This is a genomic window from Providencia sp. 2.29 (assembly GCF_015832305.1).
In the GTDB taxonomy this organism is placed as follows: Bacteria; Pseudomonadota; Gammaproteobacteria; order Enterobacterales; family Enterobacteriaceae; genus Providencia; species Providencia stuartii.
On sequence record NZ_CP065420.1, the window covers coordinates 2188865 to 2304207 of the forward strand.

The 115343-nt window shown below is 40.4% G+C and carries 110 protein-coding genes, 1 tRNA gene, 1 pseudogene, 1 riboswitch and 1 other annotated feature (2 of these 114 running past the window's edge); of the genes and pseudogenes, 58 read left to right on the top strand and 54 right to left on the bottom strand.

Annotated elements, in window-relative coordinates:
- On the top strand, positions 1 to 2210 hold the 3' portion of the coding sequence (locus tag I3B46_RS10015; protein WP_076914047.1) for a TonB-dependent receptor domain-containing protein. The gene continues 46 nt to the left of window position 1, outside the view; only the last 2210 of its 2256 coding nucleotides appear in the window; its start codon lies beyond the left edge, outside the window; its stop codon occupies positions 2208 to 2210.
- A 45-nt stretch (positions 2211 to 2255) separates the two neighbouring features.
- Here the strand turns inward: I3B46_RS10015 and xseA are convergent, their stop codons facing one another.
- The gene (xseA, locus tag I3B46_RS10020; protein WP_104873523.1) at positions 2256 to 3635 is read right to left on the bottom strand and encodes an exodeoxyribonuclease VII large subunit; all 1380 of its coding nucleotides are present in this window, start codon (positions 3633 to 3635) and stop codon (positions 2256 to 2258) included.
- 170 nt (positions 3636 to 3805) lie between these two features.
- Between xseA and guaB the strand changes: the two genes are divergently transcribed.
- The 4 genes from guaB (at position 3806) to I3B46_RS10040 (ending at position 8816) form a co-directional block, all read left to right on the top strand.
- Positions 3806 to 5272, top strand: a complete 1467-nt coding sequence (gene guaB / locus I3B46_RS10025) for an IMP dehydrogenase (protein WP_004920523.1) — start codon at positions 3806 to 3808, stop codon at positions 5270 to 5272.
- Positions 5273 to 5358: 86 nt separating this feature from the next.
- Positions 5359 to 6936, top strand: a complete 1578-nt coding sequence (guaA, locus tag I3B46_RS10030) for a glutamine-hydrolyzing GMP synthase (protein ID WP_004920518.1) — start codon at positions 5359 to 5361, stop codon at positions 6934 to 6936.
- Between the two features lie 846 nt (positions 6937 to 7782).
- The gene (locus tag I3B46_RS10035) at positions 7783 to 8262 is read left to right on the top strand and encodes an Hcp family type VI secretion system effector (protein ID WP_053109973.1); all 480 of its coding nucleotides are present in this window, start codon (positions 7783 to 7785) and stop codon (positions 8260 to 8262) included.
- Positions 8262 to 8816, top strand: a complete 555-nt coding sequence (locus I3B46_RS10040) for a hypothetical protein (protein WP_004920507.1) — start codon at positions 8262 to 8264, stop codon at positions 8814 to 8816. Before I3B46_RS10035 ends, I3B46_RS10040 begins: the two co-directional genes overlap by 1 nt.
- A gap of 1269 nt (positions 8817 to 10085) precedes the next feature.
- Here the strand turns inward: I3B46_RS10040 and I3B46_RS10045 are convergent.
- From I3B46_RS10045 to I3B46_RS10080, 8 genes are all read right to left on the bottom strand, one after another.
- Positions 10086 to 10973, bottom strand: coding sequence for a hypothetical protein (locus I3B46_RS10045; RefSeq protein ID WP_053109978.1), 888 nt, complete (start codon positions 10971 to 10973; stop codon positions 10086 to 10088).
- A 215-nt stretch (positions 10974 to 11188) separates the two neighbouring features.
- Positions 11189 to 11506 (bottom strand): DUF1634 domain-containing protein, encoded by a 318-nt coding sequence (locus I3B46_RS10050; protein ID WP_004920497.1) that lies wholly within the window; start codon positions 11504 to 11506, stop codon positions 11189 to 11191.
- A 1-nt stretch (position 11507) separates the two neighbouring features.
- Positions 11508 to 12353 carry a sulfite exporter TauE/SafE family protein gene (locus I3B46_RS10055; RefSeq protein WP_060561059.1) on the bottom strand — a complete coding sequence of 282 codons (846 nt, stop codon included), beginning with the start codon at positions 12351 to 12353 and terminating at the stop codon, positions 11508 to 11510.
- A 15-nt stretch (positions 12354 to 12368) separates the two neighbouring features.
- Positions 12369 to 13112: a GntR family transcriptional regulator gene (locus I3B46_RS10060; RefSeq protein WP_014656098.1), complete on the bottom strand. Its 744-nt coding sequence runs from the start codon at positions 13110 to 13112 to the stop codon at positions 12369 to 12371.
- Positions 13113 to 13325: 213 nt separating this feature from the next.
- The gene (locus tag I3B46_RS21780; protein ID WP_231405918.1) at positions 13326 to 13541 is read right to left on the bottom strand and encodes a hypothetical protein; all 216 of its coding nucleotides are present in this window, start codon (positions 13539 to 13541) and stop codon (positions 13326 to 13328) included.
- A 136-nt stretch (positions 13542 to 13677) separates the two neighbouring features.
- A complete protein-coding gene (locus I3B46_RS10070; protein ID WP_014656096.1) occupies positions 13678 to 14004 on the bottom strand; it encodes a helix-turn-helix transcriptional regulator in 327 nt (108 codons plus the stop codon).
- Positions 14005 to 14271: 267 nt separating this feature from the next.
- A complete protein-coding gene (locus I3B46_RS10075; protein ID WP_104873520.1) occupies positions 14272 to 15258 on the bottom strand; it encodes an SDR family NAD(P)-dependent oxidoreductase in 987 nt (328 codons plus the stop codon).
- A gap of 95 nt (positions 15259 to 15353) precedes the next feature.
- On the bottom strand, positions 15354 to 15908 hold the full coding sequence (locus I3B46_RS10080) for a TetR/AcrR family transcriptional regulator (RefSeq protein ID WP_231405919.1): 555 nt from the start codon (positions 15906 to 15908) through the stop codon (positions 15354 to 15356).
- A gap of 475 nt (positions 15909 to 16383) precedes the next feature.
- Here I3B46_RS10080 and alr (I3B46_RS10085) point away from each other — a divergent pair, with 475 nt between their 5' ends.
- The gene (gene alr / locus I3B46_RS10085; protein WP_004920471.1) at positions 16384 to 17607 is read left to right on the top strand and encodes an alanine racemase; all 1224 of its coding nucleotides are present in this window, start codon (positions 16384 to 16386) and stop codon (positions 17605 to 17607) included.
- Between the two features lie 207 nt (positions 17608 to 17814).
- Positions 17815 to 18552, top strand: a complete 738-nt coding sequence (locus tag I3B46_RS10090) for a phosphatase (protein WP_004920468.1) — start codon at positions 17815 to 17817, stop codon at positions 18550 to 18552.
- Between the two features lie 44 nt (positions 18553 to 18596).
- Here I3B46_RS10090 and I3B46_RS10095 read toward each other — a convergent pair whose 3' ends face one another.
- Positions 18597 to 19067, bottom strand: coding sequence for a GNAT family N-acetyltransferase (locus I3B46_RS10095; RefSeq protein ID WP_053109985.1), 471 nt, complete (start codon positions 19065 to 19067; stop codon positions 18597 to 18599).
- 215 nt (positions 19068 to 19282) lie between these two features.
- Between I3B46_RS10095 and I3B46_RS10100 the strand changes: the two genes are divergently transcribed.
- The 3 genes from I3B46_RS10100 to rlmA all read left to right on the top strand — a co-directional run bounded on the left by I3B46_RS10100 (position 19283) and on the right by rlmA (position 22308).
- Positions 19283 to 20596, top strand: a complete 1314-nt coding sequence (locus I3B46_RS10100; RefSeq protein WP_163762039.1) for a serine hydrolase domain-containing protein — start codon at positions 19283 to 19285, stop codon at positions 20594 to 20596.
- A gap of 585 nt (positions 20597 to 21181) precedes the next feature.
- Positions 21182 to 21379, top strand: coding sequence for a hypothetical protein (locus tag I3B46_RS10105; protein ID WP_004920458.1), 198 nt, complete (start codon positions 21182 to 21184; stop codon positions 21377 to 21379).
- 107 nt (positions 21380 to 21486) lie between these two features.
- Positions 21487 to 22308, top strand: coding sequence for a 23S rRNA (guanine(745)-N(1))-methyltransferase (rlmA, locus tag I3B46_RS10110; RefSeq protein WP_104873646.1), 822 nt, complete (start codon positions 21487 to 21489; stop codon positions 22306 to 22308).
- Between the two features lie 45 nt (positions 22309 to 22353).
- Here the strand turns inward: rlmA and mntP are convergent, their stop codons facing one another.
- From mntP to pabB, 8 genes are all read right to left on the bottom strand, one after another.
- Complete coding sequence (gene mntP, locus I3B46_RS10115; RefSeq protein ID WP_014656091.1) at positions 22354 to 22938, bottom strand: manganese efflux pump MntP; 585 nt, start codon at positions 22936 to 22938, stop codon at positions 22354 to 22356.
- Positions 22939 to 22944: 6 nt separating this feature from the next.
- Positions 22945 to 23123: riboswitch (yybP-ykoY riboswitch) on the bottom strand.
- Between the two features lie 151 nt (positions 23124 to 23274).
- The gene (locus I3B46_RS10120) at positions 23275 to 23733 is read right to left on the bottom strand and encodes a DUF986 family protein (protein WP_004920450.1); all 459 of its coding nucleotides are present in this window, start codon (positions 23731 to 23733) and stop codon (positions 23275 to 23277) included.
- 90 nt (positions 23734 to 23823) lie between these two features.
- A complete protein-coding gene (locus I3B46_RS10125; RefSeq protein WP_004920447.1) occupies positions 23824 to 24675 on the bottom strand; it encodes a PTS mannose transporter subunit IID in 852 nt (283 codons plus the stop codon).
- Positions 24676 to 24688: 13 nt separating this feature from the next.
- Complete coding sequence (locus I3B46_RS10130; RefSeq protein WP_004920443.1) at positions 24689 to 25489, bottom strand: PTS mannose/fructose/sorbose transporter subunit IIC; 801 nt, start codon at positions 25487 to 25489, stop codon at positions 24689 to 24691.
- 87 nt (positions 25490 to 25576) lie between these two features.
- A complete protein-coding gene (gene manX / locus I3B46_RS10135) occupies positions 25577 to 26548 on the bottom strand; it encodes a PTS mannose transporter subunit IIAB (RefSeq protein ID WP_204282976.1) in 972 nt (323 codons plus the stop codon).
- A gap of 655 nt (positions 26549 to 27203) precedes the next feature.
- Positions 27204 to 28568 (bottom strand): L-serine ammonia-lyase, encoded by a 1365-nt coding sequence (locus tag I3B46_RS10140; RefSeq protein WP_014656089.1) that lies wholly within the window; start codon positions 28566 to 28568, stop codon positions 27204 to 27206.
- Between the two features lie 173 nt (positions 28569 to 28741).
- Positions 28742 to 29302 (bottom strand): CoA pyrophosphatase, encoded by a 561-nt coding sequence (locus tag I3B46_RS10145; protein WP_104873518.1) that lies wholly within the window; start codon positions 29300 to 29302, stop codon positions 28742 to 28744.
- The gene (pabB, locus tag I3B46_RS10150) at positions 29295 to 30662 is read right to left on the bottom strand and encodes an aminodeoxychorismate synthase component 1 (RefSeq protein ID WP_104873517.1); all 1368 of its coding nucleotides are present in this window, start codon (positions 30660 to 30662) and stop codon (positions 29295 to 29297) included. The genes I3B46_RS10145 and pabB overlap by 8 nt, the downstream gene beginning before the upstream one ends.
- A 155-nt stretch (positions 30663 to 30817) precedes the next feature.
- Here pabB and I3B46_RS10155 point away from each other — a divergent pair, with 155 nt between their 5' ends.
- Both I3B46_RS10155 and yebF read left to right on the top strand, forming a co-directional pair.
- Complete coding sequence (locus I3B46_RS10155; protein WP_004920422.1) at positions 30818 to 31003, top strand: YoaH family protein; 186 nt, start codon at positions 30818 to 30820, stop codon at positions 31001 to 31003.
- A gap of 177 nt (positions 31004 to 31180) precedes the next feature.
- On the top strand, positions 31181 to 31546 hold the full coding sequence (yebF, locus tag I3B46_RS10160; protein WP_004920419.1) for a protein YebF: 366 nt from the start codon (positions 31181 to 31183) through the stop codon (positions 31544 to 31546).
- An 80-nt stretch (positions 31547 to 31626) separates the two neighbouring features.
- Here the strand turns inward: yebF and I3B46_RS10165 are convergent, their stop codons facing one another.
- The gene (locus tag I3B46_RS10165; protein WP_014656087.1) at positions 31627 to 31857 is read right to left on the bottom strand and encodes a DNA polymerase III subunit theta; all 231 of its coding nucleotides are present in this window, start codon (positions 31855 to 31857) and stop codon (positions 31627 to 31629) included.
- A gap of 393 nt (positions 31858 to 32250) precedes the next feature.
- Here I3B46_RS10165 and ftnA point away from each other — a divergent pair, with 393 nt between their 5' ends.
- From ftnA to I3B46_RS10185, 4 genes are all read left to right on the top strand, one after another.
- A complete protein-coding gene (ftnA, locus tag I3B46_RS10170; RefSeq protein ID WP_004920416.1) occupies positions 32251 to 32754 on the top strand; it encodes a non-heme ferritin in 504 nt (167 codons plus the stop codon).
- 190 nt (positions 32755 to 32944) lie between these two features.
- On the top strand, positions 32945 to 33331 hold the full coding sequence (copC, locus tag I3B46_RS10175) for a copper homeostasis periplasmic binding protein CopC (RefSeq protein ID WP_004920415.1): 387 nt from the start codon (positions 32945 to 32947) through the stop codon (positions 33329 to 33331).
- Positions 33332 to 33333: 2 nt separating this feature from the next.
- On the top strand, positions 33334 to 34230 hold the full coding sequence (copD, locus tag I3B46_RS10180; RefSeq protein ID WP_104873516.1) for a copper homeostasis membrane protein CopD: 897 nt from the start codon (positions 33334 to 33336) through the stop codon (positions 34228 to 34230).
- 41 nt (positions 34231 to 34271) lie between these two features.
- Positions 34272 to 34619 (top strand): DUF2511 domain-containing protein, encoded by a 348-nt coding sequence (locus I3B46_RS10185; RefSeq protein WP_004920411.1) that lies wholly within the window; start codon positions 34272 to 34274, stop codon positions 34617 to 34619.
- 372 nt (positions 34620 to 34991) lie between these two features.
- On the opposite strand, the gene I3B46_RS10190 is transcribed toward I3B46_RS10185, so the two are convergent.
- From I3B46_RS10190 to yebS, 3 genes are all read right to left on the bottom strand, one after another.
- Complete coding sequence (locus I3B46_RS10190; RefSeq protein ID WP_004920410.1) at positions 34992 to 35225, bottom strand: DUF1480 family protein; 234 nt, start codon at positions 35223 to 35225, stop codon at positions 34992 to 34994.
- 147 nt (positions 35226 to 35372) lie between these two features.
- The gene (locus tag I3B46_RS10195; RefSeq protein ID WP_052038369.1) at positions 35373 to 37712 is read right to left on the bottom strand and encodes an MlaD family protein; all 2340 of its coding nucleotides are present in this window, start codon (positions 37710 to 37712) and stop codon (positions 35373 to 35375) included.
- Complete coding sequence (gene yebS, locus I3B46_RS10200) at positions 37687 to 38913, bottom strand: membrane integrity lipid transport subunit YebS (RefSeq protein WP_014656085.1); 1227 nt, start codon at positions 38911 to 38913, stop codon at positions 37687 to 37689. Before yebS ends, I3B46_RS10195 begins: the two co-directional genes overlap by 26 nt.
- A 136-nt stretch (positions 38914 to 39049) precedes the next feature.
- Here yebS and I3B46_RS10205 point away from each other — a divergent pair, with 136 nt between their 5' ends.
- From I3B46_RS10205 to I3B46_RS22400, 6 genes are all read left to right on the top strand, one after another.
- Entirely contained in the window at positions 39050 to 39532 is a 483-nt protein-coding gene (locus I3B46_RS10205) for a GAF domain-containing protein (protein WP_004920404.1), read from the top strand.
- A gap of 111 nt (positions 39533 to 39643) precedes the next feature.
- Complete coding sequence (gene proQ / locus I3B46_RS10210) at positions 39644 to 40336, top strand: RNA chaperone ProQ (protein ID WP_004920399.1); 693 nt, start codon at positions 39644 to 39646, stop codon at positions 40334 to 40336.
- Positions 40337 to 40355: 19 nt separating this feature from the next.
- Complete coding sequence (gene prc, locus I3B46_RS10215) at positions 40356 to 42398, top strand: carboxy terminal-processing peptidase (RefSeq protein ID WP_104873515.1); 2043 nt, start codon at positions 40356 to 40358, stop codon at positions 42396 to 42398.
- Positions 42399 to 42575: 177 nt separating this feature from the next.
- Entirely contained in the window at positions 42576 to 43457 is an 882-nt protein-coding gene (gene htpX, locus I3B46_RS10220; protein ID WP_004920393.1) for a protease HtpX, read from the top strand.
- Between the two features lie 229 nt (positions 43458 to 43686).
- A complete protein-coding gene (locus I3B46_RS10225; protein ID WP_004920390.1) occupies positions 43687 to 43968 on the top strand; it encodes a hypothetical protein in 282 nt (93 codons plus the stop codon).
- A gap of 48 nt (positions 43969 to 44016) precedes the next feature.
- Positions 44017 to 44139, top strand: a complete 123-nt coding sequence (locus tag I3B46_RS22400; RefSeq protein ID WP_004920387.1) for a hypothetical protein — start codon at positions 44017 to 44019, stop codon at positions 44137 to 44139.
- A 6-nt stretch (positions 44140 to 44145) separates the two neighbouring features.
- On the opposite strand, the gene I3B46_RS10230 is transcribed toward I3B46_RS22400, so the two are convergent.
- A complete protein-coding gene (locus I3B46_RS10230; RefSeq protein ID WP_014656083.1) occupies positions 44146 to 44367 on the bottom strand; it encodes a DUF2594 family protein in 222 nt (73 codons plus the stop codon).
- 143 nt (positions 44368 to 44510) lie between these two features.
- Between I3B46_RS10230 and I3B46_RS10235 the strand changes: the two genes are divergently transcribed.
- On the top strand, positions 44511 to 45368 hold the full coding sequence (locus I3B46_RS10235; RefSeq protein ID WP_040133205.1) for an NAD(P)H-hydrate dehydratase: 858 nt from the start codon (positions 44511 to 44513) through the stop codon (positions 45366 to 45368).
- A 100-nt stretch (positions 45369 to 45468) separates the two neighbouring features.
- Here the strand turns inward: I3B46_RS10235 and I3B46_RS22405 are convergent, their stop codons facing one another.
- Positions 45469 to 45690: a hypothetical protein gene (locus I3B46_RS22405; protein WP_223854892.1), complete on the bottom strand. Its 222-nt coding sequence runs from the start codon at positions 45688 to 45690 to the stop codon at positions 45469 to 45471.
- On the opposite strand from I3B46_RS22405, the gene I3B46_RS10240 reads away from it, so the two are divergent.
- The 3 genes from I3B46_RS10240 to I3B46_RS10250 all read left to right on the top strand — a co-directional run bounded on the left by I3B46_RS10240 (position 45602) and on the right by I3B46_RS10250 (position 47587).
- Positions 45602 to 46765 (top strand): sugar transporter, encoded by a 1164-nt coding sequence (locus I3B46_RS10240; protein ID WP_230494553.1) that lies wholly within the window; start codon positions 45602 to 45604, stop codon positions 46763 to 46765. The genes I3B46_RS22405 and I3B46_RS10240 overlap by 89 nt on opposite strands.
- 144 nt (positions 46766 to 46909) lie before the next feature.
- Positions 46910 to 47242: an SMR family transporter gene (locus tag I3B46_RS10245; RefSeq protein WP_004920375.1), complete on the top strand. Its 333-nt coding sequence runs from the start codon at positions 46910 to 46912 to the stop codon at positions 47240 to 47242.
- 36 nt (positions 47243 to 47278) lie between these two features.
- Entirely contained in the window at positions 47279 to 47587 is a 309-nt protein-coding gene (locus I3B46_RS10250) for a DUF333 domain-containing protein (RefSeq protein WP_014656080.1), read from the top strand.
- A gap of 367 nt (positions 47588 to 47954) precedes the next feature.
- On the opposite strand, the gene dsbB is transcribed toward I3B46_RS10250, so the two are convergent.
- Together dsbB and nhaB are read right to left on the bottom strand one after the other, a co-directional pair.
- Entirely contained in the window at positions 47955 to 48482 is a 528-nt protein-coding gene (dsbB, locus tag I3B46_RS10255; protein ID WP_104873514.1) for a disulfide bond formation protein DsbB, read from the bottom strand.
- A gap of 239 nt (positions 48483 to 48721) precedes the next feature.
- Positions 48722 to 50269 (bottom strand): sodium/proton antiporter NhaB, encoded by a 1548-nt coding sequence (gene nhaB, locus I3B46_RS10260; protein ID WP_004920360.1) that lies wholly within the window; start codon positions 50267 to 50269, stop codon positions 48722 to 48724.
- Positions 50270 to 50490: 221 nt separating this feature from the next.
- Between nhaB and fadR the strand changes: the two genes are divergently transcribed.
- Positions 50491 to 51207: a fatty acid metabolism transcriptional regulator FadR gene (gene fadR, locus I3B46_RS10265; protein WP_004920358.1), complete on the top strand. Its 717-nt coding sequence runs from the start codon at positions 50491 to 50493 to the stop codon at positions 51205 to 51207.
- Positions 51208 to 51328: 121 nt separating this feature from the next.
- Here the strand turns inward: fadR and I3B46_RS10270 are convergent, their stop codons facing one another.
- On the bottom strand, positions 51329 to 51655 hold the full coding sequence (locus I3B46_RS10270; RefSeq protein ID WP_104873513.1) for a hypothetical protein: 327 nt from the start codon (positions 51653 to 51655) through the stop codon (positions 51329 to 51331).
- 672 nt (positions 51656 to 52327) lie between these two features.
- Here I3B46_RS10270 and I3B46_RS10275 point away from each other — a divergent pair.
- The 3 genes from I3B46_RS10275 (at position 52328) to I3B46_RS10285 (ending at position 55636) form a co-directional block, all read left to right on the top strand.
- Positions 52328 to 53629: a D-amino acid dehydrogenase gene (locus I3B46_RS10275; RefSeq protein WP_004920353.1), complete on the top strand. Its 1302-nt coding sequence runs from the start codon at positions 52328 to 52330 to the stop codon at positions 53627 to 53629.
- A 47-nt stretch (positions 53630 to 53676) separates the two neighbouring features.
- The gene (gene alr, locus I3B46_RS10280; protein WP_061064009.1) at positions 53677 to 54747 is read left to right on the top strand and encodes an alanine racemase; all 1071 of its coding nucleotides are present in this window, start codon (positions 53677 to 53679) and stop codon (positions 54745 to 54747) included.
- Between the two features lie 136 nt (positions 54748 to 54883).
- On the top strand, positions 54884 to 55636 hold the full coding sequence (locus I3B46_RS10285; protein WP_004920345.1) for a MipA/OmpV family protein: 753 nt from the start codon (positions 54884 to 54886) through the stop codon (positions 55634 to 55636).
- A gap of 135 nt (positions 55637 to 55771) precedes the next feature.
- On the opposite strand, the gene I3B46_RS10290 is transcribed toward I3B46_RS10285, so the two are convergent.
- The 3 genes from I3B46_RS10290 to gapA form a co-directional block, all read right to left on the bottom strand.
- Entirely contained in the window at positions 55772 to 56389 is a 618-nt protein-coding gene (locus I3B46_RS10290) for a tetratricopeptide repeat protein (RefSeq protein WP_014656075.1), read from the bottom strand.
- Positions 56390 to 56593: 204 nt separating this feature from the next.
- The gene (locus tag I3B46_RS10295) at positions 56594 to 57475 is read right to left on the bottom strand and encodes a D-hexose-6-phosphate mutarotase (protein ID WP_004920336.1); all 882 of its coding nucleotides are present in this window, start codon (positions 57473 to 57475) and stop codon (positions 56594 to 56596) included.
- Positions 57476 to 57647: 172 nt separating this feature from the next.
- Positions 57648 to 58643, bottom strand: coding sequence for a glyceraldehyde-3-phosphate dehydrogenase (gene gapA, locus I3B46_RS10300; RefSeq protein WP_004920333.1), 996 nt, complete (start codon positions 58641 to 58643; stop codon positions 57648 to 57650).
- A 355-nt stretch (positions 58644 to 58998) separates the two neighbouring features.
- On the opposite strand from gapA, the gene msrB reads away from it, so the two are divergent.
- Together msrB and I3B46_RS10310 are read left to right on the top strand one after the other, a co-directional pair.
- On the top strand, positions 58999 to 59412 hold the full coding sequence (gene msrB / locus I3B46_RS10305; protein WP_004920330.1) for a peptide-methionine (R)-S-oxide reductase MsrB: 414 nt from the start codon (positions 58999 to 59001) through the stop codon (positions 59410 to 59412).
- 115 nt (positions 59413 to 59527) lie between these two features.
- Positions 59528 to 59833, top strand: a complete 306-nt coding sequence (locus I3B46_RS10310; RefSeq protein ID WP_004920326.1) for a YeaC family protein — start codon at positions 59528 to 59530, stop codon at positions 59831 to 59833.
- Between the two features lie 231 nt (positions 59834 to 60064).
- Here I3B46_RS10310 and pncA read toward each other — a convergent pair whose 3' ends face one another.
- The 3 genes from pncA to sppA all read right to left on the bottom strand — a co-directional run bounded on the left by pncA (position 60065) and on the right by sppA (position 63789).
- Positions 60065 to 60721 carry a bifunctional nicotinamidase/pyrazinamidase gene (gene pncA / locus I3B46_RS10315; protein ID WP_014656074.1) on the bottom strand — a complete coding sequence of 219 codons (657 nt, stop codon included), beginning with the start codon at positions 60719 to 60721 and terminating at the stop codon, positions 60065 to 60067.
- Entirely contained in the window at positions 60708 to 61727 is a 1020-nt protein-coding gene (gene ansA, locus I3B46_RS10320; RefSeq protein WP_004920319.1) for an asparaginase, read from the bottom strand. Before ansA ends, pncA begins: the two co-directional genes overlap by 14 nt.
- Positions 61728 to 61920: 193 nt before the next feature.
- Positions 61921 to 63789, bottom strand: a complete 1869-nt coding sequence (sppA, locus tag I3B46_RS10325) for a signal peptide peptidase SppA (protein ID WP_014656073.1) — start codon at positions 63787 to 63789, stop codon at positions 61921 to 61923.
- Between the two features lie 321 nt (positions 63790 to 64110).
- On the opposite strand from sppA, the gene I3B46_RS10330 reads away from it, so the two are divergent.
- The 3 genes from I3B46_RS10330 to I3B46_RS10340 are packed head-to-tail and all read left to right on the top strand — an operon-like array spanning position 64111 to position 67656.
- Entirely contained in the window at positions 64111 to 64662 is a 552-nt protein-coding gene (locus I3B46_RS10330; protein ID WP_014656072.1) for an NAD(P)H nitroreductase, read from the top strand.
- An 18-nt stretch (positions 64663 to 64680) separates the two neighbouring features.
- Entirely contained in the window at positions 64681 to 65721 is a 1041-nt protein-coding gene (selD, locus tag I3B46_RS10335; RefSeq protein ID WP_014656071.1) for a selenide, water dikinase SelD, read from the top strand.
- 3 nt (positions 65722 to 65724) lie between these two features.
- On the top strand, positions 65725 to 67656 hold the full coding sequence (locus I3B46_RS10340; RefSeq protein WP_004920303.1) for a DNA topoisomerase III: 1932 nt from the start codon (positions 65725 to 65727) through the stop codon (positions 67654 to 67656).
- An 81-nt stretch (positions 67657 to 67737) separates the two neighbouring features.
- Here I3B46_RS10340 and xthA read toward each other — a convergent pair whose 3' ends face one another.
- Positions 67738 to 68553: an exodeoxyribonuclease III gene (gene xthA, locus I3B46_RS10345; protein ID WP_004920298.1), complete on the bottom strand. Its 816-nt coding sequence runs from the start codon at positions 68551 to 68553 to the stop codon at positions 67738 to 67740.
- A 461-nt stretch (positions 68554 to 69014) separates the two neighbouring features.
- On the opposite strand from xthA, the gene I3B46_RS22410 reads away from it, so the two are divergent.
- Positions 69015 to 69890: a LysR family transcriptional regulator gene (locus I3B46_RS22410; protein ID WP_041705365.1), complete on the top strand. Its 876-nt coding sequence runs from the start codon at positions 69015 to 69017 to the stop codon at positions 69888 to 69890.
- A 1-nt stretch (position 69891) separates the two neighbouring features.
- Here the strand turns inward: I3B46_RS22410 and I3B46_RS10355 are convergent.
- From I3B46_RS10355 to I3B46_RS10365, 3 genes are all read right to left on the bottom strand, one after another.
- Positions 69892 to 69976: transfer RNA gene (locus I3B46_RS10355), tRNA-Tyr, on the bottom strand.
- A gap of 139 nt (positions 69977 to 70115) precedes the next feature.
- Positions 70116 to 70964, bottom strand: a complete 849-nt coding sequence (gene purU / locus I3B46_RS10360) for a formyltetrahydrofolate deformylase (RefSeq protein WP_004920291.1) — start codon at positions 70962 to 70964, stop codon at positions 70116 to 70118.
- Positions 70965 to 71163: 199 nt separating this feature from the next.
- Positions 71164 to 71643 (bottom strand): YchJ family protein, encoded by a 480-nt coding sequence (locus I3B46_RS10365; protein ID WP_014656068.1) that lies wholly within the window; start codon positions 71641 to 71643, stop codon positions 71164 to 71166.
- A gap of 130 nt (positions 71644 to 71773) precedes the next feature.
- Here I3B46_RS10365 and rssB point away from each other — a divergent pair, with 130 nt between their 5' ends.
- Together rssB and galU are read left to right on the top strand one after the other, a co-directional pair.
- Positions 71774 to 72772, top strand: a complete 999-nt coding sequence (rssB, locus tag I3B46_RS10370; protein WP_014656067.1) for a two-component system response regulator RssB — start codon at positions 71774 to 71776, stop codon at positions 72770 to 72772.
- A 171-nt stretch (positions 72773 to 72943) separates the two neighbouring features.
- Positions 72944 to 73873, top strand: a complete 930-nt coding sequence (galU, locus tag I3B46_RS10375) for a UTP--glucose-1-phosphate uridylyltransferase GalU (RefSeq protein ID WP_169342231.1) — start codon at positions 72944 to 72946, stop codon at positions 73871 to 73873.
- A 435-nt stretch (positions 73874 to 74308) separates the two neighbouring features.
- On the opposite strand, the gene I3B46_RS10380 is transcribed toward galU, so the two are convergent.
- The gene (locus tag I3B46_RS10380) at positions 74309 to 74719 is read right to left on the bottom strand and encodes an H-NS family histone-like protein (RefSeq protein WP_004920278.1); all 411 of its coding nucleotides are present in this window, start codon (positions 74717 to 74719) and stop codon (positions 74309 to 74311) included.
- Between the two features lie 555 nt (positions 74720 to 75274).
- Here I3B46_RS10380 and I3B46_RS10385 point away from each other — a divergent pair.
- Positions 75275 to 75904, top strand: a complete 630-nt coding sequence (locus tag I3B46_RS10385) for a thymidine kinase (RefSeq protein ID WP_004920273.1) — start codon at positions 75275 to 75277, stop codon at positions 75902 to 75904.
- Between the two features lie 158 nt (positions 75905 to 76062).
- On the opposite strand, the gene adhE is transcribed toward I3B46_RS10385, so the two are convergent.
- Entirely contained in the window at positions 76063 to 78723 is a 2661-nt protein-coding gene (adhE, locus tag I3B46_RS10390) for a bifunctional acetaldehyde-CoA/alcohol dehydrogenase (RefSeq protein WP_014656066.1), read from the bottom strand.
- Between the two features lie 494 nt (positions 78724 to 79217).
- Between adhE and I3B46_RS10395 the strand changes: the two genes are divergently transcribed.
- The 7 genes from I3B46_RS10395 to oppF all read left to right on the top strand — a co-directional run bounded on the left by I3B46_RS10395 (position 79218) and on the right by oppF (position 87762).
- A complete protein-coding gene (locus tag I3B46_RS10395) occupies positions 79218 to 79862 on the top strand; it encodes a YchE family NAAT transporter (RefSeq protein WP_104873511.1) in 645 nt (214 codons plus the stop codon).
- 631 nt (positions 79863 to 80493) lie between these two features.
- Positions 80494 to 82107 (top strand): ABC transporter substrate-binding protein, encoded by a 1614-nt coding sequence (locus tag I3B46_RS10400; protein ID WP_004920261.1) that lies wholly within the window; start codon positions 80494 to 80496, stop codon positions 82105 to 82107.
- 92 nt (positions 82108 to 82199) lie between these two features.
- Complete coding sequence (gene oppA / locus I3B46_RS10405) at positions 82200 to 83840, top strand: oligopeptide ABC transporter substrate-binding protein OppA (protein WP_014656063.1); 1641 nt, start codon at positions 82200 to 82202, stop codon at positions 83838 to 83840.
- 78 nt (positions 83841 to 83918) lie between these two features.
- Positions 83919 to 84839: an oligopeptide ABC transporter permease OppB gene (gene oppB, locus I3B46_RS10410; RefSeq protein WP_004920256.1), complete on the top strand. Its 921-nt coding sequence runs from the start codon at positions 83919 to 83921 to the stop codon at positions 84837 to 84839.
- Positions 84840 to 84854: 15 nt separating this feature from the next.
- A complete protein-coding gene (gene oppC, locus I3B46_RS10415; RefSeq protein WP_014656062.1) occupies positions 84855 to 85763 on the top strand; it encodes an oligopeptide ABC transporter permease OppC in 909 nt (302 codons plus the stop codon).
- An 11-nt stretch (positions 85764 to 85774) separates the two neighbouring features.
- A complete protein-coding gene (locus I3B46_RS10420) occupies positions 85775 to 86764 on the top strand; it encodes an ABC transporter ATP-binding protein (RefSeq protein ID WP_004920252.1) in 990 nt (329 codons plus the stop codon).
- Positions 86761 to 87762 (top strand): murein tripeptide/oligopeptide ABC transporter ATP binding protein OppF, encoded by a 1002-nt coding sequence (gene oppF / locus I3B46_RS10425; RefSeq protein ID WP_004920250.1) that lies wholly within the window; start codon positions 86761 to 86763, stop codon positions 87760 to 87762. Before I3B46_RS10420 ends, oppF begins: the two co-directional genes overlap by 4 nt.
- 188 nt (positions 87763 to 87950) lie before the next feature.
- On the opposite strand, the gene I3B46_RS10430 is transcribed toward oppF, so the two are convergent.
- Both I3B46_RS10430 and cls read right to left on the bottom strand, forming a co-directional pair.
- Entirely contained in the window at positions 87951 to 88283 is a 333-nt protein-coding gene (locus tag I3B46_RS10430; protein ID WP_014656059.1) for an HI1450 family dsDNA-mimic protein, read from the bottom strand.
- A gap of 21 nt (positions 88284 to 88304) precedes the next feature.
- The gene (gene cls, locus I3B46_RS10435; protein WP_104873510.1) at positions 88305 to 89765 is read right to left on the bottom strand and encodes a cardiolipin synthase; all 1461 of its coding nucleotides are present in this window, start codon (positions 89763 to 89765) and stop codon (positions 88305 to 88307) included.
- Between the two features lie 316 nt (positions 89766 to 90081).
- On the opposite strand from cls, the gene I3B46_RS10440 reads away from it, so the two are divergent.
- Both I3B46_RS10440 and I3B46_RS10445 read left to right on the top strand, forming a co-directional pair.
- A complete protein-coding gene (locus I3B46_RS10440) occupies positions 90082 to 90255 on the top strand; it encodes a YciY family protein (RefSeq protein ID WP_004920240.1) in 174 nt (57 codons plus the stop codon).
- Positions 90256 to 90380: 125 nt separating this feature from the next.
- Positions 90381 to 91118, top strand: coding sequence for a TonB family protein (locus I3B46_RS10445; protein WP_004920238.1), 738 nt, complete (start codon positions 90381 to 90383; stop codon positions 91116 to 91118).
- 89 nt (positions 91119 to 91207) lie between these two features.
- On the opposite strand, the gene yciA is transcribed toward I3B46_RS10445, so the two are convergent.
- Positions 91208 to 91624: an acyl-CoA thioester hydrolase YciA gene (gene yciA / locus I3B46_RS10450; RefSeq protein WP_004920237.1), complete on the bottom strand. Its 417-nt coding sequence runs from the start codon at positions 91622 to 91624 to the stop codon at positions 91208 to 91210.
- A gap of 288 nt (positions 91625 to 91912) precedes the next feature.
- Here yciA and I3B46_RS10455 point away from each other — a divergent pair, with 288 nt between their 5' ends.
- Complete coding sequence (locus tag I3B46_RS10455; RefSeq protein WP_004920230.1) at positions 91913 to 92107, top strand: YqaE/Pmp3 family membrane protein; 195 nt, start codon at positions 91913 to 91915, stop codon at positions 92105 to 92107.
- Between the two features lie 43 nt (positions 92108 to 92150).
- Here I3B46_RS10455 and I3B46_RS10460 read toward each other — a convergent pair whose 3' ends face one another.
- Entirely contained in the window at positions 92151 to 92726 is a 576-nt protein-coding gene (locus tag I3B46_RS10460; protein WP_004920227.1) for a septation protein A, read from the bottom strand.
- A 228-nt stretch (positions 92727 to 92954) separates the two neighbouring features.
- Here I3B46_RS10460 and I3B46_RS10465 point away from each other — a divergent pair, with 228 nt between their 5' ends.
- Entirely contained in the window at positions 92955 to 94676 is a 1722-nt protein-coding gene (locus I3B46_RS10465) for a SulP family inorganic anion transporter (protein ID WP_040133199.1), read from the top strand.
- 72 nt (positions 94677 to 94748) lie between these two features.
- Here I3B46_RS10465 and I3B46_RS10470 read toward each other — a convergent pair whose 3' ends face one another.
- Entirely contained in the window at positions 94749 to 95501 is a 753-nt protein-coding gene (locus I3B46_RS10470) for a YciC family protein (RefSeq protein ID WP_004920220.1), read from the bottom strand.
- Positions 95502 to 95916: 415 nt separating this feature from the next.
- On the opposite strand from I3B46_RS10470, the gene ompW reads away from it, so the two are divergent.
- Complete coding sequence (gene ompW, locus I3B46_RS10475; protein ID WP_014656056.1) at positions 95917 to 96555, top strand: outer membrane protein OmpW; 639 nt, start codon at positions 95917 to 95919, stop codon at positions 96553 to 96555.
- Between the two features lie 320 nt (positions 96556 to 96875).
- On the opposite strand, the gene I3B46_RS10480 is transcribed toward ompW, so the two are convergent.
- From I3B46_RS10480 to I3B46_RS10510, 6 genes and pseudogenes are all read right to left on the bottom strand, one after another.
- On the bottom strand, positions 96876 to 97190 hold the full coding sequence (locus tag I3B46_RS10480; protein WP_004920212.1) for a BON domain-containing protein: 315 nt from the start codon (positions 97188 to 97190) through the stop codon (positions 96876 to 96878).
- A 225-nt stretch (positions 97191 to 97415) separates the two neighbouring features.
- Complete coding sequence (gene trpA, locus I3B46_RS10485; RefSeq protein WP_014656055.1) at positions 97416 to 98222, bottom strand: tryptophan synthase subunit alpha; 807 nt, start codon at positions 98220 to 98222, stop codon at positions 97416 to 97418.
- The gene (trpB, locus tag I3B46_RS10490; RefSeq protein ID WP_014656054.1) at positions 98222 to 99412 is read right to left on the bottom strand and encodes a tryptophan synthase subunit beta; all 1191 of its coding nucleotides are present in this window, start codon (positions 99410 to 99412) and stop codon (positions 98222 to 98224) included. Before trpB ends, trpA begins: the two co-directional genes overlap by 1 nt.
- An 80-nt stretch (positions 99413 to 99492) precedes the next feature.
- Positions 99493 to 100854: a bifunctional indole-3-glycerol-phosphate synthase TrpC/phosphoribosylanthranilate isomerase TrpF gene (trpCF, locus tag I3B46_RS10495; protein WP_072502288.1), complete on the bottom strand. Its 1362-nt coding sequence runs from the start codon at positions 100852 to 100854 to the stop codon at positions 99493 to 99495.
- A gap of 2 nt (positions 100855 to 100856) precedes the next feature.
- A pseudogene (gene trpD / locus I3B46_RS21790) lies at positions 100857 to 102486 on the bottom strand (bifunctional anthranilate synthase glutamate amidotransferase component TrpG/anthranilate phosphoribosyltransferase TrpD).
- Positions 102486 to 104060, bottom strand: coding sequence for an anthranilate synthase component 1 (locus I3B46_RS10510; protein WP_036940367.1), 1575 nt, complete (start codon positions 104058 to 104060; stop codon positions 102486 to 102488). Before I3B46_RS10510 ends, trpD begins: the two are co-directional and overlap by 1 nt.
- Positions 104061 to 104087: 27 nt before the next feature.
- Positions 104088 to 104188 (bottom strand) — a sequence feature (Trp leader region).
- A 168-nt stretch (positions 104189 to 104356) separates the two neighbouring features.
- On the opposite strand from I3B46_RS10510, the gene rnm reads away from it, so the two are divergent.
- From rnm to I3B46_RS10530, 4 genes are all read left to right on the top strand, one after another.
- Positions 104357 to 105229, top strand: coding sequence for an RNase RNM (gene rnm, locus I3B46_RS10515; RefSeq protein ID WP_014656053.1), 873 nt, complete (start codon positions 104357 to 104359; stop codon positions 105227 to 105229).
- A gap of 269 nt (positions 105230 to 105498) precedes the next feature.
- Positions 105499 to 106119, top strand: coding sequence for an L-threonylcarbamoyladenylate synthase (locus tag I3B46_RS10520; RefSeq protein WP_004920184.1), 621 nt, complete (start codon positions 105499 to 105501; stop codon positions 106117 to 106119).
- Between the two features lie 140 nt (positions 106120 to 106259).
- Positions 106260 to 107177, top strand: coding sequence for a 23S rRNA pseudouridine(2605) synthase RluB (gene rluB, locus I3B46_RS10525; RefSeq protein ID WP_014656052.1), 918 nt, complete (start codon positions 106260 to 106262; stop codon positions 107175 to 107177).
- A gap of 385 nt (positions 107178 to 107562) precedes the next feature.
- Positions 107563 to 108252, top strand: a complete 690-nt coding sequence (locus tag I3B46_RS10530; protein ID WP_131728126.1) for a hypothetical protein — start codon at positions 107563 to 107565, stop codon at positions 108250 to 108252.
- 46 nt (positions 108253 to 108298) lie between these two features.
- Here I3B46_RS10530 and cobO read toward each other — a convergent pair whose 3' ends face one another.
- Both cobO and I3B46_RS10540 read right to left on the bottom strand, forming a co-directional pair.
- The gene (gene cobO / locus I3B46_RS10535; protein ID WP_004920176.1) at positions 108299 to 108889 is read right to left on the bottom strand and encodes a cob(I)yrinic acid a,c-diamide adenosyltransferase; all 591 of its coding nucleotides are present in this window, start codon (positions 108887 to 108889) and stop codon (positions 108299 to 108301) included.
- A gap of 5 nt (positions 108890 to 108894) precedes the next feature.
- Positions 108895 to 109659 (bottom strand): YciK family oxidoreductase, encoded by a 765-nt coding sequence (locus I3B46_RS10540; RefSeq protein ID WP_004920174.1) that lies wholly within the window; start codon positions 109657 to 109659, stop codon positions 108895 to 108897.
- Positions 109660 to 109837: 178 nt separating this feature from the next.
- On the opposite strand from I3B46_RS10540, the gene sohB reads away from it, so the two are divergent.
- Complete coding sequence (gene sohB, locus I3B46_RS10545; protein WP_014656049.1) at positions 109838 to 110884, top strand: protease SohB; 1047 nt, start codon at positions 109838 to 109840, stop codon at positions 110882 to 110884.
- Positions 110885 to 110976: 92 nt separating this feature from the next.
- On the opposite strand, the gene I3B46_RS10550 is transcribed toward sohB, so the two are convergent.
- Complete coding sequence (locus I3B46_RS10550; RefSeq protein WP_004920169.1) at positions 110977 to 111225, bottom strand: DUF2498 family protein; 249 nt, start codon at positions 111223 to 111225, stop codon at positions 110977 to 110979.
- A 290-nt stretch (positions 111226 to 111515) separates the two neighbouring features.
- Here I3B46_RS10550 and topA point away from each other — a divergent pair, with 290 nt between their 5' ends.
- Both topA and sodC read left to right on the top strand, forming a co-directional pair.
- Complete coding sequence (topA, locus tag I3B46_RS10555; RefSeq protein ID WP_036940356.1) at positions 111516 to 114110, top strand: type I DNA topoisomerase; 2595 nt, start codon at positions 111516 to 111518, stop codon at positions 114108 to 114110.
- Between the two features lie 355 nt (positions 114111 to 114465).
- On the top strand, positions 114466 to 114990 hold the full coding sequence (gene sodC, locus I3B46_RS10560) for a superoxide dismutase family protein (RefSeq protein ID WP_104873508.1): 525 nt from the start codon (positions 114466 to 114468) through the stop codon (positions 114988 to 114990).
- Between the two features lie 247 nt (positions 114991 to 115237).
- Here sodC and I3B46_RS10565 read toward each other — a convergent pair whose 3' ends face one another.
- A protein-coding gene (locus tag I3B46_RS10565; protein ID WP_104873507.1) for a M13 family metallopeptidase crosses the window boundary here: on the bottom strand, positions 115238 to 115343 show its 3' end. Its footprint extends 1928 nt past the window's final position; the window shows 106 of its 2034 coding nt (coding positions 1929–2034); its start codon lies off the right edge, out of view — the gene reads right to left on this strand; it ends in the stop codon at positions 115238 to 115240.

The window sequence follows — 115343 nt, forward strand, 5'->3', positions numbered from 1 at the left end:
GGCTTCATAGTATTGCTTTTGCAGAAGATACACAGCAACAACAAAATAAAGGTATCGTACAATTTAGTAAATTAAAAATTTCAGGTGCTGAGAAACAAACGCCATTAGTTAAAGCCTTGGAAAAGCCAGGGGCATTTAGTGCAGTAGGTACGCAAAATAAACTGGAAGGATTAGATAAAATTATTCGTACTATGCCGGGAACCTACACCCAAATGGACGCGAGCCAAGGTACAGTCAATGTCAATATCCGCGGTTTGAGTGGATTTGGTCGTGTTAATATGATGGTGGATGGTATTAGCCAAACATATTATGGCATTTCACCGAGTAACTACACCCATGGTCAACAACCAAATAATGATTTTGGGGCATTAATTGATCCCAATTTTATTGTTAAAGTTGAAGTTGAAAAAGGGCAGTTAAATGGTGGAGAGAGTGTCAATGCACTTGTAGGTAGCGCTAATTTTAGAACTATCGGTATTGACGATGTGATTTTTGATGGCAACTTATATGGCTTAAGAAGCAAAGCCCGTTGGGGGGATAATGGATTAGGCTATAATGGCATGGTTGCCGTTGCAGGGAAAACGCCAGTTAATACCAATGATGGATATTTAGGTGGCTTAATTGCAGTCAGTGGTCATAATATCCCCGCGAATTATAAAAATGGTGCAGGTTATGATAGTGATGATTTTGCCACTGATCATACTTTTAAACAAAAACCCCAATCGCAACTCACCAAATTGAAATATAAACCTGATGATAGCCATGAATTAGAATTTAGTGGGCGTTTTTATCAAAATAAATTAACTCGCCGTAAAATAAATAGCGAGGATTATTATCTTAAATATAAATATACGCCACTTAATGAGTTAATTGATACTGAGCTTATTATTAGTCATGGAGAGAGTAAGCAGACATTTGAAGGGGATTCATTGGGTTGGGCATTACGTCAAGGTGAATCCAAAAATAATGCAGATGGGATCAATCTTGCCAATACGAGTCGTTTTTCTTATGGGGAGACGGACTATGAATGGAAAATAGGTTCTAAGCTGTTAAAAAATAAATATGAACGTAAAGTAAGTTCGGTATCTGACCAAAATACAATCATTTATAACCAGTTCTCACCCAGTGGCACATTAGACTTAATGAGTTTGTATACGCAATTCAATGCTAAATATGATATTTACTCAGCCACTTTTAATCTGAATTATGCACATTACAAGCTAAAAGGGTTTAAACCCGCTTGCGATGATGACGTTAAATGTTTTCCTCAAGGCGACGCATCAATAAACTTAAAAGAGGGAGGCTTCAACCCGGGGGTATTGCTTTCGGCAGAAATCATTCCTGAATTTCAACCTTTTGTAAGTTACGCACACTCAATGCGTGCACCAAATTCCCAAGAGGTATTTTTCTCTCAGAATGGCGGTAACTCAATGAACCCATTCTTAAAAGGAGAAAAAGCACAAACATGGCAAATTGGTTTCAATAGCATGAGACCTGATCTCATCGTGCAAGATGACCAATTCACGATGAAAGCGCTTTGGTTCCATACTAGAATTAAGGATTATATTACCAGTAAGCCTTATTTGTTGTGTCGACCAAGATCATACGCTGAATTTACATGGTGTTTGATGAATGAAAGTGTCTGGGATAAAGAGTTCCCGGATTTTATGCAGAAAAGTTATATCTATATGAACGATCCACGCGAGGTCAACTTACGGGGTTATGAATTACAAGCTAATTATGATGCAGGCGTTTTTTATTCAACATTATCTTATACCAAAGAGACGGGTGACCAGCCTAATTCGATAGCCAGCGTTGCTGATTTTAGTGCGGGGGATTTTACTGAGTTACCAGACTATTATTTGACGCTAGATACAGGTGTTCGGTTATTAGATGAAAAGTTGACATTAGGCTCAGTCATTACCGTTACAGGGCCAGCAAAGCGTATTGGCGTTGAATCATTAGTTGATAATAATGGTGATGCATTGAAAGATAAATATGAAAAGCAACCGACAGTTATTGACTTGTATGCTGATTATGAAATCAATAAAAATGTCACATTGATGTTTACAGTGAATAATGTGACCAATGAGGTTTATTCTGATGCCTTGAACCGTTCAAATTCGACGGCCATTATGGAAGTGCGTGGTAATAATAACGCAACGGCAAGAGGGCGTTCATATATGCTAGGTGGTGTCGTTCGCTTCTAACTCGTAATCAATATCAGGGTATCAACGTGTTGATACCCTTTACGCCTATTTTAAAACAGAACGAGGTGCACGTTTCATTTTCATTTTAGTGATATCAGTGACTTCACTTTCTACCCACCCATCATTTAGGCGTGTTTTAAGCTTTTGGCCTAATTTCACCTGAGAAGTTTTTTTCAATACTGCACCGTCAGAGGTTTCACTAATACTAAAGCCACGAGCCAATGTAGCCAGTGGGCTGACCGTTTCCATTTTTGAACAAGCGACCGCAAAACGCTGCTTATAGCTATTCAGTAACTCGGTCATCATATTCTGTAAATGGTATTGTGTCTGTTGTAGCGACCGATGTTGCCGTTGTAATTGAGGCCGCAAGTCTTGTTGTGACAGCCGGCGTTGCAATTGATCATGACGTAGCTGAGCGGTTTGCAACCGCCTTGTGATAGTTTGGGTCAGTTTCTGATTAAGCAGGCTCAATTGATGTTGTTGCCTTGCTAAACGGAGTTGTGGATGTTGTTGCTGTAAGCGATGCTGTAAACGACTAAAACGTTGCTGCTGCCCTGCAAGGTAATAATCCATCGCCATTTCAAGACGCTGTTGAGCAGAATGTAATTGGCGAATTAATTCCACTTGGTTACGGCTAACCAATTCAGCGGCAGCCGAAGGCGTCGGAGCGCGAACATCGGCCACAAAATCGGCGATCGTGATATCCGTTTCATGACCTACCGCACTAACAATAGGTAATTGGCTAGCAAAAATAGCTCTAGCGACAATTTCTTCATTAAACGCCCACAAATCTTCTAATGAGCCACCACCACGCCCCACAATCAGTACATCACACTCACCTCGTTTATTGGCTAACTCAATCGCTCGGGCAATTTGTGCAGGAGCTTGATCTCCTTGAACGGCTGTTGGGTAGATCACAACTGGGAGTGATGGGTCACGACGACGTAAAATATGCAGAATGTCGTGTAATGCAGCGCCTGTTGCTGAGGTAATAACACCAATGCGTTTTGCAGGGGAGGGTAAAGGCTGCTTATGTGTTACATCAAATAAGCCTTCTGCGCCTAACATTTGTTTGAGTAACTCAAAACGCTGCTGTAGCAGACCTTCGCCAGCCGGTTGCATGCTTTCAATGATAATTTGATAGTCACCACGAGGCTCATAAAGTGTGACACTTGCCCGTACTAAAACTTGTTGACCATTTTGTGGACGAAATGTGACGCGTGCATTTTGTCCGCGAAACATAGCCGCACGAACCTGAGCTTTGTCATCTTTTAATGTGAGATACCAATGACCAGAGCTAGGTTGCGAAAAGTTTGATATTTCGGCTGTCAGCCATATTTTACCCATTTGGCGGTCTAGAAGTTCACGGACAGCTTGATTGAGTTTGCTGACAGAATAAATTCCACTATTTTGTTGAGTCGACATGTGAGCTAGATCAAATTCTAAAACAATGACTTAATTGGTTGATACTAACCTAGTCAGAGGAGTTATCAAGTTTTTTTCAAAAAAGGACTGGAGGCAATCGGTTTCGGTGTGTATAATGCCGCGGCAATATTTTATACCTTTCCATAACGCTGCCTGGTGAGATATTGCCTATGTTACGCATAAAAAAAGAAGCTCTAACTTTCGACGACGTATTGCTCGTTCCTGCACACTCAACCGTATTACCAAACACGGCCGATCTATCAACCCAACTGACTGCAACTATCCGCCTGAATATTCCTATGCTTTCTGCAGCGATGGATACAGTGACTGAATCTGATCTTGCGATTGCACTGGCTCAAGAGGGTGGCCTTGGTTTTATCCACAAAAACATGTCTATTGAGCGCCAAGCGGAAGAAGTTCGTCGCGTGAAAAAACATGAAAGTGGGGTTGTAACTGATCCGGTTACCGTTACCCCTGAGACAACGATCCGCGAAGTTCAAGAAATGGCAGAACGTAATGGTTTTGCTGGTTATCCTGTTGTGGCTGCGGATAAATCGCTTGTGGGGATCATTACAGGTCGTGACGTTCGTTTTGTTACCGATCTGGATCAGCCTGTCACTGCGGTAATGACACCGAAAGAGCGTCTCGTTACGGTAAAAGAGGGCGAAGCTCGTGAAGTTGTACTGCAAAAAATGCACGAAAAACGCGTTGAAAAAGCCCTAGTGATCGATGATAACTTCCACCTGTTAGGGATGATCACAGTTAAAGATTTCCAAAAAGCAGAACGTAAACCAAATGCTTGTAAAGACGAACAAGGTCGTCTGCGTGTTGGTGCGGCAGTTGGTGCTGGCGCGGGCAACGAAGAACGTGTTGATGCGCTGGTGGCTGCGGGAATCGACGTATTATTGATCGACTCTTCACACGGTCACTCTGAAGGTGTATTGCAACGTATTCGTGAAACACGCAAAAAATACCCAGACTTACCGATTATCGGTGGTAACGTCGCAACGGCTGAAGGTGCAAAAGCACTAGCGGAAGCGGGTGTGAGTGCCGTTAAAGTGGGTATCGGCCCTGGTTCTATTTGTACTACGCGTATCGTGACGGGGGTCGGTGTACCGCAAATTACGGCAATTGCTGATGCTGTCGAGGCATTAGAAGGAACAGGTATCCCTGTCATTGCCGATGGCGGTATTCGTTTTTCTGGCGATATTTCTAAGGCGATTGCCGCAGGGGCAGCCTGTGTTATGGTTGGCTCCATGTTTGCAGGAACAGAAGAATCTCCGGGTGAAACTATCCTTTTCCAAGGACGTAGCTATAAAGCCTATCGAGGCATGGGCTCATTAGGCGCAATGTCTAAAGGCTCTTCAGACCGTTATTTCCAGTCTGATAATGCGGCTGACAAATTAGTTCCAGAAGGGATTGAAGGGCGTGTTGCTTATAAAGGCCGTCTAAAAGATATTATCCATCAACAAATGGGTGGATTACGTTCCTGTATGGGGCTGACAGGTTGTGGTACTATTGATGATCTTCGTACTAAAGCCGAGTTTGTCCGTATTAGTGGTGCGGGTATCCAAGAAAGCCACGTACATGATGTAACCATCACTAAAGAGTCCCCGAATTACCGTCTGGGACAATAACAGATAATGATTCAGGGTAGCTCCGTAGTTAATTACGGAGCTACCAATTTTTTATTTTTGACTTGAATTTTTGGAATTCTCCTCAAATGACAACAAATATCCATAAGCATCGCATTCTTATCCTTGATTTCGGCTCACAGTACTCACAACTGATTGCTCGCCGTGTTCGTGAAATTGGCGTTTATTGTGAACTCTGGGCGTGGGACGTTTCAGAAGAGCAAATCCGTGAATTCAATCCAAACGGTATCATCCTTTCTGGTGGCCCAGAAAGCACCACAGAAAATGATAGCCCACGTGCTCCTGAGTATGTATTTAATGCAGGTATACCCGTTTTAGGTATCTGCTATGGCATGCAAACCATGTCAATGCAACTTGGTGGTGCCGTCGAGGTTTCTGGTGAGCGTGAATTTGGTTACGCAAAAGTTGAAATCACTGAGCAATGCGATTTGTTCCGTGATATTCAAGACTCACTCAACGAAAATGGTACGCCAGTGCTGGATGTCTGGATGAGCCATGGCGATAAAGTGACTGCGATCCCCGCGGATTTTAAAACTATCGCAAGCACACCAAACTGCCCATTTGCAATCATGGCAAATGAAGAGAAAAAATTCTATGGTGTTCAATTCCACCCAGAAGTAACACACACTTACCAAGGCCTCAATATTCTGAAGCGCTTTGTGCAGGATATTTGCCAATGTGAAGCTCTGTGGACGCCAGCGGCGATTATTGATGATACTGTAGCACGCCTCAAAGAGCAGATTGGCGATGATCATGTGATTTTAGCACTGTCTGGCGGTGTCGATTCTTCTGTAACCGCTTTGTTGTTAAACCGTGCGATTGGTAAACGACTCACGTGTGTATTTGTTGATAACGGCTTGTTGCGTTTAAACGAAGCTGATCAAGTGATGGAGATGTTTGCAGGTAAATTTGACCTAAACATTATCCATGTGAAAGCAGAAGATCGTTTCCTGAGTGCATTAGCAGGTATTCACGACCCAGAAGCAAAACGTAAAGCGATTGGTCATGTATTTATCGATGTGTTTGATGAAGAAGCTTCAAAACAAACGCAAGTTAAATGGTTGGCACAAGGTACTATCTATCCAGATATTATTGAATCTGCGGCGTCAGCGACGGGTAAAGCGCATGTCATTAAATCTCACCATAACGTCGGTGGGTTACCAGAAGATATGAAGTTAGGCCTAGTTGAGCCATTGAAAGAGCTGTTCAAAGATGAAGTTCGTAAAATTGGTCTTGAACTTGGCTTGCCATACGACATGCTATATCGTCACCCATTCCCAGGTCCAGGCCTCGGCGTACGTGTTTTAGGTGAAGTGAAAAAAGAGTATTGTGATCTTCTGCGTCGTGCCGATGCTATCTTTATTGAAGAGCTACACAAAGCAGAGCTTTATCACAAGGTTAGCCAAGCATTTACGGTATTCCTGCCTGTGCGTTCTGTTGGTGTGATGGGTGATGGTCGTAAATACGATTGGGTTGTTTCTTTACGTGCAGTTGAGACAATCGACTTTATGACCGCACACTGGGCTCATTTACCATATGATTTCTTAGGCCGTGTTTCAAACCGCATTATCAATGAGGTCGATGGGATTTCAAGGGTCGTGTATGATATTAGCGGTAAGCCACCAGCAACGATCGAATGGGAATAATCCCGCAATAAGAATCAGCTGGCACTGACTAGCAAAATAACGACTTAAGCCCATGTAAAAATGGGCTTTTTTGTTTTTGTTGCTTGTTGTGTCTGAAGCTCAATTACGCTAGTTAATATTGATTATCTATTTGAACTACGAGCTTGTTTTTTCTTGATTATATCATTGGCAGATTTTTTTTCTGAGTTTATAACCATAGCTACTCTGCCACTAATTCTTTTTAGAGTTGATACTTTTGAACTAAATAGGGTTAACTCTTTTTTAAATTTTATTTTTCGATATTTTCTAGCGTATTATTACTGGAAGATGATTTTTTAGTCGGTAACATTCTGTTTTTAGAATCGCACGAAATTTCATGATAATTTGCTTTACATGAACTTTAATTGCAGTGAGCATCAAATATTTAATCATCATCGAGAATATGTGGCTATAAAATAGCCGCTTTCTATTTTTGAACCAAAAGTCTTTTTTTGGCTAAAATACAACCATAATCCACACGCATAAAAATCATCATATTCTTATGATAATTGTTGCGCAAATGTTAAACGCGAAGTCACCCTTCTGTCATTTTTATAGGTTAATATAATATATGCTATATTAATCCATAAAGTGCCATTGGGGTAATAATATACAAATAGTTAAAATGCTGTTAAAAATTTTAGCTTGAAAATACGATAGTTACAAAAATGCTTTTTTCCTTCTTTTTGCTAAAAAATTATTGACATTTAAACTATTGCCAATTTTATGCACGTTAATTTCATGTCGAAAATTCCACATAAATTCCTATGGAAGTTTTAACAAAAAAATGGCTTAATTCTTTAAATCAATTTAACTTAGGGATGAGTTATGTCAGACATTATCTATTTAACATTGCAAGGTCAAAAACAGGGTTTAATTTCAGCTGGTTGTTCAAGTTATGATTCTATCGGAAATCGATATCAGTCAGAACATGCTGACGAGATATTAGTTTATTCCACAAACTATGATATCAGTAGGCAGCAAAATGTTTCTCATGCCCCTTTTATCCTAACAAAAGCCGATGATAAATCATCACCTCTCTTGCTTACTGCAATATCACACAATGAAATACTCGACTGTGAATTTAAATTTTATCGTATTGATAAAAGCGGAGGATTACTACATTACAAAACAATAAAATTGAGTAAGGCATCGATTATTCGAATTGCTAACGAGCACCCTAATTCCTTGCTAAATAACGAGCTACAACCGTTTGAAATAGTATCTCTCCGATATGAAAGTATTACAATAAATCACATTGCAGCAAGTACATCAGGTTATAGCATCACACAAAAGGCTGTTAAATAATGATTAGGCCAATCGTTGATGTACACCAAAATCGCTATGATATTCCTGTGATTGTGGCATCTAATCCACTTTATACTGCAATAATTACAGATCCCGTCAATATATATGTCATGGTTGATAATGACTGGTTAGGTCATGTTGGATTAGTTATTGATGATGGTGATAAAGCTATTTTATATGATCCATCAGGCGGATATATGGGCTGTGGTGAGAAATGCCTTGCAAATCAAATGGCTCACAGGGGATCCGGTGAATTTATGCCATATCCCGATTTTGATTGGGATACTTATCTTTCGTACCATAAATGGAGTAGCGATGATCTCGTCGTCATTCAGTTCACTATACCAAGTGAACACGCAGAAAGATTAAAAAATATTATATTTAATAATAATTATGCAGATCATTTTCACTGTGCAACCAATGTCTCCAGAGTATTAAGGGAAAGCGGAGGGATATTTAAAAATTTAGAAGATGGATTTAGAACACCTTGGGGAGTGAAAAATGAACTTTTAGATATGAAACCACCAGAGGTATTATTTCCTCATGTCAAATAATAAATCAGTCATTTTCCCATTGGGGTTATCGATGGCTATAGGTGTTGTTGCGTATTATATACTAGTAATACGACAATCTTTTTTTCGTGTCTATGGTCATTATGGCGAAATCCATGACATATTAATTAACTACTATTATGGGATGGGAATTTTTTACTTCATTTATACCATATCTACTGTGTTTATTTTTTATTTTTACATAAAAAAAAACAGCATATTTAAACTAGTTTTAATATATTTAGCCATACCTACACTAGTTCCTATGATAAGTTGGTTTTTTTATTCTTGCATAAAAGAGTCCATATATAGAAAGTCTTGTTTTGATATGACTATGTATGATTTTTTTATAAAAATATTTATTTCATTTATTGGTTCCTACTCTTTTATTTTTGTTGTTTCCTCAGTGATAAGTGGCTTTCTGTTTTGGAGTACAAAAAAGATTTATTTACTTTGTTACAATAAAAAGAAAATTTAAGGAGTCACCCCAAATGGAGTTTTATTGAAAAACAAATCGGAAATGCGTTAAATATAGATAATCTCCATTTGATTTTAGTGATCTCCCCCTCAAACAGCTGATTTAACATTGAAAAAACACACTCTGTATTCCATTGAATACGGAAAAACTGAGTCTTGATGAAAAAAGAATTTGTTATCAATGAATTAGAGCCAAAATTAAATTTATCATATGACTTATTTAATTTATGGAATTTAAGACTAACATTGTCATGGTATTAATTTAACGGGAAATAAATTTTACTGATTGTTTTTAAGTATTTAGTTTTTTTCTCTCATAGGGTAAGAAACAAAAAACTCTATTTTGATATATTTAACTCTCCTCTTATGTTTAAAAATTGAACTAAAATATCGACAAGTAGCAAAAAATAAAAAAATTCTGCGTATGGTATGGATGATGGTACTGAGAAAATCCACCTTTCTAACTAGCTGTTATGTTAATGAATATTCTTATCATTGATAATTGAGTGGGAATAATTTAGCTATTGTTGATAACAGTTTTTAGTTGTCGATAAATTCAAAGGCATCAGTTACTTACTGTTGCTTTTTTTGTTTTTAACAGTCTTTAATCGTTGATAATTACCGATAATTTTGACGCTATCAGAAATAATAACGGCTAAAAAGGGCGATCAAGCTATTGGTAGTATTAAAATTAAGAATCCAATTGAGCTTAGTTACTCAGAAAATTTAGCGAATAATGCTTTAATTATCTACGTAGTCAAAAAATCTCTTAGCCTTAATATATCGCCTATATTCTTATAGTTCATTGTTTAGCCCATCAAAGTCGACTTCACCTGTTATTTTATCAATATCAAAATAAGCGACAACGGGAGTGGTTTCTGGATCAGCACCTCCCCCTCGACAGCGCGACGACTGGTGATCTTCACGTACTAATAAACGAAACCTATTATTATCATTTATACCTTCATAAAAGTGGCAGGAATATTCTACATTCATCCAGAGCGAAACAACTCTAATGGCTAAATCAAGGCTGGATGGATTAATATCATTGCGATAACTGTCACCATGATTTAACTGCCACAACCGCTCTTTTTTTATCCATCCTCTAACAATTTCACCCGTTGATGTATAATAATTAACAAGAATAAATGTACCTTCAGCATCTTCTTGCCCTGAAACTTGGTCTCCAGGGATAACAAATACGTCGTCAACGATGCATGAGTCATCAGGTGCTGAGTAAAAATTCGCTTTTTTATTACCGATAATTTGATAGTGATTATTCTTTACAGGAAAACTAATACCGATTTGTTGTTCTTTTATATTCGCACACTTTTTAGAGGTTGTGATTTTACTTTTCAGACTTTGAAAAAATTGTGCTTGTACCCATCCTGTGACAAATTGATTATTTATATCTCGATAACGAATATATAAATACTCTACACCCTTTATTTCACCAATTTCACGGAAGACTTCTACTTGATCACCTGAAATAATAAATGTTGCTAATCGGCAATTCTTATCCGGTGCAGAATAAAAATAAGCTCTACTTCCGTCTTTGACTACCATTGTTTGGTAATTAAATCCAGCTTCAGCACCATATATAGAAGCGATCAGATCGCATTGCTCATTGGCATGTAATGATATTGAAAATAATAACAAAAAATATAAATAGAACCGTTTCATTTTATTCTTTGAAATTCAGGATAGAGAGTTTCCTTTTTATCAAACATATAATGAATTTGCTTTAGGATTATGATTAGTTATTGCTAAAGTACGCTAAACTCCCATCTGGGCTAGTTTTTCCATCTGGTGAATAATGTTCCTTATTTTCTACAGAGAAGGCTCTAAAACAGACGTATAAACTTTTGTGATCCAAGAAGAATAGACAACACGTCAGGCTAGGGGAGGTCTATTTCAATAAATACACCTGCCGCTATTGTACATAGAACAAAACAAGCAATCGTAGCGTAGAGATAATCGTGCTCACGTAAAAATAGCACTAGCATGAGTATGACTCGAGCAACAGGAAGAAAAATAAATAAAATAATACCTATTTTTATGATGGGATAACCGCCGAATGATAATGGGAAATAGGCAGCAAGTGCATTGATAATAACGCCGATGGCTATCAGTACTGTCGCAAACCATGTACCATACCAGAGCAAATTCGCAATAAGTTGATCCCGTATTTCTATATTTCTTGTGAGCTTCTTCATTCTACACAGACTCAACCAAAAGTTGGATATCAAAAGCACTTAACAGCATTTGAACTGCCAATAGTGCGAGAATGATGACGAAAAAGATCCGCAATTTTTCCGCTGGTAACCACATCAGTAAGCGCGCGCCAATGAGCGCACCAATAACCGAGCCTAAAGTGATAGGCCCCGCAATATCAATATCGATATCACCACGAACAAAATAAGCGCAGGCACTGGCAGTCGCAGTAACACCGATCATAAAGTTTGATGTGGCAGAAGAAACTTTAAGAGGGAGTCGTAAAGCAGAATCCATCGCAGGAATTTTAAGAACACCAGAACCAATACCGAGTAGTGCGGAAAGTAAACCTGCACCGTACATAAGTAACATACCGAGTGGTAAATGCCCTATTTGATAACTGACTTCTTTTCCGACATGATCAGGGTAGCTGGCGTGTAATTGTAATCGACTTGCCCAGCTTGTAGGTGGAGAAGTGACATGATGTGTTTGATGCCTTCGAGTCAACATTTGTTTAGCAGAAAGCCCAAGAATAATAGCGAATAGCCCATATAACACTGGCGTTGAAATTATTCCGATAAGAAACACACCCGTTAATGCTCCAATCGTCGTAGCCGTTTCAAGAACGATGGCCAATCTTACATTTGCAAGGCGTCTTTTAAGAAAGGGAGCAGCACTCACACATGAGCAAGCAATCACAGAAATAAGACTTGCTCCGATCGCAATATGAATATCAATACCAAAGATGAATATCAGGATGGGTACAATAAAGATACCACTTGCCATACCTAATACACCGCCAAGGGCGCTTGCGCTAAACGCAGCTAAAACTAGCCATAAAGATCCCATGACTTAATTTCCCTATCATGAACGGTCACGTGGACGTCGAACCAAGCGAGTCACAAAACGAATTAGATCGCCACGGTAATAGAGTTTTTCGTAATCAATAGGGCGATGCCCATGAGTATAGGATGTACGTTCAATCATAAAGACAGCACCCCCCGGCTGAATATTGAGAGCCTGTGCGACTTCAGCAGAAGCGGTAACCGCTTCAAGTCGATATTCTGCTTCGGTCAGTGGTAAGTGATATTTATCTTCCAGTAGAGAAAAAATTGGCTCAACATCAAGGTTATGCGTAGTGATCTTTTCACCAATCTCCTGTGGTAGGTACGTCTCATCAAAAGACATTGCGACACCATCGGCTAGACGGACGCGTTTAATTTGCATCACCAAGCTGCCTGTGGAAACTGAAAGCTGCTTAGCGACATCGGCTTTAGCGGGCACGACCTGTGTTCCGAGCAAACGAGCCGTTGGTGTACGGCCTAGAGCCAACATATCTTCAACAAAGCCTGTCAATTCGGTCAACTCTTGTGTGATTTTAGGCTCTGTGACGAAAGTGCCTTTGCCTCTTCGGATTTCGACTTGCCCACGAGAAACTAGGTTTTCAATAGCCTTACGGATAGTCGTTCGGCTGACATTGAACCTTTCGACCAATTGTTCTTCGGATGGGAGCTGACTACCGGGGGGTAAAATACCGGTAGAGATGTCAGCTGCTAAAGCCGCTTGGACTTGAGCATAAAGTGGAGTGTGTTCTTGTTCAATTTTCATTCGCTAATCATGACATCATGATGTCGTAATGTCAATTTACTAAGCGTAAGATAATTGAAGATTGAATTTTTTATTAGGTGATTAAGAACAAGGCTAAGCATCATTAAAGAGGCGATAAAATACAAAGCCTTAGCTAAGAGAGGGAGTATGGATAGATGGTTTTTACGCGTGAAGAAGTATTAATCGAATGGTCGGAAAGTGATTGCCGCCTTATTAAATGTTCAACCTTAAATTCGCGTTTACCTCGTCGATTAATGACTTTGGCACATCCCATTCCTTCGCTAACGTTGGCCATTTCGAGACATGTTCAATCGTTTCATCGATGACTGCATTACCGAAGTCATCGGGTAGGGAGTCTGCGATTAAACTAGGAAGGCCTTTAAAGGTGTTAAAGTCTAATTCTGGGAAGCGAAATATTGTTGAAGACAAAGGCATTTTTAAAGGGGATAGTTCAATCCTTTTTTGAGAAAACTGGGTTCGTATTCAAAAGCACCAATCTTTCTCTCTGTATCAAAACTGAGTGCACCGATGGTTTGATTATGATAATTGACATTAATAACTTCCATTACCATTCAATGTGCTCCTCTTCATTCTCTTGTCGCTGACCAGATGCTCTTTGGCGCTTTTTTCCTTGTAATTTAGCTAGTTGTATAGGTGAAATAGGTTTTGAAGGTAAAAATAAATCAAGTTGCTCCGTTAAATTTAAAGCCTGCATGATAGCGATAAAAATTTCTAGTTGCGCTTTACCTTTCTCAGCATTGATAACTGTTTTACGTGCGACACCAGCAAATTCTGCGACCTCAGATTGCGTTAGGTTTTGATTCAAGCGAGCCTGTTTTAATCGTTCTCCAAGTTGCTCTGCAAGTGCAATAGCACTTATTTTATTATTCATATAAAGACCCTATTTGGTGACTTTAAATGCAAAAATAACCGATAATGTAACTATTATGGTACTTTATTTTTATTAAGTAAAGGTTGCTGGTAGTGTAACCAAAAAAGAACTTTAGCATAAAAATACTTATTTAAAGTAACTAAAATGGAACTTTATAAAAATTAGTTTATTTGTTTTGATAAACCGCGTAAAGGCAAACATGCCTGAAAGCCCCTTAATTGAAAAGGGGCGGATGGACTAGATAACTTTTACCGTGCAAAGGGGTAATTAAGTTATCGGCAGTGAACTATTCTGAGGAAATGCTTCACCAACCATTTGTTCGCTTTTTAGCCATAATGCTTTGGCGAGTTGTGGGTCGATAGCATAAGTGCGAAGACCGAAAAAACCCGGTCCATCATTAACTTGTGCAACTTGGCAATCTTCGCAATATTGACCACCAATTTCATCCGCATCAGCGACGGCAGCAGCCCATACGGTGGTTGCTGCACCTTGTGGGATTGTTTTAGTTTCTAAACTGGATAAACCGGCTTGCTGGTTAAGTGAATTGATCATGGTGCCAATTTCGGCTTGATCTTCGGCTGACATATTGCGGCTCAAGTTAGTAGCAATATTACCGGGGTGAATAGCGCAAGCGCGAATACCCAGATTGCGATAACGGCGGTCAAATTCAACAGCAAATAAAATGTTGGCAGTCTTTGAACGACTATAGGCAAGTTGTGGCTGATAGTCAGTATAGGAGAAATTAAGATCGTTAATATCAAAATCGAATAAACGGTGTCCTGCTGAGGAAACGCTAATAACACGAGAGCCTGAATTTAATAAAGGTATTAGGCGATTAACAAGTACAAAATGACCTAAGTGGTTAATACCAAACTGAGTTTCAAAACCATCGGCAGTATGACCAAATGGTGTCGCCATCACACCAGCGTTATTAATGATAATATCAATTGGTTTTCCGGCTGCGAGTAGGTTGTCAGAGCATGTGCGTACAGAGGCAAGCGATGAAAGATCTAATTCAACGAGCTCGAAACTGCCTTGTGGGTTAGCGCCACGAATAGCGTGAGCTTGCTTTTCACTTTTAGCAGTATGGCGAACGGTACCAATAACATGAGCGCCACGTGCGGTTAATGCTCTAGCAATTTCAACGCCAAGACCAGAAGAAGTTCCTGTAACGAGAATACGTTTATGACTTAAATCGATGTTATTTAAAACGTCATCAGCGGTGGAGGTGGCACCGAATAGGTTCTTTTTCATGTAATTCTCCTTAATATATGAGCACTAAAAAAGCCCCGCGCTCTTAATTTCAATATGGAAAACAATTTACTACATGATGGTGATTGACTGATTTTTTAACAAATCGAAACGGGAGCTGTAAAACAGTCAACGAGTATTTTTGTGCGTTGAAATAATTCGGTGGTGGTTGGGTTATCTGCAAGTTGGCCATTTAATGCCAATAAAAAGACCTTTGCTGCCATCTCATCTTGTAAAATGACTGCAACACATTGCAGGATAAATTGCTGGTGCTGCTGCACAATACCAGGGGCAAGCTGCTCACAGATATCATAAAATTCTGCACCCATCGGTGCGCCTATCCTGTCAGCCCAAGGTTCGAGGATCAGTAATTGGCTAACTTGCATTAAACGCTCTTGTGAGGAGCGTTGTGAGTGAGCCACTTTTTTGGCGCTAGGTTGCCTTGATACCAACCATTCAACAAATACGTTGATAAAAATTTGCTCTTTATCTTTAAAATGTTTGTATAACAGTGTACGAGAAAGATGGGCTCTGTTCGCAATATCCTCAAGTGAGGTTTTTTTAAATCCAAAATTTAAGAAGCACCAACGAGCAGATTGTAAAATATGCGTTTGTCGTTGATTAATTTCTTCTTGGTGCATCTTTATTGGCACATCCACGCTCCATATAGGCTAATGCGAATTTGACATTATTAGATAATCTTATTTGGATGTTGACAAAGTTAACTAATATTGTCAATTCGTCAAAATAACTAGATGTAAAGCTCGCTTTATGGAAGTGACTAAATACGTTACTTCCATGATGGGCTAAATAACGTTGATAAATAGCATGATTAATCGGGTTTGTATGCGCGTCATAGAAACGTACTTTTAGCTAATGCCGATAGGAAAACCTTTTTTAATGTAAATTTATCAAATGGTTATGTTTGTTTTGTTGAATGGCTTGGTTATTATTTGCCCTTAATCAAAATAATTAATTATTCACTTTTACTGCATTAATTGCTTGTTCAAAATATTCAACTTGATATTATTTCTATCCTATATGCATCAAATGTATATTTTCACTCTCCATAATTATAAAAATAATTTATTGGAGAATCTATTTCATTGATTACTAAGGATATAAAAGATGTCATTTCGGTTGAGATATCTTGCTTTACTTCCTCTATTGGTCGCAACAGCTTGCCAGCAACCTGCAAACACCAACACCAAAGCGATCCCTGACGCACAAGTCCAACCCATTATTGTGAATAATTCTTGGATAGAAATTTCTCGTAGTGCACTCGATTTCAATATTAAAAAAGTGCAGGCGTTGCTGGGGGATAAGTCATCGCTTTGTGCTGTATTGAAAGGGGATGCGTATGGTCATGATTTGACGCTGGTAACGCCTCTGATGATTGAAAATAATGTGCAATGTATTGGCTTAACAAATAATCAAGAATTTAAACAAGTCAGAGAGTTAGGTTTCAAAGGCCGTTTGATGAGAGTGCGTAATGCCACTGAACAAGAAATGGCACAAGCAACAGCCTATGACGTTGAAGAGCTTATCGGTAATCTCGATATGGCACAGCGTTTAAATGATATTGGTAAAAAGCAAAATAAAGTAATACCAATCCATTTAGCGTTGAATTCAGCGGGAATGTCACGTAATGGGCTAGAAGTGAGTCATGCGCAAGGCCTCAATGACGCAAAAATGATTGCTCAATTACCTCAGCTAAAAGTTGTTGGCATCATGTCGCATTATCCTGAAGAAGATGAGGCTCAAATCCGCAAAGATTTAGCGAAGTTTAAAAAGCAGTCACAACAAGTCCTTGATGTAACTGGATTGAAGCGTGAAGATGTCATTTTGCATGTGGCGAATACCTATGCAACCATCACTGTACCTGAGTCATGGCTTGATATGGTGCGTGTTGGCGGTATTTTCTATGGTGACACGGTAGCAACGAAAGACTATAAGCGTGTCATGACATTAAAATCGAATATTGCCTCGGTGAATCATTACCCTAAAGGAAACACGGTCGGTTATGACAGAACCTATACGCTAAAACGTGACTCTGTATTGGCTAATATTCCTGTCGGTTATGCTGACGGCTACCGCCGAGTATTCAGCAATGCGGGGCACGCATTAATTAATGGGCAGACGGTGCCTGTATTAGGAAAAACATCAATGAATACCGTGATGGTCGATGTGACTGACTTAAAGCAAGTCCAACCCGGAGATGAAGTTGTTTTCTTTGGTAAACAAGGTAATGGTGAAATCACTGCCGAAGAGGTTGAAGATATCAGTGGAGCATTATTTACTGAAATGTCAATTCTTTGGGGAGCGACCAACAAACGTATTCTTGTCGATTAAAGATAGCATTGCAGTAGGAAAAGAGAGCGAGTAGATATTCGCTCTTTTTATTTGTTATTTAGGCGTGTCACTGCTGATATTGGCGTATCCATTAAAATATGAGTTATGGCATCGCTATCGTAATAACATCTTGATATGTTAGCTTGAATGATCATTTGATTATTTGATAGTGTCGGAAGGCACACAATAGAATTAGAAGGGTAGCATATGTATCAAGTTGATTTGCATGCGCATACTATTGCCAGCACACATGCCTATAGCACGGTTAATGAGTATTTTTCCGAGGCAGCACGTAGAGGGATAAAACTGTTTGCCATTACAGATCATGGCCCTGAAATGGACGATGCTCCACATCAGTGGCATTTTGCCAATATGCCTATTTTGCCACGTATTGTGAATGGCGTTGGTTTGCTCTACGGTATTGAAGCGAATATTAAAAATAAGCAAGGTGAAATCGACTGTAATGAAAAAATGAACAGGCAATTAGATATTATCTTAGCGGGCTTTCATGAACCAGTTCTTGCACCACAAAGTCAGGCGGATAATACAGAAGCGATGATTGCCACAATTCAAAGCGGCAAAGTACACATTATTACGCATCCGGGGAACCCTAAATACCCGATTGATATTCGTGCGGTTGCTCAAGCAGCAAAAGAGTGTAATGTCGCATTGGAAATGAATAACTCATCATTTTTGCATTCTCGCGTTGGCAGTGAATCAAATTGTCTGGCAATAGCTAAAGCAGTGAAAGAAGTGGGTGGCTGGGTTTCATTGGGCTCTGATTCACATTATGCGGGATATTTAGGTAATTTTGATAAAGTGGTTGAGATGTTAACCGCGATTGATTTTCCCCAAGAGCAGATCTTAAATGTCACTCCCCGCAGGGTATTGGATTTTCTTGAATCACATGGAAGAAAAGCCATTCCTGAATTTGCTGATTTTTAAATTATAAAGCCGTTTAGTCATCATTAAACGGCTGAAATAGGTTGCTAAAGCGATAAGGTCATATTAATACAAGGAAGATAGCTTTGAGCTAATGCAGAATAATATTGGCCTTTGTTTTGAGAAATAAACCCTTGTTTTTGATAAAACCGTTCGGCATTAGGTGTCGATTCTAAAGTGAGTTGTTTGATATGACGGGATTTAGCTTCTTGTTTGATCCTGTCCATAATTAAACGGGCTGCGCCTAAACCTGAATATTCAGGTAAAGTAAAAATAGCATCAACACTGTGCTGTTTAAGGTTTAAGAAACCTGTGGCGATTGGAATATTAAGCTCATTAACAACCACAAAAAATGGATTTTCTTCCACCATAGTTCGATAGCTTTCTGGCATTTTGTCTGGCGTCCACGCCATAATCACACTATGGCTAAAGCTTTGTTTACAAGAGTGACGAATCGCGTTATTTCTGATAAACCAAAGTTGTTCGGCTTCAGATGGTACAGCGAGTCTAATTTCCATTAAGCCCCCAGTTACATAATAAATTTCTGTGTTATCAAATCAGAAATCAGATTAATAAACAACTTAATCACCAAAGTACTGCTGAAGATTAAAAGTAATCCCATAAAAGAGCCGTATCCCTTCGTCTTTTTGGTCGATAGCGATAATAAAATCCAACGCTAAGATATTAATGACAATAAAAAGAGCTAGTTGTTATTATTATAAAAGGTCACCCTATGAAAAAATACAAAGTAAATGTATGTTTATTCTCGGCTTTATTCTTTACATCGCTCTATGGTTATGCAAATCAAACTGACAACGAATGTCATGTGCCTGCTTTATCGCAATGCCCTCAGCCTGTTGATAGTCACTACCCAAATGTTAAAGACATGCTGACATGGGATCAAAATGAACGATTGCTTGGTTTTCGTAATGATTACCGCTCTTACCCCGGAGATGTATTCCATGCAATTAATCCCAAACCGCTAGAAAGAGAAATTCAAAACTTAGTTGATGTCACTTACCAATTGAAAGGGATGACATATAACCTTGATGACTATATTAAGCGTAATGATGTTACCGCGTTAATGGTGATAAAACAGGGAAAAGTCGTCTTTGAATATTATGGTAAAGGAAACACGCCAAAAACGTTATGGACCTCGCGCTCGGTCGGAAAATCAGTTGTTTCAACTCTAGTTGGGATAGCACTACAGGAAGGTAAAATAGCCTCATTAGACGATGCCATCGTTAAATACAATCCAAGTGTTAAAGGAACCGCTTGGGAAGATGTGACAATAAGGCAGTTGTTACAACACACCTCTGGGGTTGAGTGGGGGGAAGATTATGAAAACCTAAACTCAGATTTTGCCAAAATGACCGAGTGTGAAGCAAACCCGAAAATCTATGAGTGTGTGCAACAGTTAGTTATCAATCCTAAACGAAAATCCTATGCAAAAGCTGGGGAAGTGTGGCAATACAATTCAGGCGGTGCGTGGTTATTAGGGGATACACTTGAAAAAGCAACGGGTGTATCGATAGCACAATATCTCGAAAATAAGATATGGCAACCTTTTGGTATGACGAGCGACGGGGTATGGCAAAGCTATGAATTAAATAAACATAATACAGGGGCACATGGTTTTAATGCCACGTTAGAGGATTGGGGTAAGTTTGGGCTATTTTTTGCAGGGAATGGAGTCTTGCCAGATGGTCACAAATCATTACCGGATAATTGGGTGAATGAGTCTAAAAGCTGGGTACAAGCGAAAAACTCGGTGAATCCAAGTTACCCAGAAGGGATCTATGGCTTTGAATGGTGGAACAATAGCGTTCCGCAAAAAATGCAAAATGCACAACCTAAAGAGGGCCTAGATGGGAACAATACATTGTGGGCATTGGGAATTTTTGGGCAAATTATTGTGGTCAATCCAAAAGAGCAGCTAGTCATTGTTCAGTGGTCCACATGGCCAGTTGCTCATCCAGCAGAAGATGGGCAGCCGTTAGAAGCCTCATTAGTTTTTAATGCAATTAATAACTATCTAAGCAAATAATATACTTAATAAATATGAAACGATCGCTCAATTAAAACAAGCGATCGTTTTTATATGTAAAAAGAGCTAATTTGGAAAATAAAAATAGATTGACTCCTTGTTGAGCTTTCATTGATATTTCACAGCCAATAGATGACGATTTTTTTGATTTTTTGCCTATCGGATAATTTAAAATATTGCAATTTGAGTTATGTGGTTTTTTATATTTACTTTGAGGCGTTAAAATGGCTTCTTTATCATGATATTACTCAATAAATAAATTCAATTGGTTTTTGTGAGTGTCTCGCCTTTTGTTATCTTATTGTTTTTGTTGGATAAATAAATCAATGAGTAATTGGTGTTATTTTTTTAATAAAAATGAATAGGTAAAGAAAATAAAGTTATCACTAAAAGGAATTTTCTATCATTAGACTCATTGTTAATAAAGTAAATAGAACATCAACAAATCGCATAAATATTACCTCATAAATAACCTATAAAAAATTTATAAATCTTTAAGTTTTTCCTATTGTAGTGTATTTAAAAAATATGATTTATTGATATCGCAAGAACATCCTTGTATACATAAATTTGAAGGTATTTAGAATGAAAAAGTTATTAGCAATTGCGACGGTATTGTCATTAGCCATTTCGGGTTCGGCACTCGCTGCAGGTACAGCAAAAGAGGGGAAAACATCGCCTACGGTGAAAACACAGCAAAGTAGCCAATCGCATTCATCGAGCAACAGCAAAGCTCATAATCAACCAGTAAAGAAAAAGACTCCAGACTCTACTAAAGGTTAATGAGCCACCACTAATGTCAATCCAGTCTCAGTGCCATGGGAAATATACAGCCCGTGGCGCTGAATCTATATGGTATACTGCTTTTTATTTATCAAGATATACCTGTTATGAGCTATCAATGCCCCCTGTGTTTTAGTCCTTTAAAGTTGAATAATAATAGTTGGCAGTGTTCCAATAACCATCAATTTGATCGTGCAAAAGAAGGTTATGTGAACTTACTGCCAGTACAACATAAGCGTTCTAAGGATCCTGGTGACAGTGCCGAAATGATGCAGTCTCGGCGGCAATTTTTAAATGCAGGTCATTATGATCCAATGCGTCAATGTGTGACTGAGAAATTAGCGCAATACCTTTCTGAGCAGAGTGAAAATGTATTAGATATTGGTTGTGGAGAAGGGTATTACACTGACTATTTTATGCAAAGCTTAATAAAACAGCGGGCAATTAAAGCTGTTTTTGGGTTAGATGTATCAAAAGCCGCTATTCGTTATGCAGCAAAACGCTATACATCAGTCAATTTTTGTGTTGCCTCTAGTCACCGTTTGCCTTTCCCTGAACAAAGTATTGATGCAATTGTTCGTATTTATGCACCTTGCAAAGCGGAAGAATTAGCTAGAGTTCTGCAACGTTCGGGAATACTGATTACTGTAACACCGGCTCCTGAACACTTACAGGAATTGAAACAGTTGATTTATAGTGAGGTTAAATTACATCCAATTAAAGAAGAAGCCTTGCCGCAATTTAAATTAGTGGATGAAACCAATTTAAAGTACTCAATGCACTTAACAGGGGATGAAGCATTTGCATTATTACAAATGACCCCTTTTGCATGGCGAGCTTCTGTGGATGTTAAAAATACATTACAACAGTCAGAACCAAAAGATTATACGGCTGATTTTCTGATACGGGTGTATCAACTTATTGATTAACAAAATGAGATTACTCCCCCTACCAGTTCAGTAGGGGGGTATAAATTATGCGCTGTACATAAATACTTCGAGATGTTCGAAGAGGATATTAAAGCCAATAGCGATTAATACTATCCCACCGATAATTTCTGCTTTTTTTCCTAATAGTGGCCCCACATAACGACCAATCATCATACCTACCGTGGCCATGATCATGGTCATGAGGCCAATTGTCATTGCGGTATGCACAATATCAACTTGTAAAAATGCAAGACCAAGTCCGATAGCCATTGCATCAAGACTAGTGGCAATAGCAGAAAGTACTAAGCTAAGAGAGCTGTTGCGTGAAGGCGGTGTGCAGCAGTCATCATCGCTTTTGGCTTTAATACCTTGCCAAATCATACGAGAGCCAAGAATGAAGAGCAGGCCAAAAGCAATCCAATGATCCCAACGAATAACATATTGGCTTGCGAGAATACCAATTCCCCAGCCTATAATTGGGGTGAGTGCTTCAATAATACCGAAAATAAAACCAGTGCGGAGGATCTCTTTAAAGCGGGGTTTGTGCAGAACAGCACCTTTACAGATAGCGACAGCAAATGCGTCCATGGAAAGGGCGAGTGCTAAAATAAGCGTAGCGTAAAAGCTCATAATATAAACCTCGGTTGGGTGCATCCATATACACATGAATTACCCCCAACCAAAAGGCTTATTCATGTGTCTATGGTCTTGCCAACCAAGATGGCGTCCGCACCACGTTTAAAAAACAAACGAGTATGTTGATACGGACATTCTGGATATATTTCCAGAACAGGCTACTCCCCAATGACGTGGTTCGAAAGATATCATAAATTAATTGAAAGGCAACACTTAATTTTATGTGGATATTAAAATTTATTGAGAATAATTTTCATTTGCAGAAATAAAAAAATTGAGGTTAATTAAATTTGTTATTAACCTCAATCTTAATGTGAATATATATAACCATTATTTATGATTAATGAAAAACTCATATATTCTTTGTAAATCATCAAGTTGAGAAACTTGAATATGGATTTTCTTATGCTCTAATCCGATAATTAGAATTCCGTCTTCTGATAAATTCATTGTTTTTATTCTGTCGTACAATATAAATGTGTTTGCAAAATAAAAACCTGTTTGTTTAAAAAATAGCTTTGGTGCTCGAATAAAAGCCAAATAGACTGACATTAAAATTGTAACCATTAATAAATAAGTGGTTAACATACTACCGTGTCGTGAAATATTGGTATAAATAACGATACAGATTAAGACAATAAAGATAATTGCATCGACACGATGTTTACGTCTGAGGTTAATTTTGAGTAGGGTTTTTCCCTTAAGTAAATGTTGAATAAACTCATCGTAAATTGCATACAGCAGCATCAGTAAAATAATAATGGCTAGTATGAAATCATTTAAGGTCATTTTCAGTGCCCTTGGCTAAGTAAACGTGCTAGAGAGCTTAAAAGTAAAAATGGGAGGCTGCAACCTCCCATTTCAGTTTATTACAGCAAATTATGGTGCTAAGAACTTCAACCAAGCACCTAAGATACCAAGGCCAAAGAAGCCAATGATGATCCACAGTGGGTTAACTTTACGGCGAAGTAGCCACATACATGCAAAAGTTAGTAATAATGGAACTAAACCAGGCATCAAATCATTCAAAATATCTTGAATGGTTTTGATTTCCATAACTTTTGTTGTTGGGTTCTCAATATTGGAAACAACGACGGGAATGTTGACCTTCGTCCATTTATTCACCAAGGCACCCATAACAAATAGCCCCAGTATTGATGCACCTTCAGTCAGTTTTTGTAAGAATCCGCCACCGATATCTTGAACAATATCAACCCCTTTTTTATAGCCATACGCAACGCCATAGTAGAGCGTTAATAGGCGAACAAGGTTGAATAGAACAAAGAAGAGGATTGGGCCGAGTAGGTTACCAGTCATTGCAATACCGGCGCCTAGGGCTGCAAATACAGGACGAACAGTACCCCAGAAGATTGGGTCACCAACCCCGGCAAGAGGTCCCATTAAACCCACCTTAATACCGTTGATGGCACCATCATCAATATCTGCACCATTCGCACGTTGCTCTTCCATCGCCATGGTGACACCTAAAACAGGCGCAGCAACGTAAGGGTGGGTGTTAAAGAACTCAAGATGGCGTTTGATTGCTTGTTTACGCTCATCGTTATTTTCAGGATACAGGCGACGGATCACCGGAACCATTGAATAACAGAAGCCCAGCGCTTGCATACGTTCAAAGTTCCAAGAACCTTGTAACAAGTTAGAACGCAAGAAGACGCCGCGAATATCGCTTTGTGTAAGCTTTTTCGCTGTTGGATTTGTTGTATCTACCATGGTTGCGCTCCTCCTAGTCTAATTCATTATCAAGGTTGTTGTTGCTATTATTTTGTGCGACAACAACTTGAGATTTATTGTATTTCGGGCTGAGTTGGATATACAGGATAGCCATAACCGCACCGATCACACCCAGCGCAACAAGGTTAAATTCGGTAAATGCCGCAGTAACAAAGCCTAAGTAGAAGAATGGCATTAGATAGCCTGCACGCATCATATTGATAACCATTGCATAACCGACAACAACGATCATACCACCAGCAATGTTCAGACCATCAGTAACGACCTGTGGAATTGAATCCAGTAGTTCTCTTACCTCAGAGGTACCAACAGAAACTGCAACGATAAGCGCTGGGATCGCAATACGCATTGCTTGAAGTAATAATGCAGAAACATGGATCCAACTGATAGCAGTTAAATTACCACTGACGGCAGCACGGTCAGCAGCATGTTGGAATGCAACGGTAACGGTACGCACAATAATGGTAAGGACTTGTCCAGCCGCCGCCAGTGGAATTGCGATGGCGATACCAGCCCCGATATTTTGTCCACCAGCAATGACCAGAATGGTTGAAATAATTGATGCAAGTGCGGCATCAGGAGCGACAGCAGCCCCAATGTTCATCCAACCTAATGCGATCATTTCCAGCGTACCACCGATGATGATACCGGTTTTCATATCTCCCAAAACGATACCGACAAGCGTACAGGCAACGAGTGGGCGATGGAACTGGAATTCATCGAGAATAGAACCCATACCAGCGATACAGGCCACGATGAAAACCAGTACTATTTGAACAACGGTGAGTTCCATTGTTTAATCTCCTGTAACCAAACAAGTTTGGTAAATCTGTTTTCGAGTAATGGTTAAAATTAAATAATATTAACGGTTTAACTAAGACTAATTTTTAAATTTTTTAATCAAATCCATCATCTGAACTTTGCTGTCAGAAGCGACTTTTCGTACTTCTAATTCAATATTTTTATCATTCAGATAGTTGAACGCTTCAATATCTTTTTGGTTGATAGAAACCGCATTCGTAACTTGAGTTTTTCCTTCATGGAACGCCATACCACCGATATTGACAGAGGTGATATCAACACCAGCTTCAACCAAACGTTGTACATCCGTTGGGTTTGTGAACAATAACATGACGCGTTCGCCTGCGTATTTTGGGTTGTTATAAACACGAATACACTTAGCAATATCAACGACATGTGCTGTTACGCCAGGAGGAGCAACTTGTTTTAGTAATGTTGAACGTACCTGATCTTTTGCCACCTCATCGCTGACGACAATAATGCGTTTAACGCGAGTTTCTTTTGTCCAGCGTGTAGCTACTTGACCATGGATTAATCGGTCATCAATACGCGCAAGTGCAATCACCATATGTTCGCCAGGGCCAGCAGTGACTGTTTGTACTGGAGCAGGTTGTTGAACGGGTGCTGGGGATGGAGTAGCAGCGGCTTCTGGCTCTTTAAATTTCAGTGCCCGAATACCACCACGGCCTGTTTCTAAAGCAACGGAGATTAATTCGTCTATTGAAGGGTTATCGTCACGACACATAAAAGTTTCAACTAACATAGGCACATTAACGCCAGTGACTATTTCATAGTTTTCATGCTCGTTTACGATACGGCTAGCTGCGTTAAAGGGACTACCTCCCCATGTATCAACTAAAAATATTACCCCCTGGGAGGTATCTAAATCAGCTAGTTTTGCTGTGTACTTATCAAATAGGGTGTCTGCGTTTTCCCCTGGTACAAAGTCAATAAACGAGACATTTTCTTGCTCGCCTATCAACATTTCGGTGGTTCGTAGAAGTTGCTCTGCCGCCACACCGTGTGTACCAATCATAATAGCTATACTCACTTGATTTCCCTCTTAACAGATATAGAACGGAATTTGTAAATCAGGTCAAAATTGAATCAGCTTAATTAAACCTCCTAATAGAAAATGATATTGATAATTTTAGCTGAATAAATTCACTCTATTTTATTCAGTTAGAAAACTGTTAATTTGCTAACCATTAGAGTCAATATCCGTAGCATAACATTTCGCATTAGTGTAAAAACTTGTTTTGCGTCAGAAAATTAAAAACATGTATTTTATTTTAAATAAAATACATATATTGTCTGAGTATATTGGTTTTATTAAATAAATAAACTATATATATGGCAAAAACAGTGTATGTGACTGTTATCGGTAACAAAAAAGTAGCAAAAAGAGTAAGGGATTTAAAATGTTGAGCAAAAAATAGACGAAAAATGACACGTTTCAGCAGTAGGAAGTTCTGAAAAACGTTTGTTTTGTAAACAAGGGATTTAAGTAACGATCTAATTAAGTTTTTGTTACAAATTAAAAATAGAAAAGCCAAGTAGGCGAAAAATGACGTATTAAAGATCACCCTAAACAATTAAGTCAGATAATAATCAACAATACTTGATAAAAAATGCCGCGTGTTTAATCAAAGTAAAATACGCGGCATCGGTGAAGTGATTCAATTAATGACTAGTGAATAAAGACCCTAGTCACATTGGACTTTTATTGCTAAACCTCCGCGAGAAGTTTCGCGGTATTTGGCATTCATGTCTTTGCCCGTCTCGTACATCGTTTCAATCACTTTATCGAGAGAAACACGTGGCTCACTCGTACGGCGGAGTGCCATACGTGTTGCGTTGACGGCTTTGACGGATGCAATCGCATTACGCTCAATACAAGGTACTTGAACTTGTCCTGCAACAGGGTCACAGGTTAAACCAAGGTTGTGCTCCATACCGATTTCAGCGGCAACACAAACTTGTTCAGGGCTTCCACCAAACAATTCAGCAAGACCTGCCGCTGCCATTGAGCAAGCAACACCAACTTCGCCTTGGCAACCCACTTCCGCACCAGAGATAGACGCATTCATTTTATAAAGAATACCAATAGCCCCCGATGCAAGGAAATAACGTGTGTATAATTCCGGCGTAACAGGCTCAATGCAGTGGTCGTAATAAGCCAAAACCGCAGGAACGATGCCACAGGCACCGTTGGTTGGGGCAGTAACAACGCGACCACCTGCCGCATTTTCTTCGTTAACCGCTAATGCAAACATATTAATGAGATCAACGACATTCATCGGGTCATTGGACAGTTTGCTTGATGATGTGACAAGACGGTTCAATGCCGGCGCACGACGAGGTACGCGCAGTGGCCCCGGTAGAACTCCCTCGGTATTTAACCCGCGTTCAATACAAGCCTGCATGGTTTTCCACACATCGGCAAAATAGGCATCGATCTCTTCTTTCGTGTGAAGGTCAAGCTCATTCTTCATCATCAAGCTAGAGATGGATAACCCCGTTTTTTTGCAGTGAAGCAAAAGTTCTTCTGCTGAGTTAAATGGGTAGGAAACGGGTTTACTATCCAGAACAGATTGACCAAAATGTTCCTCATCAACAATAAAACCGCCACCAATTGAGTAGTAAGTTTTGGTATAAATTTCTTCTTCGCCTGCAAAGGCATGGATAGTCATACCATTTTCATGTAAAGGCAGATTATCTAGGCGGAAGTTCATTCCACCTTCCCGTGGGAAATCTACCGTGTGAGTGCCGTTAGCTAAGGGTAGCTTTTCAGTCTTTTCAACGTTTTCAATAAAGCCAGGAATAGATTCGATATCAACAGTAGCAGGTAAATTGCCAGCAAGGCCCATAATGATTGCAATATCAGTATGGTGGCCTTTTCCAGTGAGTGAAAGAGAGCCATAAACGTCGACCGCAATGCGTGTGACGCTTGGTAATAATTGTTTGCTTACCAAATCATCGACAAATTCTTTTCCCGCCTTCATTGGGCCGACGGTATGAGAGCTTGAAGGACCTATGCCCACTTTAAACATGTCGAATACGCTTATCACGCAGGACTCCTTAAAAAAAGTAGATATTTAGTGATTTATTTTAAAGGGCGCTACTTTACTGTTATTTAGTAGTGTTAACCAGTAAGTTTAAATTATTTTTTAAAATAAGGTAGTAACAAAAGGCCAATTGCTACAGAATAGCACAAAATGTATTCAATTACGGCACAAAATGACTACTTGAGTTGCAGAGCTAGCTGATGAAGGATGGCGGCAGTGAGACCCCAAACGAGATGTCCGTTATGCCAATAGAAGAAAATACGGTTACTTTGACCAGCACGTTTGATATCAACATATTTATGTTGATTCAGTGATAGCGCATCAAATAGCGGAACCTCGAATACAGAGGCCACTTCACTAGGATTAGGGCGATAATTAATGCCTTCGGGGAGCAGGCCGACGATTGGGGTGACTTCGTAACCGCCAATACTTTGTTGTGGCGAGAGTTGCCCAAGTACTTGGACTTTCTCTGGGGGAATAGCCACTTCTTCATAGGCTTCTCGCAGCGCGGTAGTCACTAGAGAGCCATCTTCAGGGTCACGTGCCCCTCCTGGGAAAGCCACTTGTCCGGCATGTGAACGCAAAAAAGGGGAACGCTGCGTTAATAATAATGTGGGCGTGGTTTTATTGATAATAGGCAGAAGAACGGCAGCAGATTTGCTCGCCGTCCGTTGAGTTCGGCGAGTCACTGGCAGGGTAAACTGAAAGCGGTTTATAAACTCATTCAGTTCAGTCATCGTGCTCTACTTCTCCTAACACGGGTAATATCAGCCGTAACTTATCAAAGGTTTCTTGATACTCTTTATCCGCTTGGCTATCTGCCACAATACCACCGCCAGCCCAGCAAAAAATCCGTTTTTTATCTGTTAACAGTGTACGGATGGTAATGTTGGTATCCATTTTGCCACAAAAACTAATATAGCCTATAGCGCCACAATAGCCATGACGACGATGAGGTTCAAGCTCTTCAATGATTTGCATCGCACGAATTTTAGGGGCACCAGTAATTGAGCCTCCCGGGAAACTTGCACGCAGAAGATCTGTTGCCGTATAGGGTTTATCAAGTGTTGCAGTAATTGTGCTAACTAAGTGATAAACCGCTGGGAAGGCTTCGACAGCGAATAATTCAGGGACCTTGACTGTTCCTGGTTGTGCAACTCGACCAATATCATTACGGAGTAAATCGACAATCATCAAGTTTTCAGCACGATCTTTAGGGGAATTCGCCAATTTTTCGACTTGCATGGCATCGGCGTGTTCATCCTCTAAACGAGGTAGTGTGCCTTTGATTGGACGTGTTTGTATCTCACCATCTTGTAACTGAATAAAGCGTTCAGGCGAGATGCTGATCACCGCATTATTAGGAAGACGAATGAAAGAAGAGAAAGGGGCGCGATTTGCTCGGGTTAATAATAAAAATGCATCCCATTCATTACCCTTATATTTTGCTTGAAAACGCTGCGCTAGATTTATTTGATAGCAATCACCGCTACGCAAGTATTCATGTATTTGGCCGATTTTCTCGTGATACTGCTCTTGTGACATATTTGAATGCCATGAACTGGTAAGGGCGAACTTGGTTTTACGTGAAGCTTTTTGTTTCTTCAACCAATCAAGGCGTTTATTGGTATCAGAATAACTGAATAAGGTGACCGTTTTTTCTTGATTATCGACAATCAACGCCCATTGATATATCCCAACGGCCATATCTGGAAACGATAAATCCGTAGTCGCTATGTGTGGCATTTTTTCGATACGACGACCTAAATCGTAGCTCCAAATACCGAGAGCACCGCCAGTGAAAGGAAGCGTATCATCACTAGCATGGTCAGGGGCGTAGTGTTCAATAGTTTGTTGAAGGAGGTTAAATGGGTCTGCGTCTGAACTCTCAACCGAGTGCGGGTGGGTGATCGTCGTTTTATCACCAATAGTGGTTAGCGTTGCAATAGGATCAGCCACAACAATATCGTATCTGTTATGCGAATGCTCGGCATTGCCTGAATGGAGCAGCATTGACCAAGGTTGATGGGCTAGTGGCGTAAAATAGTCAATAGCAACATCAGGATAATAGGGGAGTTGTATTTTATTGATAACCATTTGTATATACTAAACGCTAAGTCGATAAAAAAGAACTGATAACCAGATTAGCATATATCTTATCTTAAGAAGCCAAGAGCTGTTAAAATTAAGCTAAAATTTTTTATTTTCTCTCCGCACGATTTAAAACTAACCAGTTAAGAAGGGGTTTTGACATGTTTTCAGGTATGCCAGCGCTTAATCATCAACAACAGCAAGAAGCGGTTGAACGTATCCACCAATTAATGGCTGATGGGATGAGTAGCGGAGAAGCGATTGCGCTCGTTGCACAGGAAATCCGTGAAAGATACAAAGATAAAGAGCAGATCCAAGTACGTTTTGATGAAGAAAATGAACGTTAACAAAACAAACTATTAACATTTATGCTAAAATCTGATACATATTAGTTAAGTCATACCATTCTGGCAGTTTATAATTATTTCTACTATTTTAGTTATATTAGATAAATGTCGTATAAAATTAACTATGGTCACTGATATAATTTGTTACCCAACATTTTTATAGGGATCGGAGGAAGCATGAAGGCTGGTAAGAAAATTGGTTTTGCTTTAGGTGGCTGCGCACTGTTATTTAGTTCGATTGCATTCAGCGCCAACCAAGAAGAAGGTAAAGCGGCTCCGTTTATTAGTTGTGGAAAATTGGCAGAGCCTCAAATTGCTGCACAAGTTAAAAACGATTTTATGAATAATCGCTTGCCACGTTGGGCAGAAGAAAAGGCATTAGTTGGTAAAAAAGCCGTCGCATGGGTTAATAATCAAGATGTGACGAAAACAGAGACGGGTTACCAAGTGCCATTAACAGTCAGAGGCTCTAAGCAAGATCTGCAATATAATGTGACTGTTGATTGTGAAAAATCCACTATTACATATCACTCTGTAAAATAATCTATCTCGATTTGTAGCGATGTCCTAAAAAGGAGAAGTGATGCTTCTCCTTTTTAGTTATTCGTGCCTAAAAATCATATTTAGCGATTTTTGGGCTCGTAGGGTAGACGAGAAAAATGTTGTGAAAGCTGGCGGTAGTGGGCTAACCGTTCACGAAAATAGGCTCTAAGGTGCTCAGGTTGCTCCTGCTCGACAGCTTCTGCGATCACGGCAACATTATAGCGCTCTTTAAAGGCAACCCCCGAGGCTTGTAGGTCAACATTGACTTTATCCATTTCGTCTTTGGGTAACAATGCAAGGTTATGACTCATATCCACTCTCAATCACTTCAATGTAGAGGGGGTAGTGTAGCAATTTATCGGAAAAAATCACTAGCTGCCTCGTTACTTATGGCGTAAATATAGGGAAATAATATTTTGAATTGATTGAGAGAAATAATTATTTTCACGTAAGATTATATTTAATAACTCAACTATTGATTATAATGAGAATGTATTATTTTATTAAATAACAATGATAATTTTTTTCATTAAAACACAAGTAAATACCACTAAGGATAATGAGATTGATTATTATTAATTTTACAAAAAGTTATTAATTATCAGTAAATTGTATTTTTTTGTTTTATTATTGTTTTAGGGTTTTAATTATTTTTAGAATGTGCATAATAAAAGCATTAATCTTGATAACTAAGGAAAGAAAATATGTTAACGAATGACATGATCAATAAATTAAATGAGCAGTTAAACCTCGAGTTTTATTCTGCGAATTTATATTTACAGATGAGCGCATGGTGTAGCGATAAAGGTTTTGAAGGTGCTGCGGCATTTTTAAAAGCACATTCTCAAGAAGAAATGGAGCATATGCAGCGTTTATTTGACTATCTTAGCGATACTGGTGCACTGCCAAAATTAGGTCAAATCGCCGCGCCTCCTGTTGATTTCAAATCAATCGGTGATGTATTTACGCTGACTTATCAGCACGAGCAACAAATTACTGCGGAAATTAATAAACTGGCTCATTTAGCCATCACTACCCAAGATTATTCCACATTTAACTTCTTACAGTGGTATGTTGCTGAACAACATGAAGAAGAGAAATTGTTCAAATCAATCTTAGACAAATTGGATATGGTCGGTGAAAGTGGCAAAGCGCTATTCCTATTGGATAAAGATTTAAAAAATATGTCTACATCCGCCCACGTTTAATATAAAACATCAATAGGTTCATGATTTGTAGTGATTAATTTCAATGCTCATGAGCCTTTTTCTTTTCATTTTGTGTTGATAATCACATCTTCAACAGCCAAATTCATTTTTTGGCAGCGAAAGCTTGTTTCTTTCGTATAATGATTGCTAAATAATCCAAATTCACCTGCAAATTAAGGGGTTACTAATTATGGCAATCTATCAAATCAAATCATCTTGGCGTAAATTGAGTGCTGTTGCAGTCCTATTTTTAGGTATGTCATTTCAACAGGCATTCGCTCATGCGCACTTAAAAGATCAACTACCAGCAGAAGGTGCGGCGGTTGAAAAGGCTCCTGAATCAATCACCCTTAATTTCTCTGAAGGTATTGAGATTAATTTTGCAAAAGTGAAAGTGACGGGGCCTAATGACAGCGTCGTGAAAACAGGCAAGCCTGCGTTAGATTCAAACAATGACACCAAGGTTATCATTCCAATTGAAAGCAAATTAGAAGCAGGAAAGTATGATGTAAATTGGAGTGTGGTATCCGTTGATGGTCATAAAACGAAAGGCGAATATAGCTTTACTGTGAAATAATCATGTCTTTAGAGGCATTTTATACAGTTATACGCTTTTCCCATTTTATTGCTGCGATGTTGATGTGTGGAATGTCAATATTCGCAGCGATATTAAGTGTGGGTGCTTTTAGTCAAATCCTTCGTCGCTATCTTAATCGAACGATTATCTTTAGTGCAGTAGTCACCGTGGTTACAGCCTTTGGCTGGATGGCTGCCCAAGCTGGGCTGATGGGGGATGGCTGGGAAGAAGCACTAGACTTTGATATTTGGTCAAGTGTATTTGGCACAACGTTTGGGCTGGTTTGGCGTTGGGAATTGGTGTTTGCTGTCATCACATTAGGTGTGATTTTTATCCGTTCACAAAATATCCGGCTTTATCTGTTATTACTACTTTCTATTGTGCTCCTCGGTTTACATGCCTTGATTGGCCATGCCGCGATGTATGGTGGTGTCATTGGGGCGTTAAACCGTTTAAATCAATTTCTTCATCTTATAAGTTCAGCCTATTGGTTTGGCGGATTATGGCCGTTTTTGATTTGCATTCAGTTCTTGCGAGATAAAAAAGAATTAGCGCCAGGCTTAGATAAGCAAATTTTTGCTAGTTTGATCCGTTTTTCTCGTGTAGGGCACGTTGCTGTCATTATTGTTGTGGTGACAGGCATAATCAGCTCGATGACATTACTGCCAAATTGGCCGTTTAATTATACCGGTTCAGAATACCAATCGTGGCTTTGGTTAAAAATCAGCTTAGTTGCACTAATGGTCATTTTAGCCTTAGTGAACCGCTATATACTGGTCCCGAATATTAAAAGAAAAGGGCGGTTACAGTATTTGATTATTAATAGTTGGATTGAGCTACTGTTAGGTACTACGGCAATTTTAGCCGTTGCTATTTTTGCGACCTATCAACCTGTATAATCACCTGATAGTGAACTTGATGTTTTAACAAGGTAAGTTGTATGAAACTGAAATTAGCGCTGTGTTCTGTATTACTGGCAAGTACTAGCTTTACGGTGGCTGCGGCACCCATTGAGACAGTAAGTAAAAAGCAGTTTGGTGATGATTGGCCATTTACCCGAGAAGAAGTGATGCTGGAATGTAGAAGTAATGGTGCACTGATTGTTATCAACCCTGCCACACTCATGCAGTACCCACTCAATGATGTGGCACAGGCTCAAATGGAGAAAAAAGAGATCAAAGCACAGCCGATCGATATTTTATTAAAGCCAATTGAGACGGAAAAAAGTGCGGAAGAGCGCGTAGAACCACTCAAATTAGCGGCGAAGAAGCTGTGTAACAACTCGTAACCTCATCTTTATTAAAGAAGAACAATGCCATAGGTTATAGGCGATTATGCTTATAACTTGTGGCATTTTTTATTATCAACAAAAAGTTGAAAGGTTGTACTTATCATCGATATAGGGTGTACCTATCAATCAAATAGCTCGATATTGGAATATTAAGAAATAAATTGTGTTAATAATATGTAAAATAATTGATAATTAGTATGGTAAGAGTGCGTTTAGCAAGCTAGTATTAAATTGTACTTTGTTACGTCTCAATGGCAATTTTTAGCGCACGGCTCTGCCAGAGCCATTTCCCAAGGCCCGGTAATCGGAATCTACCAGGCCTCTTTTTTTGCCTGTTGTTTGTAGCCCACCTAATAGTGATTTCATCAATTAAGCCACTCTCATCACCCAATGATGATTATCTTTGTCATAACGATGACGGTATAACAGAACGGGTTTCTCATTGATGAGTGCAGGAATACTGGTATTTTCATCCCAACCATCTAATTGCATACAAAACTCAGTATCAGAGTCACAAGGTATACTGAGGGTATCACTTTTATGATCTGACATGATGGCGTCATTGATTTCATAGGAAGATATTTTCAAATTAACTATGCGCATAATGTTACCTCTCGATTAATGTGTAGCTGTGGCGTTACGACTCAACAAAATTAAGCATAGTACAAATGGAATCGATTTCCAAAATGTTTTTTAAGGGCGAGTTAAAAGAAAGGTGCAATATTGTTAAAATATGCACCTTTCTAGTGATTACTGTTTAGGGATAGATGTTCCCCATTCTAACCAGTCTTTAGGAGGTTCTAATTTTAGAATGAAATGCTGATCTGGCTTCGCTTTCGGCGCGAGAGGCACCGTTGGTGGGGTCGCCAAGGAGATACCTCCCCGAACAAACTGCTTGAAGGTGCCACTCTTGATCATGCCGCCTGTGAGGCCAAAGGAGAGGTTATAACCTGAAGAGATCCAAAATTGGGTATTGTCGCGGATCAGGTATTGGAACTCTTTACCAATTCGAGTCGCAACATATACGCGGTCGGAAAGCTCTCCCAAATATAAACCAGTAACTGTACCAATTTCCATTCCCCTAAAGAGAAGAGGGGTTCCAACCTGAATAGAGCCAACTTCGGTGGCATCTAATATAATTGTTAAGCCATCTAAGTAACGCGAGTCTGTAATATTGGCCGTTTGTAGTTCAAATTGGTAACGATTTCTATTTCCTCGTCCTGGCTCGGCACTGATATAAGGTTGGATCAAGGTATCGAGGTTATTGACGCCAGAAGGAGAAAGCTCTGGTGTGACAATAGCAAAGCGACTGCCACTCTTCGTGAAAGCTTGCACATACTCTGGATAAAGGATCGCGCGTGCATTCACTTCGCGGTTATTTGGCGATAATTTCAATGAATCGATTTGTCCAATATCGATACCTAAATAGCGAATCGGCATCCCTTCTGACAATTTAGACGCATCAAAAGTGGTTAAAGTCACGACACTCCCAATGGCTTTTGCCGCAGTTTCGTTTGGATAGAGGGTATGTTGCCTTGCACTATCAAGTTTGGCCGTTGGAATATTATCAAAACTAATGGCACCTCTAATTGCTCGTGTAAGAGGAGCGGCCTGAACGGTTAATCCACTGCTATTGAGTTTGACTTTAGCGCCGCCTTCTGCCCAAAAGACGCTTTTATCTGTTAGTAGATGACGGTATTGACTAGAAATATGAATATTAACCGCGAATCCGTCTTTGGTTGGGTTAATTGAGACTATTTCACCGACAGTAAATTGGCGGTAAAGTACTACTGAACCTGCCTGAATATCAGGAAGGGTGTTAGTGTTTAATGTAATTGTGGTGGTGGGTGATGAACCTGTTATACCCGCCTTAGCATTATCATCACTTCGATATAATGGGAACGTTTCAGGCAATGGCTCTTTACCTTTTCCAACCAATAAATGAACTCCACCATCTAACCACTCTTGCGGCGTTGCACCTTGAAACTGGATCCCCGTTAAGCCAAGTTGGACATCAACGCGGCTATTGGCAACAAACTTGGTATCGTTACGGATAAGATGGCGGTACTCATCCAAAATCGCGACTTGGAAGGTAACTTTATCATCAAGTAAGTTACGCTGTAACACTTCACCTATTTTTATTCCACGATAAACGATAGGTTGTCCGGCATCGACGCCATAGGTGTCAGGAGACCATAATGAAACCACTAAACTATTTTTATTTTGCTGTTCATCCTGTCCAATATCATGCCTGTTTGGATGCAAAACAAATTGTTGCCCTTCCTGTGCTGGGGCACTATTAGTCGGTGAATCAAATGCAACAGCACCATTGATTACAGCAGAAAGGCTTTCCATTTTGACATTCACACCAGATTTTAAATCAAAACCGCCTTGGAAGCCTGAAACATTCCAAAATTGACTGTTTTCTCTCACTAATCGGGTATACCGTTTTTCTATTATGGCGGCGATAGAAACCCCTTGGTCATTAGGCAAAATCGTGTAGTCAGAAATATAACCAACGGGCACTTTGCGATAATAAATCGGTGAGTTTTCATGCAATGAGCCTAAGTCTTTAGCCGTGAGATAGATGAGTAATTGCCCCTCTTCGGTTTGTAGTTGTGGCGGGGAGTCTTGAGCGATAAAGTTGTGTTGCTCTTCACCAGCCCCAGGTTGCATACCGATGTAGTTACCGCCAACAAGTGCATCTAAGCCAGAAACACCGGCTAATGAGGCTTTAGGTGTGACGAGCCAAAATTTGGTGCCAGAGGTGAGTGCGGGCTTCATATCTTTATTGATACTGGCCTTAACAATAATTTTCTTCATATCTTGGCTAACGGTGACAGATTGCACCAATCCAACTTCGACACCTTGGTAGCGGATCGGTGTTCTACCTGAAACTACACCGGGAGCAGAGGAAAATTCAATTGTCACCTCAGTACCTTGTTCCAACCAATGTTGGAAAAGTAACCAACCTGCGATAAACACAGCGACAAGAGGCAATAGCCAAAAGGGTGATATACGTGCTCGTTTACGTAAAATCGCCTCTTGTTCTTGCTCTACAGGTTCATTTTGTTGATTTTGATTTTCCATAAGAATCCCAAATTAAACGACTATCAAGCCACTCGACAGCGAGTATGGTTAAAATTACAGCGATACCGAAAAACAATGCGGCAGGGCCCATAGTAAAAGACATTAGCTGATCACGGTTAATCAGCGTCATCATGAGTGCGATAACAAATAAATCCAGCATTGACCAACGGCCAATCCATGTCACAAATTTTAATAACTTCATCCTCAATACCGGATCCGTCTGACTGCAACGTTGAATGGAGCATAACAGTAAAATCATGATCAGGATCTTAATAAAAGGCACTAAAATACTGGCGATAAAAACAATGATAGCAATGGGCCAATTACCTGATTCAATTAATGAAACGACACCAGAGTAAATGGTGTCTTCCATGCGTTGCCCGTTAAGATAGACAACGGAAATTGGCATTAAGTTAGCAGGAAAAAGCAAGATCATCGCTGCAATCAGTGCGGCCCATGTTTTTTGTAGGCTATATGGCTCGCGGTAGTGTAAGGGGCGATGGCAGCGTTGGCAGACTCCTCGTGAATTTGCAGGCCCGGTATAGTGGCAAGCTTGGCATGTTAAAGCATGAGGGTCATTAGCTTGCTCTTTTTTAGGGTAGAAGAGCTGCCAAAGTTGTTCGACATTTAGGTGGATTAATATTAACAGACTAATTACTGTCATGGTAATAAAAGCGATTAAACCATTTCCCAAAAATACGCTGGCGTAATCTTGCATTTTGATTGCAGCAATCCCCAATCCAATAAGATAGACATCCAACATAACCCATTCTTTTAAACGACTTAGTATCAGTAAGACGGGGCGTAGATTTAGACGAACACGCCTTCCTATATAGAGATAAACGATAGAAATCGGCAAAAGCAGAGGTGCGCCGATGGCACAGAAGGCGATAATGCTCGCAGTGAATGGGTCACCTTGAGAATTGATGAGCCTAATACCTTCGATCACGTTGGCATAGATTTGTGTCCCCAATAAATGGATTGAAATCAATGGTTGCCAAAATGCGATAGGTGCCAACATTAATAATGTAATAGAAAGAATAAATAAGCGGTTTAGTGACCAAGAACGGCCATCGTCAAGCTGACTGTGGCAACGCGGGCATATCACAACCTGTTGAGTATCATGTGAAGGAATAGATAATTTAAGATTGCAATAGCAGCAGTGTTGCGAAATTATGTCACTATGATTAATGTGATTCATTGTTTTACTCATGGAGTTGTTAGCCGCGCGTGTAATCTAGTGTAAAAAAATTTACGGCTTAGTGACAACTTGCTAACCTACAGGGTGCACAAATTGTTTACTCTATTGCATCATTTAATTATTACAAGAAAATTTTATGGATAAAAACAAGTATTATCACGAACTTTCAGATAGTTTGTCTGCACTATTGGCAGGAGAATATGATTTAATTGCAAGTTTGGCGAATACAAGCGCGTTGTTGTATGAGCGCCTAGAAGGTATTAACTGGGTGGGTTTTTACTTAAGAAGTGGACAAGAGTTAGTGCTTGGTCCTTTTCAAGGAAAGATAGCCTGTGTCAGAATACCGTTTGGCAAAGGTGTCTGCGGTACGGCATATAGCCAAAATAAAATTCAGCGTGTTGATGATGTGCATGCTTTCTCTGGTCATATAGCCTGTGATTCGGCAAGTAATGCCGAAATCGTGCTTCCATTGGAAGTTAATGGTCAGGTTTTAGGCGTGCTGGATATTGATAGTCCAAATTTCAATCACTTTGATCAAAATGATGAAATTGGTTTAAAACATCTTGTAAGCCAGTTGTGTCAACATCTGGCAATGTGTTCGATGCCAAATTATCATTAAATATTGGTATGTTAACTTAATAGGAACGTGGCAATTGTCTGCAACGCTATTATAATGTCGGCTTGTTCATGCCCGTGCTGGTTGGCAAAATCGTTGTTATCAGGAAATTTCATGGAAAATCAACCTAAGTTGAATAGTAGTAAAGAAGTTATCGCGTTTTTGGCTGAGCGTTTTCCACGCTGTTTTATCGCTGAAGGCGAAGCACGTCCGTTAAAAGTCGGAATTTTTCAAGATATCGTAGGGCGTTTGACCGAAGAAGATGGTATTAGCAAAACGCAATTGCGTTCGGCATTGCGTATGTATACCTCTAGCTGGCGTTATCTCTACGGTGTTAAAGAAGGCGCTAAGCGCGTTGACTTAGATGGTAATGATTGTGGTGAATTAGAGGCGGAGCATATTACGCATGCTCGTCAACAATTGACTGAGGCAAAAGCTCGAGTTCAAGCGCAACGTGCAGAGCAAAAAGCGCAGAAACGACCAGCAGCCAAAAAATCAGGTGATAAAAACACCCGCAATCCGGCAGCAGCAAAAGACAAAGCGCCGCGCCATCGCCAGTCAGAAAATAAAGAACGCCCACAAAACTCTTCGACTAAACCTCAGCGCCGTAGTGGTGCAGCATCTCCAGAGCAAAAATTGAAATCAGTGACTGATATTAACGCACTTCAGGTCGGCCAGACTCTGAAAGTGAAAGTTGGTACAAGTCTGATGGATGCGTCTGTACTGGAAATTGCTAAAGATGGTGTCAGAGTTCAGTTGCCAACAGGAATGGCAATGATTGTGCGCGCGGAACATTTAAAGTTCTGATACGGAGGTCAATCAGGGCATGAACAAACTTTTAAAGATTGCATTAGTCGTTAGTGTTGCCACTTTTAGTAGTGCAATTGCGAATCCTCAAGCAGTGACACAGTTCACTGCTGCTCAGTTACCTGTATTAAAACAGGATACTCAGCATGGCACAGTAAGTGAAAGGGTAACATCTAGGTTTACCCGCTCTCATTATCGCCAATTTGATTTGGATAAAGCGTTTTCCGGTAAAATTTTTGATCGTTATCTGAATATGTTGGATTACGGTCATAACGTTTTGCTTCAGTCAGATGTTGATGAGTATGCAAAAGATAAAGCTAAAGTCGGTGAATGGCTGGAAAATGGAAAACTAGATACGTTCTATGACCTGTACAACCTTTCTCAGAAAAGACGCTTTGAACGCTTCCAATATGCATTAGCTCGTCTTGAGCAACCAATGAATTTTGATGCGAATGACTTTATTGAAGTCGATCGTAGTAAAATGCCTTGGCCAAAGGATAAGCAAGAATTAGATAAGCTTTGGGATCAAAAGGTCAGGTATGATTGGCTGAACCTGAAGCTATCAGGCAAAGATGATAAAGAGATTAAGGAAAAACTCACTAAGCGTTATAACTTTGCTTTAAGACGTTTGACGCAAGGGCAAAGTGAAGATGTTTTCCAATTAATCATGAATGCTTTTGCTCGTGAAATCGACCCTCATACCAGCTACCTTTCTCCGCGCAATACTGAACAGTTTAATTCTGAAATGAGTTTGTCGTTAGAAGGGATTGGTGCAGTCTTGCAGCAAGACGATGAAAATACAGTGATTAATTCATTGGTTGCGGGTGGGCCGGCAGCAAAAAGTAAAGAATTAAAAGTAGGCGATAAAATTATCGGTGTAGGTCAAACTGGTAAGCCGATGGTTGATGTGGTTGGTTGGCGACTCGATGATGTGGTCGCACTGATCAAAGGGCCTAAAGGAAGTAAGGTCCGTTTGGAAGTGGTATCTGACACAAAAGGGGCTAAGCCCCATGTGGTCACTATCGTTCGTGAACAAATTCGTTTAGAAGATCGTGCCGTTAAACTGAACATTAAAAAAGTCGGGAATGAAAAAGTCGCCGTACTAGATATTCCGGGTTTCTATGTTGGTTTAACCAATGACGTTAAAACGCAACTACAGAAAATCGCGAAAGATAACGTTTCTGCCCTAGTTATTGACCTGCGAGGTAATGGCGGTGGTGCATTGACAGAGGCCGTTTCATTATCCGGTTTGTTTATTCCTAAAGGGCCAATTGTGCAAGTCCGTGACAATAATGGGCAAGTGCGTCAGGATGCAGATGATGACGATGTCATTTACTACAAAGGGCCATTAGTTGTTCTTGTTGACCGCTTTAGTGCTTCCGCCTCTGAAATTTTTGCGGCGGCAATGCAAGATTATGGTCGGGCGCTGATTGTCGGCGAACCAACTTTTGGTAAAGGGACTGTTCAACAACATAGAAGTTTGAGTCGTGTTTATGACCAAATGCTGAAGCCTGATTGGCCTGCATTAGGCTCAGTGCAATACACCATTCAAAAATTCTACCGTGTTAATGGTGGCAGTACTCAGCGTAAAGGGGTAACACCGGATATTGTTATGCCTACAGGGCAAGATCCTGCTGAAACGGGGGAAAGCTTTGAAGATAACGCATTGCCATGGGATAGTATTCCGCCTGCCAATTATAGCAAGGTCGGGGATGTGACTTCCGATTTATCAGACTTAAAAACTAAACACTTAGCACGTATTAGCCAAGATACAGAGTTTAAGTATATCGATGAGGACATTGCACATTATAAAGCGAATAAAGAGAGTAAAAATCTTATTTCGTTAAATTATGCACAACGTCTGAAGGAAGATAATGAAATTGAAGCAACGAAACTAAAACGTATCAATGAGCGTAATGCAAAAGAAGGTAAGCCTCTATTGAAGTCAATTGATGATTTACCTAAGGATTACGAAGGGCCTGACCCGTATTTGGACGAAACAGTTAAAATTGCTATTGATCTTGCTAATCCTGATACCCATTTATTGCCAAATAAAAAATAATTTGGTTAAACAGTAAATTAAATTAGGGCCAGCAATCGCTGGCCTTTTTCATAGCCTGTGTAAAGTTATGTTAATTTTTGGTTTTTTCGTGTTAAAACACTTGAAAAAGTATGAAAAAACCTTATTTATACCCTAAATTCTTCGTGATATTTATTTTTACCAAGGAATCAAAAAAAGATGATGCGAATTGCCTTATTCTTACTCACAAACTTAGCCGTTATGTTTGTGTTTGGGATAATTTTAAGCTTAACAGGTGTTAAAGGGAGCAGTGTTCAAGGCCTGATGATTATGGCTGGCCTATTTGGTTTTGGTGGCGCGTTTATTTCGCTGTTAATGTCAAAATGGATGGCACTTAAATCGGTTGGTGGGGAAGTGATTGAATCGCCCCGCAATGAAACTGAGCAATGGTTAATCAATACGGTAAGCCGCCAAGCTCAGCAAGTGGGTATTCAAATGCCACAGGTTGCGATTTATCATGCGCCGGATATTAACGCATTTGCTACAGGAGCACGTCGTGACGCATCATTAGTAGCGGTTAGCACGGGTTTACTAGAAAATATGAGCCGTGATGAAGCAGAAGCGGTTATTGCCCATGAGATCAGTCATATCGCAAATGGCGATATGGTGACAATGACGCTATTACAGGGTGTTGTGAACACGTTTGTGATCTTTATTTCCCGTATCATCGCTCAATTCGTTTCTGGCTTTATGTCGAGCAATGATGAAGAAAGCGAAAGCAGTAACGGTAACCCAATGGTTTACTTTGCCGTTTCAATGGTATTAGAAATTGTATTCGGTATCTTAGCGAGCATTATTACCATGTGGTTCTCTCGTTATCGTGAATTCCATGCAGATGCTGGTTCAGCGAAGTTGGTCGGTAAAGAAAAAATGATTGCTGCGTTGCAACGTTTGAAAACCAGTTATGAACCACAAGAAGAAGGCCGTTTAATGGCGTTTTGTATCAATGGTCGTGGCAAAGCATTTAGTGAACTTTTCTTGTCACACCCGCCATTAGATAAACGTATTGAAGCGCTACGTTCTGGCGAATATTTGAAATAGTTAAGTTGGCTAATTAGCCATAAAAATTGATGAAAACCCATGGTAGTGAAAAATCTATCATGGGTTTTTTATTATGGGCAAAAATTAATTTAATGCAGATCAAATTAGTGTATTCTTTAAGTGGAATTTCGTAGATTTTCTTTGGGGTCAGGTAGATGAAGGGTCTATGATGAACGAAGAAATGATGAAAATGAGCCTTAACAGAATTAGATAATATTAAGGATATAAAATGGACATACTTGTAAAAACGTTGGTTTTTGGCAATGAGTTTATGACGGTAGAAAATCCAGCGCGCTTAGTTCCCTTTAAATTTGAAATTTACCAATCTCCAACGGGTTTTTATCACCGCATGTATAAAGAAGTAGGAATGTCCGGTGCTAATTTAGGTCAGGCTTTTACTGTATGGGCTTTTGAAGAACAAAAAGCGCACCGTGACCCATCTGGCGAAATAACGTTGGAAAAATATATCCAACATTGCCAAGATATTTATAACGGAAAAGTCAAAGATTAATCTAGAATAAAAAAAGCCCCCTTCATAGAGATTTGAAGGGGGAGCTAAATGAATAAAGAATGGTTTAATTCGAGAGCAAAGATAAATTATTTCGATAAAGGATATTTAGTTATTTGTGCAGTTTTAAGTGTAATTGAACAACAAAGCCCCTTAAATAGCACTTATCGTTAAAATAATCTATTGGCGAAAACCTGCTTTGATCTGTTCAAGCGTATTACGATAAGTCTCAGCTTGTTTTTCATCTTCCATCGATGCAATTTCACGCTCCATTTTAATCAGAATTTTACCTGCATCAGCTTGACCAATTGCTTTGAGCATATGTGCAAGCAGGTTTTTTATACAGGTCACTTCTGCTGCTAATTCATTCACATCAGGTTGAGTTGGAAAATGTGCTTTCATTAATAAAGTATCCTTTAAAAATTCGTGAGTTTGCTAATATTATATCATAGAAAGGTTATAGATTGCGCCATAACATGATGAATTAAGATGAAGAATTCAGATAGGAATTAAAAGGTCGCAATGTAATATCAAAAGGATTAGTGATGTTAACTTCAATAGAAAAACAGTGGCTAGCAGAGCAATTCCCTTTATTTGTTAAGCCTCGACCAGAGCAGAGTCACAAAGGCACGTTTGGAACGCTAAATATTATTGGTGGTAGTGCAGGAATGACCGGCTCTTGCGTACTTGCTGGCGTTGCCGCGCTCAAAAGTGGCTGTGGCAAAGTGATTATTGGGTTTAATCAATCGCCACTCACATTGCAACTTATAGAGCATGCCCCCGAATTAATGTTGCGCCAAGCCAATGAAGTGATAAATGGTGAAACACCAACAGCATGGGTTATTGGTTGTGGTTTAGGTGTATCTTCAGATGCGCAATTATTGATAGATAGAGCATTATCATTTGTTGAACAGCAGCAAAGCGTGTTAATTGATGCTGATGGCCTGAATCTACTTGCTCAGATGCCCCTATCTCAAACCTTATCATCACAAACAGTACTCACGCCGCACCCTAAAGAAGCCGCAAGGTTGTTACAAACAACAGTCACGGCGATACAAGCGGATAGGTTGAGTGCCGCGCAACATCTCAGCCAGCGGTTTGGTTGCTGGGCAGTGTTAAAAGGTCACCATACAATAATTTCTGCCCCCAATGGCCAAACTTGGCGCAATGAAACGGGTAATAGTGGGTTAGCTACAGCGGGGAGTGGGGATGTGTTATCAGGGATTATCGGCAGTTTATTGGCGCAATCATTACCCATTGAAGAAGCGGTGAGAGCCGGCGTTTGGTTGCATGGTAAAGCGGCAGACTTACTAATAGAAAAAGGTATAGGCCCTATTGGGTTAACGGCTCATGAAATCATTGATGAGGCGCGAGCTATCAGAAATAGAGCAACTTTTTATTGATGTTCTCGCATTGACTCACTTTAAATACCTGAGAAAAATGTGATACCATTCACATAAATTAGATTGCTTTTCAATCCTTGAATCGAAGCAATATCAAACCTCAGCTTAAATCCAATAACGTGGCTTCTATACCGATCAGCTTTTGATTGGGGGATGGGTTTTTGCTGATATCAACAAAGGCGCAAGCAAAGACAATGACACAGGTTTCTAGAAAAACAGCTTGGATCCGAGTTGTGGCACTAGCGGTCGCCGCATTTGTTTTCAATACCACCGAATTCGTTCCCGTTGCATTACTGAGTGATATTGCGGCGAGTTTTAACATGACAGTAGCCCATACCGGGTTGATGATCACCATTTATGCGTGGGTAGTGGCCATTATGTCATTGCCGCTGATGCTACTTACGAGCAAAATTGAACGGCGTAAGTTATTAGCATTACTATTTATTGTCTTTGTTTTAAGTCATATCCTTTCTGGTTTTGCATGGAATTTTGAAGTTTTGATTGTGGCGAGAGTAGGGGTTGCATTGTCGCATGCGATATTTTGGTCGATCACCGCCTCGTTAGCTATCCGCGTTGCACCTGCGGGTAAAAAGGCTCAAGCGTTAGGTTTATTAGCGACAGGTACTGCGTTAGCAACGGTGTTAGGTTTACCAATAGGGCGTGTTATTGGTCAGTTATTAGGGTGGCGTGTCACTTTCTTATGTATTGGTGCTATCGCATTATTAACCATGATTGCATTGATTCGCTTTTTACCTAAATTGCCGAGTGAGCATTCAGGTTCATTAAAAAGCTTGCCAGTACTTTTTAAACGCCAAGCGTTAGTCGGATTGTTTGTTCTGACGGTCGTGGTCGTCACAGCGCATTTTGCCGCCTACAGCTATATCGAACCTTTTGTTCGCGATATCGCGCTACAGAGCCAAAATTTTGCAACCCTATTATTGCTGATTTTTGGTGTGGCGGGGATTGCGGGAAGTATGATCTTTAGCCGTTATAGTGGTAAATATACACTATCATTTCTACCTGTGGCGATTGCTGTTTTGACGATATGTTTATTATTGTTAATGCCAATCAGTGGTCATGTAAGCTGGCTGGTTATCTTAAGCATATTCTGGGGGATCGCCATCATGTGCGTGGGCTTGGGTATGCAGGTGAAGGTGATTGATCTTGCACCGGATGCCACTGACCTTGCAATGGCAATCTATTCGGGGATCTTCAATATTGGTATCGGTGGTGGTGCTTTGCTCGGTAACCAAGTGATTGTGCATATGGGGATGGCAAGTATCGGTTATGTGGGGGCGATATTTGGCTTGATCTCATTAATTTGGTGTACTTTTATATTTAGACGCTATAGCGCGTCATTTCGCGAACAAGTTAAAACAGCGCCAATGGCACACTAAATAAACTACTTAACATGTTTAATCCCCTGTAATAGTAATGATTCTATTGCAGGGTATTTTTTTATATTTGGTCATTACAGCAATTGATAACTATGCTAAATTTCTTATCATTTTGATAAAGTTAGATAATAAAAAGGTGACTTGATGAAGGGGTTAGGTTTTTTATTGATGTCTATAGTCGCAGAAGTGATTGCTACAACGACATTAAAGGCATCAGATGGTTTTAGTCGTTTTTGGCCATCGTTGATTGTCGTCATTGGGTATGCGGTCTCTTTTTGGGGATTATCCCAAGTGGTTAAATTGATCCCTTTAGGGATAGCTTATGCAATTTGGTCCGGTTTAGGCATTGTACTCGTTTCGGTCGCTGCAATATTTATTTATCAACAGAAACTCGATTTACCTGCAATTATTGGTATGCTATTAATCATAGTCGGTGTTTTGGTCATCAATCTGTTTTCTAAAAGCAGTGTTCACTGATTCAGGGAACAGAAACAGTTATGGATGGGGATTAGGATGAATCGAAAAAAAAGCAGTCTGCTTAAGTTTACTTTTTGGAATAGCCTATTCGTTGGTAGTCTGTTTGTTTTAGCAGGTTGTGGGAGTTCAGAAACCATAAATACGGCACATCATGTCGATCGCTCAGCTTCCCAATATGCGCAACAGGTGGTTAATTTAGGGCCTCAAGCGCAAGAAGCGTGTGTTTCTGCGGGTGGATTACCTTCATTAAACCTAGAATTGAATGGCGCCCAAACCGCCGTTTGTCAATTTGCTAATGGTAAACGTTGTGCTGCTGATGTCATACTTACAGGCAGTTGTATTTAGTTAAATTCCCTCAGATAAAAAGTCCATCACGCATCATGTTGGGCTTTTTTATATCAATTTTGCAGTTAACCCATTTGTTGAGTTTATTTCCACATTTCGCTCCCTTGTTTTTCATTTAAATGATAAAGCGCACGCAATTATCTAAATAATGCGGGTAATTTCGGCTGTTATTTATTTAAAAATCGTTGGCAGTAGGTCGGCTATTTTTAGCTAGGGGGATGAATGCAGCGCATGAGTGGATAAAACAGAATGAGTTTTTATTTTTTTAATCTAGATGCCATGATAAGAAGTGGCTCCCAATGGCATTCATCGGGAGCCATCGCATTACCGCCTGCCAATGCGCTTTATAGGACGCGAGTTGTACTATTTACGCTATGCTTTTTTTGTGTGATGGAAAAAATTGGCTGATAGCGACAATGATAGCCACTAAAAGATAAGCTGCATAAATACCAATTAGCCATTGTGGCATATCTAACCCTAAGAAATCCCATTGCCTAACCGTACAGTCACCCGTTGCTTCAAAGACAGCAGGCGCCCATTTATCTAATGGTAACCACTCGGGGAAATTGACGAAGAAATCACATGATGCAAATGGTGAAGGGTTGAGTTGCAGCATGGTATGCTCCCAAGCAAGATCTAAACCGCGCCATGCAGCGTAGCCCCAAATAATGATGGCAACCCAACGTAAAGCGATTTTGCGTGGCGCTATTGCGCCAATTAACCCTGCAATCATAATGCCAAACAGTGCAACACGTTCATAGATGCACATGACACAAGGCTGCAATTTCATAATGTGCTGAAAATAGAGCGCTGCACATTCAAGCATAAACGCAATAAAGGCCATTAACAGCCAAGCGCCTCGTCCTTGTGAGCAGTAGTTAAAGAATCTGAACATACTTTACTTCCCTAAATTAATGGTACGCACATTTTGCCCCTATTGGTAAGACAAAAAAAGGTGCCAGAGAATAATTATGCGATTTTAAATAAGCCTTTACCTAACATTACAAACTAAACCATTTTATTTGTAATTTCAAATAAGGAGTAATGCCGAATTAGGGGGATAGAGTAAACAAAAGCTACTCCATCTGACGATGTGAGTAGCTTTGAATATAGGTGAGTTGGTGGTGATTAAACTTAAGGTAGGCTAATCCAACCTAAGCTTTCTAACCAGTGTGTGACAGGTATTAACCAAAACTCAACACCGATTAACCCAACCACAGTCATGACGACGGTATAAGGTAAAGCCATCCATACCATGCGGCCATAGGAGAGGCGAATTAATGGCGATAATGCAGACGTCAGCAGGAATAGGAAAGCCGCTTGCCCATTTGGCGTGGCAACCGACGGAAGGTTGGTTCCCGTATTGATGGCAACGGCGAGTAACTCGTACTGATGGTGTGAAATTAGCCCTTCACTTGATGCCTTTAATGCCTCGGTAATATAGACAGTACCGACGAAGACGTTATCTGAAACAGCGGAAAGAAGACCGTTGAATAGATAGAACAAGGAGAGCTGTGATGATTCAGACGATTGCAATACAAATTGAATAAATGGTGTAAATAGCTGCTGGTCGATGATCACCGCTACGACGGAGAAAAAGACGGTCAGTAGTGCGGTAAAGGGCAATGCTTCCTCAAACGCTTTACCTAAGGCATGCTCTTCTGTAATGCCACAGAAGGCGGTGGTTAATACGATGACGGATAAACCGATAAGCCCGACCTCTGCGAGGTGGAAGGCAAGGGCGACGATTAACCAAATACCAATCAAGCCTTGCACAATAAGTTGTGCTTTCTCTTTTTGGGTACGTTTAGTGCTATTTTTTTGGTCATGATCAGTCAGGACTTGGCGAACGGTTGCAGGTAATTCCGCCCCATATCCAAATAATTTAAATTTTTCGACCAAAAAACACACAATTAAACCGCACGCAAAAACAGGTAATGTAATGGGGGCCATACGTATAAAGAAAGTCACGAAATCCCAATCGACATGCTTAGCAATAATCAGGTTTTGGGGTTCACCAACCATCGTCATGACTCCCCCTAATGCTGTACCGATACCGGCATGCATCATGAGGCTGCGCAAGAAAGCTCTAAATTGCTCAAGTGTTTGTTTCTTCTCAGCCGTATCGATATAACTGTCATTTTGTAGATCAGTATTGCTGTGTTGGCTAGAAGCGTATTGATGATAGATAGAATAGAAACCGATGGAGACGCTAATCACAACGGCGATAACAGTGAGCGCATCTAAAAAAGCAGATAAGAAGGCACTTGCTAAGCAGAAAGCTAATGACAACGTACGTTTAGAACGAACATTCAGTAACAGTTTGGTGAAGACGAACAACAACAGTTGTTTCATAAAATAGATACCGGCGACCATAAAGATCAGCAGCAGTATGACTTCCAAATTGTTACTGATCTCATGAGAGATCTGTTTTGGGGTTGTCATGCCAATGATGACGGCTTCAATGGCTAAAAGCCCACCGGGTTGCAGCGGATAGCATTTGAGTGCCATGGCGAGGGTAAAGATAAATTCTACTACAAGTAACCACCCGGCGATGAACGGGCTGACAAAATAAAATACCAGTGGATTGATAATTAGAAATATTATTATTGCGAGCTTATACCAATCTGGAGAATTCCCTAGAAAATTTTTTAAAAAAGCTCTTTTTACACTAAAATCCATTATGAATTGTTTTCCTCTTACTTGATGTATTGTACAGTAAATTCACATACTACTCTTATCTTTTACATAAATTAAGTCTGATCAGTAATAGATAATATATTCATTATATGGGAGTTTATGATTGGTTTTGTTGTTTATGTGGGGTCTAACTATCTCAATTTACGACAATCTGGTATGATTTCTATAATAATCCGTCTGAAAATGTTTGGAATAATAAAAATATGGTCATAAAAGCTCAAAGTCCTGCAGGGTTTGCGGAAGAGTATATTATTGAGAGCATCTGGAACAATCGCTTTCCACCAGGGTCGATTTTACCTGCTGAACGGGAACTCTCGGAGTTAATTGGTGTAACACGTACGACGCTTCGTGAAGTATTACAGCGTTTAGCGCGTGATGGTTGGTTGACGATACAACATGGCAAACCAACCAAAGTGAACAATTATTGGGAGACTTCAGGCCTGAATATTCTTGAAACCTTAGCAAGGTTAGATCATGACCGTGTGCCACAACTGATTGATAATTTGCTAGCGGTGAGAACCAATATCGCTGCTATTTTTATCCGTACTGCTTTTCGTCAAAACCCTGAAAAATCATTGGAAGTTTTGTCTGAGCGTGAGAAGGTCGAAGATAACGCAGATGCGTTTAGTGCCTTAGATTACAATATATTCCGCGGGTTGGCTTTCGCGTCGGGTAACCCTATTTATGGCTTGATTATTAATGGCTTAAAAGGGCTTTATACCCGTGTTGGTCGTTACTATTTCTCTAACCCGGAAGCACGACGCCTTGCGCTCAATTTCTATCAACAATTGTCAAACTTATGCCGCGAACAAGCGTACGATCGTATTATGGAATCCGTTAGAAATTACGGTAAAGAAAGTGGTACGATTTGGCATAGTATGCAAGGGAATATGCCTAACGACCTCGCAAATGCGCGCTAACCATTCCGCGCATCCTAATTTTAACTCACGTTACTGTATGATGTCTGAAGCCAGTTTGGTGCTATTAACCAACTGGCCTTTTGGCTTTCAGAAAACCAGAAATTGCAAGTGACTTGGTCAGCTACTGAATATTGCCTGACGCTTTTTTGGGTGCACATGATATGGGGTATTCAATATTGAGAGCAATATTTTCTGCTTGAGTGATCATTTCGGGTGATTGTGGCTTTATATCAGGATAATAACATTGAAATAGTACTTTGCTATGGATTGTTTCGACAGCTTCACATTCAGTATGGCAAGTGAGCAGAGGGCGAATGCTAAAACAAATTTTCCCCTCGTGCTCCACTTTAAAATGTTTAAATGATATGCAATCTGAATCTGCTACACTGCGATTGGTCATTAAACAGGACATTACGATTAAAATAAGAAATGGTCGTTTTTTTATCATGCTCCCTCCGTCAGATTTTATTAATTGACTGCTGACTTTAGCAGCTAATTTCACGTGGTAACATTTTGATTTATAGTAATAATTAACGTTTATTAACGTTCGTTTCTATATTGTTTTATACATTGTGGATTCAATAAGATAGAGAAAGAGGCGTTTTCAGCAGACTGAGACCCAGAAGGCTTATACTTTGTAAATCTGATTCATCCAATACGAGAAAAGAGCAAAAACCATTTTTGCGATAAAAATGGGTAATTGTTTTTGTGCTTGAAATCACTAAATTATCTACAATTCTGAAATAAAAAAATCAACAAGATTATAATTCATTTTAAGGTAAATTTGTGAATTTATTTTCTATGTTATTGCATGGAAATAACATATATTAAAAAATAGGTCATCAAAATAATATACCAACAAGATAGTATAAAACTCTAAATTAACGTATAAAAAAATAATTCAATCGAAATTAATTTTCTATTAATTGACTGTTTTTATTCTGTTTTTAACTATTCAATTAGAAATGGGCACTAGCATTTAAATCTGAGGTGTAAAGTAACTGTAACTGTTTTTGAATTAATTGTCTGAATTGTTAAAAGTGTTAATTAACCATATTGGAAAATGAATACTAGAATATTATTCTAATGAAAATATTCGTGCTAAGCAGCAGGGGGAGTGATGAAAGTTTTGGTCTTAGGTGCGGGGGTCATCGGTGTTACTACAGCTTGGTATTTAGCACAAGAAGGGCATGAAGTGACCGTATTAGATAGGCAAATGGATGTTGCTGAAGAGACGAGTGCGGGTAATGCTGGACAAATTTCCCCGGGCTATGCGACTCCATGGGGTGCCCCAGGGATCCCATTAAAAGCGGTTAAATGGATGTTCGAAAAGCACGCTCCATTAGCCATCAGGCCTGACGGCACATTATTCCAATTACGTTGGATGTGGCAAATGCTTAAAAATTGCGATATTCAACATTATGCGATGAATAAGAGCCGTATGGTGCGGATAGCGGAGTATAGCCGTGATTGTATTCGCCAATTACGTGCAGATACAGGGATTAGTTATGAAGGCCGTCAAGGTGGAACATTGCAACTGTTTAGGACCGAAAAGCAGTTTGATAATGCCGCCAATGATATCGCTGTCTTACAGAAAGAAGGCGTACCATACGAGCTGTTGACCGCCAATGAGTTAGCGAAAGCGGAGCCTGCACTTGAATATGTGAAGGATAAATTGACGGGGGGCTTACGTTTACCCAATGACGAAACGGGTGATTGCCAACAGTTTACTAAGAAACTGGCGAAAATGGCCCAAGATGCGGGGGTTAAATTCCAGTTTGGTCGTCATGTTGAACAGATCCTGACGGATGGCAATAAAGTGAGTGGTATTCGTTGTGATGGTGAAATATTACAAGCGGATCGCTATGTAGTTGCGATGGGCTCATATTCCACATCATTACTGCATAATTTAGTGAAAATACCCGTTTATCCATTAAAAGGGTATTCATTAACAATGCCAATTATTAATGCTGAGCGCGCACCGACATCAACAGTTTTGGATGAAACTTATAAGATCGCAGTAACGCGCTTTGATGACCGCATTCGTGTTGGGGGCATGGCAGAAGTGGTTGGCTTTAATTTGGATGTGCTGAAAAAACGCTGCGAAACATTGAAGATGGTAGTACAAGATCTCTATCAAGGTGGCGGTGATATTTCTCAAGCGACGTTTTGGACGGGGCTTAGGCCTATGACGCCAGATGGAACGCCGATAGTCGGCCCAACGGCTTATAGCAATTTATATTTAAATACGGGACATGGAACGCTAGGTTGGACGATGGCATGTGGTTCAGGTAAGTTATTAGCTGATCTGATTTCAGGGAATAAGCCTGACATTGCATCCGACGATTTATCGGTATTTAGATATATTGATGGCTTTAATACAAAATTAACCCATAGTGGTGATTTATCGCCTGCGCGTTGAGCAATTGGCTGAAAAATATTCGGATAGTATAAAAAGAAGGAAGAGATATGCCTCGCCCAATCAGTGCGGTAATTCATCTGCAAAATTTTACTCATAATTTGTCCGTAGTTCGTCAGCACGTTGGGCATGCAAAAATATGGTCTGTCATGAAGGCAGACGCTTATGGTCACAGTATTAAACATGTGTGGAAAGCACTGGCGGCATCGGATGGCTTCGCGATTTTAGATCTAAATGAAGCCATTTTATTGCGTGAACAAGGTTGGAAGGGGCCTATTTTGTTATTGGAGGGCTTTTTCCAGCCTGATGATTTAAAAGTCATAGATCAATACCAATTGACTACGGCGGTGCACAGTTATTGGCAATTGGATGCGATTGAAAATAGGCACTTTCAAAATCCCATCTCCGTGTATGTCAAACTAAATAGCGGAATGAATCGCTTAGGTTTTGAGCCGTCGGAATATGCTCAAGTGGTGCATAGATTGTCTGCAATGGAAAATGTAGAGACGGTCACCTTAATGACACATTTTGCGAATTCGGATTTATCGACAGGCACAGATAAACCTCATGCGATAATTAAACAGTTTATCGATGGTCAGTTTCCTGTCTGTATTGCCAATTCAGGGGCGACGTTATGGCACCCAAAGACCCATTATGATTGGGTTCGCTCTGGTGTGATCTTATATGGCGCATCGCCAAGTGGTCGTTGGCAAGACATTGCGGATAAAGATTTACGTGCGACAATGACATTGCAATCACAAATTATTGCAACACATGAGATTGCAGCTGGGGAATCTATTGGTTATGGCAGTAAATTTACAGCACCTTACCCAATGAAGATAGCCACGGTCGCCTGTGGTTATGCGGATGGCTATCCACGTCATGCGCCAACAGGCACCCCCATTTGGTTAAATGGAACGCGTTGTCCTCTATTAGGAACTGTTTCAATGGATATGCTAACAATAGATGTTAGCGAATGCCCAACTGCTAAGATTGGTGATCGCGTTGAGCTATGGGGTAAAAACTTACCGATAGACGACGTTGCTCAGGCGGCAGGCACTATTGGTTATGAACTGATGTGCGCGTTGGCGAAAAGAGTACCAGTCGTATATGAAAATTAGAATGATTGTGTAAACAGTATTAGACATAGTTATAAATTTAACTAAAAATGTGATCAGTCGTGGGAGTGTTTTGGCTAAAGAGCACATCAAGGTATGATGCGCACTATTGTTCAATCTTCTAATATTTCAGGTTAATATGCGTAAAACAATCAAATTAACATCACTTGCTGTCGCATTAGGTTTATTATCCTCCGCAGCTATGGCTGGAACTTGGTCTGTAGGGGGTTCGGTTTTGGCGCAATCAACACCTTATAAAGGTATAAAATCGAAAGACTATGTTACGCCAGTACCGATTGTTAACTATGAAGGTGAAAACTTCTATTTTCGTACGTTAGCAGTAGGTTACTACTTGTGGAATGACCAAGAGGATCAACTTTCGCTTGATGCTTATTATTACCCTCAATTCTTCAAACCGAAAGATAACGACGACCGTGATATGCGTGAGCTTGATCGTCGCCGCGATACGGTAATGGGGGGCTTGACGTACAAACACAAAGCCGATTGGGGAACAATCCGTACCGTTGCGTCGGGGGATATGTTAGGGATCAGTAATGGTTTGCGTGCAGAAGTTGCTTACCTTTATGGTTTCTATGGCGACAATTGGTCGTTAGTTCCAGGTGTAGGTATCAAGTGGGATAGCAAAAATCAAAACCGCTATGAGTATGGTGTCTCTTCAAAAGAGTCGCGTAATAGTGGTTTAGCTCGCTATCGTCCGGGTGATAGCTGGACTCCATATGTTGAATTATCAGGTAACTATAAGTTCAATGATAATTGGAGTGCCTTTGCAATGGGGCGTATTGACCGTCTGCCAAATGAAGTGAAAGATAGTCCAATGGTTAATAAATCAGTTTCTGCAATTGTTTGGAGTGGGGTAACTTATACCTTCTAATTGCTAACCACGACTTGACAAAAAATCCCAAAATGCGCTTTGTGCTTTTGGGATTTTTTATTGGTATTTGAACAGGGCACGAATAGTTGCTGACATGGTTGATTATGGCGAATTTGCTGGTGGTAGATGGCTATTTTAGTCAGGATCTTTATAAATATCGCAAGGATAATCGGGGAGGTAGGATAAGACGTGAGCGATCTTGGCTTTTGCAAAATACTCATAAGCTTTTGCATAATCTTTGGTAACCCCCATGCCATTTTCGTACATTCGGCCTAAATAGAGATAGGCATCTTCGTTATGTTGTGCAGCCGCTTTATGATACAGCTCTAGAGCTATTGTATAATTTTGACCAATTGCATGACCATGTTGATACATGAAACCAAGCATAGCCTGAGCATCGGGAATCCCATTATCAGCCGCTTTTTTAATCCAAGCAAACGCTTTAAGCCAATCTGTATCAACAACTTTTCCGTCATAATAGTGCAGTCCTAAAACATACTGTGATTTAGCACAACCTTGTTCTGCTGACATCTTTATCCAGCGATAAGTTTCTTCAGGTTGCCTTAGATACCGTGTGTTCCATGACGCGACGCTAAATTGTGCTTCGGCATCACCATTAACCGCATCTTCGCATACCTGTTTTGGCATATCTCTCATCCAACTATTACTATATTTTTTATATAAGTCGTCACAGTAGTTGGCAGAGACGGCAATAGGGGCAGACAATAATAATAACAAGGTGTACTTATTCATTGAGTTCATTTTTTAGTGGGATAGAAATCAATACTTATCTTAAATTTAATTATTGATGCTTTACAACGTGTAGACGGTTTTTTATATCACGTACTATTTCGTTGGAGAGAAAAGGTATATGAAGAAGTGCTGCTTGCGCCATCCTTAGTGACGTAACAGAATGATGAGGCGAGAAAAGAGCCCGCCTCATCGCGGAGGTCACTATCAGTCTTGTGGCTTATTATCGCGTGTCATCATAACGAGAGAAAGGCGAGCGGGGTGCTGATTTTCACTTTTCATCGGTTGATTAATGCGCGCCGTTTCAACACAAACCATCTGTTTGTAGCCATTGTTTGGCATATCTTGCATGCTACATGACAATTCAGCCCATGGGTTCCAACATACAACGTCAGAGTTATGGTAATGGTGTATTTCAATGGTTCGTGACCAGCTATCATCACGGATCAAACTATATTCCTCTGGCTCAGAGTAAATTCTGTCGGTATGGCTATTAATTTTTAGCGGCTTATCTTCATAAACTTCACGGTCACTGACTTTATCAAAGTAGTGGCCACCTAAACCGTATACCGTGGTTTTTTGGATATCACCAATATTGAGGTAAGTGTGCATTGCGGCTGTGGTTTCAAAATCACCATAGCTTTCTAATTCTAACTCACAGGTCTCACCGAGTTTCATTCGCAATATCAATGTAAACTCATGTGGCCATAGTTTGCGTGTATATTCGTTATCTGTCAGAGTGAAGGTGAGGATCACGCCATCTTCATGTTCATTATGTGCAGTAAATTGCCACGGTAAAATGCGGGCGAAACCATGACTTGGGCTACCCGCGGGGCCAAACCAAGGCCAGCAAATAGGGATACCCCCACGAATGGCTGTACCTGCTTTGAAAGCACTTTCACTGCTTAGCCAGATGCACGGTTTTTGACCACAAGGTTGCCAATCGATTAATTGTGCACCTTGAATACTAACGGCACCACGCACTTTAGGATGCGAAACAATAATTAAGGGTAATTCACCCAATTGGCGTTGGCTAATGTAGGCTGAAAGTTGCTTAATCACCGGTAAAGCAAAGAGTTTATCGTGCATAATTATTTGCCTGTGAATAGAGAAACAGTGAATACAAATAGGTTAGCAGAACTTAGGAAAACCGTCATTCACTCTAAGAGGTAAGTGAGGGGCTCCTGACAATTTAGGAGCGAATAAAAGCAAAAGAGCCGCCTAAAGGCGGCTCAAATTAACCATAAAACGCTAATAACTCTTATTTAGAGATGTGAGCGATCAGGTCTAGAACTTTGTTTGAATAACCTGTTTCGTTGTCATACCAAGAAACCAGTTTTACAAAGTTGTCGTTCAGTGCGATACCTGCTTTAGCATCGAATACTGAAGTCAGTTTTTCACCGTTGAAGTCAGTTGATACAACGTCATCTTCAGTGTAACCCAGAACACCTTTCAGCTCGCCCGCAGCCGCTTCTTTGATAGCGTCACAGATTTGAGCGTAAGTGGCTGGTTTTTCCATACGTACAGTTAAGTCAACAACTGAAACGTTTGGAGTAGGAACACGGAAAGACATACCAGTCAGTTTGCCATTCAACTCAGGAATAACTTTACCTACCGCTTTAGCAGCACCAGTTGAAGATGGGATGATGTTTTGAGAAGCACCACGACCACCACGCCAGTCTTTGTGAGAAGGACCATCAACAGTTTTTTGAGTTGCTGTTGTTGCGTGAACAGTCGTCATCAGACCTTCGATAATGCCGAATTTGTCATTGATAACTTTAGCCAGAGGTGCCAAGCAGTTAGTTGTACAAGAAGCGTTAGAAACGATTTCTTGACCTGCATAGCTCTTATGGTTAACACCCATAACGAACATTGGCGTGTCGTCTTTTGAAGGGCCAGTCAGAACAACTTTTTTCGCGCCTGCTTGGATGTGTTTACGTGCAGTTTCATCAGTTAAGAAGATACCTGTTGCTTCTGCAACAACGTCAACACCAACTTCGTTCCACTTCAGGTTTGCAGGATCTTTCTCTGCAGTGACGCGAATTTTTTTGCCATTTACAACTAGGTGACCATCTTTAACTTCAACAGTACCGTTGAAACGACCGTGAGTAGAGTCATATTTCAGCATGTATGCCATATAGTCTGCATCGAGCAGGTCGTTGATAGCAACGATTTCGATATCAGAACGCTCTTGTGCAGCACGGAAAACGATACGGCCAATACGACCAAAACCATTAATACCTACTTTGATAGTCATAGTATTTCCACCAGCTATTTATTCGTGAATTAAGTTGTAGTTAAAGTTACCAAAACCTTGCCAGCCGTCAAGCGGAATCGTGTCAATTATTGAAAAAAATCAAAACAACTCGCACTAATTGCTTACTTGTCAGCCACTTTAGAGGCAAATACATCCGCACGTATTATCGGGATTGTGCGGGATAATGAAACCTGCTATCAGTGATATATGTGAAACTCGTCACAAATCAAAACACAAAGCACTATGTTAATTAGTTTAGAATATCTTTATAAAACGTGTTGTTAATTTTTTGTTGCACCAAATGGGGGTATTCTTAGCTTAATACCACTCAGTTATTTCAATATTTGGGTTTGATATGACAGATAAAAGTAAGCAACCGATTGATATCTCGGAGCTAAATGATATTCAGCAATATGTCACTCAGCAGGCAGGGACCGAGCGTCCGTTCACTGGTGTGTTATTGCATAATCGTAAAGATGGGGTGTATGAATGCCTGTGTTGTGGTACACCACTTTTTCTATCAGACACTAAATTTGATGCAGGGTGCGGGTGGCCGAGTTTTTATCAACCAATGACTGAAGATGCGATTAAGTATATCGAAGATTTCTCCCATGGAATGCATCGGATTGAAGTGCGTTGTCAAAATTGTAATGCCCACTTAGGACATGTGTTTCCTGATGGTCCACAACCAACGGGGCAACGTTACTGCATTAATTCAGCATCATTAAGTTTTATCGATGAGAAAACTGGCGAAAAGACCCGTGGATAGGGTGCTGAAGCTAGCTGACGCTGAAAACTAAATTAAGCAATATCGATTCAGCTAAGTTGAAATAGATAATATGTCAAATGAACTACTAACTGGGTCTCTTTGAAGGAGTTGTGAAGTGAGTGTAAATTTAGAGCCAGAGCAATTAGAGCAACTGTTATCAGTGATGACCCCTGAAATTTATCAGCGTTTGGTGACAGCCGTTGAATTAGGAAAATGGCCTGATGGTGTCGCATTAACCCCTGAGCAAAAAGAGCATAGCTTACAGATGGTGATGTTATGGCAGTCTCGTCATAATCATGATCCTGAACATATGACCATTGGTACGGATGGGCAGATCACGATGAAAAGTAAGCAGGAACTTAAATCGATGTTTCAAGGGGAAATGTTGGCAACCTTGAAGCCACAAAATAAAGACGAATAATCGCAATTAGAGGCAGGCGACAGGCGAAATAACACGCTAGGCATACAGAAAAACGAAATGAACAGTGTGCCTTGTCGCCGTGGTTGAAAATGGCGCAATCAGCGTTGATAAAACATGGATATGGGGGAGAGGTACTCGCGTGTGCTTTTTATTCAATCTATGTCAAACAACCAATAGTGTTAGCGACTAGCCAATACCTTGCCTTAAAAGGGCAAGGTACGTCGTTGTTAATTATTGCAGAGAATCGGTGGTGAGTAGGGTCGCCCCTTTTTGTGACATCTCGGCTAATGCGAGTTCACTATCCATTGCGGATAAATTTACGCCTCGGCAACCATCGGTAAGTACATCAACGTTATATCCCAGCTTTAACGCATCAAGTACCGTGAATTTGACACAATAATCGGTCGCTATCCCCATAATGAATAATTGGGTAATTTGTTGCTCTTGTAACCAAGCGTGTAATCGCGTCTGGCTTACTTTATCATTGTCGAAAAAAGCACTGTAGCTGTCTACTTGCGGATTTTCACCCTTCGTAAAAACTTCACAAATGGCATCTCGGTTGAGTTCCGGATGAAACTCAGCGCCAACTTCCCCTTGAACGCAATGAACGGGCCACCACACTTGGGGAATGCCATTAAGCGTACCAATGTCACCAACTTGTGTTCCTGAATTAACAGCAAAGCTCAGGTGATTAGCGGGGTGCCAGTCTTGACTAGCGATAATCGGAATATTTTGTCGTTGGCATAGCTCTATCGCCTTATTCGCTGTTTTTATTACCGTTTCACTATCGGCGACAGCAAGGGCACCACCTGTACAAAAATCATTTTGTAGATCAACTAACAGTAAAGCGGATTTAACTAAATCCTCATTTGGCTTATTCATCGGCATAGCTGAGTTCACCTCTAAGATTATGTTGCATTAATTCCCGAACATGTGCCGGTGTATATTCTTGACTAAGTAAGTAATGTAACTTACTCAATGCAGCTTCAAATGTCATATCAAATCCACTGATAACGCCTGCCTCGGCAAGTGCATGTCCTGTCGCATAGCCTTCCATATTGACTCGACCTGAAATGCACTGTGTCAGATTTACCACAATAATGCCTCGGTTTGTAGCATCATGGAGAATTTTCAGTAATTCAGGGCGTTGTGGGGCATTTCCGACACCATAGGAGCGTAAAATCAGAGCTTTTACAGGTTGTTGGAGTATGTTACGTACAATTTCAATAGACAGTCCGGGATAGAGCATAACGACACCAATCGGTTGTGGTGTGATCCGGTGGCAGATTAATGGGCCAACACCGATTGGGGCTGGGCAGGTATTAAAAGTACGAATATGAATACCTGCTTCCATTAATGGTGGACAGTTGGGGGAAGTGAACGCATCGAAACCATCGGCATGCGATTTTACGGTGCGGTTTCCTCGATACAGTTTATTGTTAAAGAACAAACCGACCTCATTAATGGGGTAATTCGCAGCGAGATATAAGGCATTAAGTAGATTAGTTTGGCCGTCTGAACGCAATGCCTCTAAGGGGATTTGTGACCCTGTCACAATTACAGGCTTACGTAGGTTCTCTAGCATAAATGATAATGCTGATGCCGTATAAGCCATTGTGTCAGTGCCATGTAAGATAACAAAGCCATCATACAGCGCATAGTTTTCACTGATATCATCGGCAATGATTTGCCAATCTTCTGGCGTAATATCAGAGGAGTCGATTAAAGGCTGGTGTTCTTTGATGGTAAACTCAGGCATTTCAGGGCGATGGAACTCGGGCATTTTAGCTAATTGGGCCTGAAGGTGCCCTGAAACTGGAATATAACCTTGTGGGGAGTGGCGCATACCAATGGTTCCGCCAGTATACACAACATAAATCGATTTCTTCTGCATTGAGTTACCTAATGTTCGACGAATAGCATGAATAACAATATAAGCAGCTATTACTATCCTTTGTTTTATATGAAGATATAACAATTTTGACTCATTTAATTATTGTTATCTACTGTTTAAGTGGGATTTGCGAGAGGAGAGGCAAGATAAATAGAGGGATCCCCTTTAGGTGTGCTAAAGGGGATCAGGGAAGTTAGTTAATTTCGGCGCAATTTAAACAGAATGCGTAACGATTTTGAGGATCGTTCATTTTTAAGAAGAATTGTGCCTGTTGACGAATGTCGGTAGCAACAGCTTCTGGTAAGAAGACCTGTAGAACGTCAGGCATCACTGCTTGGGCAGTGCTACTGAGTTCTAAAATTAACTGATCCATAAATGACAACTCAGGTTGCATCCAATCTAATGAGACGTCATTGAGTTTGGCTAATTCAGCCGCTTTAGTCACGGCATCATCGAAATCCCCTAATTGGTCGACTAAGCCAATTTTTTTCGCGTCACTGCCAATCCAAACACGGCCTTGGGCGATTTTATCAATTTCTTCTGGCGTTTTATTACGTGACTTCGCGACTAAACCTATAAAGGTTTTATAACCATTTTCGATAGTAATTTGCATCATATCGGAAAATTCAGGGCTAATTCCTTTGGTTGCAGAGATATCGGCAAGTGGGGTGGTTGATACACCGTCAGTATACACTCCGACAGAATCTAAGGCATTTTCAAAGGTATTGATTACGCCAAAGATGCCTATCGAACCCGTAATCGTATTCGGGCTTGCCACAATATAGTTCGCAGGGGTTGAAACCCAATAGCCGCCAGATGCAGCCATGCCGCCCATTGAAACGACGACGGGTTTACCCGCAGCACGTGCAGACGCGAGTTCGTTGCGGATAAGATCAGAAGCCGTTACGCTACCACCAGGGCTATTAACGCGTAAGATGATTGCTTTAATATTTTCGTTCAAACGGGCTTCGCGAATTTGTGAGCTAATTAAATCACCACTTGCAATACCCGGAGATTGAGGGCCATCCATGATAGCGCCCTGAACGATGATAACGGCAATATTACCCGCTGTGGCTGATGTTTCAGAGCCAGTTGTGCTGGTCAGCTTACCTGAATAATCATAAATACTGATGTAATTGAAATGCTTCTCTTGTTTATTCCAGCCAAATTGATTTTTAAGCACATTTTCTGCTTGCTCACGCGTATAAATCTTATCAACTAATTTTTGATTTAATGCGTATTTTGCGTTATCACCACCGGAGGCACGTAACTTACTAAGTAACACATCTGCCCCAGGGAAGATACCTTTCGCAGTGGTTTGGCGGTTTTTGGCTAGTGTATCAAGATAGTTATTCCATAACGCATCTAGCCACTGTTTAGTCGCTTGGCGTGCTTCTGGTGACATATTGTCTCGCATTAGCGGTTCAACAGCAGATTTATAAGTCCCCACACGGAAAATATGGCTACTGACTTTTAATTTTTCTAACAAGGATTTGTAGTAAAGGGTGTTTGTTGAAAAGCCTTGGATCCCCACCATACCTTGAGGGGATAGAAAAATATGATCAGCGTAACTGGCTAAATAATATTGAGACTGACTAAAACTATCGCCAACAGCATAGATAGGTTTTCCAGACTCTTTGAATTCAGTAATCGCTTTCCCGATAAAGTTTAGGGAAGGCTGATCTGCACTAACGAGGTTATCTAAACGTAATACCATGCCAGTAATACGATCATCGGTTGCTGCACTACGAATGGTATCGACAATGTCAAATAGTGAGTTTTCTTGCATGCGGTTGTTAGGGGTTCCCAATAACTCACGACTCATGCGGCCAAAAGGATCGGGGGTTGAGACCTGATCAACGACAATACCCTGTAAGTCAACATAAAGTGCACCAAAATAGTTCTGGTCAGGTTTAGAATCGGATTGATATAGCGCTATCGAACCAATAACTAAAAAACACAATATAAGAAAAATAGTGTTGAAAACCAATTCCCGAATAAAATTTAGTATTCGCCAACTGAATTTAAATACAGTGGCGATGATTTTCCATGTTTGACGCATAATTTCTCCGACACACGAATTTGCACTTGTTATCTTAACGAAATAAAAACAGTTGTCTGCAAATGAATAATATTTTTATTCATAACAATACGCTTTGGAGCGTTGTACAATGTCGTGATGATATTTTTCAACATACACAAATGATATAATTCAATCAATTAATCAATATAACACCATGGTACTCGTTAGCGAATAAGATGAATGATAAGTTTTTAAGCTGAGTACCTAACCCTGGTTGGGGTATTTAATCATTAATCAGCGCAATAATGATTGCTTGTTTGAATGACTATTATATCAGTTTACTCTGAATCGGAGAGGAATATGGATGCTTTAACCCTTTTATTGAACCGCCGTTCAGCTTCACGGCTAACAACCCCAGCACCACAAGGCGATGAATTGCAAAATATTTTAGCGGCAGGTATGCGTGCTCCTGATCATGGTGCTTTACGGCCTTGGCATTTTATTGTGATGCAAGGCGAAGGGTTAAATCGCTTTAGCCAATTACTTGAAAAAGCAGCGAAAGAGGGCAACTTAGGGCCGGAAGTGGAAGAGAAAGCGCGTAATGCCCCGTTTAGAGCACCTTTGATTATTACAGTTATCGCGAAGACTCAAGCACACCCTAAAGTACCTGAGTGGGAACAAGTTGTTGCTGCTGGTTGTACGGTACAAGCGATGCAAATGGCGGCGGTTGCCCAAGGGTTTGGGGGAATTTGGCGTTCAGGTTCTTGGACGGAAGATGCGGTTGTGCGTGAAGGATTAGGTTGTGCACCGACAGATCGCATTGTGGGCTTTTTATATTTAGGTACGCCTGAACTGAAAGCACCTGCAAAAGTACAGATCCCTGATATGCAAGAATTTGTTTCTTACTTTTAATTGATAAGGCCGAGCGTAATGGAAAAAATTAGATTAACACAGTATAGCCATGGTGCAGGTTGTGGTTGCAAAATTGCCCCAAAAGTTTTGGAACAAATCCTTCATACAGAGCAGGCCAAATTTCATGATCCTCATCTGCTTGTAGGTAACGAAACAAAAGATGATGCGGCTGTTTATGATTTAGGCAATGGCATAGGGATTATCAGTACGACAGATTTTTTTATGCCCATTGTTGATTCACCATATGAATTTGGTCGTATCGCGGCGACTAATGCGATTAGTGATGTGTTTGCTATGGGCGGTAAACCCATTATGGCAATTGCTATTTTAGGGTGGCCTATTGCGAAACTATCTCCCGAAGTGGCAAGAGAAGTCATTGAAGGAGGGAGAGCGGCTTGTGCCGATGCAGGGATTACGCTTGCAGGTGGTCACTCTATTGACGCACCAGAACCGATTTTTGGTTTAGCGGTAACTGGGGTGGTAAATACAGAGCATGTGAAGAAAAATAGTGCAGCAACAGCAGGTTGTGAACTTTTTCTGACTAAGCCGCTGGGCATTGGCGTATTAACGACTGCAGAGAAAAAAGGGTTATTAGCCGAAGAGCACCAAAATCTTGCGGCACAAACAATGTGTCAGTTGAATAAACTGGGAGCTGTTGTTGCACCGTTACCGGGCGTGACTGCAATGACTGATGTGACGGGTTTTGGTCTACTTGGGCATTTGAGTGAAATTTGTCAAGGCTCAAAGGTACGAGCAGAAATATCCTTTAGCCGAGTACCGAAACTTGCAAATGTTGAACATTATATCGATGCCGGTTGTGTACCTGGGGGAACCCAACGCAACTTTGAAAGTTATGGGCATCTTATTGGGCCGATGACAGAGGCTCAACGCAAATTATTATGCGATCCACAAACATCGGGTGGTTTACTGATAGCAGTAGAACCTTCTGAGGTCGCTAAAATTAAAGACATTGCACAGCAGCAAGGTGTTTTGTTACAGTCTATCGGCAAATTATTACCCCATCGGGAAAATGTACCTTTAATTGAAGTGATAGATTAATTCATGCGTTTGTTTATTGCGGAAAAGCCCAGCCTCGCTAGGGCAATAGCGGATGTGTTGCCAAAACCTCATAAGAGAGGGGATGGTTTTATCCAGTGCGGTGATGACCAAATAGTGACATGGTGTATAGGCCACTTATTGGAACAAGCTGAGCCAGATGCGTATGAGCCTCGGTATGCGCGCTGGAATCTGCAAGATCTGCCGATCATTCCTGAAAAGTGGTTGTTAAAACCACGTTCCGCAGTGACAAAGCAGCTTAAAACGATTGATTCCCTTCTCAAACAGGCAACGGAAGTCGTTCATGCCGGAGACCCTGATAGAGAAGGGCAACTGCTGGTGGATGAGGTATTAGATTTTTTGAAGCTTTCTGATGAGAAAAGAAAGCAAGTCAAACGTTGTTTAATCAATGACCTTAACCCTCAAGCCGTTGAAAGAGCCATCGAACGGTTACGTGAAAACCGAGAGTTTATTCCTTTATGCGTTTCGGCATTAGCAAGAGCAAGAGCGGATTGGCTATACGGTATTAACATGACGCGTGCCTACACATTGTTGGGGCAACGTGGCGGGTATCAAGGCGTATTATCAGTAGGGAGAGTACAGACCCCTGTATTAGGCCTTGTTGTTCGCCGTGATGAAGATATTGAAAACTTTGTACCTAAAGATTATTTTGAGGTACGCGCCCATATTGTGACGCCAGAAAATGAACGTTTTGTGGCTACTTGGCAACCAAGTGAATCTTGTATTGATTATCAAGATGAAGAAGGGCGTTTATTTCATCGTCCTCTTGCTGAACATGTGGTGTCGCGTATTACAGGGAAGCCTGCTTTTGTTACGCAGTATCAGGACAAACGCGAATCTGAAATTGCGCCATTACCATTCTCCCTTTCTGCACTACAAATTGAAGCTGCTAAAAAGTTTGGGCTAAGCGCTCAAGAAGTTTTAGATATCTGCCAGCGTTTATACGAAACTCATAAATTGATCACGTATCCACGTTCAGATAGCCGTTATTTACCGGATGAGCATTTTGCTGGACGTCATTCTGTGTTGAATGCGATTTCAGTACATCAACCTGAATTAACTCAGTTTGAATTACCTGAATTAGATAAAAAAAATCGCTGCTGGGACGATAAAAAAGTGGATGCTCACCATGCTATTATTCCAACCGCAAAAGCCGTATCAGTAAAACTAACGGAGCATGAAGCCAATATTTATCAACTGATCGCCCGTCAATATATCATTCAATTTATGTCGGATGCCGTTTACCGTAAATGTACGATTGAGCTTGACATTGAAAAGGGCAAGTTTATTGCGAAAGCGCGTTTTTTAGCGGAAGCGGGTTGGCGAGTCGTATTAGGCAGTAAAGAGCGCGATGCTGAAAATGACGGTAGCCCATTACCGGTTGTTGCTAAGGGGGATGAGTTACTGTGTGAAAAAGGCGAAGTGCTTGAAAAACAAACGCAACCCCCAAGGCCTTTTACGGATGCGACACTATTATCCGCGATGACGGGGATTGCGCGTTTTGTTCAAGATAAAGCCTTAAAAAAGGTATTGCGTGAAACTGATGGGTTAGGCACTGAAGCGACGCGAGCAGGTATTATTGATCTGCTATTTAAGCGTCAGTTTTTATATAAAAAAGGTCGCTATATTCACTCAACCCCAGCGGGTAGAGCGTTAATTCATGTATTGCCTGATATGGCCACATTGCCAGATATGACGGCGCATTGGGAATCTATTTTGACGCAAATCAGTGAAAAACAAACGCGTTATATTGATTTTATGAATCCGCTTAGTGCGACATTAACGCAGCTTATTCATCACGCCCGTCAGTTTACTAACTTACGAGCATTTCGAGAGTTACCGCCTGTCACAAAGAATAAAACGACTAAAAAGCCCGCAAAATCGGCGAAAAAACCGAAAAAAAGTGAGCAAGAGTAGTCTACTAGTGAGTGTGAGTCATTTGATGGTTATCGGAGAGGTCGATAGGGAAAATCTTCCCTATCGAACAAAAAAGAGCAGTTAGCCTTTGGTTAAATCAAACTCGGCCCAAACGGGGGCATGATCTGAAGGTTTTTCCATTCCCCGTATTTCGTAGTCAATCCCTGTTGCCACACAACGTGTAGAAAGAGCCGTAGACGCTAAGAGTAAATCTATACGTAAGCCTCTGTTATCATCAAAACCTTTTGAACGGTAGTCAAACCACGAGTAACAATCATCCACGTCAGGGTTCATTGCGCGATAAGTATCGACAAGCCCCCAATTTAGCAGTCGTTCCATCCATGCGCGCTCTTCGGGTAAAAATGAGCATTTACCTGTTTTTAGCCAGCGTTTACGGTTCGCTTCGCCAATACCAATATCCAGATCAGTTGGACTAATATTCATATCACCCATGATCAATAGTTGTGATTGAGGGGTCTGGGTTGATGTAATATAGTCTTGTAAGTCTTGGTAAAATTTCTCTTTAGCAGGGAATTTTACTGGGTGTTCACGGCTTTCGCCTTGAGGAAAATAGCCATTTACGACAGTTAATAAACCATGATTGGTTTCAATATCTGCCATGATGATCCGGCGTTGTGCATCATCATCGTCGGTAGGAAAGCCTTTTCGAACTGCAACAGGCTTATTTTTAGTCAGGAGAGCGACGCCATAGTGTGCTTTTTGACCATGATAAAATACATGATAGCCTAACTTGCTAACGTCATCGTAAGGAAACATTTCGTCGTGAACTTTGGTTTCCTGTAGACCTATCACCTCTGGCTGATGCTTATCAATGATAGCTGCCAATTGGTGTGGGCGAGCGCGGAGGCCATTTATGTTGAAAGAGATAAATTTCATGGTCTTTTATCACCTATTAGATTTTTGTCTGTACATCGAGATTCTAACAGATGATGACTAGACTGTAACTATTAAATAACTATTTAAATATAAATTGAATTATGCTTAATGAATATTTATAGCTCTAATTATAATCGTAATGTTTTATCTTAAAATTTAAATAAGATTATTAGTTATACAATTAATGAAAAATATGTTCACTGATTTCAAATTGGTGATTTATATTTAATGTGATTTAATAGTCGAGTCATAAAAAATAATGAAATGAAACAGTATAATATATTGCTTTGCATTATTGGAAAATATAAAAATAGTTTTATGAAAAATTGTTACTCATTCAATGAAAAATTAAATTAAAATTTTCATCTGATATGTCAAGTGATGGGCTATTCAACATATTGTTTTTAATGATTAATAATGTTGAATTTTGCATGTTTAATAAACAGAATGGGGTCATAGATATGTTCTTTTCAAGAAAATTAGAGGCATTTATGGCAGTTGTTGAAAATGGCTCATTGAGTAAGGCTGCTAGGGTAATGAACCGAACGACGCCACCAATTGCTAAGTCAATTAAAGACTTTGAAACAAGCTTAGGAAAACGCCTATTTAAACGAGAAAAGTTTGGTATGACTTTAACTAAGGATGGTCAAGAGTTATATAATGACTTACGTGATCTTTACTTACAAGAGAAGGAAATAACTAAGAAACATTTTACAGGTTATATTGTCAATGAAGCCAATATTTATTATGACTGGGGGAAAGAAAATTTTCTTATTCACCTTTATCAGGCAGCAAATAAAAATAATGTTCAAATTAATATATTGAGGTTTAATTATGAGGAGGTTGATGAAATTGTTGATTACGATGGTAATACGGTTATTTTAAGTTCTCAACCTGTCGTCAGTGAGCGTTTTTCCTTACAAAGAAAAATAGAGAATGCATCATTAGGGATTTATTGTCGTAATGAATTATATGAAAAATATCATTACAATATTATGGCGCTATTAAGGCAATGCACATGGCTGTGTGATCCTGCATTTTATAAGAGCAGTTTAATGGGGGAGCTGCTTAATCAGGTTGAACTAGAAGGTAATAAGGCCAGTATTCGGCAAATGGATAATATTGGTAACTGCCAGAGTTTTCTTCAAGTTGGTGATTTTATTGCAATTATTGATTACTACCCTGAAAATGACGTGAATGATAAGTTGCTTAACTATATTCCGTTAAATTCAATTATTGAGGATTGCTGCTGCTATGTTTATAAGTCTAAGTCACACTCTAGTGTGTTAAATCGATTTATAGACACAATTGATACTTTAGGTGAAGGGAACGCTTGAATGGTGGTGGGAGAAGGATTCGAACCTTCGAAGTCTGTGACGGCAGATTTACAGTCTGCTCCCTTTGGCCGCTTGGGTATCCCACCAGATTTTGAGTTGCTGTATTCGTTGACAGCGGGCGGCATCATATCAAATGACGCGCCCCTGTAAAGTATTAATTTTTTAAAAGCTGTTCAAATGCTGTTTTTTTGCGCTTCATGCATATTTAAACAGCAAATATTCGTATTACAAGATAATAGTACGGTTTCCGTAAACAAAAACACGTTGAGCTAATACCCAATATAATGCGTGGCTAAGGACATTTTTTTCAACATCCCTACCTGCGCGCATCATATCATCGGCTGTGAAGGTGTGGTCTACATTAATAACGTTTTGCGTAATGATAGGGCCTTCATCAAGATTATCATTAACAAAATGAGCCGTCGCACCAATGATCTTAACGCCCCGTTCATATGCCTGATGATATGGACGGGCACCAATGAATGCAGGCAAGAATGAGTGGTGAATATTAATGATTTGGTTCGGATAATGCTGTACAAACGCTGGGGTTAATACACGCATGTATTTTGCTAAGACCACATAATCAGGTTGATATTGGTCAATTTGCGCAATCATTTTTTCATCATGCTGTTCACGCGTTAGACCTTCATGGCTAATATGGTGGAAAGGAATACCGAATTGTTCGACAAGGCCTTTCAATGTGTCATGGTTACCGATAACTGCCGCAATTTCTACATCTAAACCATCGTATGCACTCTTCATCAATAAGTCACCTAGACAGTGAGCTTCCTTGGTGACCATAACGACAATACGGCGACGGCCTGATGAATTTAATTCACGTTTTGAACCCGCCGGTAGAGCGTCATCGAGATCAGCGAGTAGGGTTTCATCATTAAAAATCCCCTCAAGCTCTGTACGCATAAAGAAGCGACCAGTGCGGTGATCAACAAATTCATTATTCTGTACGATATTGAGCTGGTGTTTGTAACAAATATTGGTGATTTTTGCGATCAAGCCTTTTGCATCAGGACAAATGGTGCGAAGGACTTTTTTTTGTACATTCTTTTGTTGCATGGAAGTGTCTGATCCTTAACTTACAAAGCTTACATACTCATCATACTTCAAGTGACTGTAAATAGCGCAAACAGGGCTTGCATCTATCCGATAAATAGATGTTTTCGCGCATCGTTTTAGCAGTAGCTTGAAGGGCTTAGAGCGCACATAAGCAAACGATACATTATGCATTTCCGTTACGATGGGTAAAACATGACCACTAATGATTGTTACAGCATTTTTTGAATTTTTTGCCGGAACCACATGGACATAGATCATTTCGACCTGTTTTAGGTGTAATACCATCTATGTAATACCAACGTTTTTCTATACGCAGAAAACGGGAACGTTCATGAATAAGCTGTTTATGATCAGCTTTTTCATCAATAAAGCAAGTTGAAAATTCCACATAACCTTCATCGCTATTTTTAGCATAAGAAGAACTAATGACACGAAGAGAAAGCCATTGTGTCTGTAAGAAGCTTTGTTCTATTTCTTCACGCCAGTTATTGGCATGACAATCAGGATGCCAAGTTGCGATAAGGTAATCGGCATTTTTTGTCACATAAGCACTATAGCGAGAGCGCATCAACTGCTCGGGTGTTTCCGGGATTGCCTGATTATCGAGATAAGGTTGGCAGCATTGGCTAAAAGGGAGTGAATTGCCACAAAAACAACAGTTGTTTAGGGATTGTTCCATCTTCTACTCTATAAAAATAAGTATAAGGTATAAAAATAACTATACTTTAAAAATGACAGTACAATGATTTTGTCATATGAATAATAGTATTGGTAGTAAATAACCGATGAAAGCTAGAAGTAGGTTAAATATGAAAAATAAAAAGATACTCATCGTTGAAGATGAAAAAGTTTTTCGTTCAATGTTAGAAGGGTACTTACATGCTCAGGGGATGCAAGTCTTTGTCGCGGATAATGGTCAGAGTGCATTAATACGTCTCACCGAAGAAAACCTTAACCCTGATGTGATTTTGTGTGACTTGAATATGCCTGTCATGAGTGGTGAAGATTTTATGGCAGAGTTGGTCACACGAAATATTCACATCCCTGTTATTGTCATCTCTGCAACAACAGATTTCACGCAGCTTGACCGTATGCTACGGTTAGGTGCAAAAGATGCTTTATTGAAACCAATAAAAAATTTAGAGGAGTTGAAAGTTACTATTCAGAGTAACCTGTATCCTGAGCAATACAACGATCAAGTTGTTAATAGGTTACAACCCACACTGATAAACTATGATAACCAAGATATCACGCCAGTGTTAAAGCAATTGCAGCCACCTATAAATCAAGTGATTAATGGCTATCGCGTTAATTACCGTCAATTAAATGAAATTAACCGGTTCGGGCTACTTCTTGATCTCGCACCAATATCAGATACTCAAATTGGTTTTTATTGCCTTGATATAGAACGCTCTCCACAGGAGGGAATTATGGCAGCGTTCTTGATCCGTGTTGTATTTAACGATTTATTAAAAAATGCGGTAAGTTTTCCAGATAAAAAACTACCTAATATCGATAAAATTATTAATCAAATAAATTATTTATTAGAGGATTCCGGATTTAGTGGGCAATTTCCGATATTACTGGGGTACTTCAATACGCGTAATAAAGCGATTATTCTGGCTAGTGGAGGGTTAGAAGCGGAAGTTGCAACAGAGAATGCTCAATATAGCTTATCTAGGAGTGTTCCATTGGGAACTTTAAAACATCAACCCTCCAATCATCTCGATGTACGAGGGACATTTTGGCAATGTCGAATTTGGAATAACCACCAAAATATTAAATTAATGTTTAATCCTGAATCTTAAGTTTTGTTTAAATTTACTCCAGTAAGTGTCATATTGGCTCTAATTAGGGCTTTGTACTATTTATCCAAAAATTATTCCTGTTATACTGCCTCGCACTAAAAACGCACCTTTATTACTGTTGATTATATAAAGAGTTTGGGTGCTTAGGAGAATTCTGGAGTTATGACTAAAATGACAAATAGAAAGGTACGCAAGGCAGTAATCCCTGTCGCAGGTCTTGGCACTCGTATGTTACCCGCGACTAAAGCAATTCCCAAAGAGATGTTACCACTCGTTGATAAACCTTTAATTCAGTATGTTGTTAATGAGTGTATCGCTGCTGGTATTAATGAAATTGTTTTAGTGACTCATTCATCAAAAAACTCGATTGAAAACCACTTCGATACGAGTTTCGAGCTTGAGGCAATTTTAGAAGCTCGTGTTAAGCGTCAATTACTCGATGAAGTGCAATCTATCTGCCCAAGTCACGTAACTATCATGCAAACGCGTCAAGGTATTGCTAAAGGCTTAGGCCATGCGATTTTATGTGCTAAGCCTCTTGTGGGGAATGAGCCTTTTGCGGTTATTCTGCCCGATGTTATTTTAGATCGTTATAGCACCGATTTAACCAAGTTTAATTTGAGCGAAATGCTGGCCCATTTTGAAGAAACGGGAGCAAGCCAAATTTTGGTTGAGCCCGTTCCTGAAGATGAAGTTTCTAATTATGGGATTGTAGATTGTAATGGTGCAACGTTGCTTCCTGGTGAAAGCAAACCGATTAGCCGCATGGTAGAAAAACCGAAGAAAGAAGAAGCACCATCAAATCTGTCGATTGTTGGCCGCTATGTATTATCGGAAAAAATTTGGGATGCACTAGCAAAAACAGCACCAGGGGCAGGGGATGAAATTCAATTAACCGATGCTATTGCGATTATGATGGAAAATAAGTCTCCTGTAGAGGCGTACCATCTATGTGGTAAAAGTCATGACTGTGGTAATAAGCTAGGTTATATGAAAGCATTCGTAGAATATGGTATGCAACATGATTCATTAGGGGAAGATTTTTCTGAGTGGATCCAAACCATATCGAATAAATTGAACAGTTCTAAAGCAGAAAAATAAACAGTTTCTTCTTATGATGATTTATAAAAGCTAACTCTAGATGTTAGCTTTTTTTGTTTGTGCGCCTTGTAGCTTTTCAATAGTTAAGTATCAATTAATGTAAATTATTGCTTAATTTAATTTACGTATTTAGAAGAAAAATACATCAATTTTTTTTGTATCGTATAAGTTTTATTATTCAATCGTATGCTTAAAAAGTTTGAGTAGGATTACATAACTTTACTTTTAGCGATGGCTTAAATTTAAATAATATTAATAAATGACTAGCAGATAAAAGGATGACTAAAACGAGCGAAAGAGGATTGCTTATCCTTGGAGCAGGAGGGGATTAACAATTTAATGGCTAATAGCGGCATAAGTGATAATAAAACTTAAACGTAGGATAAAAAAAACACCCTTATATAAGGGTGTTTTTGGGGAATAAGGTTATGGATCTTAGATTAGGAAATCGTCTAAAGATTTACCTTGTTCTTCAATGGCGGTTTTGATAACTGCTGGGGTACGACCCTGGCCAGTCCAAGTTTTAGTTTCGCCATTTTCATCAACGTATTTATATTTAGCTGGGCGAGCAGCACGTTTAGCACGAGTGCTTGAGCCTTTACCTGTATCTAAAATTTGAACCAGTTCGTTCAGATCAATACCTTGCTCTTCTGCCATTTGACGGAAGTTTTCTAGCTTACGGTTCTTTTCTTCTTGCTCTGCACGAACTTGATTTTCTTCTTCACGACGTTCTTCAACAACGACAGTTAATTTTTCCAGCATTTCTTCCAGTGATTCTAAAGCAATTTCTCTTGCTTGAGCACGAAGAGTACGGATGTTATTTAATGCTTTTAAAGATTCGCTCATTTTCCTGGTCTCAAATTTAATTGTTGGCCTGTGTACACTAATAATAGAATGCTATTTTATTTTCTGCAATAGCTAATTTGCACTATTAGTTTAAAAGTTATCTTTAGTAAAAGCAATTTTTTTACAAAAGAAATATTAACTTTTCACTGATATATATATACCACTATTATCAATATCCAAACTAATGAAAAACGGATTCAATTAGCTGGAAATTTTTTTGATTATAATTTGAAGGGCGCATCGAGAATACGTCAGGTTATTAGTGGCATGATAATGAAGCAAATAAGAGAGACTAAACGTAAATTTTCTTTTTTTGATACAGTAAATTAGTACTATGTTTTAGGGAGCACGCTATATTTTTACCAATGATAGTTCGATATTTTACCTGTTTTAAGAGGGAAAAGAGTGATTACTATTGGTAAGATTTAGCAAAATCAATGGCGATATCTCTATTTGATGCCTGTATTTTTAAGTGCTTCCAGATGATGACTGTTAATCTAATGACATGTTTTATGGTAAAATTATCTTGTTTATTAATTTAGAGGAACTAGGCTGATGGCTCAGCTATATTTTTACTATTCTGCGATGAATGCAGGGAAATCGACATCCTTGTTGCAATCTTCTTATAACTATAATGAGCGGGGGATGCGTACGCTGATTTTCACGGCAGAAATCGATAATCGCTTTGCGCAGGGTAAAGTTTCATCGCGTATTGGGTTGTCTGCGGATGCACTTTTATTTACGCCAACCACAAATATGGCGGAAGTCATTAAAAATGAAAATAGCACAAAAAAGGTACATTGTGTCTTAATTGATGAGTGTCAATTTTTAACAAAACAGCAAGTTGAAGAGTTATGCGATATTGTCGATAACAGTGATATACCTGTTTTATGCTATGGGCTGAGAACTGATTTTTCAGGTGAACTATTTGTCGGAAGCCAATATTTATTAGCTTGGGCTGATAAATTAGTTGAATTAAAAACCGTGTGTTATTGCGGCCGTAAGGCCAATAAAGTATTAAGGATAGGGAGTGATGGTATTCCTCTTTACGAAGGGGCACAGGTCGATATAGGCGGTAATGAGAAGTATATTTCTGTCTGCCGTAAGCATTATACAGAAGCCATCGAACAGGCTAAGTTAATGAACCAAGGCATTATTCCCAAAAAAGCGATTCACTTTAATTAATTGCGTATAACAATTAAAAGTAGATTTAAGTTAATCGTGTAATAGGGAAAGTCACTTTCCCATAAAAATTATAAGGATAATAATCATTTATTATCCTTATTAAAAAAGAGAGGCACTGAGTTTTAAATCAGTGCCTCTCTTATTAATTAGCTACCTAACTATTTTTTTGAACTTTTCTTTTCCACTTTTGCTGCTGTTGTTGTGGATGTTTGTTCAGTGAATTCGCGTCCATAATAGGAATCCAGTAATAGCTGTTTCAATTCAGAAATTAATGGATAGCGAGGGTTTGCACCGGTACATTGGTCGTCAAATGCATCCTCAGAGAGCTTATCAACGCGTGCTAAGAAGTCTGCTTCAGGCACACCTGCTTCACGTATGGATTTAGGGATACCTAAATCTGCTTTGATTTCCTCAAGCCATGCTAATAGTTTTTCAATTTTAGCATCGGTACGGTCGCTAGATTTTGTTAAACCTAAATGATCGGCTATTTCAGCATAACGGCGTCGTGCTTGTGGACGGTCATATTGGCTAAATGCCGTTTGTTTAGTTGGGTTATCGTTAGCATTATAACGAACGACGTTACTAATTAATAAGGCATTCGCTAATCCATGTGGTATGTGGAACTCAGAGCCTAATTTATGGGCCATTGAGTGACAAACCCCTAAGAATGCGTTTGCAAATGCAATCCCAGCGATGGTTGCAGCGTTATGGACACGCTCTCTTGCAACAGGATTGGTTGCCCCTTCATGATAACTCGTCGGTAGGTACTCTTTTAATAAGCTAAGCGCTTGTAATGCTTGACCATCAGAGTATTCATTCGCTAATACAGAAACATAGGCTTCCATCGCATGAGTCACAGCATCCAGACCACCAAATGCGGTCAGTGATTTCGGCATATTCATCACAAGGTTTGCATCGACGATAGCCATATTTGGAGTCAGTGCATAGTCCGCTAATGGGTATTTTTGACCTGTTTTATCATCCGTTACCACTGCAAATGGGGTAACTTCAGAGCCTGTTCCTGAGGTCGTTGTAATCGCAACTAATTTTGCTTTTACTCCCATTTTAGGGAAACGGTGAATACGTTTACGGATATCCATAAAGCGTAGTGCTAATTCTTCAAAATGCGTTTCTGGATGTTCGTACATAACCCACATAATTTTGGCCGCGTCCATTGGGGAGCCACCACCTAATGCAATAATGACATCAGGTTTAAAGGCGTTCATTTGAGCGGCACCTTTACGGACGACCGTTAATGTAGGATCAGCTTCAACCTCAAAGAAAACGTCGGTTTCAATATGGTGTTTTTTCAGTACATTTACCACTTCTTCAACATAGCCATTGTTAAATAAATAGCCATCAGTGACGATAAATGCACGTTTTGCGCCATCCGTTGCGATCTCTTCAAGTGCAATAGGGAGACAACCGCGACGGAAATAGATTGAGTTAGGAAGTTTATGCCACAACATATTTTCAGCTCTTTTCGCCACGGTTTTAGTATTGATCAAATGTTTTGGTCCAACGTTTTCAGAGATTGAGTTACCACCCCATGAACCGCAACCAAGTGTGAGAGAAGGCGCTAATTTAAAGTTATAGAGGTCACCGATACCCCCTTGTGAAGCGGGCGTATTAATGAGGATACGCGCGGTTTTCATTTTGACGCCGAAGTAATTAACACGTTCAGCTTGGTTATCTTGGTCTGTATATAGACAAGAGGTGTGACCGATACCCCCCATTTCGACTAATTGCTCGGCTTTGTCTACAGCCTCTTCAAAGTTTTTAGCGCGATACATGGCGAGGAGTGGCGATAATTTTTCGTGGGCAAATGGCTCTGAATCTGCAATCACCTTGACTTCACCAATAAGTATTTTCGTGGTTACAGGTACAGTAACACCGGCCATTTCAGCGATTTTATATGCAGTTTGACCAACAATTGCTGCGTTCAGACTACCATTTTTCAAAATAACATCTTGAACGGCTTTAAGCTCTTTACCTTGCAGTATATAGCCACCGTGGGTCGCGAAGCGTTCACGAACCTGATTATAAATTTCATCGACGACAACAACGGATTGCTCGGATGCACAGATGACGCCATTATCGAAGGTTTTTGACATCAAGATAGACGCCACAGCACGTTTGATATCGGCTGTTTCATCGATAACAACCGGTGTATTACCTGCGCCTACACCAATAGCAGGTTTACCGGAGCTGTATGCCGCTTTCACCATACCAGGACCACCTGTTGCTAAAATCAGGTTGATATCCTCGTGATGCATCAATGCATTAGATAATTCGACCGATGGTGCATCGATCCAACCGATAATATCTTTCGGTGCACCAGCTTCGATAGCTGCTTTAAGAACAATTTCTGCCGCTTTATTGGTTGCATTTTTAGCGCGAGGGTGCGGAGAAAAAATAATTGCATTACGCGTTTTTAAACTAATTAAAGATTTAAAAATGGCGGTTGAGGTTGGGTTAGTGGTTGGAACGATACCACAGATAATACCGATAGGTTCAGCGATAGTAATTGTTCCAAAAGTTGGGTCTTCAGAAAGCACGCCACAGGTTTTTTCGTCTTTATAGGCATTATAAATATATTCAGAGGCAAAGTGATTTTTGATCACCTTATCTTCAACAATACCCATACCTGATTCTTCTACAGCAAGTTTAGCGAGCGGGATCCGTGCGTCTGCTGCTGCAAGCGCTGCTGCGCGGAAAATGCGGTCAACTTGCTCTTGAGAGAAGTTAGCGAATTCACGCTGAGCTTTTTTGACACGAGCAACGAGGTCATTGAGTTCGGTAACATTAGTTACTGACATAGAGATTACTCCTGATAAATGTTAAACTTTTTAAGCCAATGAGCAGTGCTTCTTGAAACATTAAAACGCTAAAAACTGAGTAGATAAATTATAGTTTATATTTATTAACATATTTTATTTATCCGCTTATTGGCTTAAAAAGCTTTTAGTACAAGGTGAAAAGCGTACTTTTCTTAAATTAACTCCCTCTATCAGTTAAGAATAGATTAGCATTATTTGTGTTTATTGATGTGATTTAGATCACAAAAATCCAAAGCTGACTCCTTTCAGCAAGCCTATTTTGAGGGAATGCATGTTTTTTGTTGAAATTAGACACAATATTTTTTGATAACGAATAAAAAGAGCTAAAAAATCATATTATTTGCATGAAGTTTAAGCGAATAACTAACAGTAACCGCTAAAATAAAACTTAGCAGAATCTATTTTATTTATTTAGTGATAAACTTTAACTATCTGTGATTTTCTTAAATCTGATTATTTAAAGGTGCTGATGCGTGAGTGCAGGATTACTTGATTTATCAGGCTATATAAAATTTTTTATTGGTCTTTTTGCGTTAGTAAACCCAGTGGGAATTCTGCCTGTGTTTATTAGCATGACTAATTATCAAAGTAGCGCTGGGCGTAACAAAACAAATACGATAGCGAATACTTCTGTCGCTATCATTTTATGTACATCATTATTAATCGGTGATTCAATTCTGCAAGTATTTGGTATTTCTATCGATTCATTCCGCATTGCGGGTGGAATATTAATTGTAACGATTGCAATGTCGATGATCAGTGGGAAAATCGGTGAAGACAAACAAAATAAACAAGAGAAAACAGAAACAGCAGTGCGAGATAGTATCGGGGTAGTACCACTTGCATTACCGCTAATGGCAGGACCGGGGGCAATTAGCTCTTGTATCGTTTGGTCATCTCGGTGGCATGGTTGGCAAAACTTTATCGGTCTGGCGCTGACAAGTATTGTGTTTGCATTTTGCTGTTGGTTACTGTTCCGCTCGGCATCATTGCTTGTTCGCTACTTAGGGCAAACAGGGATTAACGTGGTGACGCGAATTATGGGACTGCTTCTGATGTCTCTGGGGATAGAGTTTATTGTTACAGGGGTTAAAGCATTATTTCCCGGTCTTCTATAATCATTTTTTGACATACTAATTCTCTTGCTCATAGATCACTATTATATGGTGATCTATAAGTGTCTATTACATTAGTAATAATATTCCGATTAAAAAAACGCCAAACAAATAAACACCATTATCGTTTTTTAACTTATAGGTATCACTAATAAAAAATGATGGTGTTATTCTATTAAATGATAGTCATAAATAGATTATCTTTTGCCTGCTAATCTGCTGTTATTTTGTGCTGATTTCAATTCCCTTTTCTTATAATAATATGTCGCATTTTTTGCTAAATAAGGCATAAAAAGTAAGGAAATGTGAGCCAAGTAAATTTTTGCGCTATTTAATTTATTCAATGTTAATGATATGTTTAAACAAGTCTCAATTGTGCGAATAGATGAATAACAGAATAATCATCTATTTATACAATAAAATCATAACGCTTTTAGTTTAATACAGGCTTGTCTAGCTTGCGGGTGATTACACAATTTTAACATTTTGTAACAAAAATGTGAGAGGCCAAAAGTGGATTATTAAAACTAATCCAAAGGGAAATACTCTAAGTTTCAGGGTATGACGCGAAACAAAATAACCAGATAGGATGCTGAAGTTTGTTGTAGCAACCAAATAACCGTTGAGGGTGATAATGAATTTTTTTACCAAGAGTTTGTATTCACTACCTATATTTTTAGTTGCATTACACACTAATGCAGATCCAGTGTCTGCGTCGATTAAGCAAGCGATTACCATTAATAACGGCACAGAGGTTTCGTCATTAGACCCCCATAAAGTCGAAGGGATCCCTGAGAGCAATATTATTCTTAATCTTCTTGAAGGGCTAGTTTATACGGATGTGGATGGTAAGGTGACACCCGGTGTTGCCGAAAGTTGGACTAATGATAATTATACTACATGGGTGTTTACTCTCAGAGATAATGCCAAGTGGAGCGATGGTACACCAGTGACTGCACAAGACTTTGTGTATAGCTGGCAGCGGTTAGCCGACCCTAAAACAGGCTCTCCTTATTCAAGTTACTTGCAAAATGCCTATATTGAGAATGCTTCTGAAATTTTAAAAGGTAAAAAGCCAATTGAGTCTCTTGGTGTGAAAGCGTTGGATGAGAAACATTTGCAAGTCACGTTGACCCATCCAGTACCTTATTTTATCGATATGCTTAATCACACGGCGATGAAGCCCGTAAACAGAAAAGCGATTGAAAAATATGGCGATAAATGGACTCAGCCCAAAAATTTTATCGGCAATGGAGCCTATGTATTAGATAAATGGGTTGTCAATGAACGGATTGTTTTGAAGCGTAATCCACAGTATTGGAATAATCAAAACAGTAAAATTGATGAAGCGACATTTTTAGCTATTTCTTCAGAAGTGAGTGATGTAAACCGTTATCGTAGCGGTGAAATTGATATCAGTAATTCAGCAATTCCGCCTGTTCTTTATAAAAAAATGCAAATAGAACGGCCGAACGAATTATATATTCGTCCTTACCTATGTACGTTCTACTACGAGATTAATAATAGCAAACCACCATTTACCGATCCGAGAGTGCGAGAGGCGATAAAGCTCGGGTTAGATAGGGAAACCATTACGAATAAAATAATGGCACAAGGGCAAATTGTTGCTTATGGTTTTACACCTACTTTCATTAATAATGGCGATTTTTCCCCACCAGAGTGGGCAAATTGGAGTAATGAAAAACGCTACCAGCGTGCAAAGGCTCTTTTGGAAGAAGCGGGTTACAATGCGCAAAATCCACTGAAATTCTCACTTCTGTATAACACATCCGATCAAAATAAACAGCAGGCTATCGTCGCAGCTTCAATGTGGAAAAAAAATATTGGAGCCGAGGTAAGTTTACAAAATCAAGAATGGAAGACGTCGTTACAGAGTCGCCATGATGGTAACTATGATGTTGTGCGTGTGACTTGGTGCGCTGATTATAATGAACCATCGGCATTTTTAAATATTATGTCGTCAGATAGCAGTAATAACACCGCATTTTATAAAAACTCAAAATTCGATGCTTTGTTAGAAAAGGCATTGAGCGCGCCAGATGACGCCAGTCGTAAACAAATCTATCAGCAGGCGGAAGCACTACTCGATCAAGATTCAGCGATTATTCCCGTCTATTATCGGGTCAGTGTGCGTTTAATTAAACCTTCGGTTGGTGGATTCAAAGGAAAAGACCCTCTTGATAATATGGATATTAAACGGTTATATATAAATCAAGATAATAAATAGTAATTAAATAATTAAAAAAACAGTTTACCGAATGGGTAAACATATTAATCCACAATGTCACCATAATATATGGTATGGGAGTAACGGATAAAATGAGTAAACACATTCATAAAACCATGATTGCTTTAGGTGTTGCCGCTGGATTGATGACAGGGGGGATAGCGAGCAGCTTTGCCGCTACAGTGCCTGCTGGTGTTGAACTTGCAGAAAAACAAACGTTAGTCCGTAATAATGGCTCTGAACCTCAATCCCTAGATCCACATAAAATTGAAGGTGTTCCTGAATCGGCTTTAGCGCGTGATCTCTTTGAAGGTTTAACGGTCGTAGGTCCTAATGGTGAAATCTTACCTGGTTCAGCTGTAAGTTGGGAAAATAAAGATTTTAAAGAGTGGACGTTTAAAATTCGTGAAGGGGCTAAATGGTCAAACGGTGACCCTGTAACAGCACAAGACTTCGTTTATAGTTTCCAACGTATCGTTGATCCTGATACTGCTTCTCCTTATGCGAGCTATCTACAATATGCACACATTAAGAATGTCGATGACATTATTACCGGAAAGAAAAAACCCGAAGAGCTGGGTGTTAAAGCATTGGATGATCATACTCTTGTGCTGGAGTTAAGTGAGGCGGTTCCTTATATCCCCAAATTGATGATCCACTCATCAATGTCACCGGTTAATAAAAAAGTGGTTGAGAAATATGGCGCTAAATGGACGCAACCACAAAACTTTGTAGGCAATGGTGCTTATAAACTAAAAGATTGGACCGTTAACGAACGTATCGTTCTTGAGCGTAGTCCAACATATTGGGATAACGCTAATACCATTATCGATCAAGTGACCTACCTGCCGATTTCTTCAGAGGTGACTGACGTTAACCGCTACCGCAGCGGTGAAATTGATATGACCTATAGCAATTTACCAATTGAGCAATTTAAGAGCCTACAAAAAAGCATGCCTAATGAGTTACGCGTGAACCCATATCTGTGCATTTATTACTACGAAATTAATAACGAAAAACCGCCATTTAATGACCCTCGAGTCAGAGAGGCATTGAAGCTATCAATGGATAGGGATGTGATCACCTATAAAGTGAAGGCTCAAGGGGATATTCCGGCATATGGTTTCACACCGCCATTTACCAGTGGCATGAAAACTGAAAAACCGGATTGGTATACCAACATGACGCAAGAGCAACGCAATGAAAAAGCGAAACAGCTACTTGAAGAGGCTGGTTATAATAAATCAAATCCGTTGAAATTTAACCTGCTGTATAACACCTCCGATTTACATAAACGTATTGCCATTGCTGCATCATCAATGTGGAAGAAAAATATCGGCGCAGAAGTGAAATTGGAAAACCAAGAGTGGAAAACCTTCTTAGATAGCCGACACCAAGGTGCTTATGATGTCGCACGTGCAGGATGGTGTGCTGACTATAATGAACCGTCTTCCTTCCTCAATATGTTACTGTCTAATAGTAGTAATAATACGGTTCACTATAAGAACAAAGAATTTGATGCGGTGATGAAGCAGACTTTGCAAGTGAAAACAGATGAAGAACGTTCTGATTTGTACAATAAAGCAGAAAAAATCCTAGATAAAGACTCCGCTGTTGTGCCTCTTTATTACTATGTTAATACTCGTTTAGTTAAGCCGTATGTAGGTGGGTATACAGGAAAAGACCCGCTAGACAACCTGCATACAAAAGACCTTTATATTATCAAGCACTAACAATAATAATCCGGCTCTTCGGAGCCGGATAACAATATGATTATTGGTCCGACTAAGCAACGGAAGTAGGAAAGGGCAATGTTAAAATTTATTTTACGGCGTTTACTTGAAGCGATCCCGACACTTTTTATTCTTATTACAATTTCATTTTTTATGATGCGTTTAGCACCAGGCAGCCCTTTTACGGGGGAACGTAAATTACCACCTGAAGTTATGGCAAATATTGAAGCGAAATACCATCTGAATGACCCTATGTATAAACAGTATTTCAGCTATTTAGTTCAATTATCTAAAGGTGACTTTGGTCCATCATTTAAATATAAAGACTACAGCGTTAACGACTTAGTGGCAAAAGCCTTCCCAGTGTCTGCGAAATTAGGTGCAACTGCTTTTATCGTCGCCGTCTTCTTTGGTGTGACAGCGGGGGTTATTGCCGCATTGAATCAAAATAGCAAATGGGATTTTACAGTCATGGGGTTCGCCATGACGGGGGTTGTCATCCCAAGCTTTGTTGTGGCACCGTTATTGGTGCTGATATTCGCCATTCATTTGAAATGGCTCCCCGGTGGTGGCTGGGATGGTGGTAACCTCAAACATATGATTTTGCCGATGGTGGCATTATCACTAGCTTATATTGCAAGCATTTCGCGTATTACGCGTGGCTCCATGATTGAAATCATGCACTCCAACTTTATTCGTACAGCACGCGCAAAAGGCTTACCACTGCGTACGATCATTTTACGACATGCCTTAAAACCAGCATTACTCCCTGTGCTTTCTTATATGGGGCCTGCTTTTGTGGGGATTATTACGGGTTCGATGGTTATTGAAACTATCTTTGGTTTACCAGGTATAGGGCAATTGTTTGTTAATGGCGCGTTGAACCGTGATTACTCTTTGGTGCTTAGCCTAACAATCTTAGTTGGCGTATTAACGATTACCTTTAACGCTATTGTCGATGTGCTGTATGCCGTTATCGACCCGAAAATTCGCTATTAGTCCGGAGAGAACGCTATGTTATTAAATCAAAAAAATAGTGAAGCTCTGGAAAAGCTTTCTGAGCAATTAGATATTGAAGGGCGCAGTTTATGGCAGGATGCACGACGTCGGTTTATGCATAACCGAGCGGCAATTTTTAGCCTCTTTATCCTATTTTTGATCACCTTATTTGTCATCTTTGCCCCCATGTTATCTCCCTTTTTATATGATGATACTGATTGGGAAATGATGTCGATGCCTCCTGATTTGGCAAGTGGTCACTATTTTGGCACCGACGCCTCTGGCCGTGATCTTTTGGTGAGGGTAGCGATTGGTGGACGAATTTCTCTGATGGTAGGGGTGGCTGCTGCATTGGTTGCTGTGGTTGTTGGTACCTTATATGGCTCTATTGCAGGTTATGTTGGCGGGAAAGTGGACTCCATCATGATGCGTTTGTTGGAGATCTTAAACTCATTTCCATTTATGTTTTTTGTGATCTTGTTGGTAACACTCTTCGGTACAAATATCTTATTGATATTTGTTGCGATAGGGATGGTTTCTTGGCTGGATATGGCGCGTATCGTTCGTGGGCAAACTTTAGGACTGAAACGCAAAGAGTTTATTGAGGCTGCTTTAGTTTGTGGGGTGAGTACTCGCCATATTATTTTGCGCCATATCGTTCCTAATGTATTAGGTGTGGTTGTGGTGTATGCGTCATTACTGGTGCCAAGTATGATCCTATTTGAATCATTTTTAAGCTTTCTAGGGTTAGGGACACAAGAGCCGCTTAGTAGCTGGGGAGCGTTATTGAGTGATGGGGCAAACTCAATGGAAGTGACGCCATGGCTATTACTGATCCCCGCGGGTTTTCTAGTAGTAACTCTGTTTTGTTTTAACTTTATCGGCGATGGTTTACGTGATGCCCTCGACCCGAAAGACCGTTAGAGGGAGCTATTATGTCTAATATTCAATCATCTAACCCTCTCTTGAGTGTAAAAGATCTCAATGTGACCTTTTCAACTCCTGATGGTGATGTCACCGCAGTCAACAAGTTGAATTTTGAACTACGTGCTGGCGAAACACTGGGTATTGTCGGTGAGTCAGGCTCAGGAAAATCACAAACAGCATTTGCATTAATGGGGCTGTTAGCGCGTAACGGCAAAATAGGTGGCTCAGCGATATTTAACGGACGTGAAATTTTAAATTTAAAAGAAAAAGCGTTAAATAAGATGCGTGCGGAAGAAATCTCTATCATCTTCCAAGACCCGATGACCTCTCTCAATCCATATTTAAAGATTGGCACACAATTATCTGAAGTGTTAATGCTACATAAAGGGATGAGTAAGCAAGAGGCATTTGAGGAGTCTGTTCGCATGTTGGATGCCGTTAAAATGCCAGAAGCACGTAAACGAATGAATATGTATCCCCATGAGTTTTCTGGGGGGATGCGTCAACGGGTTATGATTGCGATGGCGTTATTGTGTCAGCCTAAGTTATTGATTGCCGATGAGCCAACAACCGCGTTAGATGTCACGGTTCAAGCACAAATCATGACTCTGTTAAATGAACTGAAAAAAGAGTTTGATACCGCTATTATCTTGATCACCCATGACTTAGGGGTCGTCGCTGGCGTGTGTGACAAAGTGTTAGTGATGTATGCGGGGCGCACTATGGAGTATGGCTCAGCCCGAGATATTTTCTATCAACCCTCTCATCCTTATTCATTAGGGCTACTTGCCGCAGTGCCGCGTTTGGATGGCGATGATGAAAGCCTAGCGACCATAGCGGGTAACCCACCTAACTTATTGCGCTTACCAAAAGGCTGCCCATTCTCGCCACGTTGCCAATATGCGAATGCACAATGTATTGAACAAGAGCCTGAGCTGAATGCATTTTCAGCGGGTCGATTAAGAGCTTGCTTTAAGCCGGTGGAGGAGCTGGTATGACACAACATGAAAATAGGCCAGTTTTGCTCGAGGTCAATGATTTAAAAGTGCATTTCTCTATTCGAGATAAAAAACAGTGGTTCTGGCAGCCTGATAAAAGCTTAAAAGCTGTTGATGGCGTGACGTTACGTCTGTATGAAGGCGAAACATTAGGTGTTGTTGGGGAGTCAGGGTGCGGGAAATCAACTTTCGCACGTGCCATTATTGGCTTAGTAAAATCGACAGGCGGCTCTGTGAGCTGGCTGGGGAATAATTTATTAGGATTAAATGAAAAACAGTGGCGGGATATACGTAGCGATATTCAAATGATTTTCCAAGATCCTTTGGCATCGCTGAACCCTCGCATGACGATAGGCGACATTATTGCCGAGCCACTGAAAACGTATAATCCAAAAATGCCGCAATCTGAAGTGATCGAAAAGGTCAGAAAAATGATGATGCGGGTAGGGTTATTACCTAATCTGATTAACCGTTATCCCCATGAATTTTCAGGGGGGCAGTGCCAGCGTATTGGGATAGCAAGGGCATTGATCCTTGAGCCTAAACTGGTCATTTGTGATGAGCCTGTTTCTGCACTTGATGTCTCTATTCAAGCGCAAGTCGTTAACTTATTACAAGAGCTTCAAAGGGAAATGGGCCTATCCTTAATATTTATTGCCCATGACCTCGCGGTCGTCAAACATATCTCTGACCGTGTATTAGTGATGTATTTGGGAAATGCCGTTGAATTAGGCACCTATGATGAAGTGTATAACAATCCACTTCATCCTTATACCAAAGCACTAATGTCTGCGGTACCCGTTCCTGATCCTGACAAGGAAAAAAATAAAACCATTGAATTACTTGAAGGGGAACTGCCGTCACCCATTAATCCGCCTTCAGGTTGTGTATTTAGAACTCGCTGTCCACTTGCTGATGAAGGTTGCGCTAAAACAAAACCTTTATTAGAAGGGAGCTTTAAACATGCGGTATCTTGTTTAAAAGTCGATCCACTATAACGGATTTGTATGCCTAGTTAGAATGCCAGTTAGTGATGCTGACTGGCATTTTTCTTGGGACCATTTATTGATATTGACCATAAAAATCGCGCCCTAACTCAAAGGCTAGGGCGCGGTTAGCGAATTTAAATTCACGATTATTTTTAATAGCAGGTTGCTATATCTTCATCGCGGCATGTTTAACGAAACTAGCGCTTCCATAAAATATGGTGAAAAGGTTGGGCTGGATGGCGGCTAATTAAAATGCGGGCAAAAATGTCAGCAATTTCATCGTCATCGGATTGCGCCAACCCAATAATCACTTCACTCAATGTATCTAAATCAAAATCAGGCTGAATAACATCCTGCCAATGTTGGCTGAGAGGAGCAATTTCAGCCGCGCCACACTCTTCAAATTGCAATGCAAAAATAACCTGATCGGCTGGCTCTAAATTATCCATTGCTTGCTCAAGGAACAGGTCATAGGCTATCTCAATGATTTCATCTTCATCAATAAGTTTAATGGATTGTGGCTTAGTCATGACAGTTCCTAAAATAAAAAATTACAATAACGGGCTAAAGAAATAGCATAAACGTTCAACAACTCGGTTCCAGAAAGGCCGTTGCTCCCACTCTTCTATCTCAAGGCATGTGGAACGTGCGATATAATCATATTGAACAAGAGTAAGGTCACTACCAAAGTTTTTATCATCAATCACAACAGTTATTTCAAAATTCAGCCATAAGCTTCGCATATCTAAGTTAACGGAACCAACGAGGCTTAGTTCACCATCGACCAGAACGCTCTTAGTGTGTAGCAGGCCATCTTCAAATTGATAAATTTTCACGCCAGCTTCAAGTAGTTCAGTATAAAACGAACGGCTTGCCCAGCGCACGAGAAATGAATCATTTTGCCTTGGCATAACAATACTCACATCAACTCCGCGCATGGCAGCAGTACAAATCGCGTGCAATAGATCATCACTCGGCACGAAATAAGGGGTCGTCATGATAAGCTGTTTGCGGGCAGAGAAAATAGCCGTCATCAGTGATTGTTGGATCAACTCATCAGGGAACCCTGGCCCAGATGCAATCATTTGAGTGGTGTGACCGTTAGCTTGCTCAAATGGCATAATATTCGTGTCTGGGGGTGGTGGCAAAATACGTTGCCCCGTTTCCATTTCCCAGTCAAAGGCGTAGACAATACCTAATGTCGTGCTGACAGGGCCTTCCATACGCACAAGGATATCCACCCATTCACCGACCCCTGCATCCTGTTTAAAGTAGCGAGGGTCAACCATATTCATACTTCCAGTATATGAAATATAATTATCAATCACGATAATTTTGCGGTGCTGACGCAAGTCCATGCGGCGTAAGAAAAAACGCATTAAATTGACTTTTAAGGATTCGATAAACTCAATACCTGCCGCACGCATTTTATCGGGGTAATCGCTACGGAAGAAATGCCAGCTACCCGCCGAGTCAACCATAATACGGCATTTGACACCTCGCTTAGCGGCATTGAGTAGGGCTTCAGTGACACCATCTACCAATCCCCCGGGTTGCCAGATATAAAATACCATCTCGATTGAGTGCTGTGCATTATTGATATCATTGACAATCGATTTTAATGACTCTTCACAAGTGGTCATCAATTGAATTCGATTGCCTTTAACGCCAGCAATACCTTGCCGTTTCTCACACAATTGAAACAGTGGCTCGGCAACAGGACTATTTTCAGTGGCAAAAATGTGTTTAGAGTGACGTAAATTCTCGAGCCAAGTTGCCACAGAGGGCCACATCTGTTGCGCTTTATCAACCCGCCGTTTACCTAAATGCAACTCACCGAAGGCAATATAAGCAATGATACCGACCAATGGCAGAATGTAGATGATCAGTAACCAGGTCATCGCTGAAGTGACAGGGCGTCGTTTAACAAGGATTCGAACGGTAATTGCTGCAATGACTAGCCAATAGACGAAAAATAATAACCAGCTCAATAGCGTATACACAGTTGCCATAATCGATTACATGCCTCACAAATTGGAGAGTGTAAAAATAGTCAAAAAATGAAACAGATTTGATAAAAAATAAAAATTGATGCTAACACTGATAGAATTTAGCAAACATTCATCGTAAAAGCTTTGCTAAATCTTATAGATTAATGGTGAAAAAACAATTAATTCTATTTATAAGTTCCCCTTTAGCATCATGAACATCGTTATTCGAACGGTTTTTTTATCAAATGACAGGTATTTCTTGGCTAGCGTGACCAAAGGTCTATAATATTTTGCCAATTTCATATGTAGTTAAACTCAGTAATAAAAGGATAGAAAAATGAGACGTAGTAGGCATGAAGTTGGTCGCTGGCGGATGTTGAGACAATCATTACGTCGCCGTCGTCGCTGGCTTGAAGGGCACTCAAGGCGCAATATGACTATTTACGCGATAAGAAAATTTGATATCTACAAACGCCGTCGCTCCTTGCTATTTACCCAGTGGAGTGAGTGAAAAGATTGAGGTCCGGTTTCACAATTTTCGCTTTGAGTGACAAACCTTATTGAATATGATTGCTATTTGCATTTAAACTATCAGTCATATTCTTAAGGTTTAAAGTCGTAGGGTAGAAAATTCTTATGCGTTGGATCCGTTGGCCTCTTATTATTATCATTTCATTGTCTATTCACGCAGGGCTTGCTATGGCATGGATTTTCAATCAACCGAAAATGCCCCCTGTGGTGGAGCCAATAACGGTTGCCATGGTCTCGTTTGAATCAGATGAACCAGCGGAGGTGCCTGCCGCTGAACCTCAACCTGCACCCGAACCGGAACCCGAGCCAGAACCTGAACCCGAGCCGATTGTTGAGCCTGAGCCTGTTGTAAAACCTGCGATCGCGCTAGAAAAGAAACCTGAAGTTAAGAAAAAACCAAAACCTAAGAAAGAAGAAAAGCGTGAAATCAAAAAGGATGTTAAACCTGTTGAGAAACAGTTAGCGAAAAATGATCTGAAACCGTTATCTAATCTTAACGCAGGGGCACCTAAATCGAATACCAACGTCATGGCGAATAACAAAGGGGCAACGAACAGTGCTCAATCGTCAGAGCGTCGTGGCCCTAAAGCGCTACGCAAGCAGGCACCTGCATACCCAGACCGCGCTCGTCGCTTAGGTAAAGATGGCTATGTTAAAGTACGTTATGACATCACTGAAGATGGCCGCGTTACGAATATTGAATTTGTAGAATCTTCACCTAAAGGTTTATTTGAACGTGATGTAAAACGCGCGATGAACCGTTGGGTTTTTGAAAAACTTCCAGCAAAAGGTTATGTCACAGAAATCTACTTTAAAATTGATGGTACGGTGAGCCAAGTTTAAAGCAATAATCAAAATAGACTCTAAATAAAACCCCCATAACAGAGAGTGTTGTGGGGGTTTTATCGTTAAGGGCGATAGATATGCAGGCGCTATTCAGTGCTTTCTAACTGAAAATGCTGTTTCTCTTTTGGCAGTTCACGAGGTGTATTATCATCATTAACGGCAACATAGGTAAAAACGGCATCGGTTGCACGATAACGATGGCCTACAGGCTCCGTTGCCACTTTTTTAACCCATACTTCAATATTAATGGTAATGGAGCTTTTGCCCGTTTTTAAGCAACGAGCGTAACAACATACCACATCACCTACGGCGACGGGCTTTTGAAATTTAATACCATTCACCGCCACAGTAACCACACGACCCAGCGCGATCTCTTTGGCTAATATCGCGCCACCTATATCCATTTGAGACATTAGCCAGCCGCCAAAAATATCCCCATTTGCATTTGTATCGGCAGGCATAGCTAAAGTACGTAGAACTAATTCCCCGTTTGGTAATTGCATATCAAACTCTTTATCAAAATATAAAACGATTCAAATTCATTTTTTATCATAAACTAGATTCAGAGTATTCGTCACGATGAATCATGTTTCGATGACTTCATTGCTGCCAAAAACAGCAAAGGGGAGCTTTAATTGTTTATTATGCAGGGTAAACCATAAACATAATCAATGTAATAGACTAAAAAAATGCAAAGAAACTGCAAGAAGTGTTTTTTATATTTCATATTGAAAGTTGACTGTCTACAATGGCGATATCTTAGGTTTTTAAGTCTGTAGTGGAGAGGTGACATGAGATTAATATTGGCAATTTTGCTACCGTGGCTGCAATTTTTTACTATTGGTCGCCCATTTGCAGGTATTATTTGTCTGATCTTACAAATTACTTTAATCGGTTGGCTTCCAGCAGCGATTTGGTCAGTGTATGCATTATCGCAATACAATACAGATAAGAAAATCGAACAAGCATTAGGTAAAGGACGTTAAAGACAAAAAAACCTGCTTTTGCAGGTTTTTTTATTGAATACGTTTATTTTTCTTCTTTAGATTGTTCTGTTGGCTGCTCTCTAGGCTCTTTGGACATATTTTTATAAATATAAATCACACTGAGCACAGTAAAAATCAGAGTGCCAGCGGTTAAACCGAATACCTTAAAATTCATCCAAACATCTAAAGGCAACCAAAATGCGATATAAACATTCAGCGCAGCACATGCAATAAAGAAAATCACCCATGCACTATTTAACTTGACCCAAATGTTGTCTGGCAGCCTAATTTCTTGATTATTGCCTAACATACGTTGAATTAATGGTTTTTCAGTAAACCATTGGCTAATCAATAATGCCAGTGCAAACAGTGCATAGATAATGGTCACCTTCCACTTTATAAAAGAATCCGTGTGGAAAATAAGAGTGAGAGAAGCAAAAATCATCACAATCAGACAGGTGATTTTGGCCACTTTTTCGACGTGCTTATAAATTAAATAAGTTGCGAGTAACGCAAGAGGCGTCGCTACTAATAGAGCACCACTGGCATAATAGATACCATAAATTTTATAGACAATAAAAAATATCACCAGAGGGATAAAATCAATAAGTTGTTTCATAACCGTGGTTACCGAGGCCTTGCATAAAAAATAATGGGGTAGTTTAACTGATTTTTGCGCTAATTGTTAAAAATTTGCTTCTTTTTACCAATAAACATGCTTTGTTACCAATCATATTTGCACTATTTTACTTTTATTTGAGATAAGTGATAGATAATCTTTAATATATCGGATATATATAGTATTTATAATAATTTAACTCATTAATTTTTAGAGAGTTTTCCGACAATGATAAAGGCGAGACTGTTTGTCTGGATGCCCGGCTTAGAAACGTTATTTAATTATCGTTTTGCTGATTTTGGTCCTGATATAAAAGCGGGGTTATCGGTTGCTGCAGTCGCTTTGCCTGTTGCAATTGCGTACGCCGAACTCATGGGAATAAACGCGATTATAGGGTTATATGCCTGTGTTTTTCCAATGATTATCTACGCATTATTTGGCACATCTAAACAGTTAATTATTGGTCCCGATGCGGCGACTTGTGCGGTAATCGCTGCGGCGGTCAGTCCTTTAGCTATGGGGGATGATGCGACGCGATGGCAATTGATAATTGTCATGAGTTTGATGACAGGGATTTGGTGTTTAATTGCCGCACGATTTAGGTTAGGGACTTTTGCTGATTTTTTATCACGACCTATTTTGCAAGGGTTATTAAATGGAGTCGCATTAACTATTATTGTCAGCCAGATAGGGAAAGTATTTGGTATTACTCAGTTACCGAGCGGTTTTATTGAACGTTTGGTGGCGTTTCCTACCGCGCTATTAGATAGTCATATTCCTACGTTACTGATGTCAGTTGCGACGCTCGCGGTTATCATTGTGATCAAAAAAGTACGTAATCTGTGGCCATCACTATTAATTGCAATGGTTTTGGCAACCTTGGTCAGTTATGTGTTTAATATTGAAAAATATGGTATCAGTATTGTAGGGGATTTAGGTGAGGGGTTACCTTTTATTCCAATGCCGCAGTTTGATCCTGGTTTAATGCGTGACCTGATCACTCCGTCACTTAACTTAGCCGTTATTAGCTTTGTTAGTTTTATGATGACGGCAAGAAGTTTTGCAAGTAAAAATGGCTATTCTGTCGATGCCGATCAAGAGTTACGAGCATTGGGAATGGCAAATCTCGCCTCAGCGTTGTCACAAGGATTTGCTGTAAGTGCCGCCAGCAGCCGTACTGCCGTTAATGATATGATGGGGGGTAAAACCCAACTCGTCTCTATTGTTGCGGCGTTAGCTATTTTAATCGTACTTTTATTTTCGGTTGATCTATTAGAGTACATCCCAATGCCAGCGTTGGGAATGGTACTGGTTGTATCGACATGGTCACTACTTAGTTTTCGTAATATTTTATCGATGCGTAAACGTAATAAGCAAGCCTTTACACTGAGCATTTTTACGTTAGGTGCAGTGCTGGTGGCAGGGTTGATTAACGGCGTGGGATTGGCAGTTTTACTGGGGTTATTACAATTTATCAGAGTTATTTTTCGCCCAACAGACCAATTGTTAGGGGTCGATGACCAAGGAATGTTGCATTCGATTTCTAAAGATAATGGCGTTCAACCTGTTGAAGACGTGCTTATCTACCGGTTTAACTCTCCATTGACCTATTTTAACGTTAACTATTTTAAAGAGCGTTTAAATAAGCATTTGGATAACCAGCCTAAACGTCCTGCATGGGTGATTGTCGATGCTGCTGTTAGTTTCACTCATAATGATGTGAGTGTTTTTTCGGCCTTGAACGATATCGTGACTGGATTAAAGGCAAAAGGAGTGACGTTAGTACTCGCGGGGAGAAGAACATCAATCAACAGTTGGCTAGAGAAAAATAAAATTAGTCGCTCAGATGATGATCTGTTAGTCGTACCTGATATCTATTTTGCTATCCGTTTGATCCAAAGTAAGCAACAAAAACAGATAAAAGAGATGGAAGAACAAGTTACGCTCTAGTTTCGATTTAAAATGAAAAACTGCACCTAATAATAACTAGGTGCAGTTTTTTTATGGTGCCAGTGAACAACACTATTTGAGATTCACCAGCATATATAGGCGGAAAAAATAAAGCAGGACAAAGGCTGCAATCAGGTTATTGACAAAAAATGAAATCCCGTTAGATACGATATAATTCAGTTCAAACATATTAAAAAGTAAAGCGATCAGCATTTGTGATGCTAGCCAAATCATAATCATAGGTAAGATGATACGCCAATTTGCATAGGCTATTTTCCAGCTTTTACCTATTGCGCTAAATGGACTCACATTTTCGCTGATTAGCACGGCAGGGGCTAAGGAAAAGCCAATTGCAAGAAGAACCCCAGGAACGATAAACAAGTTAATCCCTATCTGCACAAGCAAAGAGCAAATGAGGACGAGTAAAAAAATAGAAGGGATTTTTGGCAATGATGAGGATAGGGCTTGCATAGCAGTAATATCTTCACCACGTGAAAGACGGTTGATATAGGATAAAACCCCACAAATTAATATGGTGCTACCTAAGATAGTGGGGAGGAGTGTACCAAAGAAAACATGGATGATCGCATTTTTTTCTTGATCTGTCATATTTTCCAACCAGTATTGGGCGCCCTGACTCCCTACTTCAGTGAGTTTTTTAAGAGATTCAAGATAAGTCACAAAGAGTTGTGGATCGGGTATCAATATAGCGTAAATAATAACGCTCACAACAGCTGCTAACAGCGCTATTGTGAATAGGCCACCTAACTGATTTTTGAAAAAATTCACACTATCATTGATGAGTGAGTTGGCCGAAATGGACATGTAACTGCTCCTATCTACAAACGGGATAAAATTTTAGCTGATTGTAACTGAGTATCTATCGCATAGGTAGAGAAAGATCAGAAAAGACTGGGGGTGAGCAAAAAAGGAGCAGTCAGCGTGAAGGCTGATTAGCAAAGGCGATTTCATTTATTTTTACTATCTTTATTAAGGGATATTTTAAATGCAACTTTAAGTGGTGTATTAAATTTAAAAGTGAGGTAATCAATTCTTATTTTAAAGTATATATAACAAAAATTGATTTACATCAAAATCAAAAAAATTATAAATGGAATAATAAATTCAACTTAGTCAGATTAGGTTATCTTTATTAAAAGATGTGATCTTGATTTGAACATTAAATAAAATTAAACGGTATATTTAAACCAAAATAATAAACACAGGAATGGGATTAATAATGAAAAAACTCACTGCGCTTGTCTTAGCTGCCGCAACGCTTGCACCAGCTGCTTCATTTGCTCATGAAGCTGGCGATTTTATTTTCCGTGCAGGTACTGCAACTGTCCGTCCGAATGCAGGCTCTGATGATGTATTAGGTGGCCTAGGTCATTTTAATGCAAATAATAATACTCAATTAGGGCTGACATTCAGCTACATGGTTACCGATAATATCGGTGTGGAATTATTAGCTGCAACGCCATTCGAGCATAAAGTTAGTTTAGGTGAATTAGGCAATATTGCGACAGTTCATCATTTACCACCTACTTTGATGGCACAATATTATTTTGGTAGTAAAGAAGATAAATTACGCCCTTACTTAGGTGCAGGTATTAACTATACTTTCTTCTTTGATGAGAAATTTAATTCAGGGGCAAAACAGCTGGGCTTGAGTGACCTTGACCTGTCTAGCTCTTGGGGCTTTGCAGCGCAAGCCGGTATGGACTACATGCTGACTGAAAATTGGATGTTAAACGCCTCTCTTTGGTGGATGGATATTGATACGGATGTTAAATTTAAATTTAACGGCGCTCAACAAAAAGTTGATACTCGCCTTGACCCATTCGTATTTATGTTTGGCGTAGGTTACCGCTTCTAATCGAATTTGCAGGATGCATAATAGGCAGATGCCTAACTTGAAATGGAATGTAGTAGTAAATCCGAGAATATTTATTCTCGGATTTTTTTTGGATACAAATTAGGAATATTTTTTTAACTAAAAATGTAATTTATCTATTATACGATTTCATAGAAAATAATAACCTCTATTTTTTATAACGATAAAATAACAAAATACCAACAATTGTTAATGTATTAAAGTAACGTAATTATTATTTTTAGGAAATATGTAAGACATATTTCTGATATAAATATCAGCCCAATTTGAGCTGATATTTATAATGGTTGATTGATGATGTATTAGCGGATTTTCATTGAGTCAATGACAGATTGGACGCCTTTTACTTTTTTAGTGACCTCTATGGCTTTATTTGCATCTGCTTTAGAATCGACAAAGCCACTTAATTGCACGCGTCCTTTAAAGGTTTCAACACTAATCTGAGTTGATTTTAGGTTTTTCTCAGCCAGTAGGGCAGATTTTACTTTAGTCGTAATGACAGTATCATCAATGTAGCCACCAGTGCCTTCAGATTTATCGGTTGGTGCACAAGCAGCTAGCGTGAAAGCCATAAAGAAAGCGACAAGTAATGCACTAACAGATTTGAATAGTTTCATCCTTTATCTCCTAAGGTGTCAAACGCCAAAATACGTGATGGTTAAGTCATCCAACAAGATCTTATCAGCATAATAAACAATGATTACAATTAGTTTCTCGCTGATAATTTTAGTATCAGTAGAAAGTGGAAAAAATTCAACTTATAGACGTCCGTAATGGCAAATTAAAATCGTAAATAAAAAACGCCATACAGGATATGGCGTTTATCGAGGGTGGGGGGATCGTTATTTTTGTGTTGCTGCCTTCATTTTTGCCACGAACTGGGTAAGTTCTGCCAGCATAATATCAGGGCGATGAAGATTATTTTCGATAATTTTAACTACGGCAGAGCCTGAAATGGCACCAGCTGCGCCATTAGCGATTGCCTCGCTAACTTGAGATGGTTCAGAAATACCAAATCCTTGTAGTGGTGGTGCTGCCTGATACTCATTTAACCGACTAATTAAGTTAGTCAATGGTGTCTCAGCACGTTTTTCTGTTCCTGTCACTCCTGCTCTTGATAATAAGTAAGTATAGCCCTGGCTATATTCACCAATTTGCTTGAGTAATGGCTCATCAGCATTTGGCGGGCAAATAAAAATAGGCGCAATACCATGTGCTAAGGCAGACTCGCGAAAGGGCTTTGACTCACGCATAGGAACATCTGCGACCAATACTGAATCGACACCAGCTTGTTGACAACGTGAATAAAAGTTATCGATGCCATTACTAAAGACCAAATTGGCATAGACAAGTAAGCCAATGGGCATATCAGGGTGTTTCTGCCTTATCCGAGCCAAAAGTTCAAAGCACAATGTTGGGGTAATATCACTTTTAAACGCCCTTAAATTCGCATTTTGGATAGTAGGACCATCAGCGAGAGGATCGGAGAAAGGAATACCAATTTCTAATGCATCAGCGCCACCAGCAATTAGGGCATCTACAATTTTTAAGGATAGCTCAGCGTCAGGATCGCCTAATGTTACGAACGGAACGAAAGCACCTTGGTTAACGCGGTTTAAACGTTCAAAAAGTTGAGTATAACGTTCCATTAGATTTCTCCCTTACTTTTTAAAATATCATGTACGGTAAAAATATCTTTATCGCCACGGCCAGAAAGGTTCACAATCAGTAATTGTTCTTTATTTGGCTCTTTTTCCGCGAGTTTTAGTGCATACGCTAATGCATGTGATGATTCTAATGCAGGGATGATACCTTCCTTACGTGATAGCAATTTAAAGGCCGCTAAGGCTTCATCATCGGTAATGGAAACATAATCCGCTCGCCCAATACTGTTTAAATGTGCATGCTGTGGTCCAACAGATGGGAAATCAAGCCCAGCGGAAATAGAGTAGGACTCTTCAATTTGCCCTTCATCCGTTTGCATCATCGGTGACTTCATACCAAAGTAGATGCCGACGCGACCATGCTTGAGTGGTGCACCGTGTTGGCCTGTTTCGATACCCAAACCCGCAGGTTCCACACCGATAAGGCGCACATTTTCTTCAGGAATAAATGATGCAAAGAGGCCAATTGCATTTGAGCCGCCACCAATACAAGCGATCACGGCGTCAGGCAGCCTTCCTTCTTTTTCGAGTACCTGTTGTTTTGCTTCATCGCCAATCATACGCTGAAAATCACGGACAATGGTTGGATATGGATGTGGGCCTGCCGCTGTTCCTAGCAAGTAATGCGCCTTATCATAACTGCCAGACCAATCTCTAAGCGCTTCATTACAAGCATCTTTTAAGGTGGCTGAGCCACTGTGTACAGGGATCACTTCCGCACCCATTAGCTTCATACGGAAAACATTAGGTGATTGGCGCTCAACATCTTTTGCCCCCATATAAATACGGCACTTCATATTAAGCAAAGCACACGCTAGAGCGGTTGCGACGCCATGTTGACCTGCACCCGTTTCAGCAATAATTTCTGTTTTACCCATTCGCTTAGCTAATAATGCTTGGCCTAATACTTGGTTAGTTTTATGTGCGCCACCATGAAGTAGATCTTCACGTTTTAGATATAGTTTCGTTTTAGTGCCTTCGGTTAAATTCCTACAGAGTGTTAATGCAGTAGGGCGACCGGCATAATTTTTAAGGAGATCATGAAATTCTTTAATAAATGTCGGATCGTTTTGAGCCTCAATAAAGGCATCTTCCAGTTGGTTAAGGGCTGGAATTAAAATCTCAGGAACATATTGTCCACCGAATTCACCAAAGTAGGGGTCTAATTTACTCATATTATTATTCGTCTCTTGATGTCATGCTATTCATATTCAATTTCAGTTCTTAGTCACTATTGCGCTACTTTTCTTGATGATTAGAGTGCTAATGAACTGAAAACTTGATTCAGTTTTTTCTCGCTTTTGATGCCCGGTTCAGTTTCAACGCCTGAGTTAAAATCCAATCCATTGCATAATAGTGTCGCAGCCTGACGGCAATTGTCGGCATTTAAGCCTCCTGCAACCATCACGCGAAATTGGCTGCTATTTGGGATCTTGCTCCAATCGAAAGTTTGACCACTGCCGCCACGACCATTATCAAGTAGCAGCAAATCAATCGGTTGCCCATCAAACTGGCTGAAATCAGGTTGTGACATATTGACGGCTTTCCAGATTTCACAATGCTCAGGTAAATGGCTACGTAGATTTTTCACATAATCGGCATCTTCATAACCATGGAGCTGCACTGCTGATAAAGCCAGCTGTTCGACCATATGGGCAACAAAATCAGCAGATTGGTCACGGAAAACACCAACATATTGTAGTGGAGCGGCATGTATTATCTGCCTTGCTTGTGACAGGGTCACTTTTCGCGGGGAGTTTTCAGCAAAAATTAAGCCGCCGTAAGTTGCTCCCGCAGCAAGGGCGGCTTGCGCATCTTGGCTTCGGGTTAGGCCACAAACTTTATGTTCCCCAATTAATAATTTTTGCAATCCTTTGTTAAGATCGGCTTGCTCCATTAAAGCACTACCAATCAGAAAACCGTTGGCAAACTGGCTCAAAGATTGAATGTGCTGGTGGCGGTGAATGCCGGATTCACTAATAATAATGGTGCCTTCTGGCAGACGCGGTGCCAATTCGCGGGTACGATTGAGGTCGATTGATAAATCGCGGAGGTCACGATTATTAATGCCAACAACACGCGCTTTTAGTTTTATGGCGCGCTCTAACTCTTCTTCGTTACTCACCTCAGTCAGTACACCCATATTCAGTTGGTGTGCGACTTCTGCAAGTGCAATGTACTGCTCATCACTCACGACAGAGAGCATCAGTAAAATAGCATCGCCTTGATAATATCTCGCAAGGTAGATTTGGTATGGGTCAACAATGAAGTCTTTACACAAAACGGGTTGCTTAACCGTACGACTGACAGTGGTCAAATACGCCATATTCCCTTGAAAATACTTTTCATCGGTTAAGACGGAAATAGCTGACGCATAGGGTGCATAAATGTTCGCTATGACGGCAGGATCAAAATCTTCCCTAATTAGCCCTTTTGATGGTGATGCTTTTTTGCATTCCAGTATAAATACAGGGCGTTTTGCGGACAGTGCTTCATAAAAACGACGGCTCGATGGGAGCACTTTATCAATAAAGCTGTCTAAAGGTTGTTGTTGTTTACGCTCTTCCAGATAGATTAGCTTATCATCAACAATTTTTTGCAGTACGGTTGCTTTCATCTTTATTGGTTCCTTGAAGCGAGCGCAGTGACGCGATCAAATGCAGCACCACTACGAATAATATTTAGAGCGTGTTCACTATTGGCTTTTAGGTCTTCATAACCATTGATCCGCATTAGCATGGCGACATTGGCTGCAACGGCAGCTTCATGTGCAGGCTTTCCGTGACCCTGTAACAAATTACTTAGCAAAATTCGATTTTCATCTGGCGTTCCGCCTTCTAAATCAGATAGCTGATAAGCTTGCAACCCAAAATCGTCGGCATTGAGCTGATAGAAAGACAGAGCGCCTTGGTTCAATTCTGCAACTTGCGTGGTTGCATGAAGAGAAACTTCATCCATTCCACCACTGTGTACCACAGCTGCACGAGTAAAACCAAGCATTTGTAACGTTTTTGCTACAGGTTCAATTAATGACGCTTGATACACACCGATTAATGCAATAGGCGGTCGTGCAGGGTTAATTAATGGGCCTAACACATTGAATAACGTGCGTGTCTTTAATTGAGAGCGTACAGGAGCCGCATGACGGAAACCGCTGTGGTATTGAGGTGCGAATAAAAAGCAAACGCCTAATTCATCCAATGCGTCACGCGCACTTTGTGCACTTAAATCTAATGAAATACCAAAAGCAGCGAGTAGATCAGATGAGCCGGAACGACTAGAAACGCTACGGTTACCGTGTTTTGCGACTTTGATCCCCGCTTGAGCGGCAACAAAAGCACTCGCCGTTGAGATATTGATGCTATTGGCACCATCACCGCCAGTACCGACGATATCACTAAATGGGTAGTCAGGGCGTGGAAAAGGTTGCGCGTTTTCTAAGCACGCTAAAGCGGCTCCTGCGATCTCTTCGGGTTGTTCACCTCGCATTTTCATACTGACGAGCACTCCAGCCAATTGGGCTTCCGTTAATTCACCGCGAATAATGCCATTAAAGAGCTGTTGGCTTTCTTGTTGTGTTAATGCTTGTGCACGGAATAGTTTATCGAAAATAGTTTGCATAATAGAGTCTCTTCCCTGGTTAAAATGATGGTGTTGTTGTGCCAATCGATGCTGAAAGCGCCCATGCAACGGTTTGTTCCAGTAAAATAGCCCCTTGAGTTGTTAGGATAGATTCGGGGTGGAACTGAAAACCGCAAACACGATCACTGTCATTGCGAACAGCCATAACCATGCCGTTAGATTGTGCACAAATTGTCAGTTTTTCAGGGATTTGGCTGCCGACCAAAGAGTGATAACGCGCAACGGGAATTGGGTTATCGAGACCATCAAACATCGCTTGTTGGTCATGGGTGGCCATGGATGATTTACCATGCAAAATTTCTCCAGCAGAGGAAACATGCCCGCCATAGGCTTCAATAATCGCTTGATGCCCTAAGCAAATACCTATCACTGGTAATTTACCGATCACTTGTTGAAGGACCGCTGGCATGCAGCCCGCGTCACTTGGCTTCCCAGGTCCCGGTGATAACACCAGCAAAGGGGAATCCATGTTATTGAGGACAGATAGAATACGTTCTGCGCTGACGGTATTGCGATAAATGACCACTTGATGGCCCCCTGAGCGCAATTGGTCAACGAGGTTGTAAGTAAAGGAGTCAACATTGTCGAGTAATAGTATGTTAGCCATTAAAATAACTCCTCTGCTTGGTGTGCTTGGGCAATTGCGCGGATCACTGCGCGAGCTTTGTTACGTGTTTCATCGGCTTCGCCTTGCGGGGAGGAGTCTAAAACGACACCTCCGCCCGCTTGTACCGTAGCAATACCATTTTCCACATAGGCTGAGCGGATCACGATGCAAGTATCAAAATCCCCTTTACCAGTAAAATAGCCTACAGCGCCACCGTAAGAGCCTCTGCGCTCCTGCTCATATTCAGCAATTAATTGCATAGCGCGAACTTTGGGCGCTCCGGTCAGCGTGCCCATATTCATACACGCTTGGTATGCATGAAAGATATCGAGATCTCTGCGTAGTGTGCCAACCACCTGTGATACTAGATGCATAACAAATGAATAGCGGTCGACTTTTGTGAGGTTTGCAACATAGCGACTACCAGGCTCACAAATACGCGCTAAGTCATTACGGGCTAAGTCGACTAACATGAGGTGTTCAGCTAACTCTTTTTGGTCAGTACGCATGGAAAGTTCGATGCGGCTATCAAGATCTAAGTCAATCGCTCCCGAGGCATCACGACCACGAGGGCGAGTTCCTGCGATAGGGTAGATCTCAACTTTGCGGTCACTTGCACTGTATTTCAATGCGCTTTCAGGTGATGCGCCAAACAGTGAAAAGTCCTGATCTTGCATAAAAAACATGTAAGGACTCGGGTTTTGTGCCTTTAACTTTTGATAAGCAATTAATGGGTAAGGACAAGGCATTGAAAATTTCCGTGATGGCACGACTTGGAAAATATCACCACGATAAATGGCTTGTTTCATTGCATTGACTACCGCACCGTATTGCTGATCATTTTTGTTGGTTTCAACGTGAAATTGTTCCGTTTTCCCTAATGGAAGAGGCGATAAGAACGGACGGCATGCCGCTATCAGCTCGTTGTGACGTTGTGTGACCGTTTCTACATGGCTATCCACAGTCGAAAAAATAGCGCTCTTTAGGCGTGCCGCTTGATTTTGATGGTCGATCACTAAATAGTGTTCTGCGACAAAAAAACAGTAATCAGGGCAATTATTTATCGTTTTCACTTCAGGAAGTGATTCAAAACTGGCAATTAAATCATAGGCAAATAACCCACCGACAAATAGGTTTTCAGATTTTTGTGAAGTCGCTTGAGCCAATGTTGGCAATAAACGCAATACATCTAAGCATGATGCGCTTTTTAAGCGGCTGTCTTCGTCAAGATCACCATTCGGTTGGCTAAATGTCATCGTCAAATGTTGTGCTGACAGTTCATAATGTTGAGCTTTATCAGCTAGTTGTGTTGCGATGACTGGGAGTAATTGAGCACCATTTTCAGTCAATGCTTCAACGTCTACCCGTTGACCAAATGCACGAATGCGTAGCGCACTTTCGACAATCAATAGGCTTTGTAAATTGGCTTTGCTGTTGATCTCTGCGGACTCCAGTAACATAGTTGCTGGAATGTCGTGGCACAGGTGATGAAACAGCAATGTTGGATCTTGCTGATAGTTAATTGGACTATCCAGAAAACTAAAATGTGCTAATGTTGTGTTTTGGTTATTCATTTTATTGCCTTTTAACAGTTTTTAGACATAAAAAAACCCGCGGGTGAAGGCGGGTTAGGCACTTAGGCATATTTAATCTATGCGTGTGCGGCATCCGCCCAATTTGGGAAGTTGCGCCACCAACGATTTGATAGATTAAGAATATTCATACAGTGCCTCTCTGGATAATCACATTAATACGGGTCAGTAACTTGTCTCGTGTACTAGTAAACTGGATCGCGTGAGTTGTGTCAAGCGGTTTGTTATTTATATTTAGGAAAAATATCCAGAAACGGGAAAAAGGAGTGAAATAGGCTATGTCACAATTTTCGAGCCCATTAATGACCCGATATGATTTACATTGCCATACTCAGGCTTCTGACGGTGATTTGTCGCCCATTGAGGTTGTTGAGCGAGCAATTGAGATGGGGGTTAACGTACTTTCTATTACTGACCATGATACCTGTGAAGGTGTTATTGAGGCTCGTGAATACCTTTCACACGCACAACGCCCTTTAACCTTGATTAATGGCGTTGAAATTTCCACCTTATGGGAAAATATTGAAATTCATATTGTGGGATTAAATTTTTCACCTACAGCATCCGCAATGGTTGAGCTATTAGAGCGGCAATCGGTATTACGGGTCGAGCGCGGAAAGGAGATTGGCCGTCGCCTACAAAAAGCAGGTATAGCGGATGCATGGGAAAATGCGTTAGAAATAGCCCAAGGTGGACAAGTCACCAGAGCGCATTTTGCTCAGTATTTGGTAAAAACGGGGAAAGAGAAAACTATCAGTAACGTTTTTAAGCGTTATCTATCAAAGGGGAAAACGGGCTATGTTCCGGCAAAATGGTGCACCATTGATGAGGCCGTTAAGGTGATCCAGCAAGCTGGGGGCGTGGCTGTACTCGCGCATCCCTCGAAATATCAACTTTCGAATAAATGGCTGAAACGCTTGATAGCTTATTTTAAACAGTGTCAGGGGGATGCAATGGAAGTGTCTCATTGTCAGCAACCTGCCAATGAAAAGCAGTATCTAGATGAACTTGCACAATCCGCGAATTTAAAAACGTCAATGGGCTCCGATTTCCATCGTCCATGTTCGTGGATTGAACTTGGGCGTAACCTGTGGCTGCCTGATGATCAACGGGCGGTTTGGACATTATGGGACGAAGTAAAAACGACATAATGCGTTGATGTATAATAAATGCGGTGTAAAATATAACAGTGATACTTCAATTTGGGTTGAGTGTGCAGTGGGAGTGATATACCGAGCACGATGCTAGCCACATAGTTATCCTCTCGATATTCTCATTTCCAGTGAAACAACCTGAGTGATTTGGAAAGTCATTAAAGTAGTGCGTCTTTTTAGAGATGTGTTTTCTTATTGTAAATAGATAGTGCCATTTTAAGGTTTTTACCGGATGATGCTGTCAATACTAAAGATCAGAGGTCTGTATGAGTCAGTTTTTTTATATCCATCCGGATAATCCCCAAGCTCGGTTAATTAACCAGAGTGTTGAAATTTTAAACAAGGGCGGCGTTATCGTTTACCCAACCGATTCTGGGTATGCAATAGGCTGCCGGTTGGAAGAGAAAGAGGCATTGCAGCGTATTTGTCGCATACGTCAACTTGATGCCAACCATAACTTTACTTTGATGTGCAGAGATCTCTCTGAGCTATCAAATTATGCACATGTTGATAATACGGCATTCCGGTTAATTAAAAATAATACGCCCGGCAACTACACGTTTATTCTGCGCGGAACTAAAGAAGTGCCTCGCCGCTTAATGAATGAAAAACGTAAAACCATTGGGTTAAGGGTTCCGTCTAATCCTATCGCTCGAGACCTCCTTGAAGCTGTTGGTGAGCCATTAATGTCAACCAGCCTCATTATGCCGGGGGATGACTTTACGCAGTCAGATCCTGAAGAGATCCGTGATTTACTCGGTAAACAGGTCGATTTAGTTATCCACGGTGGTTACATTGGTCAAAAACCCACAACAGTAATTGATTTCACGGATGATAGCCCAGTTGTCGTTCGTGTCGGTACAGGTGACCCATCTCCTTTCGAATAAGCGATAATCATCGCGGGTCGATTAATAATAGGGCATCCTCATAAACCTGTGTATAATACGCAGGTTTTCCAATTCGTTATTTTTCGTCACTGTGTACGAAAAACTATTTGACGCCTGTGAAGGCGACATTTGAGGGTTATATGAGCGCTAAACCGCAAAAAACTGAGAAGCTACAAAAAATTCTTGCCCGCTCTGGGCATGGTTCCCGTCGTGAAATTGAAACTTTTCTAAAAGAAGGGCGCATTAGTGTCGATGGTAAAATCGCGACGCTAGGTGATCGTATTGAAGTAAAACCGGCGACTAAAATTAGATTAGATGGTCGGATATTAGCGATAAAAGAACCTGAAAAAGAGATCTGTCGTGTCATGGCTTATTACAAGCCAGAAGGTGAACTGTGTACTCGCCATGATCCAGAAGGTCGCCCGACAGTATTTACGCGTTTACCAAAACTTGTGGGAGCTCGCTGGATTGCGGTTGGTCGCCTCGATGTGAACACAAGTGGGTTATTACTGTTTACTACCGATGGTGAACTGGCTAACCGTTTAATGCATCCAAGTCGCGAAGTTGAGCGTGAATATGCTGTTCGTGTATTTGGGGAAATCACTGATGCAAAAATACGTCAATTAACTCAAGGCGTTCAGCTTGAAGATGGCCCGGCCGCATTTAAAACGGTTTCTTTCCGTGGCGGTGAAGGGATGAACCAATGGTATAACGTGACCTTAACAGAAGGGCGTAACCGTGAAGTACGCCGTTTGTGGGAAGCCGTTGGGGTCCAAGTCAGCCGCTTGATCCGGGTGCGATACGGTGATATTGACCTGCCTAAAGGTCTGCCGCGTGGTGGCTGGACTGAGTTAGGCCTACAACAAACCAATTACCTAAGAGAGTTGGTTGGGCTTGAAGCTGAAACAGAAACTAAGGTGGCTGTTGAACGAGACCAACGACGCATCAAAGCAAACCAGATCCGTCGTGCGGTTAAACGCCATTCACAAGTAGCAGCAAGGCCTGCGTCTAAACGTCAATCATCTCGACCAACAGCAAAGCGTCGTACACGCATTTAATGACTTTGGCTTGTGTTGATTTATCGAAAAGGTTATAGAGTTATCTATAACCTTTTTTATTAGTTTTGGTTATGTATTTGTCACAAAATGATACAAACTCATTTGAGAATATTCTGTGTTTAAGTTACCGTTATGATGTAAAGGAATAAACAAAGGTAAATTATACTACATGTTTAGTTTTCGATTAATAAAGGCGTTGATGATACTTTGCTTAAGCGTAATGATTAGTGGATGTGATAATAATCAAAGCATAATATCAGAAAGCGGGCGTTTTTATTTTACGAATGATACATCAGATAGTTTCATTTTTTTTATGGATTACCATCCGATTGTTGTTCCTAATCAAAGTGTGGGAAGCCTTTTATTGAAGCCTGGTGTCCACGTTATGATAACGACGACGGGTGAACCTGTTCAGTTTATTGTTTACCCAGGCAATAAAGGTGGCATTCTCAACCCAACTCAGCAATTTTATTACGCGTACAATTATGTGTATGGGACAGAAGGGATCCCATCACTTCACCATCTGAACAAACAATCGCTGGTGGTGGGTCACTATCAACTCAGTGGTAGAATAAATAGCAGTAACGATTATATCATTGATAATAATGTGTTTAACTGTGATATTCCAGTTGGTGAACAAGCACCAGAAGCGCTATCAAGCTCGGCTGCCGTTAGCCAAGTAAAAACGAAGTGTTTAACACATAAGGAGCTGACTGACCTAATCCACCGTGGCGATGCCTTTATATCACAATTAATGGTGAAAAAAGTGCCTCATGGTGAAAAGCAATCGGTCACAGTGCATTTCGATTACCCACTCACGACACCTAATTTTACCGATGAAGTTCTGCAAATGTATGCACAAGAAGTGGTTGGGTTGGTTAATAGTTTTCGTCGCTCTTTAGACCCACAACGAAAACAGTTCTATTATAACGAATACCACAATAAAATTTCACACATGGCAGTGATTTATAGCCAAATGAGAAATGATGGCACGGCATTACTTGAAAAATGCAAATATGCAGAGTTTATGCAGCAAACCCGAGCGATCTTCGGTGCCGGCATTCTGATGATGTAATTAAATTGCCGATACACAGTTGCTATGTATCGGCAGATGAATACGATTACCAGTCAATCCCTTTTTGTGCTTTTATTCCAGCATCAAAAGCATGTTTCACAGGGCGCATTTCAGTAACGGTGTCAGCTAAAGTAAGCAGTTCGCGGTGACAGCCTCGCCCAGTAATAATCACTGATTGGTGTTCAGGGCGATCAGTTAATGCGTCTATAACCTCTTCCAATGGCAGATAGTCATAGCTAATCATATAGGTGATCTCATCAAGTACCACTAAATCGATGGATGGATCAGCCAGTAACCGCCGCGCATATTGCCATGTATCAAGGCAAGCGAGAGTATCAGCTTCTTTGTCCTGAGTCTCCCAGGTAAAACCGGTAGACATGACATAAAAAGGAACGCCGTGAGGCTCTAATAATTCTCGCTCACCATTATCCCAACTGCCTTTAATAAATTGCACGACAGCGGCTTTTTGTCCATGGCCGACAGCACGGCATACTGTACCGAACGCTGCTGTCGTTTTACCTTTGCCGTTTCCTGTAAAAACTAGCAAGATACCTCGTTCGATTTGCGCAGATTCAATTCGAGCATCAACCTTTTCTTTCAAACGTTGTTGACGCTCTTCATGCCGGCTTTGAGACATAAAAATTACTCCGTTGTTTTAACATTTTGAGCGGGTTGAGCGTCAAAACTAATGCCTGTTTTACGCAAGCTATCATTACTCATAAGATATAAGTAAATTGGCATAATGTCGGCTGGTGCTTTGATAGTCATTGGATCTTCATCTGGTGCTGCACTGGCACGCATACTGGTGCGAGTACGCCCTGGATTGATACAGTTAACACGCAAGCCACTGTTTTTATACTCTTCGGCAAGGATCTGCATTAAGCCTTCAGTGGCAAATTTAGAAACTGAGTAGGCTCCCCAGTCTGCACGGCCTTTTTTACCGACGCTGGAACTGGTGAAAACGAGCGATGCTGTTGGTGCTTTCAGTAATAAAGGCAACAGCACTTGAGTTAACATAAACGACGCATTGACATTAACTTGCATAACGTCATGCCATAAATCGACAGGTTGTTCGATAATTGGGGCAACAACCCCTAAAAGACCTGCATTATGCAATACGCCATCTAGATAAGGGTGTTTTTTAGCAATATCGTTGGCTAACTCAACATATTGTTCATGAGGTGCTGTCAACAAGTCAACGACATAGATATCTGCGGCCTTACCGGTTAATGTTTCGATTTCTTGGCTAACGGCGTCAAGTTTATGCTGTGTCCTACCGACTAAAATCAAAGAGGCGCCGAAGCGAGCATAGGTTAATGCGGCTTCACGGCCAATTCCATCACCGGCCCCAGTAACCAAAAGGGTTTTGCCACTTAAAAGGTCATGTTTAGGTTGATAGTGGAGCATGGTATTTTTCCTATCCTATTTGTTAACAGTTACGATATCATCTCATTGATTGATGCTATTGGCTAATGTAGCGTAGAAATTTAAGTAAGATTACGATAGAAACGACGTTATTTTACTGGTTGTTTAATAGCAATCATGAGACTATTTTTATCAAGATAAATATGAGAAGGATGATTTTGTGGAGTATTTCTCTCTGTATGGACTGTTTTTGGCAAAAGTCGTCACAATAGTCGTTGCAATTATTGCTTTGGCTGTTTTTGTTTTTGGTGTCGGAATGCGTCGCCAAGGTGGGCGAGGTGAATTGAAAATTACCGACTTAGGGGAACGTTATCGCGAACGCCAGCGCCAAATGCAGCAAGTAAAAATGAATGATTCTGAGCATAAAGCTTGGGTAAAAGCCTTTAAAAAGCAACAGAAAGCAAAGGCGAAAAGTGAAAAAGCAGGGGCAAAAGCAGGCCAATCAACGGTCAAAAAACCGTGTTTATATGTCTTAGATTTTAAAGGCAGTATGGATGCTCGTGAAGTCGGCTCTTTAAGAGAAGAAATCAGCGCTATTCTAGCCGTGGCGGAACAAGACGATGAAGTTTTGCTGCGTCTTGAAAGCCCTGGGGGCATGGTACATGGATACGGCTTAGCGGCATCACAGCTTTCCCGTTTAAAAGAAAAAAATATTCCGTTGACTATCGCGGTTGATAAAGTGGCCGCAAGTGGCGGTTATATGATGGCGTGTATTGCGTCGAAGATTGTTGCGGCTCCATTTGCCATCATTGGTTCTATTGGGGTAGTTGCACAAGTGCCAAATATTCACCGTTTATTAAAAAAACATGATGTAGATGTTGAATTGCATACGGCGGGTGAATACAAACGCACATTAACTATGCTTGGTGAAAATACCGAACAAGGACGTAAGAAATTCATCGAAGATCTGAATGAAACTCACGAGTTATTTAAACAGTTTGTGCATCATAATCGTCCATCATTAGATATTGACGCGGTGGCTACTGGAGAATATTGGTATGGTACTCAAGCACTTGATAAAGGCTTAATTGACCAAATTGGCGTGAGTGACGATATTATTATTTCAGCAATAGAGACTAAAGAAATCATCAGTATTCGCTATACACAAGGTAAAAAGATGTTAGAACGTTTTACGGGTAGCATGTCTGAAAATGTTGATAAATTGTTATTGCGTTGGTGGCAGCGCGGGCAAAAACCTTTTATGTAATTAAATTAAGATTCGGTTTTCTCGCAAAAAATAGATTTCGTAACTATCATTAATTACCGGCGCTTAGCCGGTAATTTTTTGGCTACGTCTCTTTACTTAAGACGGTATTGCTCAGAAAGAATATGAGACAAATGTTTATACATGTTGAATGCCGCCGTGCTTTTCGCTGTTGGAATACCATTGGCATCTAAAAAGCATTCACCTTTGAACACTAAGGTATCACGATGCTGCTCTACCGTATCAACGAACATGCCATGAATGAAGTCTTCGTGTTTCCTTATGATCTCATTAGCTTTTTCGAGAAGTTCATTTTGTGTTATAGATTGGATATTGTTGTCCATAAGTTAGCCCCCTTAAAAAAATAATTGGTTGCGTCTGGCGTTTTATCAGGTAGAGTGTGTGCTTTTCGTTGGCAATAATTAGCCATTATATGGCTAAAATCAGTCAGCTAGAATACTTTATGTTCTTTTTAGCATAGCGTGATTAGCTTGGTAGTTTTTGCGTAAACGCAAACTATTTGAAGAAATTATATTGATATATTGCAATTGTGCCGCAATATAAAAAAGAGATTTTCATTTTGTGCATTTTCATGTAGAAATGCGCCATTGTAGAAATTTAGGTAAAGGTAAATATGGGTAAAGCTCTTGTTATCGTGGAGTCCCCGGCAAAAGCCAAAACGATCAATAAGTATCTTGGCAGTGGCTACGTTGTAAAAAGCAGCGTTGGCCACATTCGCGATCTGCCGAAAAGCGGGTCCGGCTCACAAAAGAGTACAGGCTCATCTACCGACAAAACTAAAAAGGTTAAAAAAGATCCTCAAGCCGCGCTTGTGAAGCGTATGGGGGTCGATCCTTACCATGGTTGGAAAGCAAACTATCAGATCTTACCGGGTAAGGAAAAGGTGGTTTCTGAATTACAAGCTTTAGCGGCAGATGCAGACCATGTCTATCTTGCGACGGACCTTGACCGCGAAGGGGAAGCTATTGCATGGCACTTACGCGAAGTGATTGGTGGTGAAGACTCTCGCTTTAGCCGTGTTGTGTTTAACGAAATTACTAAAAATGCGATCACTCAGGCGTTTGATAGCCCTGGCGAACTCAATATCGATAGAGTTAATGCTCAACAAGCTCGCCGTTTCATGGATCGCGTAGTAGGTTATATGGTATCGCCGCTGTTATGGAAAAAAGTGGCGAGAGGGTTATCTGCAGGTCGCGTACAATCCGTTGCGGTACGTTTGATTGTCGAACGTGAACGTGAAATTAAAGCGTTTGTGCCGGAAGAATATTGGGAACTTCATGCGGATTTGGCGGATAAAAGTACGGCTGCATTACGTATGCAGGTTACGCATCAATTAGGCAAAGCGTTCAAGCCAGTCACTAAGGCGCAAACTGACGCTGCGGTGAGTTTGCTAGAAAAAGCACGCTTCCAAGTGATTGACCGTGAAGACCGACCCACATCCAGCAAGCCGAGTGCGCCTTTTATCACATCAACGCTGCAACAAGCCGCTAGCACCCGTCTTGGGTTTGGTGTGAAGAAGACCATGATGATGGCTCAGCGCCTTTATGAAGCGGGTTATATTACCTATATGCGTACTGACTCAACTAACTTGAGCCAAGATGCATTAAATATGGTACGTGGCTATATTAGCGATAATTTTGGCGAAAAATATCTGCCTAAAGACGCCAATATTTACACTAGCAAAGATAATTCGCAAGAAGCGCACGAAGCTATCCGTCCTTCCAGTGTTGATGTTCTACCCGATGCACTGAAAGATATGGAATCAGATGCGAAAAAGCTCTATCAGTTAATTTGGAATCAATTTGTGGCATGTCAAATGACGCCTGCAAAATATGATTCAACAACATTAACGGTGAAAGCAGGGGATTTTGAGCTAAAAGCGAAAGGCCGTACATTGCGTTTCGATGGTTGGACGCGAGTGATGCCTGCACTGCGCAAAAATGATGAAGACAAAACATTGCCACCAATCCAAGTAGGCTCTGAATTGTCGCTGGTTGAATTGTTGCCAAGTCAGCACTTTACGAAACCACCAGCACGTTTTAGCGAAGCCTCCTTAGTTAAGGAGCTTGAGAAGCGCGGTATTGGTCGTCCATCAACCTATGCGGCAATTATCTCTACGATCCAAGATAGAGGTTACGTTAAGGTTGAGAACCGTCGTTTTTATGCGGAGAAAATGGGTGAAATCGTGACAGATAGGTTGGAAGAAAACTTCAATGACCTAATGAACTATGATTTTACTGCACGCATGGAAGATCAGCTTGACCATATTGCTAATCACGAAGCAGAGTGGAAAGCGGTGCTTGATGAATTTTTCTCTGATTTTAGCAAACAGCTAGATATTGCAGAGAGAGATCCTGAAGAAGGTGGAATGCGCACGAACCCTATGGTGATCACTTCAATTACTTGTCCTGATTGTGAACGTCATATGGGGATCCGTACAGCTTCAACAGGGGTGTTCCTCGGTTGTGAAGGCTATGCGTTACCACCAAAAGAGCGTTGCAAAAAAACCATCAATTTGATCCCTGAACATGAAGTATTGAATATTCTTGAGGGGGATGATGCGGAAACCAACGCGCTGCGTGCTAAGCGTCGCTGTCCAAAATGCGGTACAGCAATGGATAGCTACCTGATTGATAATCAACGCAAACTGCATGTGTGTGGTAACAACCCAGCTTGTGAAGGTTATGAGATTGAAGAGGGTGAGTTCCGCATTAAGGGTTATGACGGCCCAGTAATTGAGTGTGATAAATGCGGTTCAGAAATGCACCTAAAAACAGGGCGCTTTGGGCCTTATATGGGGTGCACAAATGAAGAGTGTAAAAACACCCGTAAGATCTTAAAAAATGGTGAGATTGCTCCACCAAAAGAGGATCCGGTACCATTACCTGAATTACCTTGCGAAAAATCAGATGCGTATTTTGTGTTGCGCGATGGTGCGGCTGGCGTATTCCTAGCGGCAAACACCTTCCCGAAATCACGAGAAACGCGAGCGCCATTGGTTGAGGAGTTGCAACGCTTTAGAGATAGACTACCTGAAAAGCTGGTTTATTTAGCTGACGCGCCTGCAAAAGATCCTGATGGTAATCCAACCGTTGTGCGTTTTAGCCGTAAGACGAAACAGCAATATGTTTCTTCAGAGAAAAATGGCAAAGCCACAGGTTGGAGTGCATTTTTTGTAGACGGCAAATGGGAAGTGAAAGAGAAATAATCATTCACTGACGTTAGCGATTAAAAGGCGATAGGTTAATTTCTATCGCCTTTTTCATTTCTGTTGTTCATCATTTTCTGTGAGCCTACGAGGTTTTTATCATTAACCACAGACAGACTCTCCCTCCATCTTATTTTTATGATGATTTGATCTCCTTTCAGGAGCCGTCTTAAAAATGCACTTATTTGGCTTAAGTGTTGATTTATGTGGCTAACCGCAAAGCAATATGATGACGGTTTGCTATGCTGATAAATAGCAATTATCAATAAATAATAATTTATTGATGTGTATTTGCTTTTAAGCAATAAACATCACAAGCAGCGATTAGGTTAGAAAGCTCACAACTGGAGGTAGAATGAAATTCAAAATGTGTTTACTGGCCGGCTTATTAACGGCTTTTGCAGCAAATGCAGCAGAAACAACAGTAGTACTGAAAGAAGCTACACCACAAGGTGAAGGCAAGGCGATTGGTGAAGTTGTTATTTCTGAAACCGATTATGGATTATTGTTTACCCCAAAATTAGCAGGTTTAGAAGCGGGTATCCATGGTTTCCATCTCCATGAAAACCCAAGCTGTGAGCCTGCTGAAAAAGATGGCAAATCAGTACCAGCATTAAAAGCAGGTGGACATATGGATCCGGCAAAAACAGGTGTCCATAAAGGGCCTTATGACAATACAGGCCACTTAGGGGATCTTCCGGGCTTAGTGGTTGATGCCAAAGGTAATGCCGATTATGCCGTATTAGCACCGCGCTTAAAAACACTAAAAGAGATTGAAAACCGTGCACTGATGGTACACGCGGGTGGGGATAATTACTCCGACCATCCTGAAGCGTTAGGTGGTGGTGGTGCACGCATGGCTTGTGGTGTGATCAAATAGTTAATACTGTATATTTAAACAGTGATTGATGAAACCGTACTACTTTGAGACTTAATCTAAAAGCTCTGAAATACTCAGAGCTTTTAACTATTTGAAAACTAATAAAATAGGTGATTAAAGAAAATTTATTTGTTTTTAACAGGGGATGGTTAATACGATTGAACGTTACCTGTAGATATAACCGATATGAGAATTGAAGGTTGCGGCTTTCAAATGAAAGCCGCAGATATCAAGGGGGAAAGCGCATTTACCAAATACGAATGCGTTGTTCAGGTTCAAGGTATAATTTGCTGTCTTTATCGACACCGAAAGTTTGATACCATTCATCCATATTACGAACAACACCATTGGCA

Excerpts from the sequence above, each read along its gene's own strand:
- galU (WP_169342231.1), top strand. The coding sequence starts at position 72,944 with ATGACAAATAGAAAGGTACGCAAGGCAGTAATCCCTGTCGCAGGTCTT.
- oppC (WP_014656062.1), top strand. The coding sequence starts at position 84,855 with ATGTTATTAAATCAAAAAAATAGTGAAGCTCTGGAAAAGCTTTCTGAG.
- yebS (WP_014656085.1), bottom strand. The coding sequence starts at position 38,913 with ATGAATCACATTAATCATAGTGACATAATTTCGCAACACTGCTGCTAT.
- I3B46_RS10460 (WP_004920227.1), bottom strand. The coding sequence starts at position 92,726 with ATGAAACAACTTATTGATTTTATCCCTCTGGTGATATTTTTTATTGTC.
- I3B46_RS10340 (WP_004920303.1), top strand. The coding sequence starts at position 65,725 with ATGCGTTTGTTTATTGCGGAAAAGCCCAGCCTCGCTAGGGCAATAGCG.
- I3B46_RS10040 (WP_004920507.1), top strand. The coding sequence starts at position 8,262 with ATGATTAGGCCAATCGTTGATGTACACCAAAATCGCTATGATATTCCT.
- dsbB (WP_104873514.1), bottom strand. The coding sequence starts at position 48,482 with ATGTTCAGATTCTTTAACTACTGCTCACAAGGACGAGGCGCTTGGCTG.
- I3B46_RS10235 (WP_040133205.1), top strand. The coding sequence starts at position 44,511 with ATGTTAACTTCAATAGAAAAACAGTGGCTAGCAGAGCAATTCCCTTTA.
- I3B46_RS10380 (WP_004920278.1), bottom strand. The coding sequence starts at position 74,719 with ATGAGCGAATCTTTAAAAGCATTAAATAACATCCGTACTCTTCGTGCT.
- I3B46_RS10055 (WP_060561059.1), bottom strand. The coding sequence starts at position 12,353 with ATGGGATCTTTATGGCTAGTTTTAGCTGCGTTTAGCGCAAGCGCCCTT.
- I3B46_RS10090 (WP_004920468.1), top strand. The coding sequence starts at position 17,815 with ATGTATCAAGTTGATTTGCATGCGCATACTATTGCCAGCACACATGCC.
- I3B46_RS10385 (WP_004920273.1), top strand. The coding sequence starts at position 75,275 with ATGGCTCAGCTATATTTTTACTATTCTGCGATGAATGCAGGGAAATCG.
- I3B46_RS10275 (WP_004920353.1), top strand. The coding sequence starts at position 52,328 with ATGAAAGTTTTGGTCTTAGGTGCGGGGGTCATCGGTGTTACTACAGCT.
- I3B46_RS10480 (WP_004920212.1), bottom strand. The coding sequence starts at position 97,190 with ATGAAACTATTCAAATCTGTTAGTGCATTACTTGTCGCTTTCTTTATG.
- I3B46_RS10100 (WP_163762039.1), top strand. The coding sequence starts at position 19,283 with ATGAAAAAATACAAAGTAAATGTATGTTTATTCTCGGCTTTATTCTTT.
- proQ (WP_004920399.1), top strand. The coding sequence starts at position 39,644 with ATGGAAAATCAACCTAAGTTGAATAGTAGTAAAGAAGTTATCGCGTTT.
- mntP (WP_014656091.1), bottom strand. The coding sequence starts at position 22,938 with ATGAGCTTTTACGCTACGCTTATTTTAGCACTCGCCCTTTCCATGGAC.
- I3B46_RS10155 (WP_004920422.1), top strand. The coding sequence starts at position 30,818 with ATGTTTTCAGGTATGCCAGCGCTTAATCATCAACAACAGCAAGAAGCG.
- I3B46_RS22400 (WP_004920387.1), top strand. The coding sequence starts at position 44,017 with ATGAATAAAGAATGGTTTAATTCGAGAGCAAAGATAAATTATTTCGAT.
- nhaB (WP_004920360.1), bottom strand. The coding sequence starts at position 50,269 with ATGGATTTTAGTGTAAAAAGAGCTTTTTTAAAAAATTTTCTAGGGAAT.
- rlmA (WP_104873646.1), top strand. The coding sequence starts at position 21,487 with ATGAGCTATCAATGCCCCCTGTGTTTTAGTCCTTTAAAGTTGAATAAT.
- I3B46_RS10095 (WP_053109985.1), bottom strand. The coding sequence starts at position 19,067 with ATGGAAATTAGACTCGCTGTACCATCTGAAGCCGAACAACTTTGGTTT.
- copC (WP_004920415.1), top strand. The coding sequence starts at position 32,945 with ATGGCAATCTATCAAATCAAATCATCTTGGCGTAAATTGAGTGCTGTT.
- pabB (WP_104873517.1), bottom strand. The coding sequence starts at position 30,662 with ATGGTTATCAATAAAATACAACTCCCCTATTATCCTGATGTTGCTATT.
- yciA (WP_004920237.1), bottom strand. The coding sequence starts at position 91,624 with ATGCAATTACCAAACGGGGAATTAGTTCTACGTACTTTAGCTATGCCT.
- I3B46_RS10070 (WP_014656096.1), bottom strand. The coding sequence starts at position 14,004 with ATGAATAATAAAATAAGTGCTATTGCACTTGCAGAGCAACTTGGAGAA.
- I3B46_RS10225 (WP_004920390.1), top strand. The coding sequence starts at position 43,687 with ATGGACATACTTGTAAAAACGTTGGTTTTTGGCAATGAGTTTATGACG.
- gapA (WP_004920333.1), bottom strand. The coding sequence starts at position 58,643 with ATGACTATCAAAGTAGGTATTAATGGTTTTGGTCGTATTGGCCGTATC.
- guaA (WP_004920518.1), top strand. The coding sequence starts at position 5,359 with ATGACAACAAATATCCATAAGCATCGCATTCTTATCCTTGATTTCGGC.
- msrB (WP_004920330.1), top strand. The coding sequence starts at position 58,999 with ATGACAGATAAAAGTAAGCAACCGATTGATATCTCGGAGCTAAATGAT.
- I3B46_RS10045 (WP_053109978.1), bottom strand. The coding sequence starts at position 10,973 with ATGAAACGGTTCTATTTATATTTTTTGTTATTATTTTCAATATCATTA.
- I3B46_RS10285 (WP_004920345.1), top strand. The coding sequence starts at position 54,884 with ATGCGTAAAACAATCAAATTAACATCACTTGCTGTCGCATTAGGTTTA.
- I3B46_RS10400 (WP_004920261.1), top strand. The coding sequence starts at position 80,494 with ATGAATTTTTTTACCAAGAGTTTGTATTCACTACCTATATTTTTAGTT.
- alr (WP_004920471.1), top strand. The coding sequence starts at position 16,384 with ATGTCATTTCGGTTGAGATATCTTGCTTTACTTCCTCTATTGGTCGCA.
- I3B46_RS10195 (WP_052038369.1), bottom strand. The coding sequence starts at position 37,712 with ATGGAAAATCAAAATCAACAAAATGAACCTGTAGAGCAAGAACAAGAG.
- yebF (WP_004920419.1), top strand. The coding sequence starts at position 31,181 with ATGAAGGCTGGTAAGAAAATTGGTTTTGCTTTAGGTGGCTGCGCACTG.
- I3B46_RS10230 (WP_014656083.1), bottom strand. The coding sequence starts at position 44,367 with ATGAAAGCACATTTTCCAACTCAACCTGATGTGAATGAATTAGCAGCA.
- I3B46_RS10550 (WP_004920169.1), bottom strand. The coding sequence starts at position 111,225 with ATGGACAACAATATCCAATCTATAACACAAAATGAACTTCTCGAAAAA.
- I3B46_RS10530 (WP_131728126.1), top strand. The coding sequence starts at position 107,563 with ATGATAACGACGACGGGTGAACCTGTTCAGTTTATTGTTTACCCAGGC.
- rssB (WP_014656067.1), top strand. The coding sequence starts at position 71,774 with ATGAAAAATAAAAAGATACTCATCGTTGAAGATGAAAAAGTTTTTCGT.
- oppA (WP_014656063.1), top strand. The coding sequence starts at position 82,200 with ATGAGTAAACACATTCATAAAACCATGATTGCTTTAGGTGTTGCCGCT.
- ansA (WP_004920319.1), bottom strand. The coding sequence starts at position 61,727 with ATGCAGAAGAAATCGATTTATGTTGTGTATACTGGCGGAACCATTGGT.
- sppA (WP_014656073.1), bottom strand. The coding sequence starts at position 63,789 with ATGCGTCAAACATGGAAAATCATCGCCACTGTATTTAAATTCAGTTGG.
- I3B46_RS10520 (WP_004920184.1), top strand. The coding sequence starts at position 105,499 with ATGAGTCAGTTTTTTTATATCCATCCGGATAATCCCCAAGCTCGGTTA.
- alr (WP_061064009.1), top strand. The coding sequence starts at position 53,677 with ATGCCTCGCCCAATCAGTGCGGTAATTCATCTGCAAAATTTTACTCAT.
- adhE (WP_014656066.1), bottom strand. The coding sequence starts at position 78,723 with ATGTCAGTAACTAATGTTACCGAACTCAATGACCTCGTTGCTCGTGTC.
- guaB (WP_004920523.1), top strand. The coding sequence starts at position 3,806 with ATGTTACGCATAAAAAAAGAAGCTCTAACTTTCGACGACGTATTGCTC.
- I3B46_RS10290 (WP_014656075.1), bottom strand. The coding sequence starts at position 56,389 with ATGAATAAGTACACCTTGTTATTATTATTGTCTGCCCCTATTGCCGTC.
- topA (WP_036940356.1), top strand. The coding sequence starts at position 111,516 with ATGGGTAAAGCTCTTGTTATCGTGGAGTCCCCGGCAAAAGCCAAAACG.
- I3B46_RS10105 (WP_004920458.1), top strand. The coding sequence starts at position 21,182 with ATGAAAAAGTTATTAGCAATTGCGACGGTATTGTCATTAGCCATTTCG.
- I3B46_RS10465 (WP_040133199.1), top strand. The coding sequence starts at position 92,955 with ATGATAAAGGCGAGACTGTTTGTCTGGATGCCCGGCTTAGAAACGTTA.
- I3B46_RS10205 (WP_004920404.1), top strand. The coding sequence starts at position 39,050 with ATGGATAAAAACAAGTATTATCACGAACTTTCAGATAGTTTGTCTGCA.
- trpA (WP_014656055.1), bottom strand. The coding sequence starts at position 98,222 with ATGGAACGTTATACTCAACTTTTTGAACGTTTAAACCGCGTTAACCAA.
- I3B46_RS22405 (WP_223854892.1), bottom strand. The coding sequence starts at position 45,690 with ATGTTAAAACTCGCCGCAATATCACTCAGTAATGCAACGGGAACGAAT.
- I3B46_RS10250 (WP_014656080.1), top strand. The coding sequence starts at position 47,279 with ATGAATCGAAAAAAAAGCAGTCTGCTTAAGTTTACTTTTTGGAATAGC.
- I3B46_RS10540 (WP_004920174.1), bottom strand. The coding sequence starts at position 109,659 with ATGCTCCACTATCAACCTAAACATGACCTTTTAAGTGGCAAAACCCTT.
- I3B46_RS10075 (WP_104873520.1), bottom strand. The coding sequence starts at position 15,258 with ATGAAAAAGAACCTATTCGGTGCCACCTCCACCGCTGATGACGTTTTA.
- I3B46_RS10270 (WP_104873513.1), bottom strand. The coding sequence starts at position 51,655 with ATGATAAAAAAACGACCATTTCTTATTTTAATCGTAATGTCCTGTTTA.
- I3B46_RS10420 (WP_004920252.1), top strand. The coding sequence starts at position 85,775 with ATGTCTAATATTCAATCATCTAACCCTCTCTTGAGTGTAAAAGATCTC.
- oppB (WP_004920256.1), top strand. The coding sequence starts at position 83,919 with ATGTTAAAATTTATTTTACGGCGTTTACTTGAAGCGATCCCGACACTT.
- I3B46_RS10130 (WP_004920443.1), bottom strand. The coding sequence starts at position 25,489 with ATGGAACTCACCGTTGTTCAAATAGTACTGGTTTTCATCGTGGCCTGT.
- I3B46_RS10190 (WP_004920410.1), bottom strand. The coding sequence starts at position 35,225 with ATGCGCATAGTTAATTTGAAAATATCTTCCTATGAAATCAATGACGCC.
- oppF (WP_004920250.1), top strand. The coding sequence starts at position 86,761 with ATGACACAACATGAAAATAGGCCAGTTTTGCTCGAGGTCAATGATTTA.
- htpX (WP_004920393.1), top strand. The coding sequence starts at position 42,576 with ATGATGCGAATTGCCTTATTCTTACTCACAAACTTAGCCGTTATGTTT.
- I3B46_RS10145 (WP_104873518.1), bottom strand. The coding sequence starts at position 29,302 with ATGACTGAACTGAATGAGTTTATAAACCGCTTTCAGTTTACCCTGCCA.
- I3B46_RS10440 (WP_004920240.1), top strand. The coding sequence starts at position 90,082 with ATGAGACGTAGTAGGCATGAAGTTGGTCGCTGGCGGATGTTGAGACAA.
- I3B46_RS10295 (WP_004920336.1), bottom strand. The coding sequence starts at position 57,475 with ATGCACGATAAACTCTTTGCTTTACCGGTGATTAAGCAACTTTCAGCC.
- purU (WP_004920291.1), bottom strand. The coding sequence starts at position 70,964 with ATGCAACAAAAGAATGTACAAAAAAAAGTCCTTCGCACCATTTGTCCT.
- I3B46_RS10330 (WP_014656072.1), top strand. The coding sequence starts at position 64,111 with ATGGATGCTTTAACCCTTTTATTGAACCGCCGTTCAGCTTCACGGCTA.
- trpB (WP_014656054.1), bottom strand. The coding sequence starts at position 99,412 with ATGAGTAAATTAGACCCCTACTTTGGTGAATTCGGTGGACAATATGTT.
- sodC (WP_104873508.1), top strand. The coding sequence starts at position 114,466 with ATGAAATTCAAAATGTGTTTACTGGCCGGCTTATTAACGGCTTTTGCA.
- xthA (WP_004920298.1), bottom strand. The coding sequence starts at position 68,553 with ATGAAATTTATCTCTTTCAACATAAATGGCCTCCGCGCTCGCCCACAC.
- trpCF (WP_072502288.1), bottom strand. The coding sequence starts at position 100,854 with ATGAAAGCAACCGTACTGCAAAAAATTGTTGATGATAAGCTAATCTAT.
- fadR (WP_004920358.1), top strand. The coding sequence starts at position 50,491 with ATGGTCATAAAAGCTCAAAGTCCTGCAGGGTTTGCGGAAGAGTATATT.
- I3B46_RS22410 (WP_041705365.1), top strand. The coding sequence starts at position 69,015 with ATGTTCTTTTCAAGAAAATTAGAGGCATTTATGGCAGTTGTTGAAAAT.
- I3B46_RS10050 (WP_004920497.1), bottom strand. The coding sequence starts at position 11,506 with ATGAAGAAGCTCACAAGAAATATAGAAATACGGGATCAACTTATTGCG.
- I3B46_RS10245 (WP_004920375.1), top strand. The coding sequence starts at position 46,910 with ATGAAGGGGTTAGGTTTTTTATTGATGTCTATAGTCGCAGAAGTGATT.
- ompW (WP_014656056.1), top strand. The coding sequence starts at position 95,917 with ATGAAAAAACTCACTGCGCTTGTCTTAGCTGCCGCAACGCTTGCACCA.
- I3B46_RS10120 (WP_004920450.1), bottom strand. The coding sequence starts at position 23,733 with ATGACCTTAAATGATTTCATACTAGCCATTATTATTTTACTGATGCTG.
- I3B46_RS10430 (WP_014656059.1), bottom strand. The coding sequence starts at position 88,283 with ATGACTAAGCCACAATCCATTAAACTTATTGATGAAGATGAAATCATT.
- I3B46_RS10470 (WP_004920220.1), bottom strand. The coding sequence starts at position 95,501 with ATGTCCATTTCGGCCAACTCACTCATCAATGATAGTGTGAATTTTTTC.
- I3B46_RS10060 (WP_014656098.1), bottom strand. The coding sequence starts at position 13,112 with ATGAAAATTGAACAAGAACACACTCCACTTTATGCTCAAGTCCAAGCG.
- I3B46_RS10165 (WP_014656087.1), bottom strand. The coding sequence starts at position 31,857 with ATGAGTCATAACCTTGCATTGTTACCCAAAGACGAAATGGATAAAGTC.
- xseA (WP_104873523.1), bottom strand. The coding sequence starts at position 3,635 with ATGTCGACTCAACAAAATAGTGGAATTTATTCTGTCAGCAAACTCAAT.
- I3B46_RS10365 (WP_014656068.1), bottom strand. The coding sequence starts at position 71,643 with ATGGAACAATCCCTAAACAACTGTTGTTTTTGTGGCAATTCACTCCCT.
- cls (WP_104873510.1), bottom strand. The coding sequence starts at position 89,765 with ATGGCAACTGTGTATACGCTATTGAGCTGGTTATTATTTTTCGTCTAT.
- rluB (WP_014656052.1), top strand. The coding sequence starts at position 106,260 with ATGAGCGCTAAACCGCAAAAAACTGAGAAGCTACAAAAAATTCTTGCC.
- pncA (WP_014656074.1), bottom strand. The coding sequence starts at position 60,721 with ATGCCGATGAATAAGCCAAATGAGGATTTAGTTAAATCCGCTTTACTG.
- I3B46_RS10125 (WP_004920447.1), bottom strand. The coding sequence starts at position 24,675 with ATGGTAGATACAACAAATCCAACAGCGAAAAAGCTTACACAAAGCGAT.
- I3B46_RS10455 (WP_004920230.1), top strand. The coding sequence starts at position 91,913 with ATGAGATTAATATTGGCAATTTTGCTACCGTGGCTGCAATTTTTTACT.
- cobO (WP_004920176.1), bottom strand. The coding sequence starts at position 108,889 with ATGTCTCAAAGCCGGCATGAAGAGCGTCAACAACGTTTGAAAGAAAAG.
- rnm (WP_014656053.1), top strand. The coding sequence starts at position 104,357 with ATGTCACAATTTTCGAGCCCATTAATGACCCGATATGATTTACATTGC.
- I3B46_RS10035 (WP_053109973.1), top strand. The coding sequence starts at position 7,783 with ATGTCAGACATTATCTATTTAACATTGCAAGGTCAAAAACAGGGTTTA.
- selD (WP_014656071.1), top strand. The coding sequence starts at position 64,681 with ATGGAAAAAATTAGATTAACACAGTATAGCCATGGTGCAGGTTGTGGT.
- I3B46_RS10510 (WP_036940367.1), bottom strand. The coding sequence starts at position 104,060 with ATGAATAACCAAAACACAACATTAGCACATTTTAGTTTTCTGGATAGT.
- ftnA (WP_004920416.1), top strand. The coding sequence starts at position 32,251 with ATGTTAACGAATGACATGATCAATAAATTAAATGAGCAGTTAAACCTC.
- I3B46_RS10185 (WP_004920411.1), top strand. The coding sequence starts at position 34,272 with ATGAAACTGAAATTAGCGCTGTGTTCTGTATTACTGGCAAGTACTAGC.
- prc (WP_104873515.1), top strand. The coding sequence starts at position 40,356 with ATGAACAAACTTTTAAAGATTGCATTAGTCGTTAGTGTTGCCACTTTT.
- copD (WP_104873516.1), top strand. The coding sequence starts at position 33,334 with ATGTCTTTAGAGGCATTTTATACAGTTATACGCTTTTCCCATTTTATT.
- I3B46_RS10445 (WP_004920238.1), top strand. The coding sequence starts at position 90,381 with ATGCGTTGGATCCGTTGGCCTCTTATTATTATCATTTCATTGTCTATT.